The organism is Hyphomonas sp., assembly GCF_046313735.1.
Taxonomy (GTDB): Bacteria; Pseudomonadota; Alphaproteobacteria; order Caulobacterales; family Hyphomonadaceae; genus Hyphomonas.
This window is the reverse complement of record NZ_JBKBXW010000006.1, coordinates 1-110,299: the sequence shown is the minus strand read 5'-3', so window position 1 is coordinate 110,299 and position 110,299 is coordinate 1. Positions and strand designations below refer to the sequence as shown.

The 110,299-nt window shown below is 64.8% G+C and carries 110 protein-coding genes and 3 tRNA genes; 62 read left to right on the top strand and 51 right to left on the bottom strand.

The window, feature by feature from the left end:
• The first annotated feature begins 51 nt into the window (after positions 1-51).
• The 4 genes from ACK4SV_RS04935 to ACK4SV_RS04920 all read left to right on the top strand — a co-directional run bounded on the left by ACK4SV_RS04935 (position 52) and on the right by ACK4SV_RS04920 (position 2,795).
• Positions 52-867 (top strand): hypothetical protein, encoded by an 816-nt coding sequence (locus tag ACK4SV_RS04935; protein WP_409916689.1) that lies wholly within the window; start codon positions 52-54, stop codon positions 865-867.
• A gap of 55 nt (positions 868-922) precedes the next feature.
• Positions 923-1,588 carry a hypothetical protein gene (locus ACK4SV_RS04930; protein WP_409916688.1) on the top strand — a complete coding sequence of 222 codons (666 nt, stop codon included), beginning with the start codon at positions 923-925 and terminating at the stop codon, positions 1,586-1,588.
• 40 nt (positions 1,589-1,628) lie between these two features.
• Entirely contained in the window at positions 1,629-1,943 is a 315-nt protein-coding gene (locus ACK4SV_RS04925; protein WP_409916687.1) for a hypothetical protein, read from the top strand.
• A 96-nt stretch (positions 1,944-2,039) separates the two neighbouring features.
• Positions 2,040-2,795, top strand: coding sequence for a YebC/PmpR family DNA-binding transcriptional regulator (locus ACK4SV_RS04920; RefSeq protein ID WP_409916686.1), 756 nt, complete (start codon positions 2,040-2,042; stop codon positions 2,793-2,795).
• 80 nt (positions 2,796-2,875) lie between these two features.
• Here the strand turns inward: ACK4SV_RS04920 and ACK4SV_RS04915 are convergent, their stop codons facing one another.
• Entirely contained in the window at positions 2,876-4,057 is a 1,182-nt protein-coding gene (locus ACK4SV_RS04915; RefSeq protein WP_409916685.1) for a CaiB/BaiF CoA transferase family protein, read from the bottom strand.
• 56 nt (positions 4,058-4,113) lie between these two features.
• Positions 4,114-5,571, bottom strand: a complete 1,458-nt coding sequence (locus ACK4SV_RS04910; protein WP_409916684.1) for a protein adenylyltransferase SelO family protein — start codon at positions 5,569-5,571, stop codon at positions 4,114-4,116.
• 187 nt (positions 5,572-5,758) lie between these two features.
• Between ACK4SV_RS04910 and ACK4SV_RS04905 the strand changes: the two genes are divergently transcribed.
• A complete protein-coding gene (locus ACK4SV_RS04905) occupies positions 5,759-8,701 on the top strand; it encodes a TonB-dependent receptor plug domain-containing protein (RefSeq protein WP_409916683.1) in 2,943 nt (980 codons plus the stop codon).
• Positions 8,702-8,828: 127 nt separating this feature from the next.
• Here the strand turns inward: ACK4SV_RS04905 and ACK4SV_RS04900 are convergent, their stop codons facing one another.
• The 10 genes from ACK4SV_RS04900 to ACK4SV_RS04855 form a co-directional block, all read right to left on the bottom strand.
• Positions 8,829-11,153 carry a TonB-dependent receptor gene (locus ACK4SV_RS04900; protein WP_409916682.1) on the bottom strand — a complete coding sequence of 775 codons (2,325 nt, stop codon included), beginning with the start codon at positions 11,151-11,153 and terminating at the stop codon, positions 8,829-8,831.
• 190 nt (positions 11,154-11,343) lie between these two features.
• Positions 11,344-12,303 carry an alpha/beta hydrolase gene (locus ACK4SV_RS04895; RefSeq protein WP_409916681.1) on the bottom strand — a complete coding sequence of 320 codons (960 nt, stop codon included), beginning with the start codon at positions 12,301-12,303 and terminating at the stop codon, positions 11,344-11,346.
• 80 nt (positions 12,304-12,383) lie between these two features.
• Positions 12,384-14,237 (bottom strand): AMP-binding protein, encoded by a 1,854-nt coding sequence (locus ACK4SV_RS04890; RefSeq protein WP_409916680.1) that lies wholly within the window; start codon positions 14,235-14,237, stop codon positions 12,384-12,386.
• A gap of 93 nt (positions 14,238-14,330) precedes the next feature.
• Complete coding sequence (gene glmM / locus ACK4SV_RS04885; protein ID WP_409916679.1) at positions 14,331-15,680, bottom strand: phosphoglucosamine mutase; 1,350 nt, start codon at positions 15,678-15,680, stop codon at positions 14,331-14,333.
• A 22-nt stretch (positions 15,681-15,702) separates the two neighbouring features.
• The gene (gene cysQ, locus ACK4SV_RS04880; protein ID WP_409916678.1) at positions 15,703-16,491 is read right to left on the bottom strand and encodes a 3'(2'),5'-bisphosphate nucleotidase CysQ; all 789 of its coding nucleotides are present in this window, start codon (positions 16,489-16,491) and stop codon (positions 15,703-15,705) included.
• A 15-nt stretch (positions 16,492-16,506) separates the two neighbouring features.
• A complete protein-coding gene (locus ACK4SV_RS04875; protein ID WP_409916677.1) occupies positions 16,507-17,364 on the bottom strand; it encodes an FKBP-type peptidyl-prolyl cis-trans isomerase in 858 nt (285 codons plus the stop codon).
• A 31-nt stretch (positions 17,365-17,395) separates the two neighbouring features.
• Positions 17,396-18,622: a threonine ammonia-lyase gene (locus tag ACK4SV_RS04870; RefSeq protein ID WP_409916676.1), complete on the bottom strand. Its 1,227-nt coding sequence runs from the start codon at positions 18,620-18,622 to the stop codon at positions 17,396-17,398.
• A 96-nt stretch (positions 18,623-18,718) separates the two neighbouring features.
• Positions 18,719-20,569, bottom strand: a complete 1,851-nt coding sequence (locus ACK4SV_RS04865; protein ID WP_409916675.1) for an SLC13 family permease — start codon at positions 20,567-20,569, stop codon at positions 18,719-18,721.
• A 118-nt stretch (positions 20,570-20,687) separates the two neighbouring features.
• On the bottom strand, positions 20,688-22,556 hold the full coding sequence (locus ACK4SV_RS04860) for a dipeptide ABC transporter ATP-binding protein (RefSeq protein ID WP_409916674.1): 1,869 nt from the start codon (positions 22,554-22,556) through the stop codon (positions 20,688-20,690).
• A gap of 84 nt (positions 22,557-22,640) precedes the next feature.
• Positions 22,641-23,321, bottom strand: a complete 681-nt coding sequence (locus ACK4SV_RS04855) for an OmpW/AlkL family protein (RefSeq protein WP_409916673.1) — start codon at positions 23,319-23,321, stop codon at positions 22,641-22,643.
• A 290-nt stretch (positions 23,322-23,611) separates the two neighbouring features.
• Here ACK4SV_RS04855 and ACK4SV_RS04850 point away from each other — a divergent pair, with 290 nt between their 5' ends.
• A complete protein-coding gene (locus tag ACK4SV_RS04850; protein WP_409916672.1) occupies positions 23,612-24,745 on the top strand; it encodes an iron-containing alcohol dehydrogenase in 1,134 nt (377 codons plus the stop codon).
• A gap of 22 nt (positions 24,746-24,767) precedes the next feature.
• Here the strand turns inward: ACK4SV_RS04850 and ACK4SV_RS04845 are convergent, their stop codons facing one another.
• Both ACK4SV_RS04845 and ACK4SV_RS04840 read right to left on the bottom strand, forming a co-directional pair.
• Entirely contained in the window at positions 24,768-25,874 is a 1,107-nt protein-coding gene (locus tag ACK4SV_RS04845; RefSeq protein ID WP_409916671.1) for a phytase, read from the bottom strand.
• A gap of 111 nt (positions 25,875-25,985) precedes the next feature.
• Positions 25,986-26,858, bottom strand: a complete 873-nt coding sequence (locus ACK4SV_RS04840; protein ID WP_409916670.1) for a CHAD domain-containing protein — start codon at positions 26,856-26,858, stop codon at positions 25,986-25,988.
• 144 nt (positions 26,859-27,002) lie between these two features.
• Between ACK4SV_RS04840 and ACK4SV_RS04835 the strand changes: the two genes are divergently transcribed.
• The gene (locus tag ACK4SV_RS04835; protein ID WP_409916669.1) at positions 27,003-27,425 is read left to right on the top strand and encodes a hypothetical protein; all 423 of its coding nucleotides are present in this window, start codon (positions 27,003-27,005) and stop codon (positions 27,423-27,425) included.
• Between the two features lie 7 nt (positions 27,426-27,432).
• Here the strand turns inward: ACK4SV_RS04835 and ACK4SV_RS04830 are convergent, their stop codons facing one another.
• Positions 27,433-27,816, bottom strand: coding sequence for a hypothetical protein (locus ACK4SV_RS04830; RefSeq protein WP_409916668.1), 384 nt, complete (start codon positions 27,814-27,816; stop codon positions 27,433-27,435).
• A 217-nt stretch (positions 27,817-28,033) separates the two neighbouring features.
• Between ACK4SV_RS04830 and ACK4SV_RS04825 the strand changes: the two genes are divergently transcribed.
• Positions 28,034-29,335, top strand: coding sequence for a polyhydroxyalkanoate depolymerase (locus ACK4SV_RS04825; protein WP_409916667.1), 1,302 nt, complete (start codon positions 28,034-28,036; stop codon positions 29,333-29,335).
• Between the two features lie 69 nt (positions 29,336-29,404).
• Here ACK4SV_RS04825 and ACK4SV_RS04820 read toward each other — a convergent pair whose 3' ends face one another.
• Positions 29,405-30,478, bottom strand: coding sequence for a PLP-dependent cysteine synthase family protein (locus ACK4SV_RS04820; RefSeq protein WP_409916666.1), 1,074 nt, complete (start codon positions 30,476-30,478; stop codon positions 29,405-29,407).
• A gap of 97 nt (positions 30,479-30,575) precedes the next feature.
• On the opposite strand from ACK4SV_RS04820, the gene ACK4SV_RS04815 reads away from it, so the two are divergent.
• Positions 30,576-31,034: an Lrp/AsnC family transcriptional regulator gene (locus ACK4SV_RS04815; protein WP_409916665.1), complete on the top strand. Its 459-nt coding sequence runs from the start codon at positions 30,576-30,578 to the stop codon at positions 31,032-31,034.
• A 6-nt stretch (positions 31,035-31,040) separates the two neighbouring features.
• Here the strand turns inward: ACK4SV_RS04815 and ACK4SV_RS04810 are convergent, their stop codons facing one another.
• Positions 31,041-31,856 (bottom strand): ZIP family metal transporter, encoded by an 816-nt coding sequence (locus ACK4SV_RS04810; RefSeq protein ID WP_409916664.1) that lies wholly within the window; start codon positions 31,854-31,856, stop codon positions 31,041-31,043.
• Positions 31,857-32,054: 198 nt separating this feature from the next.
• Between ACK4SV_RS04810 and ACK4SV_RS04805 the strand changes: the two genes are divergently transcribed.
• From ACK4SV_RS04805 to ACK4SV_RS04790, 4 genes are read left to right on the top strand one after another with little or no spacing between them, the layout of a single operon-like run.
• Entirely contained in the window at positions 32,055-32,735 is a 681-nt protein-coding gene (locus tag ACK4SV_RS04805) for a DUF2796 domain-containing protein (RefSeq protein ID WP_409916663.1), read from the top strand.
• 6 nt (positions 32,736-32,741) lie between these two features.
• On the top strand, positions 32,742-33,437 hold the full coding sequence (locus tag ACK4SV_RS04800) for an ATP-binding cassette domain-containing protein (RefSeq protein ID WP_409916662.1): 696 nt from the start codon (positions 32,742-32,744) through the stop codon (positions 33,435-33,437).
• Positions 33,434-34,702 (top strand): ABC transporter permease, encoded by a 1,269-nt coding sequence (locus ACK4SV_RS04795; RefSeq protein WP_409916661.1) that lies wholly within the window; start codon positions 33,434-33,436, stop codon positions 34,700-34,702. Before ACK4SV_RS04800 ends, ACK4SV_RS04795 begins: the two co-directional genes overlap by 4 nt.
• A gap of 55 nt (positions 34,703-34,757) precedes the next feature.
• On the top strand, positions 34,758-35,471 hold the full coding sequence (locus tag ACK4SV_RS04790) for a DUF3299 domain-containing protein (RefSeq protein WP_409916660.1): 714 nt from the start codon (positions 34,758-34,760) through the stop codon (positions 35,469-35,471).
• 319 nt (positions 35,472-35,790) lie between these two features.
• Here ACK4SV_RS04790 and mscL read toward each other — a convergent pair whose 3' ends face one another.
• The 5 genes from mscL to ACK4SV_RS04765 all read right to left on the bottom strand — a co-directional run bounded on the left by mscL (position 35,791) and on the right by ACK4SV_RS04765 (position 40,551).
• Positions 35,791-36,201, bottom strand: coding sequence for a large conductance mechanosensitive channel protein MscL (mscL, locus tag ACK4SV_RS04785; RefSeq protein ID WP_409916659.1), 411 nt, complete (start codon positions 36,199-36,201; stop codon positions 35,791-35,793).
• A gap of 97 nt (positions 36,202-36,298) precedes the next feature.
• Positions 36,299-36,598, bottom strand: a complete 300-nt coding sequence (locus tag ACK4SV_RS04780) for an integration host factor subunit beta (protein WP_409916658.1) — start codon at positions 36,596-36,598, stop codon at positions 36,299-36,301.
• A gap of 104 nt (positions 36,599-36,702) precedes the next feature.
• Positions 36,703-38,655 (bottom strand): 30S ribosomal protein S1, encoded by a 1,953-nt coding sequence (gene rpsA / locus ACK4SV_RS04775; protein WP_409916657.1) that lies wholly within the window; start codon positions 38,653-38,655, stop codon positions 36,703-36,705.
• Positions 38,656-38,791: 136 nt separating this feature from the next.
• Entirely contained in the window at positions 38,792-39,430 is a 639-nt protein-coding gene (gene cmk, locus ACK4SV_RS04770) for a (d)CMP kinase (RefSeq protein WP_409916656.1), read from the bottom strand.
• A gap of 32 nt (positions 39,431-39,462) precedes the next feature.
• Positions 39,463-40,551 (bottom strand): NADH:flavin oxidoreductase, encoded by a 1,089-nt coding sequence (locus ACK4SV_RS04765; protein WP_409916704.1) that lies wholly within the window; start codon positions 40,549-40,551, stop codon positions 39,463-39,465.
• 73 nt (positions 40,552-40,624) lie between these two features.
• Between ACK4SV_RS04765 and ACK4SV_RS04760 the strand changes: the two genes are divergently transcribed.
• On the top strand, positions 40,625-41,134 hold the full coding sequence (locus ACK4SV_RS04760) for a 2'-5' RNA ligase family protein (protein ID WP_409916655.1): 510 nt from the start codon (positions 40,625-40,627) through the stop codon (positions 41,132-41,134).
• Here ACK4SV_RS04760 and aroA read toward each other — a convergent pair.
• The gene (gene aroA / locus ACK4SV_RS04755; RefSeq protein ID WP_409916654.1) at positions 41,131-42,456 is read right to left on the bottom strand and encodes a 3-phosphoshikimate 1-carboxyvinyltransferase; all 1,326 of its coding nucleotides are present in this window, start codon (positions 42,454-42,456) and stop codon (positions 41,131-41,133) included. The genes ACK4SV_RS04760 and aroA overlap by 4 nt on opposite strands.
• A 133-nt stretch (positions 42,457-42,589) precedes the next feature.
• Here aroA and ACK4SV_RS04750 point away from each other — a divergent pair, with 133 nt between their 5' ends.
• The 11 genes from ACK4SV_RS04750 to rpoN all read left to right on the top strand — a co-directional run bounded on the left by ACK4SV_RS04750 (position 42,590) and on the right by rpoN (position 50,872).
• Positions 42,590-43,111: a TIGR02300 family protein gene (locus ACK4SV_RS04750; protein ID WP_409916653.1), complete on the top strand. Its 522-nt coding sequence runs from the start codon at positions 42,590-42,592 to the stop codon at positions 43,109-43,111.
• Positions 43,112-43,168: 57 nt separating this feature from the next.
• Positions 43,169-43,244: transfer RNA gene (locus ACK4SV_RS04745), tRNA-Ala, on the top strand.
• Positions 43,245-43,465: 221 nt separating this feature from the next.
• Complete coding sequence (locus ACK4SV_RS04740) at positions 43,466-43,705, top strand: DUF1150 family protein (protein WP_409916652.1); 240 nt, start codon at positions 43,466-43,468, stop codon at positions 43,703-43,705.
• 93 nt (positions 43,706-43,798) lie between these two features.
• Positions 43,799-45,052: a parallel beta-helix domain-containing protein gene (locus ACK4SV_RS04735; protein WP_409916651.1), complete on the top strand. Its 1,254-nt coding sequence runs from the start codon at positions 43,799-43,801 to the stop codon at positions 45,050-45,052.
• 17 nt (positions 45,053-45,069) lie between these two features.
• Positions 45,070-46,128 carry an SO2930 family diheme c-type cytochrome gene (locus ACK4SV_RS04730; protein ID WP_409916650.1) on the top strand — a complete coding sequence of 353 codons (1,059 nt, stop codon included), beginning with the start codon at positions 45,070-45,072 and terminating at the stop codon, positions 46,126-46,128.
• A complete protein-coding gene (locus tag ACK4SV_RS04725) occupies positions 46,125-46,586 on the top strand; it encodes a YaiI/YqxD family protein (protein WP_409916649.1) in 462 nt (153 codons plus the stop codon). The genes ACK4SV_RS04730 and ACK4SV_RS04725 overlap by 4 nt, the downstream gene beginning before the upstream one ends.
• 36 nt (positions 46,587-46,622) lie before the next feature.
• Entirely contained in the window at positions 46,623-47,237 is a 615-nt protein-coding gene (locus ACK4SV_RS04720; RefSeq protein WP_409916648.1) for a ribonuclease D, read from the top strand.
• 102 nt (positions 47,238-47,339) lie between these two features.
• Complete coding sequence (lptC, locus tag ACK4SV_RS04715) at positions 47,340-48,014, top strand: LPS export ABC transporter periplasmic protein LptC (protein ID WP_409916703.1); 675 nt, start codon at positions 47,340-47,342, stop codon at positions 48,012-48,014.
• Positions 48,001-48,522: an LptA/OstA family protein gene (locus tag ACK4SV_RS04710; protein ID WP_409916647.1), complete on the top strand. Its 522-nt coding sequence runs from the start codon at positions 48,001-48,003 to the stop codon at positions 48,520-48,522. Before lptC ends, ACK4SV_RS04710 begins: the two co-directional genes overlap by 14 nt.
• Before the next feature lie 100 nt (positions 48,523-48,622).
• Positions 48,623-49,357: an LPS export ABC transporter ATP-binding protein gene (lptB, locus tag ACK4SV_RS04705; RefSeq protein ID WP_409916646.1), complete on the top strand. Its 735-nt coding sequence runs from the start codon at positions 48,623-48,625 to the stop codon at positions 49,355-49,357.
• A gap of 18 nt (positions 49,358-49,375) precedes the next feature.
• Positions 49,376-50,872 carry an RNA polymerase factor sigma-54 gene (gene rpoN / locus ACK4SV_RS04700; protein WP_409916645.1) on the top strand — a complete coding sequence of 499 codons (1,497 nt, stop codon included), beginning with the start codon at positions 49,376-49,378 and terminating at the stop codon, positions 50,870-50,872.
• A gap of 529 nt (positions 50,873-51,401) precedes the next feature.
• On the opposite strand, the gene ACK4SV_RS04695 is transcribed toward rpoN, so the two are convergent.
• The 6 genes from ACK4SV_RS04695 to ACK4SV_RS04670 all read right to left on the bottom strand — a co-directional run bounded on the left by ACK4SV_RS04695 (position 51,402) and on the right by ACK4SV_RS04670 (position 59,541).
• Complete coding sequence (locus ACK4SV_RS04695) at positions 51,402-52,244, bottom strand: ribokinase (RefSeq protein WP_409916644.1); 843 nt, start codon at positions 52,242-52,244, stop codon at positions 51,402-51,404.
• Positions 52,241-53,176 carry a nucleoside hydrolase gene (locus tag ACK4SV_RS04690; RefSeq protein WP_409916643.1) on the bottom strand — a complete coding sequence of 312 codons (936 nt, stop codon included), beginning with the start codon at positions 53,174-53,176 and terminating at the stop codon, positions 52,241-52,243. The genes ACK4SV_RS04695 and ACK4SV_RS04690 overlap by 4 nt, the downstream gene beginning before the upstream one ends.
• Positions 53,173-53,694 carry a thioesterase family protein gene (locus ACK4SV_RS04685; RefSeq protein ID WP_409916642.1) on the bottom strand — a complete coding sequence of 174 codons (522 nt, stop codon included), beginning with the start codon at positions 53,692-53,694 and terminating at the stop codon, positions 53,173-53,175. Before ACK4SV_RS04685 ends, ACK4SV_RS04690 begins: the two co-directional genes overlap by 4 nt.
• Before the next feature lie 83 nt (positions 53,695-53,777).
• Positions 53,778-56,924 carry an efflux RND transporter permease subunit gene (locus ACK4SV_RS04680; RefSeq protein ID WP_409916641.1) on the bottom strand — a complete coding sequence of 1,049 codons (3,147 nt, stop codon included), beginning with the start codon at positions 56,922-56,924 and terminating at the stop codon, positions 53,778-53,780.
• Positions 56,925-56,928: 4 nt separating this feature from the next.
• The gene (locus ACK4SV_RS04675; RefSeq protein WP_409916640.1) at positions 56,929-58,092 is read right to left on the bottom strand and encodes an efflux RND transporter periplasmic adaptor subunit; all 1,164 of its coding nucleotides are present in this window, start codon (positions 58,090-58,092) and stop codon (positions 56,929-56,931) included.
• Positions 58,093-58,101: 9 nt separating this feature from the next.
• Positions 58,102-59,541 (bottom strand): TolC family protein, encoded by a 1,440-nt coding sequence (locus ACK4SV_RS04670; RefSeq protein WP_409916639.1) that lies wholly within the window; start codon positions 59,539-59,541, stop codon positions 58,102-58,104.
• A gap of 275 nt (positions 59,542-59,816) precedes the next feature.
• Between ACK4SV_RS04670 and ACK4SV_RS04665 the strand changes: the two genes are divergently transcribed.
• Together ACK4SV_RS04665 and ACK4SV_RS04660 are read left to right on the top strand one after the other, a co-directional pair.
• Positions 59,817-61,664, top strand: a complete 1,848-nt coding sequence (locus ACK4SV_RS04665) for a potassium/proton antiporter (RefSeq protein WP_409916702.1) — start codon at positions 59,817-59,819, stop codon at positions 61,662-61,664.
• 148 nt (positions 61,665-61,812) lie between these two features.
• Complete coding sequence (locus ACK4SV_RS04660; protein ID WP_409916638.1) at positions 61,813-63,666, top strand: ubiquitin-activating E1 FCCH domain-containing protein; 1,854 nt, start codon at positions 61,813-61,815, stop codon at positions 63,664-63,666.
• Positions 63,667-63,682: 16 nt separating this feature from the next.
• Here the strand turns inward: ACK4SV_RS04660 and ACK4SV_RS04655 are convergent, their stop codons facing one another.
• Both ACK4SV_RS04655 and ACK4SV_RS04650 read right to left on the bottom strand, forming a co-directional pair.
• Positions 63,683-64,318 (bottom strand): hypothetical protein, encoded by a 636-nt coding sequence (locus ACK4SV_RS04655; RefSeq protein WP_409916637.1) that lies wholly within the window; start codon positions 64,316-64,318, stop codon positions 63,683-63,685.
• Complete coding sequence (locus ACK4SV_RS04650) at positions 64,315-65,559, bottom strand: patatin-like phospholipase family protein (RefSeq protein WP_409916636.1); 1,245 nt, start codon at positions 65,557-65,559, stop codon at positions 64,315-64,317. Before ACK4SV_RS04650 ends, ACK4SV_RS04655 begins: the two co-directional genes overlap by 4 nt.
• A gap of 178 nt (positions 65,560-65,737) precedes the next feature.
• Here ACK4SV_RS04650 and ACK4SV_RS04645 point away from each other — a divergent pair, with 178 nt between their 5' ends.
• Positions 65,738-66,436 carry a hypothetical protein gene (locus tag ACK4SV_RS04645; RefSeq protein WP_409916635.1) on the top strand — a complete coding sequence of 233 codons (699 nt, stop codon included), beginning with the start codon at positions 65,738-65,740 and terminating at the stop codon, positions 66,434-66,436.
• A 36-nt stretch (positions 66,437-66,472) separates the two neighbouring features.
• Here ACK4SV_RS04645 and ACK4SV_RS04640 read toward each other — a convergent pair.
• Positions 66,473-66,549: transfer RNA gene (locus tag ACK4SV_RS04640), tRNA-Arg, on the bottom strand.
• Positions 66,550-66,721: 172 nt separating this feature from the next.
• Here ACK4SV_RS04640 and ACK4SV_RS04635 point away from each other — a divergent pair.
• Positions 66,722-67,741, top strand: coding sequence for a TraB/GumN family protein (locus tag ACK4SV_RS04635; protein WP_409916634.1), 1,020 nt, complete (start codon positions 66,722-66,724; stop codon positions 67,739-67,741).
• 25 nt (positions 67,742-67,766) lie between these two features.
• On the opposite strand, the gene ACK4SV_RS04630 is transcribed toward ACK4SV_RS04635, so the two are convergent.
• From ACK4SV_RS04630 to ACK4SV_RS04615, 4 genes are all read right to left on the bottom strand, one after another.
• A complete protein-coding gene (locus ACK4SV_RS04630; RefSeq protein ID WP_409916633.1) occupies positions 67,767-68,174 on the bottom strand; it encodes a helix-turn-helix domain-containing protein in 408 nt (135 codons plus the stop codon).
• A gap of 107 nt (positions 68,175-68,281) precedes the next feature.
• A complete protein-coding gene (locus ACK4SV_RS04625) occupies positions 68,282-69,097 on the bottom strand; it encodes an inositol monophosphatase family protein (protein ID WP_409916632.1) in 816 nt (271 codons plus the stop codon).
• Positions 69,098-69,129: 32 nt separating this feature from the next.
• Positions 69,130-69,528: a helix-turn-helix domain-containing protein gene (locus ACK4SV_RS04620; protein WP_409916631.1), complete on the bottom strand. Its 399-nt coding sequence runs from the start codon at positions 69,526-69,528 to the stop codon at positions 69,130-69,132.
• Between the two features lie 285 nt (positions 69,529-69,813).
• Positions 69,814-70,722, bottom strand: a complete 909-nt coding sequence (locus ACK4SV_RS04615) for an N-formylglutamate amidohydrolase (protein ID WP_409916630.1) — start codon at positions 70,720-70,722, stop codon at positions 69,814-69,816.
• 167 nt (positions 70,723-70,889) lie between these two features.
• Between ACK4SV_RS04615 and cpdR the strand changes: the two genes are divergently transcribed.
• From cpdR to ACK4SV_RS04595, 4 genes are all read left to right on the top strand, one after another.
• The gene (gene cpdR, locus ACK4SV_RS04610; RefSeq protein ID WP_409916629.1) at positions 70,890-71,249 is read left to right on the top strand and encodes a cell cycle two-component system response regulator CpdR; all 360 of its coding nucleotides are present in this window, start codon (positions 70,890-70,892) and stop codon (positions 71,247-71,249) included.
• A 126-nt stretch (positions 71,250-71,375) separates the two neighbouring features.
• Positions 71,376-71,450, top strand: a tRNA-Val gene (locus tag ACK4SV_RS04605).
• 126 nt (positions 71,451-71,576) lie between these two features.
• Entirely contained in the window at positions 71,577-72,044 is a 468-nt protein-coding gene (locus ACK4SV_RS04600; RefSeq protein WP_409916628.1) for a rhodanese-like domain-containing protein, read from the top strand.
• Between the two features lie 105 nt (positions 72,045-72,149).
• Entirely contained in the window at positions 72,150-72,836 is a 687-nt protein-coding gene (locus tag ACK4SV_RS04595) for a hypothetical protein (protein WP_409916627.1), read from the top strand.
• A gap of 10 nt (positions 72,837-72,846) precedes the next feature.
• On the opposite strand, the gene ACK4SV_RS04590 is transcribed toward ACK4SV_RS04595, so the two are convergent.
• The 6 genes from ACK4SV_RS04590 to fliL all read right to left on the bottom strand — a co-directional run bounded on the left by ACK4SV_RS04590 (position 72,847) and on the right by fliL (position 77,643).
• Positions 72,847-74,055 carry an acyl-CoA dehydrogenase family protein gene (locus ACK4SV_RS04590; RefSeq protein WP_409916626.1) on the bottom strand — a complete coding sequence of 403 codons (1,209 nt, stop codon included), beginning with the start codon at positions 74,053-74,055 and terminating at the stop codon, positions 72,847-72,849.
• Entirely contained in the window at positions 74,052-74,975 is a 924-nt protein-coding gene (locus tag ACK4SV_RS04585; RefSeq protein WP_409916625.1) for an oxygenase MpaB family protein, read from the bottom strand. Before ACK4SV_RS04585 ends, ACK4SV_RS04590 begins: the two co-directional genes overlap by 4 nt.
• A 126-nt stretch (positions 74,976-75,101) precedes the next feature.
• Positions 75,102-75,899 carry a ThuA domain-containing protein gene (locus ACK4SV_RS04580; protein WP_409916624.1) on the bottom strand — a complete coding sequence of 266 codons (798 nt, stop codon included), beginning with the start codon at positions 75,897-75,899 and terminating at the stop codon, positions 75,102-75,104.
• A 71-nt stretch (positions 75,900-75,970) separates the two neighbouring features.
• Positions 75,971-76,636, bottom strand: coding sequence for a MotE family protein (locus ACK4SV_RS04575; protein WP_409916623.1), 666 nt, complete (start codon positions 76,634-76,636; stop codon positions 75,971-75,973).
• 4 nt (positions 76,637-76,640) lie between these two features.
• The gene (locus ACK4SV_RS04570; protein WP_409916622.1) at positions 76,641-77,135 is read right to left on the bottom strand and encodes a DUF6468 domain-containing protein; all 495 of its coding nucleotides are present in this window, start codon (positions 77,133-77,135) and stop codon (positions 76,641-76,643) included.
• A 4-nt stretch (positions 77,136-77,139) separates the two neighbouring features.
• Positions 77,140-77,643 carry a flagellar basal body-associated protein FliL gene (gene fliL / locus ACK4SV_RS04565; protein ID WP_409916621.1) on the bottom strand — a complete coding sequence of 168 codons (504 nt, stop codon included), beginning with the start codon at positions 77,641-77,643 and terminating at the stop codon, positions 77,140-77,142.
• Between the two features lie 127 nt (positions 77,644-77,770).
• Here fliL and fliF point away from each other — a divergent pair, with 127 nt between their 5' ends.
• From fliF to ACK4SV_RS04540, 5 genes are read left to right on the top strand one after another with little or no spacing between them, the layout of a single operon-like run.
• Complete coding sequence (gene fliF, locus ACK4SV_RS04560; protein WP_409916620.1) at positions 77,771-79,333, top strand: flagellar basal-body MS-ring/collar protein FliF; 1,563 nt, start codon at positions 77,771-77,773, stop codon at positions 79,331-79,333.
• On the top strand, positions 79,326-79,919 hold the full coding sequence (locus ACK4SV_RS04555) for a hypothetical protein (protein ID WP_409916619.1): 594 nt from the start codon (positions 79,326-79,328) through the stop codon (positions 79,917-79,919). Before fliF ends, ACK4SV_RS04555 begins: the two co-directional genes overlap by 8 nt.
• Positions 79,920-79,943: 24 nt before the next feature.
• Entirely contained in the window at positions 79,944-80,267 is a 324-nt protein-coding gene (locus tag ACK4SV_RS04550; RefSeq protein ID WP_409916618.1) for a FliM/FliN family flagellar motor C-terminal domain-containing protein, read from the top strand.
• Entirely contained in the window at positions 80,260-81,027 is a 768-nt protein-coding gene (gene fliP / locus ACK4SV_RS04545; protein ID WP_409916617.1) for a flagellar type III secretion system pore protein FliP, read from the top strand. The genes ACK4SV_RS04550 and fliP overlap by 8 nt, the downstream gene beginning before the upstream one ends.
• Positions 81,024-82,115, top strand: a complete 1,092-nt coding sequence (locus ACK4SV_RS04540) for a FliG C-terminal domain-containing protein (RefSeq protein ID WP_409916616.1) — start codon at positions 81,024-81,026, stop codon at positions 82,113-82,115. The genes fliP and ACK4SV_RS04540 overlap by 4 nt, the downstream gene beginning before the upstream one ends.
• A gap of 51 nt (positions 82,116-82,166) precedes the next feature.
• On the opposite strand, the gene ACK4SV_RS04535 is transcribed toward ACK4SV_RS04540, so the two are convergent.
• From ACK4SV_RS04535 to ACK4SV_RS04515, 5 genes are all read right to left on the bottom strand, one after another.
• A complete protein-coding gene (locus ACK4SV_RS04535; protein WP_409916615.1) occupies positions 82,167-83,279 on the bottom strand; it encodes a flagellar basal body P-ring protein FlgI in 1,113 nt (370 codons plus the stop codon).
• A 4-nt stretch (positions 83,280-83,283) separates the two neighbouring features.
• The gene (locus ACK4SV_RS04530) at positions 83,284-84,261 is read right to left on the bottom strand and encodes a flagellin (RefSeq protein WP_409916614.1); all 978 of its coding nucleotides are present in this window, start codon (positions 84,259-84,261) and stop codon (positions 83,284-83,286) included.
• Positions 84,262-84,265: 4 nt separating this feature from the next.
• A complete protein-coding gene (gene flgK / locus ACK4SV_RS04525; protein WP_409916613.1) occupies positions 84,266-85,711 on the bottom strand; it encodes a flagellar hook-associated protein FlgK in 1,446 nt (481 codons plus the stop codon).
• A 52-nt stretch (positions 85,712-85,763) separates the two neighbouring features.
• Entirely contained in the window at positions 85,764-87,068 is a 1,305-nt protein-coding gene (locus ACK4SV_RS04520) for a flagellar hook protein FlgE (protein WP_409916612.1), read from the bottom strand.
• 127 nt (positions 87,069-87,195) lie between these two features.
• Entirely contained in the window at positions 87,196-88,017 is an 822-nt protein-coding gene (locus tag ACK4SV_RS04515) for a flagellar motor protein MotB (RefSeq protein WP_409916611.1), read from the bottom strand.
• Between the two features lie 159 nt (positions 88,018-88,176).
• Between ACK4SV_RS04515 and ACK4SV_RS04510 the strand changes: the two genes are divergently transcribed.
• From ACK4SV_RS04510 to ACK4SV_RS04475, 8 genes are all read left to right on the top strand, one after another.
• Entirely contained in the window at positions 88,177-89,073 is an 897-nt protein-coding gene (locus tag ACK4SV_RS04510) for a FliM/FliN family flagellar motor switch protein (RefSeq protein ID WP_409916610.1), read from the top strand.
• A 66-nt stretch (positions 89,074-89,139) separates the two neighbouring features.
• The gene (gene motA / locus ACK4SV_RS04505) at positions 89,140-90,006 is read left to right on the top strand and encodes a flagellar motor stator protein MotA (RefSeq protein ID WP_409916609.1); all 867 of its coding nucleotides are present in this window, start codon (positions 89,140-89,142) and stop codon (positions 90,004-90,006) included.
• Positions 90,003-91,721: a hypothetical protein gene (locus ACK4SV_RS04500; protein WP_409916608.1), complete on the top strand. Its 1,719-nt coding sequence runs from the start codon at positions 90,003-90,005 to the stop codon at positions 91,719-91,721. Before motA ends, ACK4SV_RS04500 begins: the two co-directional genes overlap by 4 nt.
• Positions 91,721-92,437: a flagellar hook-basal body complex protein gene (locus tag ACK4SV_RS04495; protein ID WP_409916607.1), complete on the top strand. Its 717-nt coding sequence runs from the start codon at positions 91,721-91,723 to the stop codon at positions 92,435-92,437. Before ACK4SV_RS04500 ends, ACK4SV_RS04495 begins: the two co-directional genes overlap by 1 nt.
• 27 nt (positions 92,438-92,464) lie before the next feature.
• Positions 92,465-93,250, top strand: a complete 786-nt coding sequence (flgG, locus tag ACK4SV_RS04490) for a flagellar basal-body rod protein FlgG (protein ID WP_409916606.1) — start codon at positions 92,465-92,467, stop codon at positions 93,248-93,250.
• A gap of 4 nt (positions 93,251-93,254) precedes the next feature.
• Positions 93,255-93,659, top strand: a complete 405-nt coding sequence (flgA, locus tag ACK4SV_RS04485; protein WP_409916605.1) for a flagellar basal body P-ring formation chaperone FlgA — start codon at positions 93,255-93,257, stop codon at positions 93,657-93,659.
• Entirely contained in the window at positions 93,656-94,366 is a 711-nt protein-coding gene (locus ACK4SV_RS04480) for a flagellar basal body L-ring protein FlgH (protein ID WP_409916604.1), read from the top strand. The genes flgA and ACK4SV_RS04480 overlap by 4 nt, the downstream gene beginning before the upstream one ends.
• Before the next feature lie 11 nt (positions 94,367-94,377).
• Positions 94,378-94,911 (top strand): flagellar basal body-associated FliL family protein, encoded by a 534-nt coding sequence (locus ACK4SV_RS04475; RefSeq protein ID WP_409916603.1) that lies wholly within the window; start codon positions 94,378-94,380, stop codon positions 94,909-94,911.
• Positions 94,912-94,923: 12 nt separating this feature from the next.
• Here the strand turns inward: ACK4SV_RS04475 and ACK4SV_RS04470 are convergent, their stop codons facing one another.
• Entirely contained in the window at positions 94,924-95,574 is a 651-nt protein-coding gene (locus tag ACK4SV_RS04470; RefSeq protein ID WP_409916602.1) for a flagellar hook assembly protein FlgD, read from the bottom strand.
• A gap of 10 nt (positions 95,575-95,584) precedes the next feature.
• A complete protein-coding gene (locus tag ACK4SV_RS04465) occupies positions 95,585-96,136 on the bottom strand; it encodes a flagellar hook-length control protein FliK (RefSeq protein WP_409916601.1) in 552 nt (183 codons plus the stop codon).
• Between the two features lie 1,129 nt (positions 96,137-97,265).
• Here ACK4SV_RS04465 and ACK4SV_RS04460 point away from each other — a divergent pair.
• From ACK4SV_RS04460 to ACK4SV_RS04435, 6 genes are all read left to right on the top strand, one after another.
• On the top strand, positions 97,266-97,604 hold the full coding sequence (locus ACK4SV_RS04460; RefSeq protein ID WP_409916600.1) for a hypothetical protein: 339 nt from the start codon (positions 97,266-97,268) through the stop codon (positions 97,602-97,604).
• A complete protein-coding gene (locus tag ACK4SV_RS04455) occupies positions 97,604-97,984 on the top strand; it encodes a hypothetical protein (RefSeq protein ID WP_409916599.1) in 381 nt (126 codons plus the stop codon). The genes ACK4SV_RS04460 and ACK4SV_RS04455 overlap by 1 nt, the downstream gene beginning before the upstream one ends.
• Positions 97,985-98,125: 141 nt before the next feature.
• Entirely contained in the window at positions 98,126-99,373 is a 1,248-nt protein-coding gene (locus ACK4SV_RS04450; RefSeq protein WP_409916598.1) for a flagellin, read from the top strand.
• Between the two features lie 65 nt (positions 99,374-99,438).
• Positions 99,439-99,825 carry a flagellar biosynthesis regulator FlaF gene (gene flaF, locus ACK4SV_RS04445; RefSeq protein WP_409916597.1) on the top strand — a complete coding sequence of 129 codons (387 nt, stop codon included), beginning with the start codon at positions 99,439-99,441 and terminating at the stop codon, positions 99,823-99,825.
• The gene (locus ACK4SV_RS04440; RefSeq protein ID WP_409916596.1) at positions 99,825-100,259 is read left to right on the top strand and encodes a flagellar biosynthesis repressor FlbT; all 435 of its coding nucleotides are present in this window, start codon (positions 99,825-99,827) and stop codon (positions 100,257-100,259) included. The genes flaF and ACK4SV_RS04440 overlap by 1 nt, the downstream gene beginning before the upstream one ends.
• 1 nt (position 100,260) lies before the next feature.
• Entirely contained in the window at positions 100,261-101,103 is an 843-nt protein-coding gene (locus tag ACK4SV_RS04435) for a DUF1217 domain-containing protein (RefSeq protein ID WP_409916595.1), read from the top strand.
• Positions 101,104-101,108: 5 nt separating this feature from the next.
• Here the strand turns inward: ACK4SV_RS04435 and ACK4SV_RS04430 are convergent, their stop codons facing one another.
• Complete coding sequence (locus ACK4SV_RS04430; protein ID WP_409916594.1) at positions 101,109-102,428, bottom strand: FliI/YscN family ATPase; 1,320 nt, start codon at positions 102,426-102,428, stop codon at positions 101,109-101,111.
• A gap of 81 nt (positions 102,429-102,509) precedes the next feature.
• Between ACK4SV_RS04430 and ACK4SV_RS04425 the strand changes: the two genes are divergently transcribed.
• The 10 genes from ACK4SV_RS04425 (at position 102,510) to ACK4SV_RS04380 (ending at position 109,144) form a co-directional block, all read left to right on the top strand.
• Positions 102,510-102,866: a FlgB family protein gene (locus ACK4SV_RS04425; RefSeq protein WP_409916593.1), complete on the top strand. Its 357-nt coding sequence runs from the start codon at positions 102,510-102,512 to the stop codon at positions 102,864-102,866.
• 15 nt (positions 102,867-102,881) lie between these two features.
• Positions 102,882-103,271, top strand: coding sequence for a flagellar basal body rod C-terminal domain-containing protein (locus ACK4SV_RS04420; RefSeq protein WP_409916592.1), 390 nt, complete (start codon positions 102,882-102,884; stop codon positions 103,269-103,271).
• A gap of 12 nt (positions 103,272-103,283) precedes the next feature.
• On the top strand, positions 103,284-103,580 hold the full coding sequence (locus tag ACK4SV_RS04415; RefSeq protein WP_409916591.1) for a flagellar hook-basal body complex protein FliE: 297 nt from the start codon (positions 103,284-103,286) through the stop codon (positions 103,578-103,580).
• A 13-nt stretch (positions 103,581-103,593) separates the two neighbouring features.
• The gene (locus tag ACK4SV_RS04410; protein WP_409916590.1) at positions 103,594-103,857 is read left to right on the top strand and encodes a flagellar biosynthetic protein FliQ; all 264 of its coding nucleotides are present in this window, start codon (positions 103,594-103,596) and stop codon (positions 103,855-103,857) included.
• A gap of 8 nt (positions 103,858-103,865) precedes the next feature.
• Positions 103,866-105,944: a flagellar biosynthesis protein FlhA gene (locus ACK4SV_RS04405; RefSeq protein WP_409916589.1), complete on the top strand. Its 2,079-nt coding sequence runs from the start codon at positions 103,866-103,868 to the stop codon at positions 105,942-105,944.
• 11 nt (positions 105,945-105,955) lie between these two features.
• Entirely contained in the window at positions 105,956-106,699 is a 744-nt protein-coding gene (locus ACK4SV_RS04400) for a flagellar biosynthetic protein FliR (protein WP_409916588.1), read from the top strand.
• Between the two features lie 7 nt (positions 106,700-106,706).
• The gene (locus ACK4SV_RS04395) at positions 106,707-107,783 is read left to right on the top strand and encodes a flagellar biosynthesis protein FlhB (protein WP_409916587.1); all 1,077 of its coding nucleotides are present in this window, start codon (positions 106,707-106,709) and stop codon (positions 107,781-107,783) included.
• On the top strand, positions 107,780-108,127 hold the full coding sequence (locus ACK4SV_RS04390) for a hypothetical protein (protein WP_409916586.1): 348 nt from the start codon (positions 107,780-107,782) through the stop codon (positions 108,125-108,127). Before ACK4SV_RS04395 ends, ACK4SV_RS04390 begins: the two co-directional genes overlap by 4 nt.
• Positions 108,127-108,255 (top strand): integrase core domain-containing protein, encoded by a 129-nt coding sequence (locus tag ACK4SV_RS04385; RefSeq protein WP_409916701.1) that lies wholly within the window; start codon positions 108,127-108,129, stop codon positions 108,253-108,255. The genes ACK4SV_RS04390 and ACK4SV_RS04385 overlap by 1 nt, the downstream gene beginning before the upstream one ends.
• Before the next feature lie 298 nt (positions 108,256-108,553).
• On the top strand, positions 108,554-109,144 hold the full coding sequence (locus ACK4SV_RS04380; RefSeq protein ID WP_409916585.1) for a TonB-dependent receptor domain-containing protein: 591 nt from the start codon (positions 108,554-108,556) through the stop codon (positions 109,142-109,144).
• Between the two features lie 27 nt (positions 109,145-109,171).
• On the opposite strand, the gene ACK4SV_RS04375 is transcribed toward ACK4SV_RS04380, so the two are convergent.
• On the bottom strand, positions 109,172-110,299 hold a 1,128-nt coding region (locus tag ACK4SV_RS04375; protein WP_409916584.1), incomplete at its 5' end, for a TonB-dependent receptor domain-containing protein.

Sequence of the window (110,299 nt, the reverse complement as noted above, 5' to 3'; positions counted from 1 at the left end):
GTCTGAATCCCCTGTAATCTCGCCGCCAGATCAAGGGAGCAGGAGGACACAATGCGGATCACCCATCTACTCGCAGGCGCAGCGCTGGCACTGGTGGCCGCCTGCGGGACGACCGTTCAAACCACGGCCGGCGCCGATTACCTCGCGCGCTATGATGGCAGTTATGATGTCGTGGCCGGGGCCAGCGGCTCTGAAGTCGACGGCGAGGTGCGCCGGATTGCGGCGGTCGAGCCGGATATCCGTTTTCCCGCGCGCATCGGCCTTGCGCGGATCGAGAATGGGCGCCTTGCCGCCATTCCGGAACGCGAGGCTGAGGCCTGGGCCGCGCTGGCCGAACAGCTGGACGGCGCCTATGGCGAGTTCGTGCCCGTGAGCCCGCTGATCGCGGCGATGGTGAGCCCGGCGCCGGCAGACCGGCATGGCGCGCGCTATGCGGGCGATACGATTGCCGATATCCGGCGCGGCGCCGCGCGCCAGCATCTCGACTATGTGCTGGCCTATGAAGTCGCGACCGCGCATTCCAGCCGGGGCAGCGCGATCTCGGCGGCGGACCTGACGGTGATCGGCATGTTCGTCCTGCCGGGACGCAGCGTGCAGGCAGAAGCCGCCGCCAGCGGCATCCTGATTGATGTGCGCAATGGCTATCCCTATGCCACGCTGACGGCGTTTGCAGACCGGCGCGGCCTGTCGCGCACGATCAATGCATGGGAAGTGCGTCAGGACATGCTGCGGGATGCCTCCGCCAAGGCGGTGCTGGAATTGGCCGGCGAGCTGGGCACGGCGTTGGAGCTTTTGAAAGTGGCCTCGGAGGAGAAGGCGGCCGCCGCTGCGAATGCTGCGCAGGAGGCCGCAGCCGGTGCAGGTTGAGCCTGCGGCCCGGTTTTGCTTGCCATATGAGGCAGGGGCGGTAGGGTCCGGGGCCATGATGATGAGACTGGCAGCCGCCCCCGCCTTCGCCCTGATCCTTGCCGCTTGTTCGCCGGCGTCTGCGCCGGAAGCTCCGTCCCCTGTGCCGCCCGAAGCTGCGGTGACGGAAACTGAAACTGAAACTGAAACAGCAGGCGTCAGCTTTGCCGAGGGCCTGTCCGCTTTGTGCGGGCAATCCTTCGAGGGGCGCGTCGTCTCCGACGATCCGATGGATGATGAGTGGCGGGCGAACCGGCTGGTCGTGCATGTGCGCGATTGTGCACCGGGCGAATTCCGCCTGCCGCTGAGTGTCGGCGAGGACCGCTCGCGCACCTGGGTGCTGACGACCATGGGGGAGGGCGGCGCCTGGGAGCTGCGCCATATCCACCTGCATGAGGATGGCAGCCCGGATGCGCTGACGATGTATGGCGGCTATTCGATTTCGGACCCGGATGCGTGGCGGCAGGAATTCCCCGCCGACCAGTCCACCAAGGATTTGTTCGACCAGGAAGGCATCCCGGTTTCGAAGGACAATATCTGGGCGATGGAAGTGCGCGCGGAGGAGCAGATCTTCGCCTATGAGCTCAGCCGCCCGAACCGGCTCTTCCGGGTCGAGGTGGACCTGTCGCGGCCGGTCGAGACGCCGCCGGCACATTGGGGCGAGCCTGCGGCTGAGGATTGAGTATCGCGGCGCGCCGGTCTTCACGCCGGTCAGCCGCTTCGTGCACCGTCCGCTGGACGGGGCCTTCCATACCGCGACGCGGTTCGAGCCGCCGATGCCGGCGCCCGTGCCGGGGCAGGGATGGCCGGTCTGGGTGCTGGAGCATCGCGGGCACACGCTGTTCTTCGCAAGCCCGGAGGAGATGGCGCATGTCGCCGATGTGCTGGGCCAGCGCGTGCTGGCGAAGCCCCGGCGGCTGGGCGAGGCGCTGTCGGCGGTGAATTCGCACTGGCTCTCGCGCATGGACAAGGCCTGGCTCAGCTGGAAGGTGCGCCAGGAGGTGGTGGTGAAACTGAAGGGCGCGCTGGCGGGTTGAGGTCCCTTCGGTCAGCCCGGTGCTTCCCATTCCGCTGCCCGCGCGATAGACAGCCCGCCACACCGCCGGAAATCATCCAGTATCAAGAGGTTCGTCATGGCCGGGCATAGCAAATGGGCCAATATCCAGCACCGCAAGGGCAAGCAGGACAAGAAGCGCGCCGTGCTGTTCTCGCGCCTGTCGAAGGAGATCACGGTCGCCGCCAAGATGGGCGGGCCGGACCCGAACATGAACCCGCGCCTGCGCCTCGCGATCCAGAACGCCAAGGGCGCCTCCGTGCCCAAGGACAATATCCAGCGCGCGATCGATAAAGGCCAGGCCGGCGGCGGGGCAGACTATGCCGATATCCGCTATGAAGGCGTTGGCCCCGGCGGCGTCGGCATCATCGTGGAGGCCTCCACCGACAACAAGAACCGTACGGCAACTGATGTGCGCTCGGCCTTCTCCAAGAATGGCGGGGCGCTCGGCACGACGGGGTCTGTCTCGTTCAATTTCGACCAGCTCGGCGAAATCGAATACCCGCTGGAAGCCGGCACAGCCGATGAGGTGATGGAAGCGGCGATCATGGCGGGCGCGAAGGACGCCGAGACCGATGAGGAAAGCCACTGGATCTATACCGAACGGGAAGACTTCGCCGCCGTCAGCGCAGCGCTCTCTGAAGAGCTGGGCGCAAAGGCAGAGCCGAAATCGGCCAAGATCATGTGGAAGGCAAAAGTAAACGTCTCCGTCGAGGGCGACAATGCCGACCAGCTGATGAAGCTGCTCGATGCGCTGGACGAGCTGGATGACGTGCAGAACGTCTATGACAATTCGGAGCTCTCCGAAGAGGAAATGGCGCGGCTCGCGGGGTAGGGCGGGGGAGCTGCGGCTCTCCGGATTTCGTCTGTGCACTGAATTTTACTGGGTCCCGGCGAATGCCGGGACCCAGCGCATCAGATGCCAAGCCCCAAACTCTCCAGTATCGTCTCATTGTCCGCCCCCGGCCGGGGCGGGGGTGTTTCGAGGCGGGCGGGCGTGGCGGAGAAGTGGACGGGGTGGCGCATCGTGCGGTAGGGACCGGCCTCGGGATGCTCCGCCTGCTGAAAGAAACCGGTTGCGGCAAGGTGGGGGTCGGTCAGGACGTCGGCAAGGTCGTTATAGCGCATGGCCGGGATATCGGCCTTGTCCATCAGGTCCAGCCATTCCTCGGTGGTGCGCGTGGCGGTGACTTCCTCGATCAGGGCGTACAGCTCCCCGATATGCTCCGTGCGTGCCTGATAGGTGGAAAAGCGCGGATCGGCGAACACGCCCGGGCGGCCGCCGATCTCGAAGAATCTCGCCCACTGGTCATCCGAATACGGAACAAGTCCGATATAGCCGTTCTTTGTGGGATAAGGGCGCCGGTTGGGATTGACTGAGCGGGTGTAGGCGAGGCGCCCATTGCCGGGCAGGAAGGTCTCTCCGTAAAGGTTCTCCACCATGTTGAAGAAGGTGAAGCTCTCCAGCATGGGCACCTGCACGAACTGGCCTTCGCCGGTGCGGGCGCGGTGAAAGAGAGCAGCGAGCGTCGCATAGACGGCAAAGAGGCCGGAGGTCTTGTCCGCAATCAGCGACGGGGCGTATTCCGGCCGGCCGCCCGAGCGTAAGGCATTCAGCGCGGCAAAGCCGGAGGCGCCCTGGATGAGATCGTCATAGGCCTGCCGGCGCTCATATGGCCCGCCCTTGCCGAAACCGGCGCAGTGCACATAGACGATGTCTTCCTTCAGGGCGCGGACGGTGTCGTAGCCGAAGCCGAGCCGTTCCATGCCGGCCAGGCGGACATTATGGAAGAATACATCGGCTGACTTCAGCAGCGCGGCCAGCGTCTCCTTCCCCTCCGGCGTGCGCGCATCCAGCGTGACGGCCTTCTTGTTGCGATTGAGCGCCATGTAGATCGGGCCGAGATCGCCGGTGGGCGAGGCGCCGGCATAGCGCATGATATCGCCATTGCCGGGCGGCTCCACCTTGATCACCTCTGCGCCGAGGTCTGCGAGGATCAGCGTCGCGAACGGGCCGAGCACGACCGAGCTCATGTCGATGATGCGCACGCCCGCGAGTGGGCCTGTCCGGGGGCCGGAGCGGGAATCTGTGGTCATGCGCGGGCCTCCTTGAAGGTGGGATGCCCGTTACTGCCTTGCCGCGCGGGCAGGGATCAAGGTGTCCCCCTGCGGAACTCAGAAGCGGTCAGGTCCAGCGCGAGGCGGGCGGCGTCTATATCGGCAATCTTTGCATCGAACAGGCTCCAGTCGTCTCCATCCGCGATAGGTGCCCACAGCGCTTCGACTTCCTCGATGACGAGACTTGCGGGGGAGGGGCGCTTGAAATAGGCGTGGCCGAGGCGTTCGGGCCGCACGGGGGTGCGGGCCTCCAGAAGCGCGCGGACGGGCGCGAAGCCGGCGGCGCGGTAGAGCGCTGCCTGCGGCGAGGCCTCGGCGCGCGCGGCGCTGAGCCCGCCGCCGAACCAGTCGAAAAAGGTCTGGTTCCACGCGGCGCCGCTTTCCGTCATCCAGCCATAGAAGGCTTGCAGGAGCTCGATGTCCTTTTCGGTGTTGCCGAGGGGTGCGAGGCCGAGCAGGGCATGAGTTTGGGCGATGAAGCTCTCCCGGTAGGCGGTCTCGTAGGGGGCAAGGGCCTTGGCGAGTTCATCGGCGTCGCCGAGCAGGAGGAGCGCAGAGGCGAGCTGCTGCAGGGCCCAGCCGCCCTGCACGGGCTGGCGGCCGAACCGGTAGAGGCCCTGGCCATCAAAATAGGCGGCGGTGAAGTTCGGGTCGGACACGGGCAGGAACCGCCAGGGGCCGAAATCGAAGGTTTCGCCCGTGATGTTGAAATTATCGGTATTCATCACGCCGTGAACGAAGCCGGCGGCCATCCACTGGCCGATCATGCGGCCGGTCTCGCGGGTGATGCATTCCAGCAGGGCGGCGACCTTGCGGCCCATCTCCGGATCGTCCGCCTCGGGATAGAATTCGGCGATGCAGTAATCGATGAGCGCGGCCATCGCCTCGCGGTCTTCCAGCCAGGCGCAGCGCTGGAAGCTGCCGAAGCGGATATGGCTGTGCGAGAGGCGCACGAGGACGGAGGAGCGGGTGGGGGAGGGCTCGTCATTGCGGTGGAGCTGCTCGCCGGTTTCGATCAGGCTGAAGGCCTTGGAGGTGTAGACGCCGAGGGCTTCGAGCCAGTTTGCGGCGAGGATCTCACGGACGCCGCCCTTCAGGGTGAGCCGTCCATCGCCCTGGCGGGAATAGCGGGTCTGGCCGGAGCCCTTGGTGCCGAGGTCGAGCAGGCGGCCCTGCCGATCTCGCACCTGCGCAAAAAGGAAGCCGCGCCCGTCGCCGAGTTCGGGATTGTAAACGCCGAACTGGTGGCCGTGATAGCGCAGCGCGAGCGGCTCGGCGAGATTTCCCGGAACAGGCGCAAATGCACCGAAATGCGCGATCCAGGCTTCGTCCGCCAGCTGGTCCAGCCCGGTCTCTTCTGCCCAGCGCTGGTTGCGCCAGCGCAACACATGGCGCGGAAAATCGGCTGCCGCTGCGGCATCCCCGATCCATTGTGCAATGCGAAGGATCGGGGGCGCCCCCTTCGGCACGTCTGAATCAGATGTGTTTTCCATTATTTTCAATCCTTTGCGAGTGGGAAGCGCCATACTTCGGCAGCCCCAAAGTTCCAAAAAGACATGCAGCGGCGCAGCACAACTGACCCCTTCCCGCAACGTCATTCGCGCAGCAGAGTGGTAGATGTCTAGTTTGTTACAAGCGGCATAAGCTTGCGCAAAGACAAAGTATAATGGGAGGAAACGAATGAACCATTTCAAGGAATTGCTGTTCTGTGCGTCGGCCATTGCGCTTGGCGGGAGTATGACAGCGCAGGCGCAGGAAGATGAAAACCAGCGCCGGCTCACCACCGTTACCGTAACCGGCTCGTTCATCCAGGGTACGCCCGAGGATGCCGCGCTGCCCGTGGATGTCCTGACCGCAGAGGACCTGCGCCTCCAGGGCAATCCGTCAGCGCTTGACCTGATCAAGTCCCTGCCAGTCTCCAGCGGCGTGCTCGGCGATACGAACCAGTTCGATGGCCGCGCACAGGGCTCGGAGGGCTCCGGCACCATCAACCTGCGCGGCCTTGGTGCCTCGCGGACCCTGGTCCTCCTTGATGGCAAACGCCTCGCCCCCAACCCGTTCGCCTTTGCAGGTAACGGCTCGGTCGATACCAATATCCTGCCGCTTGCCGCTGTGGGCCGGATCGAGATCCTGAAGGATGGTGCGGCGGCCACTTATGGCTCTGACGCTGTCGCCGGCGTGGTCAACTTCATCACCCGCCGCAACTTTGAAGGGTTCGAGGTCGGCGGCGACTACAAGTTCGTTGATGGATCGGATGGCGACTATACGCTGAGCGCCGTCGGTGGATGGAACATCGGCACAGCCAACTTCCTTCTCGCTGCCGGTTATCAGAAGCGCTCGGAGCTGCCGACTACGGAGCGGGATTGGGCACTGCAGGACTTCCTCAGCAACCCGCAAGGCGGCTGGTCACTCGTTGGTAATCCGGGCGCCTTCCTGCCGGTCAGCGCGGCGTTTTCTCCCGTGCAGGGAGTGACCCGCGATCCGGCCTGCGGAAACTTTGCCGGCATTCCGCTGGTGACTGGCACAACGCCGGTCTGCGGCTTCCAGTTCACTCCGTTCGACAACATCACCGAGGAAGAGAAGCGGTATCAGATTCTCGGAAAGGCTGATTTCGAGCTTGCGCCCGCGCACAACCTCTCTGTGCAGGCATTCTATTCGGCGACGGAAGTACCGAAGATCGCCTTCTCGCCGTCCTTCCCGCCAGTCGGCGGGGCCAGCGCGCCGACGGCGGACGCCTCGCTCATTCCGGGGCAGTTCTTCGTGCCCGCGAACAATCCGGGCTTCCAAGCCCTGGTGGCGCAGAACCCGACCCTTGTGCCCGGATCGACTGCAGGGGTCTTCCTCATTGCAACCCGTCCGCTGGGCTTCGGCGGCAACGCACTGGCCGGCGGCCGGGGTTCCGAACGCAGCTACCGGGAGTATGAGCACTATCGCTTCTCGGCCGAGATGAAAGGCGAACTGACCGAAGGCATCAATTACACTGCCTCAGTCACAACCGGTTCACAGGTTGGTCGTCGCACGAACGAGGATACGATCGTCAACCGCTACGCGCTCGCGCTACGCGGCCTTGGCGGTACGGGCTGTAACGTAGCTGCGAATACGCCCGGCCAGAACGGGTGCCTCTGGTTCAACCCGTTCTCCACCGGGATCCAGACCAATGTGGTCACCGGGCAGACCAACCCGAACTATGTCGCCTCGACTGCAAACTCCAACGAAGTGCTCGACTTCTTCCTGACAGACTCCTTCACCGAGCAGGAAATGAAGCTGACCGTGTTCGAAGCGGTGCTTGACGGCATGCTGCCGATCACGCTCGGCGGCGGCCAGGTCGGCTGGGCTTTCGGCGGCCAGTTCCGCCAGGAAGAGTTTGACCGTCAGTATAACGACATAGCAAACCTGAATGTCACACCGTGTATCGCCACGGTGACAACGGGCACGACAACCTGTGCCCAGCCGGTTGGCGCGCTCGGCTTCCTCGCCGGCTCACGCCCACTGAATGCCTCGCGCGACGTGAAGGCGGTGTTCGCTGAGTTCAACCTGCCGCTCACGGAAGATATCAACGCTCAGGTTGCCGCGCGCTATGAAGACTATGGCAGCGGCATCGGCTCGACCTTCGATCCGAAACTGTCGGTGCGTTGGCAGGTGGCCGATCCGCTTGCCCTGCGGGCTTCGGTCGGCACGACCTTCCGCGGTCCGGCCCTGACGCAGACTGCGACCGGCGCTGTTACCTCGCTGCAGAGCGTGGGCGGCACCTTCCGGGCCGTCGACATCGCTGGTAACCCTAACCTGACCCCGGAAAGCGCGTTCACTTACAATGTCGGCGCAATTGTCCGGACTGGCGGCCTGCGCGCCACGGTGGATTACTGGAGCTTCGACTTTGACGATTCCGTCATTGCCGAGCCGGTTGCCAGCATGGTTGCTGCCATGTTCCCGACCGGCCAGCCGAACAATTGCGGCAACCCGGCCTTCGCAGCGCTGGAGGCGCGCTTCACCTTTACCGGTGCCTGCGCGGTCGGCAACGTGTCGCGCCTGTCGACGCAATATGCCAACGGCCCGAACATCAAGACCTCGGGTATCGACGTCAGCGTCGATTACACCTTCGAAGATGTGGGCCCGGCCAGTTCCGACCTGACCCTCGGCTTCGCGGGCAGCCGCGTGCTGAAATATGATGTCGGCGAGGTGACGGTCGAAGGCATCCGCGTGGGCGCGCCGTTCTCGGCCGTCGGCTTCCTGAACTTCCAGACGGTGGCCACCCCGCTGCCGGAGCTGAAGTTCGAAGCCTATGCCAATGTCTCGACCGACAACATAAATGCCCGCCTGACGGCCCGTTACATCGGTGAGTATGAAGACCAGCGCACGGGCCTCTTCACGGCGCCGAACCCGAACTGGCCGACACCGGGCATCGTCCTGCCGCAGGGCCAGACGATTAAGTCGTTCACCAGCTACGATGCAACGGTTGTCTGGCAGCTACCCTGGCAGACAACAGTGTCGGCGACGGTCGAGAATATTCTCGACACCGACCCGTCATTTGCCCGCCTTGAACTGAACTATGATCCGTTCACGGGCAGCCCGATTGGCCGGACCTTCAAGCTGGGCGTGACCAAGCGCTTCGGCCCCGGCAGCTGACAGGCTGTATGAATGAAACGAAGGCGGCTCCCGGAAACGGGGGCCGTTTTTTATTGGGCGGCTTTCAGCGCGCAAAAGAAAAGGGCGGCCGCGAGGCCGCCCTTCCTGTTTGTGCGCGAGGCTGGGATCAGCCGCGGATCGACAGTTCGATGCCGATGGTGCGGCCGGGCTGCAGCGGCTGGAAGGTGCCAGCGGCCGGGCGCGGATCGAACGGGGCGTTGACGCCGTTGGACAGGTTCTGCCCGCCCGGCACAGCGCCGGCGAGCGCGCCGCCGAACGGAACCTGCGTGTCACCACCTGCGACGACTTCGTCGAGCAGGTTCTTGCCGAACAGCGAGACCGAGAGGCCGCGAACCGGCGTGTTCCAGGTCAGGTTCGCGTCCAGCATGTCGGCCGGGTTGATCCAGCCCCAGTTATTGTCCGTGTACGCGAACTTGTCGCGGTGCTGGTAGTTCGCGCGGGTGACGAGCGAGCCCCAGTCCTTGAGGTCGAGGTCATGGATGAAGCCGAAGCCATAGGTTGCCTGCGGCACGCGGGGCAGGGCCAGGGCCAGGTCTTCCGGGCCAATCGAGCCATTGCCCGAAATGTCGAAGATGACCTTGGTGTATTCCGCATCAATCAGGCCGACATTGGCCGTCACGAGGAAATTGTCGGTCAGGGCGTAGCGGCCTTCAACCTCGAAGCCCAGAATGTCCGCATCCGCCGTATTCACGATCGTCTGCGCGACGCCCGAGGTCGGCGAGGAGAGGTTCAGCTCGCGCTGCATGTCTTCGATCTGGTTGAAGAAGACAGCGGCGTTGAGCAGGCCCCGGCGATCCTCGGTTTCATACTTGAAGCCGATTTCGTAGGCATTGACCTTCTCTTCGTCAAAGGCGCGGCTGCCGCCCGGCGGGAACAGAGCTTCGAAGGCGAGCGCGTTGGTGATGCGGAAGTTATAGCCGCCCGAGCGCACGCCCTGGGTGTAGTGGCCATAGAACTGCATCAGGTCGGTCGCGGTATACTGGAAGCCGATCTTCGGGTTGAGGTTCGACCAGCTCTGCTTGTCGGCAAAGCCGTTCGGCTCGCCCGGCACGAACGGGTTGGTGCCGGTGATCGGGCAGGTGCCCTGAACCACAGAGCAGAACGGGCGCGGGCGCACATAGGTGATCCGCACGTCCTTTTCCTCGTTGCCGTAGCGCAGGCCGAAGATGCCGGTCCATTTGTCCGTGAACGCATAATCGATCTGGCCGAAGATGCCCCACACGGTGTGGTCCTGGAAGCCGCCGCCATTGAACTGCGCGGCCGAGGCCGTCGGCAGGTTGCGCCGCTCGGTATAGGCGATTTCCTGATTGAAGTAGAAGACACCTGTGGTGATGTCGGCCTTGCCGAAGGTGCCGGCATAGCGCAGCTCGTTGGAGATCTGCTCCTGCGTCAGTTCCGTGTCCGAATGGAACAGGAAGAGCGGCAGGGCGTCGATGTCACCGTTCGAGGTGGAATCGAGATCGCGGTAGCCGAAGATGTTGGTGATCCGGCCATTGCCGAAGCTGACATCATAGTCCGTACGCAGCGTCGCGAAGATCGTTTCGTTGCGGTAGCGGCCGATATTGTCGACGGCGAGGTCGAAATTGTTGCGGTCATAGACGCCGGAATTCTTCGCCGCCGGGCCGTCCGTGATCGTGGAGAAGTATTCGATCTTGCCGAGCATGGTGAGATCGGCGGTCGGGGTCCACTCCAGCGCGCCGCGCGTGATATAGGTCAGCGCTTCGCCGATATTGCCGTTGTCGAACTTGTTGTTGAAGTAGCCGGAATCATAATTCCAGTAGGCGCCGATCTTGCCGTTCAGCTTGCCGTCCACGAGGGGGCCGGAGACGGTGGCCTGGGCGATGGTCGATGGGCCGCCGCGACCGGAATCGATCGGGCCTTCATGCGTCAGGCGGGCCTTGTACTGGAAATCGCTCGTCGGGTTACCGGTGTTGATCAGCACCGCGCCGCCGGTCGTGTTGCGGCCGAAGAGGAGGCCCTGGGGCCCGCGCAGGATTTCGACGCTGTCGAGATCGAACAGGTCAAGCACCACGCCATTGTTCACGCCGAGATACACGCCATCGACGAACACGCCGACGGTCGGGTCGATCGAGGGGATCGAGGAGTTGATGCCGAGGCCGCGGATCGAGAAGTTCGCGGTGCCGCGCGCGGTGCCGATGTCCTCAAGCTGCACGTTCGGCGAGGAGTAGGACAGGCTCTGGATGTCGCGCACCTGAAGGGCTTCCAGCGTGTCGGAATTGAACGCGGTGATCGCGACCGGCACGTTCTGGACGTTCTCGACATCGGCTTTCTTCGTCGCGGTGACGGTGACCGTGCCAAGGACGCGCTCGATGGCGGATTCGCGGGTCGTTTCTTCTTCCTGGGGGAAGGCCGGGCCTGCGAGCAGGAGGGCTGCCGAGGCGGTCGACAGCAGGAGTTTGTTGAAAGTCATTTCCGGGAGTTTCCTCTACTTGGTTTATTGATGCCGGCGGGATCTGCGGTGGACAGCCCGGACCAGTCACGGGTCGGAAGTAGAGTCAGGGAGTAAATATTGAACAACCGGCGCGCAGACGAGGCGCGTTAATCTGCAAGGTGTTGCGGGCAGGTCACGGATGCCGCCGGGGCAGGCGCTGCGGCAAGCTTCAAAGCGCGCCCAAAGCCCGGCCCGTGATCTCGCCGGCCTCGCGAAGCGCGCTGCGGGCGGTGGCCGACATATGGGTGAGGTTCAGGAAGCCGTGCACCATGGACGGGTATTCCTTGTCCGTGACATGCACGCCCATCGCGCGGAGGCGCGCGCCATAAGCGAGGCCTTCATCGCGCAGCGGGTCCCAGCCGCACACGATGATATGCGCCGGCGGCAGGCCGCTCAGCACATCCTCCCCGCCGAACAGCGGCGAGACGCGCGGGTCCATATAGGTGGCCGGGTCGGGCAGGTAGTGGCTGCGGAAGAATTCGAACAGGCCGACCGAGATGAAAAAGCCGCTTTCCTGTGGGGGCATCTTCTTGCTGCGGATGTCTGCGAACTGAAGCAGCGGGTAGAGCAGCAGCTGGAAGGCCGGCATCGGCCCGGCCTGGCGGCGCATTTCCTGACAGAGGAAGGCGGCGAGGTTTCCCCCCGCGCTGTCGCCTGACACGGCGAGCCGGGCGGGATCCATGCCGAGGCTGGCGGCATGTTGCGACAGCCAGAGCCAGACGGCGAGGGCATCATCGTGCGCACACGGAAAACACGTTTCTGGCGCGAGGCGGTAGTCAATGGCCAGCACCCGGCAGCGGGAGCCTTCGGCGAGGCGCCGGCAGATCATGTCATGCGTGTCGAGATCGCCCAGCACGAAGCCGCCGCCATGCAGGAAGAGGATGCCCGGTCCCGGCGGCAGGCCTGCGCCCAGCGGCACATAAAGGCGCGCCTTCAGCGGGGTCCCGGCGCCGCCGGGCACCGTCACAGGCACGACTTCAGCGAGCTCCGGGGCATCCGGCTCAGCCGAATAGTCCACCTTGAAGAATTGCTGGCGCAGGCCCTCAATCGGCACGCGCAGGTCCGGCGGGTGCAGGCCGGCGACGCTGAACCGTTCTTTCAGGCTGCGCAGAGCATCATCGAAGGACATGGACCATTCCCTTGCCGCACATTCCGGCCTTGTGAAGGCGGGCGTGCGGCAAGGCAAGGGTCAGCGGCATTTGCGGAACGCTAAAGTTGAACAACACCCGGCGCGAGGGGCTCGGCATAGAGGGCCTGCACAAGTCCTGCCCGACGCGACTGGACGAGGCGCTGGTTCACATAGCCCTTGTCGGTGATCTCGCCGGCATCAATGCTCGGCGGCTCGGTCATCACCATCAGCCGCTTGATGCGGCGGGAGGAGCCCGGCTCGCCGGAATTGAAGGCAGCCGCCTTGCGGGCAAGGTCGCCGACGAGCGCGGCAAAGCCCTTGGCCGGGTCGCCGGCGGCCTTGATGTATTGTTCGGCGGCCACGGGGGAGGGCCAGATCAGCGCAGTGGCAAAATCCTTGTCCTGCCCGCAGATCACGGCGTCGAAGATCAGCGGCGAGCAGGCGGCCACAAAATCCGGCCGCAGCGTGCCGACAGAGACCCAGGTGCCGGAGGAGAGCTTGAAATCCTCGCCGACGCGGCCGTCAAAGATCAGGCCCTGGTTGGGGTCAGCCTCATCGACGAACTTCACGGCATCGCCGAGGCAGTAATAGCCCTCCTCGTCGAACACTTCGGCGTTCTTTTTCGGGTCGTTCAGATATCCCGGCATCACGCTCGGGCCCTTCACGCGCACTTCCAGCTTCTCGCCATTCGGCACGAGTTTCAGCGTCATGCCGGGCAGGGGCAGGCCGATCAGGCCGACACGCTCGACTTCCCAGTGCACCACCGTGATGCCTTGCGTCTCGGTCGCGCCATACATGGTGATGATCGGAATGCGCCGGCCGGTCGCGTTGATCGCAAGGTTCTGGAGCCGGTCATAGAGGTCGTCCGACAGCGTCGCGCCGCCATAGCCGACCGAGCGCATATTCTTGAAGAACGCCTTCAGCAGGCCCTCATCCTGCTCCATCGCCTCGGCCAACATGGCGAGCGCGATCGGCGCCGTGCCGAAGGTGGATGGGCTGCATTCGTGGATGTTGCGGATCGTGTTGTGGAACAGGGCCGGGGTAGGCTTGCCATTGTCGATCCAGAACACCGCCCCGTTCCAGATCGCGCCGTTGAAGTTCACGTTCGAGCCGGAGATGTGGTTCCAGGGCAGCCAGTCCAGCACATTGTTGACCTGATCGGGATCGTATTCCGGATCGCGGGCATCATCGCGCAGGCCTTCCTGCCCGCCGATCATCGAGCACATCGCGCCCTGCGTCGTCGGCACCGGCTTCGGCATTCCGGTCGAGCCGGAGGTGAAGAGGTATTTTGCGATGCTGGCATCGGTCAGGCGGTCCATCGCGGCGGCGACAGCATCGGTCGGCGCGGTCGCGGCGAGGTCGTCATAATGGCGCACGGTGTTGTCGCCGCCGGGGTCTGCGCTGACGATGGTGCAGTTTGAGGCGCCAAGGGACGCGATGGCCTTCTGGAAGGGCGCAAGCTGTTCGGCAAAGATCACCGCCGGTTTCACGGCCTCGAAGCAATGCTTCAGCTTGTCGTAATCGGTCGACATGGTCGAGTAGGGCACCGAGATCGGGGCCGCCGGCGCGCCGATCTTCTGCGCGGCGAGGATCACCATGGCCGAGCGCACGGAGTTGCCCGACAGGATCATCACCGGCGCATCCGGCCCGGCGCCAAGGTCGAGGAAGCCCTGCGCGAGCGCATCGGTGATGCGTTTCGCCTCGCCATAGGTCACGCCCGCCCATTCATCGGTGACGGGATGGCGTTCCTGGATGAACATCCGGTCGGGGTGTTCGGCGGCGCGTTCGTCAAGGCAGTGCGGAACGGTGCGGGGCCGCTCGCCCGGCGCCTGGCGCGCGCGGATATAGATTGCCTCGCCCTTGCGGGTCATCTCGACATCGGGCGCCTTCATCGGCAGGAGCCGGAAAGGCGGCAGGGTCTGGCCCTCAGCCATGGTGAATTCCTCCGCAGACTTATAAATTGTTGCTGCGGAAGTCTAAGCGCGCAGCCCCCCGGCGCAACAGGTGACGCGGCGCAAAGGCCTGTTTCAGCGCGCGCCTGCCGCCTCGCGGATAACGCCGGCCACCTGTTCCAGCGCCTCCAGCATCAGGCCTTCCTCCAGCGCCTCGGCCATGACGCGGATCAGCGGCTCTGTGCCGGATTTGCGCACGACAAGCCGGCCGGACGCGCCAAGCCTCGCTTCGGCGTCGGCAAGGGCGGCCCTGACCTCATGCGTTTCGAGCGGGTTTGCGCCGCTATAGCGTATGTTGACCAGCTTCTGCGGGGCAGGGGTGAAGACGCGCAGGAGGTCTGACGCCTTGCCGCCGCGTGCGGCGAGAACGGAGAGGACATGCAGGCCCGCGAGCAGCCCGTCCCCGGTCGTGGAGACGTCCGAGAGGATAATGTGCCCGGACTGCTCGCCGCCAAGGTTCATGCCGCGCGCGCGCATTTCCTCGGCCACATACCGGTCGCCGACCTTTGTGCGTGTGAGCGCGAGCCCGAGGGATTTCAGATACTCGCCAAGGCCCATATTCGACATGACAGTTGCGGCAATGCCGCCGCCCTTCAGGCGGCCTGCCCGGTGCATGTCGCCCGCGATCAGCGCCATCACCTGGTCGCCGTCGACCTCTGCGCCCGTCTCGTCAATCACGATCAGCCGGTCGGCGTCGCCATCGAGCGCGATGCCGATATCTGCGCCGGTCTCAAGCACGGCGGCTTTCACCTCGCCTGTCGCAGTTGATCCGTACCCGGCATTTATGTTGAGGCCGTCCGGCGCATTGCCGATCACGGTCACATCTGCGCCAAGGCGGGCAAGCGCGGCGGGCGCCGTCTCAAAGCCCGCGCCATGGGCGCAATCGAGCACGATCTTCAGTCCCCGGAAATCCGTATCCGGAGAAAGTGTTTCAAGGCAGCGCGCCACATAGCGCTCCCCGGCGCCCGCAAGATCAGCGGGCTCGGCGATTTTTTCCGGGGGCGGGAAGGGGCCTTCGAGCGCGCGCGCCATGGCCGCCTCCAGCGCCTCTTCGGTGGCGTCATCAAACTTGATGCCCTCGGGGCTGAAGAGTTTCAGGCCATTGTCATCGGCCTTGTTATGGCTGGCAGAGATCATCAGGCCGAGGGCTGCGCCGGTCTCGCGCGCCATCAGCGCAACGGCAGGGGTGGGCACGATACCAAGGCGGACGGGGGTGAGACCCATTGAGGTCAGCCCTGCGATCAGCGCGGCCTCGATCATCTCGCCGGACCGGCGCGTGTCGCGGCCGATCACGACCTCGCGCCCGCCGTCGGGAGCAAAAGTTCTGGCGCAGGCGATGGCAAGGCGCAGCGCGGTCTCGGCGGTCATCGGCGGCTGGTTGACCCGCCCCCGGATGCCGTCTGTTCCGAAATACTGGCGCGCCATGCTTTCCTCCGGGCCTCGCCGGTCAGCGCGGCGTGACATCCCCATAGACCACGAAATGCGGATTGTCATAGCCGCGCTCGCGCTTGCCATAAAGCAGCGGCGCGCCGTCCAGCGTCAGCACACGGCCCCCGGCGGCTTCGACAATCGCCTGCCCGGCAGCAGTGTCCCATTCCATCGTGCGGCCATGGCGGGGATAGAGGTCAGCCTCCCCGGCAGCGACGAGGCAGAATTTGAGCGCCGAGCCGGCGCCCTTGATCTCGGCCACGGTATAGCGGGAGAGCCATTCATCCGTTTCCGGACTGCGATGGGATTTGGAGGCAACCGCTGTCAGCCCGCCGGCGGGGGCTGGGCGCACCCGCAGGGGCGTGCGCTCTGAAGGTACCGGCCCGCCGGGCGCGGCGTCGGCCTGCCAGGCTTCGGACGGGCTCTCGGCCACGAACAGCCGGTTCAGCGCCGGGGCATAGATCACGCCCATCACCGGGCGGCCATGTTCGATGATGGCGATGTTCACGGTGAACTCGCCATTCTTCGCGACGAATTCCTTGGTGCCATCGAGTGGGTCGACCAGCGCAAAGCGGCTGCCATGGTCGGGCACATGGCCGTCCGCAACAGATTCTTCGGCGATCACCTGCAGGCCCGGATCAAGCGCGGCGAGGTGCTTGAGGATAATGGCTTCTGCCGCCCCATCCGCTTCGGTCAGCACCGAGCGGTCGTCCTTATGGCTCACCCCGAAATCCGTGCGGTAGATTCGCATGATCTCCTCGCCAGCCGCCAGCGCAATGGCGGCAAGCGCCGTCCCCGTCACAATCATTCGGGCGTCTCCGGCTCAGCGATAGATTTCGAGGAGTTCGACTTCGAACTGCAGCGCCGCGCCGGGCGGGATCACCCCATCCGGCGTGCCGCCCGGGCCATAGGCCAGCTCAGCAGGGATATAGAGCATCCAGTGATCGCCGGGCCGCATCAGCTGCAGCGCCTCGACCCAGCCGGGGATCAGCCGGTTTGCCGGGAAGGCAGCCGGCTCGCCCCGCTCATAGGAGGAGTCGAACATGCTGCCATTCGCGGCGAGGCGGCCTTCATAATGCACCGAGACATACTGTTCCCCGCGCGGCGTCGGCCCGGCGGGATCACCGCTCTTCAGAACCACATATTCAAGGCCCGATCCGGTCTTCACCACGTCCGGATTGCTGGAATCCCAGGGGCTCAGGCGCTCCCAGGCCGCGGTGTCGGAAACCTTGGGCGCGACTGTGCCCAGCAGCGAGACGTAGAAGACAAGGTCATCGCCCGCCTTGATGAAAGGTCCGCGCGCCTGGTTGCCATAGGCAAGCCGGTTGGGGATGTAGAACAGGAAGGAATCGCCGGGCGCCATCTGCTGCAGGCCAAGGGTCCAGCCGGGGATGACCTGGTTCAGACGAAACTCCGCCGGTGTGCCCCGGTCAAAGGAGGAGTCGAATTTCTCCCCGCTCGGCAGGCGGCCTTCATAATGCACGCGCACGCGGTCTTCCGGGGACGGATTGTCGCTGAAGGCTTTCGCGACGCCGGGGTCTGCAGCCATGTTCATATCTTCTTCCTGACCGGGCGATGCGGCCTGTTGCTGGCTCCCATTGGCAGGGGCGGTGACGGGATTGGGGGCGCAGGCAGCCAGCACAAGGGCGAGGGCAGACGCAGCGGTGAACAGTCGGACCATGGGTCAGGGCCTTTCCGGGAATAGCTGATTTCTAGAGCGGGCGCGGCGGATAGCCGGCCATCGCAAGCGCGTCGATGACTTCCTGTGTATGCTGGCTGTCGCGCGTTTCCATCAGGATGTCGAACTCGGCGCCCTTGGCCGGCACATCCAGCGCAATGCGGTTATGGGCGACTTCCATGATATTGGCGCCATTGTCGCCGATGATCTTCGAGACGACCGCCAGCAGGCCCGGCCGGTCATCACCGACGATGCGGATGCGGGCGAGCCGGTTCTCGCGCACCAGCGCGCGGGTCAGCACCGAAGCGAGCAGGCGCGTGTCGATATTCGCCCCGCAGAGGACCAGCCCGATCTTGCGGCCATAGAAGCGCGAAGGATGCGCCAGCAGCGCGGCGAGGCCGGCGGCGCCCGCGCCCTCGGCAATCGTCTTCTCGACCTCGACGAACAGGGTGATCGCGCGTTCGAGATGTTCTTCCTCGACGAGGACCACATCATCGACCACCCGCTCGCAGATGCCGCGCGTGATCTCGCCAACCTCTTTCACCGCGATGCCTTCGGCAATCGTCGCGCCGCCGGTCTTCGCCGTGCGGCCGCGCATGGCGCCGTGCATCGCGGGGTACATGGCCGTCTGCACACCGATGACGCGGATTTCCGGCTTCAGCGCCTTGGCCGCAATCGCCATGCCGGAGATCAGCCCGCCGCCGCCGATGGGCACGACGAGCGTATCGAGGTCCGGATTGTCGGCCAGCATTTCCAGCGCGACCGTGCCCTGGCCGGCGATGATGTCGGCATCGTCAAACGGGTGGACGAAGGTCAGCCCCTCGCGCTCGCACACATCATAGGCATGGGCCTTGGCCTCATCGAAGGTCAGGCCTTCCAGCAGGACGCGCGCGCCATGGTCGCGGGTATGCTCCACTTTGTTGAAGGGGGTGGTCTGCGGCATCACGATGGTCGCCGGAATGCCGAGGCGCCGGGCATGATAGGCCACGCCCTGCGCATGGTTGCCGGCCGAGGCCGCAATGACGCCCCGGCGTTTCTCGGCGGCGGTCAGCTTGGAGAGCTTGTTGAGCGCCCCGCGCTCCTTGAAGGCGGCGGTGTATTGCCGGTTCTCGAACTTGATCCAGACCTCGGCGCCGGTGATGGCCGACAGCGTCTTGGAATGGGCAAGCTCGGTGCGTTCGATATTGCCTTCGAGGACCCGCGCAGCAGTCTGGACATCCGCAAGGGTCACGGGCAGGTCGGGGGTGTGTGTATCGGGCATATTTAAGGGTCCGGCAAAGGCGCGCGCACCCTATGCGGGGCAGGGGGGGAAGACAAGTCAGCGGGTGCGGGTGCAGGCCCCCGGCTCAAGAGGGCCTCACAGCGGCCAGACGACCAGCAGCAGCGGCACACTCACCGCGATCACCAGAACCTCCAGCGGCAGGCCGAGTTTCCAGTAATCGCCGAAGCTGAAACCCCCGGGGCCGAGGATCAGCGTATTGTTCTGGTGGCCGATGGGCGTGAGGAAGGCGCAGGAGGCGCCAATCGCCACCGCCATAAGGAAAGTGTCGGGGTTGACCCCCAGCGCCGCCGCGATGCCGATGGCAATCGGGCAGAGCACCGCCGCCGTCGCCGCATTGTTCATGACATCCGACAGGCACATCGTGACGACCAGAACGACCACCAGCGCTGCAACCGCATTGCCCTGCGCGACCGTGTCGACCAGGAAGCGGGCCAGCAGGTCTGCCGCGCCGGTCGCCTGCATTGCCCCGGCCACGGGGATCAGCGCGCCCAGCAGCACGATGACCGGCCAGTCGATGGCGGTATAGACCTGCCGGGGCGGCACGGTGCGCAGCAGCATCGAGGCAATCACCCCCAGCGTGAAGGCCGCCGCCGCCGGCAGGAGGCCGAGCGTCGCTATGCCGACAGAGCCCAGCATGATGGCCCCGGCAATCAGCGCCATCCGCTTGTCGGGGATGCGCAGCTCCCGTTCGCCAAGGGGCACGCAGCCGGTATCGTTGATGAAATCCGCCATCACTTCGGCCGGCCCCTGCATCAGCAACAGGTCGCCGGATCTGAGTTCCAGAGTGCGCAGGCGCGCGCGGGGCGGATGGCCTTCGCGGGAGACGGCGAGCAGATTGAGGCCATAGCGCGTGCGCAGGCGCAGGTCGCTCGCCGAGCGCCCCACAATGGTCGAGCCCGGCAGCACGGCCAGTTCGCGCAGCACGATGTCCTCGTCGCGGCTGGACGTGTCGTCGTCCTCGTCCTTCTGATCCTCTTCGTCCCTGCCGGATGGTGCCGGTGCTTCGGCGGGCGCGTCCTTGGCCGCTTCGGAGGCGGGGACCTGTTCCTCCAGCTTGATGCCGAAGGCTGACAGCGCCGCTGTCAGCGCCTCAAGGTCTGCGTCCAGCGTCAGGATATCGCCCGCGCGGATGCGGCGGCCGCCATGCGGGGCGATCATGCGCACTTCATTGCGTACCAGGCCGATGATCTGCGCGCCGCTGTCCTCGAACCCGCGCTCGAAGGCGCGCAGGGTCATGCCCACCGCCTTGCTCTCCTCCGGCACGCGCACTTCGGTGAAATAGGTGCCGGTCTTGAATGCGCCGTCTGAAGCGGCCTTGCGCGCGGGTACGAGCCGCCAGCCGATGAGCACGACAAACAGCACGCCCGCGACCGCCACGGCGGCGCCCACGGGCGTAAAGTCGAACATTGCAAAACCGCCGAGGCCGGCCTCGGCCCGGAAACCGGAGACGATCAGGTTCGGCGGTGTGCCGATGAGCGTCGTCATGCCGCCGAGGATGGTGCCGAAGGCCAGCGGCATCAGCACCTGTCCGGGCGCAAGGTCCAGCCGCGCCGAAAGCTGCACGGCAATCGGCATCAGAAGCGCCATCGCGCCGATATTGTTCATGAAGCCGGAGAGCAGCGCGCCCAGCCCCATCAGCGCCGCCATGCTGGTCAGCCGCCCAGCCGTTCGCGGCAGGGCGGTGCGGGCCAGCCAGTCGACCGCGCCGGTATTCTGCAATCCCTGGCTTAGCACCAGCACGCAGGCGACCGTGATCACCGCCGGATGCCCGAAGCCGGCAAACGCATCGCCCGCCGGCACCACGCCGGCAACGACGCACGCCATCAGCGCCATCAGCGCAACAATATCATGCCGCAGCCGCCCCCACAGGAACACTGCCATCGTCGCCGCCAGAATGGCAAAAACCAGCATCTGCGCAGGCGTCATGAAGGGGCTCTCACAGGCAGGGGTCCGGAAGGCGGCATCAGACCACCCCTCCCGGAAGGACGCCACACCAATTCGTTGATTACCTGAACCAAACGTGCGGGGCGGGCCCCGGTTCCGCCTAAGCCCTCAGCCCCTCCGTGCCCAGCATGGGGTCGTGTTCGGCGACCCAGTGCTGGGGGGCGATTTCGACGAGCTGGGCCTGGTATTGGTCCGCATCCGGATCATCGATGATCTTGGATTTGAGGAAGCGCAGCGCCGCGCGGCTGTCGAGGGGGCTCGGCAGGTCGCCGGTCAGGCGCACGCGTTCCCGGGCGCGCTCGCCCTTCGGGTCGGCGTTCGGCACGGCAGCGATGAGCCCGCGCGTATAAGGGTGGCGGGCATTCTCATAGATCTCCGTCCGCCCGGCGAGTTCCACGATCCGCCCGAGATAGAGCACCATGACCCGGTGGCTGATCTGGCGCACGACGGCGAGGTCGTGGCTGATGAAGATCATCGCCAGGCCAAATTCCTTCTGCAGCTCTATGAGCAGGTCCACGACCTGCGCCTGCACCGACACATCCAGCGCCGAGACCGCCTCATCGCAGATCACGAGCTTCGGTTTCAGGATCATCGCGCGGGCGATGCCGACGCGCTGGTTCTGGCCGCCGGACAGCTCATGAGGATAGCGGTTAATGAGGTTCGGATCGAGGCCGACACGGGGCAGGATCTCGCGGACTTTCTCCTCCCGCTGCGCCTTGCTGAGGGAGGGGGCGTGCACCAGCAGCGGCTCGGCAATCGAGGCGCCGATGGTCATGCGCGGGTCGAGGCTGGCGAGCGGGTCCTGGAAGACGATCTGCAGGTCGCTGCGCAGGCCGTCCATCTCCCGGCGGCTGACCTTCGAGATGTCGCGGCCCAGCCACGCCACCGTCCCGGCTGAAGGCGGGATCAGCCGCAGCACGCCGCGCGCCAGGGTGGACTTGCCGCAGCCGGATTCGCCGACCACGCCGAGCGTCTCGCCGGGCCGCAGGTCAAAGGTGACGCCATTCACCGCCTTCAGCGGCTTGCGCTTGCCAAAGAAGCCGCCCTTCACCTGGATCGGGAAGTGGACCTTCATGTCCTCGACCTTCAGGACCGGCGCGGTCTCTGCCGGCGGGGCAGGCGACAGCGGCGGGCGGCCCGGCGGGTCGGGCAGGTCGAGGCGCGGTACGGCTGACAGCAGCATCTTCGTATAGTCGTGCTGGGGCGCATAGAAGATGTCATCGACCGAGCCCTGCTCGACGATCTCGCCATAACGCATCACGATCACCCGGTCGCACATCCGCGCGACGACGCCCATATTGTGGGTGATCAGCACGATGCCGGTGCCGGTCTCGCGTTTCAGCTCATCCATCAGCTCCAGCACCTGCGCCTGCACGGTCACGTCCAGCGCGGTCGTCGGCTCGTCGGCGATCAGCAGTTTCGGGCCACACAGCATCGCAATGGCGATCATCACGCGCTGGCGCATCCCGCCGGACAGCTCATGCGGGAACTGGTCCATCCGCCGCTCGGCTTCCGGAATACGCACATGTTCCAGCCATTCGATGCAGCGCCTGTTCGCTTCCTCGCCGGTCAGCTTCTGGTGCAGGGCGAGGATTTCGCGCATCTGCGCGCCCACCGTCATATGCGGGGTCAGGCTGGTCAGCGGGTCCTGGAAGATCATCGACATCTCGGCCCCGCGAATTTTTCGCAAGGTGGGGGCCGAAGCGCCGATCATTTCTGTCCCGGCAAAGCGGATACTGCCGGTGGCGGTGCCATTGCCGGCGAGCAGGCCCATCGAGGCAAGCGCCGACTGGCTTTTGCCCGAGCCGCTTTCCCCGACGATGCCGAGGCATTCGCCGGGCGCGACATCAAAGGAAATGCCTTTGACGGCATTCACGACGCCGTCCGGCGTGTCGAAATTGATCCTGAGATCCTGAACAGTCAGAAGTGTCATGGCCCCAATGAGTAGGGCCCTGACACCGGCACGCAAGCTTTTCGCGCAGATTTCAAGCCAGTAGGCAGCGCCGCGTGCGGTGGAATGGCACGCGGCGCCAGCTTCCGGGCAGGGGGGGCGTCAGAATTTATAGCCCAGGCCTACACCGACGATCAGCGGGTTGATGTCGACATCGGCCTTCACTTTGGCCCCCAGCGCTGTTGTGAAGTCCACTGTCACATCCGTGCTGATCCAGACCTTCTTGATGTCGAGGTTCAGTGCCCAACCGCCAGGCACACCGTCGAGATCATAGTCAACGCCGACCTGCAGGGCCGGGCCGAAGCTCGACTTGTAGTCGATGCCATCGGCAACGGGCCCGGCATCCTCATTGAAGAAGAATGTCGCGTTGACCCCGGCGCCGACATAGGGCGTCCAGCGGCTGTCATTGTGGAAATGGTACTGCAGGGTCAGAGTCGGCGGCAGGAGCCAGACATCGCCGAGATCGATATTGGCATTCGTCAGCGCGCCGGGGACGGTGACGCGGGTCGCTCTCACATCATGCGGCGTCACGCCAAGGATCAGCTCGGCCGCGATGTTGCGCGTGAAGAAATATGTGATGTCGAGTTCCGGGACATACTGATCGCTGATGTCCACGCCGCCTTGCAGATTTGTGTTGCCAACGGACAGCTTGCCGCTTTCATCCGGCATGACACCGATCACGCGGGCGCGCACCATCCAGGGGTTGTCTTCGGCCTCAGCGAGGCCGGCGAAGCCGGTCATCGCAACGCCTGCCATCAAGGCTGATGCAAGAAACTTTTTCATGAGGAAAACCTGCTCTTTGTGTGGAGGATGGGCCTTCGGTAGTCCTCTGTATTTGCTTGGAAAATGACCCAGTTTGACGCGCGGCGGCGAGCCGCGCGGCAGATGCGCCCGACTAGGCATTCGTCCGTATTGAGACTAAGTTTGCAGTGCGCAAGGATGATCGAATCTCCCGGCCGGGTGCGGAAGGTGGAGCTGGCCGGTATCCGTTCGTGCCGTAAGGGCAGGCTTGCGCCGGGCCGCGTCAGTTGGGAAATGGGGCAAGCCTTGTTTTTCCAACCGGAGTCCGGCCGATGCCCGTGTTCAACTTCCTTACCCAGTGCGTGTTCGATTCAGGGGCGCTGATCCAGCTCGGCAAGCTCGCGAAATCGCGCGGAATAACGCGCCCCTTCATCGTCACGGATGCGGGCATCAAGGCGTCCGGCATCCTAGCAAAGGTCGAGGACGCGCTCGGCGTCGCCCCGGCGGGCGTCTTTGCCGAGACGGTTCCGAACCCGACCGAGACGCAGGCGAAGGTCGCCGCCCAGCTATACAAGGAGTCCGGCGCGGACGGAATTATCGCGGTCGGCGGTGGCTCCTCGATGGACCATGCCAAGGCCATCGGCCTGCTGGCGACACATGATGAGCCGCTGGAGGTCTATGCGGCGGACATCGGTGGCTCGAAGAAGATCGGCGTGATCCCGCCGCTGATCGCCATCCCGACAACGTCCGGCACCGGTTCGGAAGTCTCCATCGGCATGGTCATAACGATGGAGAATGGCCGCAAGGAAACCTTCGCCGCGCGCAACCTCATCCCTGTCATCGCGCTCTGCGATCCGGACCTGACGCTCGGCCTGCCCGCCCACCTGACAGCGGCGACCGGCATGGACGCGATGACCCATTGTATTGAGGCGGTTCTGACCCCCACGATCAATCCGCCGGCCGAAGGCATCGGCTATGACGGCGCCCACCGGGCCTATGGCATGGGCATGCTGCAGCGCGCCGTGCGCGACGGCTCGGACGCCGAGGCGCGCTGGCACATGATGATGGCAAGCTATGAAGGCGCGCTCGCCTTCGTCAAAGGGCTCGGCGGCGTCCATGCGCTCAGCCATGCGGCGGGCCGGCTGCACCACAAGAAGCTGCACCATGGCACGCTGAACGCGGTGTTCCTGCCGCATATCCTGCGTTTCCATCACGGGGCGGCCGACGACAAATATGCCCGGCTGCGCAGCGTCATGGGCCTGAAGCCCGGCGCCGACCTCGCCGATGCGATCCAGGACCTGAACGACGCCATCGGCATCCCGAAAACCCTGCGCGCGATGGGCCTTGCCGAGGAAGACGGTCCCGGCGTGGTCGAGTTCGCGCTGAAGGACCTTGCCCATGCTGGCAATCCCCGCCCGATGAGCGCAGAGGATTACGAGATGGTCTACACCACAGCGCTGGGGTGAGGGGGCCGCGCAACGCGCTCCCTCAGGTCTCCGGTTCCAGTTCCGGCAGGCCGAGGGCGGCTTCGATGTCGGCCCAGCTGACCAGCTTGAAGTTCTGGTTCTCGCCCTTGTTGGGGTTGGCATCGTCCTGCACCATCAGCAGGCCGCGCGGGAAGCCCGGCAGGGCGCCGGAGAACACGTCGAGGCCGTCCGTATGCGACACGCCGTCGATGCCGAGCGCCTCATTCGCCATCACCGAAAAGCTGCCGCGATGGGCATGCGGCGCCTTGCGCTCATAGACGACATAGCGGTCTTCGGCCTGCGCCGAGACCACGATCCAGCCTTCGCCGGCCGCGCCGCGCCAGAGGGAGATGCCTTCGACATCGGCGGCAAGGCCGGTGCCGCTGCCGACCTGGTCGATCAGCCGGGGCAGGGGCACGTCATCCCGCCAGGCGACAACCCACAGGCCGAGCGCTTCCTCGCCGATGAACAGATTGCCGTTCACCTCGTCGAACACGCAGCCTTCCAGCTGGGTCTCGAGCTTGATCGTCTTGAGAAGGTCCCCGCTCACGCCACCTTCGGTGATGTCGATATCGAAGATCTGGACCGTGCCGTCCTTGTACGTCACCGCAGCCAGGTCGCGGCCATTGTCGCGCGCCTGGCAGAGGCCGTAGGGCTCCTCCATCCCGGTCGGCACATCGCCCTTATGGGAGATCTCGCCGCTCGCCCGGTCGATCAGGAAGACAGAGACCGCATTGGTGCTGCGGTTGCTGGCGGTCGCCACATCAAAGGCGCGGTCCGCGGACTGGCGCACATCGACATTGTTCAACTGGCCGATCGGCAGGCTCTGCAGGTTCCGGCCGCTGAGGTCATAGGCATAAAGCCCGACACGCTTGTCGGTGCCGAGCACCATCGAGCGGGCCGCATCAGCAGGATGGCGCCAGAAGGCCGGGTCATCGGCGGCGTCGCCCAGCGTGCTGACCGGGTCGGTCTCGGCAACCGCCATCACGAACACTTGTCCGGCCACCACGGGCGAGGCCCATCCGGCGGGCGAAGGCACCAGCTGCGCGGCGTCCGGCGCGGGCGGCGTGGCGCAGGCGGCAGCGGCGCTGAGGGCGAGCGCAGAGATGGCGGCAGAGCGGATCAGCATGGTCGGTTTTCCCAGTTCGGAGCGTGTTCGGAGCGGGCGGCATTCGCCGCATTTGCGCGGGGGATAATCCGATCCTGTGACAGGAAAAAGACACATCGGCCGTGGCCGGTGTCAGCCGGCATCCCAATACGCGCCCCAGCGGCGCACCAGCGCGCGGGGCGTCTCCGCCGTCAGCCGCTGCGTCGGGCGATAGGCGGTTTTCAGCATCTTCCCCTGCGCCGCCAGCGCGGCATCGCGCACCTCATGGGCCAGCCCCTTGCGCAGGGACCTCGCCGGAAGGGCAGCAATCGCGGCGATCAGCAGGCCATAATCGCGCCAGCTGCCGAGTGCATCGGACACCTCTTCCGCGGTGCGGGCATGGGCCGACATCGCCGCCGGATGGATGCGGCGCAAGAGCAGGGTGTGATGCCAATGATCCTTCGCCTTTTTGCGCCATTCATGCAGCGGTTCTTCATCCTCGGCGGTCTGCGAGGCGGCGAAGGCCTTCTGCAGCCGGCGATAGCCCCGCCGCAGCCCCGGCGCCAGCGCCTCAAAGCCGCCCGGCTCAACGGTCCAGTCGCGCGCGCGCCGGGCCATTGCCCGCATCTCCTTGCCGAAGGCGCGCAGCAACTCGCTCGCCTCCTCGTCGGGCATGGCCTGCGCCCTGGCGCGCAGCAGGGCCGCTTCTGCCAGCTGCAGGGTCTCGGCCGGCAGCTTCAGCGTGCCCAGCGCCTCGATGACTGCGCCGGAATCGCGCGCCGCCGACAAGGCCAGCGCGGCATCGCGCAGGACCGCCGCCTCCGCCTTCGCCTCCGGCATTGACGGGCCGGCCAGCCTCAGCAGCGATCGCAGCCGTTTGGTGCTCTTGCGCACCTCATGCACCTGACGGGCAGGCGGCAGGCCGGCATCACTCAGCACGCGCCGCATCAGCGCAAACTCTTCGGCTGCGATCCGCCGGACATCGGCGGTCACATCTTTCCGGCCCGGCTTGAAACGGTACGCCATACGCCTCGCTCGAATACGCCCAGAGGAAGAATTGCACAGGCCCGGCCGGCTCGCCAACCGGATCGCGCGCCGCGCGAGTGCGGGGTTACATGTTTATGGACAAAACCTACATGCCATCGCCGCGAATCCGGCGATAAGGAAACCATGCTCGACCAGCTCCAATCCCTCTCCAACAGCGCCGGGCTCATTGCCTGCGCTGCTGCCATCGGCGCCTCCTGGGTGGCCTCCATCGCCTCGCCCAATTGCAGCTTCGACAAGCTGACAGGCGCGCGGGCCGATACCCATGTCCGGGAACTTCTCTATCGCACATCAACGCCGATTGCCGGATTGATGCTGGCTTCCGGCGCGCTGTTCGTGCTGGCCACCAGCTGGGTTGCGGGCGCGGTCGCCTTGTTGTCTGCTTTCGGCTTTTTCGCCACGCGCATGATGCTGGCGCCGAAGACCGGCAAGAACCCCAAGGGCGTGCGCACCCAGCGCAAGGACCAGCGCGGCTATTCGGTCATGCTGTCGCTGATCTTCACGCTCGCTGCCGTGATTGCGGCGGTCCTGGGCGTATTTCGGGTCTGATCCGGCTTCAGGCCATCACCAGCCAGAGGCAGCCCATTTCGTGCAGCTTGCGAAAGCTCTCCGTCGAGCGCTGGGCGGCGGCCCGGGCGATGCGGCCGGCGGTCTTGCGGTTGGCCGCCAGCATCATGGCGCAGATCACCACGCCGAAGGCCGCCATCCACCAGCCCACCACCAGCGCGGCAATCACCCCGGCGAGGCAGGTGAGATAGGCCAGCGCGTCCAGCACCCGCAGCCGCACATCCAGCCCCCGGCCGATAGCCTGCAACAGCTCCGGGCGCCGGTGCAGGGCTTCGGCATCGATGGCAAAGCGGGTGCCCGGCGTGTTCTCATAGATCAGCGCGCGGGTCATGCGTCCGGCATCATGCGGATTGGGCTGGCAGCTCAGGAACATCTGTCTCGCTCCCTGTTCGCGATTCTCCGTTCAGGCGAAGATTTACCCGCACCGCCTTAACCCCGTGCCGCCGCGCGGCCCGCAATTTAGGGCTTCGGCAAGACATTTGCTTAACCCTCAGCGTCCGGGCGCCGCCTTTCACGTGACTGGCGAAATGATTTGCGCGCGAAACGAGTGCGGCTTACGTTGCACTGCAACATGAAGGGTTTGTAAGGCGATGCTCTATTCCCTGGTCGAACTGAACCGCGCGGCGATGGCGCCGATCCGGCTGGCCGCCCGCGCAGGCCGCGCCGCACTGAATTCGCCGCTGAACCCTATGGGCCAGACCAGTTACGGCAAATCCCTCTCCGCCATGGCGGACGTCTTCGAAAGCGCGACCCGCTATTACGGCAAGCCCGAATGGCGCATCAATTCGGTCCGTATCAACAGCATCGACGTGCCGGTCACGCCGGAAGCGGCCTGGCGCTCGCCCTGGTGCGGGCTGATCCATTTCCGAAAGGATGCAGAGCGCCTCGCCGCCGCCCGCCGCAAGAATGCCGCCCCGCTGCCGCGAATGCTGATCGTCGCCCCCTTGTCCGGCCACTATGCCACGCTGCTGCGCGGTACGGTCGAGGGCTTCCTCGAGACGCATGATGTCTACATCACGGACTGGACCGATGCCCGCATGGCGCCAGTCTGGCTCGGGCGCTTTGATCTTGATGATTATATCGACCATGTGCGCCGGATGCTGACGCATATCGGCGGGGGCGCGCATGTCCTCGCCGTCTGCCAGCCCGGCCCGCCGGTGCTCGCCGCCATCTCGATGATGGCCGAGGAAGAAGACGCTGCGCTTCCCGCCTCGATGACCTTCATGGGCTCGCCCATCGATGCGCGCCGCTCGCCCACCGTGCCCAACAAGCTGGCCGAGGAGCGCCCGTTCAGCTGGTTCGAGCAGAACATGATCTACACCGTGCCGGGGCCCTATCCGGGCGTGCTCCGCCGCGTCTATCCGGGCTTCGTGCAGCTGGCGTCCTTCATGAACATGAACTGGAACCGCCACGTTGATGCGCACTGGAAGTTCTTCAACCACCTCGTCGATGGCGATGGCGACAATGCCGGCAAGCACCGCGAATTCTATGATGAATACCTCTCGGTCCTCGACCTGACGGAGGAGTTCTACCTGCAGACCATCCGCCGGGTGTTCCAGGAACACCACCTGCCGCGCGGCATCTACAAATATCGCCGCGACCGCCTCGTGAAGCCCGAAGCGATCCGCAATGTGGCGCTGATGACGGTCGAGGGCGAGAAGGACGACATCTCCGGTATCGGCCAGACGCAGGCCGCCCATGACATCTGCGTCAACATCCCGAAGGATATGCAGACCGACTATATCCAGCCGGGCGTCGGCCATTACGGCGTGTTCAACGGCTCGCGCTTCGAGACCGAGATCGCCCCGCGCGTCACCCAGTTCACCCGCCGCTTCACGCAGCCGGAGCTGGAAGAAGCCGCCGCTGCGAGTTCGGCAAAGAAGAAGCGCTGAGGCGTCGTAAAGCGGCGTTCCGAAAAGTGGGAACCGGTTTTCGGAAAAACGCCGCGACAAATCAAAGTTCTAGCCGCAGACGGACGCCTCGAAATCAAGGAGCTCGATCTCCGGGCTGAGGTGACACGCCTTGTGCGGCTCCTCGCCCGCCAGCGCGGTGGACAGGTACTTCTTGTTGTCATCGCAGAAGACGGTCGCCACGCACGCCTCCGGCCCCAGCCGCTCGACCGCCATCAGCGCGCCGATCAGGTTCGCGCCCGAGGAAATGCCGACGCCCAGCCCCAGCTCCCGCGCAAGGCGCTGCGCCATGCGGATCGCGTCGCCATCGGAGACGGCAATCACCTCATCGAGGGCATCGAGCTTCACCAGCGCCGGAATGAAATCATCCGAAATCCCCTGGATCCGGTGATGGCCCACCTTGTGGCCGGTCGAGAGCGTCGGGGATTCATGCGGCTCCAGCGGATGCACCCGGATGCCGGGGCAGGCGGCCTTCAGCGTACGGGCTGCGCCCATCACCGTGCCGCCCGTGCCGACGCCGGCAACGAAGGCGTCCGGTTTCAGGCCTAAGCCGTCCAGCTGGGCGAGCAGTTCCTTCGCCGTGCCTTCAGCATGGGCGGCGGCATTGTCGCCATTGGCAAACTGGCAGGGCAGGAACACGTCCGCCCGCGCCGCGGCCAGCGCCTCGGTCGCCGCAATCGCGCCGAGGAAGCCACCTTCCTCGCGGCTGACAAGGTTGAGGCGTGCGCCATGGCTGCGCAGCAGGCATTTGCGCTCTTCGCTCATCCAGTCCGGCATGAAGATCTCGACCGGATGGCCGAGCGCCCGGCCCAGCGCGGCTAGCGCAATCCCGGCATTGCCACTGGTGGCTTCGGCAATCGTGTCGCCGGGCTTCAGCGCGCCGGAAGCATAGGCGCGCGAGAGGATCGACAGCGCCATCCGGTCCTTGATCGAGCCGGTCAGGTTGTAGTGCTCGGCCTTGGCATGGATCACCCGTTCGCGGCCCCGGAAGCGCAGCCGGATCGACAGCATCGGCGTGCGCCCGATGAGCGCGCCCAGCGCCTTCAGGCGCGCTTCATGGCAGGACGGGCGCCGCACAGGGGCGGCAACCGGGGCGGAGGCAGATGTGGGAACGGTGTGCAGCATGACCGCAAGAATGCCGTGACCGGCATCAAATTTCTTCGCAAAACTTGATTGTGCAGATATAATCAGCAATCAGAATATTCGGATTTCGGCGCTTCAAATGGAAAAAGTTGACGATACAGACCGGCTGCTGCTGCGCGCCTTGCAGGCCGATGCCGGCATCTCGCTCGAATCGCTGGCCGAGGCGGCAAGCCTCTCGGTCAACACGTGCTGGCGCCGCGTGAAGCGGCTGGAGGCGGCGGGGGTGCTGACCCGCCGGGTCGCGCTTGTCGATCCGGACAAGGTGGGCCTCGGCCAGACCGTATTCGTCGCGATCCGCACCCGCGATCACTCCGCCGCCTGGCTGGGGCGGTTTGCCGAGGCGGTGCGCGCCATTCCGGAGGTTGTCGAATTCTACCGGATGGCCGGCGATGTCGACTACCTGCTGAAGGTGCAGGTGGGCAGCGTGGCCGATTATGACCGGGTCTACAAATCCCTGATCGCGCGGGTCGATCTTGCCGATGTCAGCGCGACCTTTGCTATGGAATGCCTGAAGAACACGACCGAGCTGCCGCTCTGACACGCCTCAGTGAGGGCGGTGGATGCCGGCCGGATCACGGGGATCGTGGAGATGGTCGTGGCCGTGATGATGGCCGCCTTCCTCTCCGTGCCGGTGCAGCGGCATCGCCATCAGCAGGGCGGCGACGGCAATCCCGGCGCCGAACGCGCCCATCGCGCGCACAGGCGGCTCATCCCGGATCGGCTGCATCAGCGGGCCGGTAGCCACATAGATGAGAAGTCCCGCAGAGATCGCATAGAGCAAGCCGACCGTTTCGGCGCCGAGGCCGTTCACGAACAGGCCGCTGACCACCACGCCCAGAGGTGTCGTTGCGGCCGCCGCCAGGAAGGCCCAGATCAGCGCCTCGCGCACCTTGAAGCCATGCCGGGCGAGGATCGCGAACGCGATCACGCCTTCGGCGAATTCATGCAGGATCAGCGAGGTCGAGGCATAGACGCCGGATTCGAAACTCGCCGCGAAGGTCACAGAATAGATCACCCCGTCGAGGAAGGAATGCAGCGCCACTGCCAGCACCGGCGTGATCGCCCCGGCGCGGCCAGCGTCCACCTTCTCGGGAAACAGGCTGCGCATCGCAAAGGTCAGCAACAGGCCCGCAAGGAAGCCGCCCAGCAGGAAGACCGGCGCGCGCGCGCTCATCAGGATGGCTTCCGGCAGGATGTGCAGCAGGCTGAGCGAGATCAGCATTCCGCCCGCCGCCAGCGAGAACAGGCCCGACTGGCGCGCCGTCCAGTCGCTGCGCAGCGCAACCGCGATCAGCCCGAGCGACGCGATGAGCGCGGCCAGCAGGCCAAACAGCAAAGGCGCCTGTATCGAAAGGGGCATGGCGGGTGAAGGTTCCGGTCAGTCAGGGCGGCCGGGAGGCTCCGGCGAATAAACAGGGCGTTCCGAATGCCGGGGCACCTTGCGGAGTGTGTTATATTGTTTCATTCTTCCGGTTGCCAGATGTTTTTTACGCCCCGGCCGCTTTTGGTGTCACACACCGGAGGTATCCGGCAACGCTCAGCCCTTGGGAGCCGATCCATGACTGTCCTGTCCCGCCTTGCCCTGCCGCTCTTTGCCGGCTCAGCCCTTGCCGTCCTCGCCGCCTGCGCGCCGGCGCCAGAGGCGGCTGCGCCGTCCAGCGAAGTCGCCAGTATCGAGGAAGCCGCAGAACTCGAAGCCGAAATTGCGAGTGCAGACACCGGAGAGGCGCATGAGCATGGCGAAGACCATGACCACGATCATGACGACCATGACCATGACCATGATCACGCGCACGATCACAGCCACGACCATGGCCATGGCCATGATCACGCCGGCGGCAGCGCGCATGTGCATGGCGTGGCCGATCTCGCCTTCGCCCTTGAGGGCACGCAGCTGACGGCGGAGATGATCTCCCCGCTCGCCAATTTCGGCCTGTCCGAGGCCGAAGGCATCATCACCGAAGCCGTCACCGCCAGCCTGCCGGGGCTGATCGTGATTTCCGGTGGCGACTGCACGGCGTCTGCCCCCCGCGCCGCCATCGACCGCACCAGCGGGCACACGGATGCGAAGGTCGAGTATCGCTGGACCTGCACCAGCCCGACCGATCTTGCCTCCGCGCGCTTTGCCGGCTTCGGCACCTATCCGGGCTTCGAGACGGTGAATGCCGTCTTCATCGGGCCGGGCGCACAGAAAGCCGCAGCCCTGACGCCTTCCTCCCCGCAGCTTTCGCTGCGATAAGGACGCATGGCCGATCCTGTTGTCGATATCGAAGGGCTGCGCTTTGCCTGGGGCAAGGGGCCGCCGGTGCTGGGCATCGAGCAGTTCACGCTCGGGGCAGGGGAGCGCGTGTTCCTGCGCGGGCCGTCGGGGTCGGGCAAGTCGACCCTGCTCGGCCTGATCGCCGGCGTGCTGGCGCCGCAGGCAGGCCGCATCAATGTGCTCGGCGAGGATATGACGCGCCTTCCGGCCGCCCGCCGCGACCGGCTGCGCGCAGACCGGATGGGCGTCATCTTCCAGATGTTCAACCTGGTGCCGTATCTGTCGGTCACCGGGAATGTCCTCCTGCCGCTGCGCTTCTCGGCGGCGCGCCGCAAGGCCGCCGGCAGTGATCCGCAGGCAGAGGCGCGCCGTCTCCTCGCCCGGCTCGGACTGGACGATGAAGCCCTGCTCACCCGCAGGGTCTCTGACCTCTCGGTCGGCCAGCAGCAGCGCGTCGCCGCCGCCCGCGCGCTGATCGGGGCCCCCAGCCTCGTCATCGCGGACGAGCCGACCTCGGCGCTCGATGCCGATGCGCGCGACCGGTTCATCAGCCTCCTCTCGGAGGAAGCCGAACGATCCGGCGCCAGCCTGCTCTTCGTCAGCCATGATGCGAGCCTCGCCCATCTTTTCTCCCGGGCGGTGGACCTTGCCGCCATCAACACGCCGCAGGTGGCGGCATGAGCGGGCTCTTCTCCCTCGCCTGGGCGAGCCTCCTGAACCGCAAGGGTTCGGTGCTGCTGACGATCCTGGCAGTCGCGCTGTCGGTCGCGCTGTTCCTCGGTGTGGAGAAGGCCCGCAATGGCGCGCGCGAAGGGTTCGAGAACACGATCTCCGGCACGCACCTGATCGTCGGCGCGCCGACCGGCAGTGTGAACCTGCTGCTCTATTCGGTGTTCCGGATGGGCAATGCGACGGCGGAAGTCTCCTGGGCCGCCTACCGGCGCATTGCCGAGCGCCCGGATGTCGCCTGGGCCGTGCCGCTGTCACTGGGCGACAGCCATCGCGGCTACCGGGTGGTGGGGACGAGCACGGAGTATTTCGAGCGCTACAAATATGCCGGCGGCCAGAGCCTCGAGATCGCGGAAGGCGAGATCTTCGATGACCTGTTCGACGCAGTCATCGGGGCCGAAGTCGCCCGGCAGCTCAACTATACCATCGGCACGCCGCTGATCCTTGCGCACGGGCTTGGCACCGCCGATTTCGGCGCCGGCCATGACAACCGGCCCTTCCGCGTCTCCGGCATCCTGAAACCCACCGGCACGCCGGTTGACCGGTCTGTTCACGTCTCGCTGGAAGCGATTACGGCGATCCATGTCGGCTGGGAATCGGGCGCGCGCAATCCGCTGGCGGACTCGATCCCGGAAGAGATGATCCGCTCCTTCGACCTGACGCCCCGCACCGTGACCGCGATCCTCGTCGGCCTCGAACGCCCCGGCACGATCCTGACGACGCGGCGCGAGATCAACACCAACCGGCAGGAACCGCTGATGGCGATCATCCCGGGCGAATCGCTGCGCGAGCTCTGGGGTGTCACGGCGATTGCCGAGCGCGCCCTGCTGGCTGTCTCGGCATTTGTTATCGCCGTGGGGCTTGTCTCGATCCTCACCTCGATCCTGACCAGCCTGAATGAGCGGCGGCGGGAAATGTCGATCCTGCGGGCCACCGGCGCTCGCCCGCGCCATATCTTCTCGCTGCTTGTGCTGGAGGCCGGGCTTGTCGGCTTCATTGGCGCAGCCCTTGGCATCCTGACGATCTTTGCAGTCTTCGCGGCGGTCGCCCCGGTGCTGCAGGCGCGGTTTGGCGTGGCGCTTGGCTCGGCGGGTCCCGGGATGCTGGAATTGCAGGTTCTGGGCGCGGTGACGGCGGCGGCGCTGGTGATCGGCGCGGTGCCGGCCTTCGCTGCGATGCGCCGCTCGCTGGCGGACGGGCTCAGTATCCGGCTATGAAGCGGCCTTGAAGGTCTGGCATGGCGCCGGATGCTGCCCTACATATAAGGCCATGATGATGCGACTTGTCTCTGGTTCTGCCCTCGCAGCCGTGGTCGTTGCCGTTGCAGCGGCCTGCGGCGGCGCCTCCAGCGGCGCCAATGCCGAAGCCCCGCCCGCGCGCGCCGAAGCGACCGCCACAAGCGGCCAGCCAGCCAGTCAGCGGGTCAGCCAGACAGCGGCCGAGCGCGCCGCTGCGCGGGAAGAAGCCGCCCGCCGCCGCGCGGAGGAAACCCGCCAGCGCGATGCAGAGCTTGCCGCCCGGGGCATCCGCCGCCTCGGCTGGGAAGACCTGATGCCCGAGGGGGAATCCGAACGCCTCGCCCAGATGTACCAGGCGCAGATGATGATGCTCTATTCGGCAGCTGGCGGCGGCATTGCCGAAGGCTCGGCGGCCGACCAGGCCATCCAGATCGGAACGTTCAACACGGTCCGCGAACTTGACGGCCAGAAGATCCGGATTCCGGGCTATACCGTGCCGTTCGATTTCAGCGCCAATGCCGACATCCGCGAATTCCTGCTGGTGCCGTATTTCGGCGCCTGTCTCCACGCGCCGCCGCCGCCGCCGAACCAGACCGTGTTCGTGATGACGGACACGCCGATCAAGATGCGCGACCTCGCCCAGGCCGTCTGGATCGAAGGCACGATCCACACCCAGCGCCAGGACACCGAACTCGCCGGCGCCGCCTACACGATCCGCATGACGGGCATCGAGGCCTATACCTACTGAGCCGCACGCGAAGCCGTGGACGCGGGCCAGGGCAAAACAGCCCTGAGCCTGATCCATGTGAGGCAGCGGAGCTGCCGATACGGGATCAAGCAAAGCACTCCTGAGCCTGATCCATGTGAGGCAGCGGAGCTGCCGATACGGGATCAAAAAAAAACAGCCCTGAGCCCGGTTCATGTGAGGCAGCAAAGCTGCCGATACGGAACCTAATAAAAAAGGGCGGCCCTACGGACCGCCCTTCCTACTCTACTCGGATACTCTACTGCCCGCTTGTGTAGGCCCGCAGACCTTAACACTTCGCGAACCTCGTGTTGCTCCCTGTTCAGCGATCCTTCGCGAGCAGGTTGCGGATTTCTTCCAGCAGCACTTCCTGGCGCGGCGGCGGGGGCGGGGGTGCGGCTTCTTCCTTGGCCTTCATCGAGTTCATGCCCTTGATGATCAGGAACATCGCAAAGGCGACGATGAGGAAGGAGATCGTCGCGGAGATAAATCCGCCGAACTCGACAATCGCCGCCTCGCGGACGACTTCTCCGGCTGCATTCACTTCGGCGCCGACGACGGTGAATTTCAGCGATGACAGGTCGATGCCGCCCATGATCGGGGCCAGCACCGGCAGGAACACGCCCTGGATGAAGGCGGTGACCACAGTTGCAAACGCGCCGCCCATCACGAAGGCGACCGCCATGTCGATGAGGTTGCCCTTCATCGCAAACTCTTTGAATTCCTTGAACATCAACGCCCCTCCTGTTTTGCAGACATTCAATGGGAGCGTTCACCCGTTTCGCCAATTGCGTCAAGTTACGCGGTGTAAAGAGGGATTTTCCGCGTGCCTATCGCGCTTCGGGATCCTGACCGTCATTGACGCGCGCGCGCAATTCCTTGCCGGCCTTGAAGAAGGGCACGGCCTTGGCCGGCACTTTTACCGGCTCGCCTGTGCGCGGATTGCGGCCCTTGCGGGCCTCGCGCCGCCGGACGGAGAAGGCGCCGAATCCCCGCAGCTCCACCCGGTCGCCGCGCGCCAGCGCATCGCCGATCTCGTCCAGAATGACGTTCACGACTTTCTCGACGTCTTCCTGACGCAGGTGCGGATATTCTTCCGCGAGCTTTGCGATCAATTGGGACTTCAGCATCGCATTGATATTAAACGCATTTGCGGCGGAAGCGCTAGGCCCCCGCCGCAAACATTTCGAGAATTTCAGCCTATTTCCGGTTTCGGCCTGTGCCGATACCGGACTCAGGCGAGGTCAGCGGCCTGGTCTTTCCAGCCATCGCGGGCGAAACGCCCGGCGATGCCTAGTTGTTCCTCAAGCTCTGCGATCTGCTCATCGCTCATCTGGACGATCTGCCAGAAGTGATAGACGCCGGCCTCGTTCAGCTTCTTTTCGAAAGCCGGGCCAAGGCCTTTGAGCTTCTTCAGGTCGTCGGCTTCGCCCTGCGGGCCGTCGAGACGGCCGCGGTCATCCACGTCGGCGTCGCTGCCGGCAGCCGGCTTTGCGCGCGATTTGGACGAGGCAAGCGCCGCGCCGAGGATGTCGCCCAGCGAGGCACCGGCATCGGCCGAGCCATACTGTGCAACCGCTTCGGCTTCCTCGGCGATTTCGAGCGCCTTGATCGACAGCGAGACCCGGCGGGTCGCGCGGTCAACGCTGATCACTTTCGCATCGACCTTGTCGCCGACGGCGAAACGCTCAGGGCGTTGGTCGGCGCGGTCGCGCGAGAGGTCCGAACGGCGGATGAACGACTTGACCGGCGGGGTACCGAACTCGACCTCGATGCCGCCCGAGGTGACCTCGGTGACGGTGCAGGTGACGGTCGAGCCGCGTTTCGCGCCGGCGTCGGACGCCGCCTCAATCGGGTCGCCGGAGACCTGCTTGATGCCGAGCGAAATACGCTCCTTGTCGATGTCCACATCGAGGACTTTCGCGCGGACCTTGTCGCCCTTGGTGAAGGCCTCGATGGCCTGGTCGCCGGGCTTGTCCCACGAAATGTCGTTGATGTGCACCATGCCGTCGAGATCGGGGCCGAGGCCCACGAACAGGCCGAACTCGGTGATGCCGCGCACTTCGCCTTCAATGACGGTGCCGACAGGGTTCTCGGCGAGGAAGGCATTCCACGGATTGTCCATGGTCTGCTTCAGGCCGAGCGAGATGCGGCGCTTGTCGCTGTCGACGTCGAGCACTTCCACATCGACTTCCTGGGAGGTCGACAGGATCTTGCCGGGATGCACGTTCTTCTTGGTCCAGCTCATTTCGGAGACGTGGATCAGGCCTTCGACACCATCTTCCAGCTCCACGAAGGCGCCATAGTCGGTGATGTTGGTGACGGTGCCCTTGAGGCGCGCGCCGGTCGGGTAGCGGGACGAGATGTTGTCCCACGGGTCCGAGCCGAGCTGCTTCATGCCGAGCGAGATGCGCTGGGTCTCGGGGTTGATCTTGATGATCTGCACCCGGACTTCCTGGCCGACTTCGACCACCTGCGAGGGGTGGTTGATGCGCTTGTAGGACATGTCGGTGACGTGCAGCAGGCCGTCGATGCCGCCGAGGTCCACGAACGCACCGTAATCAGTGATGTTCTTGACGATGCCCTTGCGGATATCGCCTTCGGCCATGTCGGACACGATCTCGGCGCGCTGTTCGGCGCGGCTTTCCTCGAGGATGGCGCGGCGCGAGACGACGATGTTGCCGCGCACGCGGTCCAGTTTCAGGATCGCGAAGGGCTGGATCTCGCCCATCAGCGGGCCGACATCGCGCACCGGGCGGATATCGACCTGGCTGCCCGGAAGGAAGGCGTTGACGCCGCCTAGGTCGACCGTGAAGCCGCCCTTGACGCGGCCGGAGATGGCGCCCTTGACGGGCTCGCCCTTGGTGAAGCTCTTCTCGAGCTTGATCCAGCGCTCTTCGCGGCGGGCCTTGTCACGGCTGAGGACGGCCTCGCCGAGGGCGTTCTCGATCCGGTCAAGATAGACGTCGATCAGGTCGCCGGGGGCCGGCTGTTTTTCCTCGAGGGCGAATTCCTTCACCGGGATGCGGCCTTCGGTCTTCAGGCCGATATCGACGACGATGGCGTCATTGTCGATGCGCAGGACGGTGGCCGGGATAACCTGGCCTTCCTGCATGGCTGCGGCGGCAGCCGAGCCTTCAAACAGGGCGGCAAAGTCGGCCGAAGTGGGGTTCATTGTGGTGCTCATGGGGTCTCCGGAGGCGGCCGAATGGTTCAAGGCGGGCCGACACCATTGCCGCCCGCTACATAAGGCCACTCATGTGGTCTCGAATTGATCTGGTGCGGGCTCCGCCTGTTTGGATTTGAGGCTGGTTTGCAGCCCCTCAGGCAGTCTTTCCCTTGGCGAGAGCGGCCTCGACAGCCGCCATCGCCCTTTCCACAGCGGCGTCTATAGTGAGATCAGTGGTATCGATCAAGATGGCATCGGCGGCCATCGCGGCGGGGGCATCGGCCCGGCCCTGATCGCGCGCGTCCCTCGCTTTCAGCTGTTCGACCACGGTTTCGAGCCGGATATCCTCGCCCTGGCCGATCAGCTCCTTCCAGCGGCGCACGGCCCGCTGGGTCACGTCGGCGTCCACCCACAGCTTCACGTCGGCGTCCGGGGCAATCACGGTTCCGATGTCGCGTCCGTCCAGCAGGGCGCCGCCCTCGCGGGTCGCAAAGGCGCGCTGCAGCTCGAACAGGGCCTGGCGCACGGAGGGGATCGCCGCCACGATGCTCGCCGCCTTGCCAGCCTCGGCCGAGCGCAGTTCGGCTTCGGTAAAGCTGCCAAGGTCCAGCGCCCGGGCGATATCGGCCAGCGGCCCGGCTGCATCGAGCGGCACACCTTCCTTCATCGCCGCCACCGCCACCGCCCGGTAGAGCCGCCCGGTATCCATGTGCGGCAAGCCATAGCGCGCCGCCAGCCGCTTCGCGATGGTGCCCTTGCCGGAGGCTGTCGTGCCGTCGATTGCGATGATCATGGCCCGCGCAGTCGCGCAGGGCCGATCCGGAGTCAAGCCGTGGCCGCCTCCGCCACAAAGCCCTTCCAGCTCTTCATATAGGTGATGAACACAGGCCCCAGCCCCTCGGCCACGAGGTGTTCTTCAGGCACGGGCAGCGCGATGGGGGTGAAGTCCGCATTCGCCTTTACCTGCTCGGGGAAGTCATGATGCAGGATCGCGCCGCGCCCGATCACGACATAATCAAGCCCTGCCTCCACCGCGCGCTGGCAGGCCGCGCCGGTCGTCAGCTTGCCGGCGGCGCCGAGCTTGCAGCTGCCGCGATCCAGCGCCGCGAACCGGTCAAGCAGCGTCTCGCCTTTATAACGCGCATCCTCCGGCTCCTTGAAGCAATCCCATAGTGACATGTCGAGATAGTCAATATCGCCGCTGGTCATCAGGTCCTCGGCGAGGGCGAGGATTTCGGCGATGTCCATGCCGAACCGTTCCGGCGAGAGGCGCACACCGAGGGAGAAATCCTTCCCGCATGCGGCGCGCACGCCCGCAATACACTCATCCAGGAACCGCCGGCGGTTCTCGAAACTGCCACCATACTCATCCGTGCGCTGATTGACCTCGCCGGACAGGAACTGGCAGATCAGGTAGCCATGCGCCCCGTGCAGCTCCACGCCGTGGAAGCCGGCCTTTTCTGCGCGCACCGCCGCCGCAATGAACGCATCGCGCGAGGCTTTGACTTCATCGAGGCTCATCGCCCGCGCGCTGAATTCGGCATTCTCGGACGGGCAGTGCGGCGCCTCGCCGATCAGCTCGGCAGGCGAGCGCATCCCGGCATGATGCAGCTGCACGACAGAATGCGTGCCGTTCTTGTTGAGCGCAGCAGCGAGGCGGGTCAGGCCCGGTAGGTGCGCGTCATCGAAAATTCCCAGCTGCCCCGGAAACCCTTGCCCCTTGGCCTGCACATGCGCCGCGCAGGTCATCGTCAGGCCAAAGCTGCCCTCGGCGCGCTTCACCAGCCAGCGGAACTCGTCATCACTTAGTGTGCCATCGGCATGGCTCTGCATATTGGTCAGCGGGGCGAGCATGAACCGGTTCTTCAGGACCGGGCCATGGGCGAGGGGCATTGGATCAAACAGGTTTGTCATGGCGGCCAATGTGGTGTCTCAATCCCCCTCGTCAATTTTGCCCCAGCGGCAAGGCAGAGGCGGAGGGAGCGGAATGATGCGCAAGAAAGCCGTATCCTACTGGTGCCTGCCGGACGAAACAGAGGCGGCGCCGATCGAGGCCGTCATCGCCGCGCTCGCCGCTGCGCAGGGCGCGCCGGTGTTCGCGCCGCACCTGACGCTCGCGACGCTGACGCAGCCGGCAACCGACTTGGGGGACGTCCTGCGCGCCCTGCGCGGCCTCACGCTGGCGCCCATTGGCCTCGACGGAACGGCGGTGTTCACGACTTCGCTGTTCATCCGCTTCGCAGCGTCAGAGGCGCTGCTTCAGGCGCGCGCCATGATGACAGCGCTGCCGGGCTTCCGCGAAAGCCGCCCCTTCGATCCGCATCTCAGCCTCTGCTACGGCCCGCCGCCGGACCTCGCCCCGCACCACAGCGCCATCGACGCGCTCCTCACCCACCCCCTTCGCTTCAACCGCCTCGCCGCCATGGAAGTCTCCCTGCCGGTCGAGACCCATGAGGATGTCGCAGGCTGGCGAATTGCGGAGGTTTGGGCGCTCTAGGCGCCCGCCCGGATATCCGCCCCCAGCGTCTTCATATGCGCCATGAAGTCCGGATAGCTCGTGTCGATCATCGAGACGTCATCGACGCTCACCCGCTTCTGCGCGGCGGTGCCCATGATGAGGGCGCTCATCGCGATGCGGTGGTCGTGGCGGGTTTCGACCAGGCCGCCGCCGGGGGGCGGGCCGCCGCAGCCCTGCACGGTGAACCCGTCCGGCGTTTCCTCAACTTCGACACCGTTCACGCGCAGCATCGCCACCACCGCGCCGATCCGGTCGCTTTCCTTGACGCGCAGCTCCTCCGCGCCGGTCACGCGCGTCTCGCCGTTGGCAAAGGCGGCGAGCACGGCGAGGATCGGGAATTCGTCAATCATCGAGGCGACGAGGCGTTCGGGCACGGCGATGCCATTCAGGCCCGCATAGCCTGCATGAAGGTCGATCAGCCGCTCGCCGGCCGCTTCGCCGCGCTCGTCCGCGCCAAGCTCGGCGCCCATCAGGTTCACCGCATCATAGAAGCCGGACCGGGTCGGGTTGGACATCACCCCTTCCACGGTCACATCGCCCTTGGGCGACAGGATGCCCGCCGCGATCAGGAAGGCCGCGGAGGAGGGATCGCCCGGAATGGCCGCGTCGAGCGCGCGCAGTGGCTGGCCGCCCGGAAGGCAGATCTCCTGCGCGCCGCCGGGCGCGCTGCGGAAGGTGAGTTTCGCGCCGAAACCCTGCAGCATCCGCTCGGTATGGTCGCGCGTCGGCTTCGCTTCCACCACCACGGTCTCGCCTTCGGCATTGAGGCCGGCAAGAAGGACGGCGGATTTCACCTGCGCGCTCGCCTGCGGCGGGGCATAGCGGATTGCCTGCAGGGCCTTCGAGCCGGTGATGGAAAAGGGCAGGCGCCCATCGGGCCCGGCGGTATCCTTGAGGCCCATCTGTCGTAGCGGATTGAGCACCCGGTTCATCGGACGTGAGCAGAGCGAGGCATCGCCCGTCAGCGCGGCGGTGAGATCATACCCCGCCATCACGCCCATCATCAGGCGGGAGCCTGTGCCGGAATTGCCGAAATCGAGCACATGCTGCGGCGAGGTGAGCCCGCGCGGGCCCACACCCGTCACCACCCATTCGCCCGGCCCCGTGCGCTCGACGGCGGCGCCGAGCGCCTGCATCGCTGCGCCGGTGCGCAGGACATCATCGCCTTCCAGCAGGCCGGTGAACCGGCTCGTGCCGTCTGCGAGGCCGCCGAAGATCAGCGCCCTGTGGCTGCAGGATTTGTCGCCGGGCGCGCGGAGGCTGCCGGCAAGGCGGGAAACCGGGTGGCTGGTCCAGATCATGGGGAGGAGGCTCTTCAGGAACGGGCGTATTGGCGCAAGTCAGATCGGCCTTTGACAGGGCCGGGCGTTCATGGCAAGCGCCCCGCTTGATTTACATCTGCCATCTTAACGCCCCGAGGAGCGCGCGCCCCCAATGTCCAAGGACAAGCTCGGCACAAAGCAGGTCTGCCCGTCCTGTGAGTCGCGATTCTACGACCTGAACAAGCGTCCAGCCGTCTGCCCGAAATGCGGCGCCGAGTTCGATCCCGAGGACGAGGTCATCCGCACGACCATCACCAAGGTGAAGGCGAAAGCCGCCCGCGCCGCCGTCAAGGCCGTCGATGAAGACGAGGAAGACCTCGAGGAGGAGGAGGACGCCGTCATCCGCGATGATGAGGATGATGACGCCGGCGCCGCCGATGAGGACGATGCCGATGAAGAGGATGCTGACGAGCTCGTCGGCGAGGACAGCGATGTCCTGCTCGAAGGCGGTGAGGATGACGAGGAAGAAGCCGCGCCCGGCAAGGTGCCCGGCGGCTTCACCGAGGACGGCGTCGATGCCGATGACGAGGATGAAATCCTCATTGCCGATGATGAGGACGAAGAGTTCGACATCGATGATGAGGACGGCGATGACGACGACATCGAGATCGACGAGGACGACGAGGAACGCTGAAGATTAGGGCTTGAAAGCCCACGGGGCGGAGTCTAAACGTCCGCCTTCCTCAGGTCCGGGGCCATAGCTCAGCTGGGAGAGCGCTTGCATGGCATGCAAGAGGTCAGCGGTTCGATCCCGCTTGGCTCCACCAGGACCCTGATTCGCCGGGCGCCGCCGCCCGGTCCGCAGGCAAGGCCTGACTGCAAACCGGGCAACCGGCCCGCTGAACCGGGTCTGAACGGCCTTGCCGCGATGATGCCGCATCCCGGCGCTTGAACCTGCCATAAAGCGGGACCACCTTAGGCTCATGCAGCGTGCCGTCCTGGCGGTCTGCAGTGTAGCGCGCCTCTGCGGGCGCAAAGGAGTGGACCCATGACGACCGGCTTCAAGACGAACCCGTTTGAGCGGGAATCTTTCGTCTACATTCGCCATCTGGACCTCGGAGAGCTTCGCGCGATGCTTCCGCCGGATGCGCTGGCCGATATTGACGATCCGGACGACCTGTTCGTCGTGGCCGGCGCCGATGGCGAACGGCTCGCGATCGTTGAAGGCCGCGACGCCGCCTTTGCGGCTGCCCGCGCCAATGATCTGAGCCCCCTCAGCGTTCACTGAGGCCCAGTCAGATTCCGGCCTGCCGGAGGGCAGGGCTTGCTTTTCCCCGGACGCAAGTTGACACTCGCGTCATAAACGTCCGGGGAGGGACTTATGCGCAATCGGTTACACCTGTTCGCGGGAGCTGCGCTCCTCGCCATCACATCCGCCTGTTCACCCGGCACAAGCGCCCCGGCAGACCCGCCGGGCCTGCCAACCCTGCCGCCGCCGCTGTCAGCGGAAGGCGACTTTGGCACGACGCTGCAGACAGCGCTGATCGCCGCGAGGCCGGGCGAGATCATCCTGCTGCCGGAAGGCACCTTCCAGCTGACCGAAGGCCTCTCCCTCGATGTCGAGGGGGTGACGCTGCGCGGCGCCGGGCAGGGCAAGACGATCCTTGACTTCTCAGGCCAGGAAGGCGCCGGCGAGGGCCTTCTGGTGACCTCCGATGATGTCACGCTGATGGACTTTGCGGTCATCAACACGCGCGGCGACGGCATCAAGTCCAAGGGCGCCGACCGGATCACCTATCGCTACCTCACCGTCGAATGGACCAACGGGCCGGACGAGAACAATGGCGCATATGGCGTCTATCCGGTGGAATCGCGCGATGTGCTGGTCGAGAACGTCACCGTGCGCGGCGCCTCTGATGCCGGCATCTATGTCGGCCAGTCGGAGAACATCATCGTCCGTAATTCGGTGGTCGAATACAATGTGGCCGGCATCGAGATCGAGAATTCGATGAATGCCGATGTCTATGGAAACATCGCCCGCTACAATACCGGCGGCATTCTCGTCTTCGACCTGCCGGACCTGCCGGTCTCGGGCGGGCATTCGACGCGGATCTTCGACAACCAGATCACCGAGAACAACACGCGCAATTTTGCGCCGGCCGGCAATATCGTCGCCAGCGTGCCGTCGGGCACCGGTGTCATCATCATGGCCAACCGCAATGTGCATGTGTTCGACAATACGTTCGACCAGAACCGTTCGGCGCATGTGCTTGTGATGTCCTATTCGCTGCCGTTCACCGATGAGGCCTACAATCCGCTGCCGCGCGATGTGGTCCTGCGCGCCAATCGCTACGGCCCGGGCGGCAACGACCCGCAGGGCGATCTGGCGCCGCTGGCCGCAGCCCTTGGCGGGCAGCTTCCCGCCATCGTCTGGGACGGTGTCGATGGCTGGGGCGAAGGCCCGGCGCAGGCGGTGAACCTCTCGATCAACGAAGCAGAAGATGCCGGTTTCCTCAGCCTCGGCCTGGGCCGCTATCCGATTGACCCGGCCCGCATGGCGCCCTCGCCGGTGCGCCCGGAAGGCACACCGCCGGAAGAGCCTGCGGCCGTCACGCTGCCGCACGCCCCGGCCTGAAGCAGCCGGGACAGGTCATGCGGTTCTGGGCGATCATCCTGGCGGGCGTTGCGGGACTTTTCCTGGCGGCCTGTTCAGCCGGCGCGCGCGCACCCTCCGGGCCGGATATGGCGGTCATCCTTGCCGACCAGCCTGCGGCGACGCTGTCGGCCTATGGGCTGTTTACGGACCTGGCTTCGGGAAGCCCGGCGGACGGCGTTATGCCCTATGAGCTGATCAATCCGCTGTTCACCGATCATGCGGACAAGCACCGCTTTGTCTATCTGCCGCCTGGAAAGGCTGCGGCATTCCACGAGACGGATGTGTTCGATTTCCCGGTGGGCACGGTGCTGGTGAAATCCTTCGCCTTCGCCCCGGATATGCGCAGGCCGGAGGAGGGGGCTTACCTCGTCGAGACGCGGCTGCTGATCCGGCGGGAGGCGGGCTGGGTCGCCTATCCCTATGTCTGGAACGCGGCGCAGACCGAGGCGGTCTATACCCCTGCGGGCCTGCGCCAGGACATCGAGACGATCACCCCGGCGGGGGAGCCGGTCACCTTGCGCTACGCCGTGCCGAACCAGAACCAGTGCAAGACGTGCCATCTTTCCGGGCGGGACATCGCCCCCATCGGCCCGAAGGCGCGTCATCTGGCGCTCGATGGGCCCCCACATGGCAACCAGCTGGAAGCCTGGGCGCGCGCCGGGATCCTCACCGGGCTGCCGGGGGAGGTGGCGGCGGATGCCCGCGCCTACGACCCGTGGCAGAAGCTGGATGCGCGGGCCCGCGCCTGGCTGGAGATCAACTGCGCCCACTGCCACAAGGCCGATGGCTCGGCGTCCAATTCCGGGCTGTGGCTGACGGCGGATGAGCAGAGCGCCGCCCGGCTCGGCATCAACAAGCATCCGGTGGCGGCGGGCCGGGGTTCGGGCGGCCTGTTGCAGGTCATCGTGCCGGGCGCGCCGGAGGAGTCGATCCTGCTGCACCGCATTGCGTCGACCGAGCCCGGCGTGGCGATGCCGGAACTCGGCCAGAGCGTACCGGACCCGCAGGGCATCGCGCTCGTGCGCGACTGGATCGCGGCGATGGAGGCGCGATGAGCCCGCGTATCCTCGTCGATGCCGATGCCTGCCCGGTGAAGGATGAGATCTACCAGGTGGCGCTGCGCCACCGGGTGGAGACGGTGATAGTCGCCAATTCCTATATCCGCATCCCCGAACACCCCCTGTTCAGCCGGAAGATCGTGTCTGACGGGTTTGACGCCGCCGATGACTGGATCGCGGCGGAGGCGGGGCCGGCCTCGGTCGTCATCACGGCGGATATTCCGCTGGCCGACCGTTGCCTGAAAGCGGGGGCGCGGGTGATCGGGCCGAATGGCAAGCCGTTCACGCCCGATTCCATCGGCGGCGCGCTGGCGACCCGGGCGATCATGGCCGACCGGCGCGTCGGTGTTGCCGGCATCGGCGCTGGCGGTCCGGCGCCTTTCTCCAAGGCGGACCGCTCCCGCTTTCTCTCGGCCCTCGATGCGGCGCTGGTGGCAGTCAAGCGGACGCTTTGACTTGCCCTTAACGCGGGCCGTGCTAAGGCGCGAGGCATGAACCAGATTACGCTGCACAGGGGCGACCTGCCGGCCGGCCTCGATTTCGGCCCCGTCGTCGCGGTGGATACAGAGGCGATGGGCCTCAATCCCGTGCGCGACCACCTGACCCTCGTCCAGCTCTCTTCCGGCGATGGCACGGCGCATCTGGTGCAGCTGACCCGGGATTTTAACTGCCCGAACCTCAAGGCGCTGCTGACCGACCCGAAGACGCTGAAGCTGTTCCACTTCGCCCGGTTCGACATCACGATGATGCAGCGCTGGATGGGCATTACCTGCGCCCCGATCTGGTGCACCAAGATCGCCTCACGCCTCTCCCGCACCTATACCGACCGGCACGGCCTGAAGGATGTCGCGCGCGAAGTGGCGGGGATTGACCTCTCCAAGGCGCAGCAGAGTTCCGACTGGGGCGCGGCAGAGCTTACCGATGCGCAGCTCCAGTATGCGGCCAGCGATGTGCTCTACCTGCACCAGATCAAGGCGGGCCTTGAGGCCATGCTGGTGCGCGAGGGCCGGATGGAGCTTGCCGAAGCCTGTTTCGGCTTCCTGCCGGTGCGGGCCCGGCTCGACCTCGCCGGCTGGGCGGACGAGGATATTTTCGCCCATAGCTGAGGCGAAGCCCGTAAACCCTGCCTTGCGCTGCTTCCGCGCCGCGTCCAACCGGTCTATGACTGCCGGAATATGGCCGCTTTTGCAGGATAAGCCCGCGCCTTGATGGATGCCACCCGCCATAACGATCCGGCCTCGCTCTGGGCGCCGCGCCGGCAGATGACGCTGGACCAGGCGCGCAAACGCTCCGGCCGTGTGCGCATCCAGCGCTATGTGTTTGTTGCCGCCGCAGCCATCGCGATCGGGTTGTTCCTGGGCTTCATCGTGCGCAGCTCGATCGCGCAGGATACAAGGCCCCCGCCGGTCGATGACAGCGAAGCCGTCACGATGAAGAACCCGCGCTTCACCGGGCGCGATTCCAGCGGCGAGATTTTCACGCTTACCGCCGACGCTGCCCAGCGCCGGCGCTCGCGGGACGGGGCGGTCGACCTGACCGGCCCGATCATGCGCGATGCCAAAGGCACCGAAGTGCGCGCGCCGTCCGGCTTCTATGACCGCGAGACCGGCATCCTTGAGCTGTATGAAGACGTGCGCATCTCCGATGCCGCCGGCTGGATGTTCAATACATCGGCCGCCCGGCTGATCATTGCCGAGGACCGGGTGGAGGGCATGTCGCCGCTGGAAGGGCGCGGGCCGCTTGGCGATATCCGGGCCGACGCTTATGAAATCCTGGAGGGCGGCAACCGGATCGTCTTTACAGGCAATGTCTATACGGTCATCCATCCGCAAACGGCCCGGGGGGGCGACACAAGTGAAGGTGAGAACAATGGCACTCCTTAAGGCCGCCGGGATGGTCCTGGCACTCGCGATTGGCCTTGCAGGGCCGGCGCTCGCCCAGATCTCGTCCGAGGGCGGGCCGATCTATATCAATTCCGAGCGCACCGAGAGCCTCGAGCGGGAACGCCGGGTGCTGCTGACGGGCAATGTCGATATCCGCCAGGGCGATGCCCGCCTGCGCGCCGACCGGGTGACCATCCACTTTGCCGCGCGCGAGGGCGCTGCCGGGGCGGCGGGCGCCAGCATCGCCGGCGGCTTTGGCCAGATCGAGCGGATCGTGGCGGAGGGCAGCGTCTATTATGTGACGCCGGAGCTGAAAGCCAAAGGCGACCGCGGGGTGTATGAACTTGCCAATGACACCATCGTCATGACCGGCAATGTCGCCTTGATGCGCGACCGGGACGTGGCCGAGGGCGAGCGCCTGCGCATGGAAATCGCCAACCGGCGCACCACGCTCGAGGGCGGCTCCGGCCGCGCCCGCATGGTGATCGACCCGTCATCGAGCCCGTAAATCCCGTAAATTCAAACAAGTGTCTGAAACCGATCTTAAGCATGTTGGCATAGGTTGAATAAGGGCGGCGAATGCGCCCGCGGAAGGGACTGAAGAGACCATGAGCGAACCGGCCGAAGGCCTCGTCGTACGCAACCTTGCCAAGTCATTTGGCAAGCGCCAGGTCGTGCGCGATGTGTCGCTCTCTCTCGCCCGCGGCGAAGTCGTCGGCCTGCTTGGACCCAACGGGGCCGGGAAGACCACCTGTTTCTACATGATCATGGGGCTGATCGGGGCGGATTCCGGCTCGATCTCCATCGATGGCGAGGATGTCACCCGCCTTCCGATGTATCAGCGGGCGCGCCTGGGCGTCGGCTACCTGCCCCAGGAAGCCTCGATCTTCCGGGGCATGACCGTGGAACAGAATGTGCTCGCCGTGGCAGAACTGGTCGAAAAGGACCGGGCTGCGCGGATGGCGCAGGTCGATGGCCTGCTCAGCGAACTGCATGTCGAACACCTGCGCAACCAGCCAGCCACCTCCCTGTCGGGCGGTGAACGGCGGCGCGTGGAGATCGCCCGTGCGCTCGCATCCCGTCCGAGCTTCATGCTACTGGACGAACCGTTCACCGGCATCGACCCGCTCGCCATTTCCGACATTTCCGAACTTGTCCGCTATCTGAAGCAGCGCGGCCTCGGGGTCCTGATCACGGATCACCAGGTGCGTGAAACGCTCCAGATCGCCGACCGGGCCTATGTGATGTATGATGGCGCTGTCCTGTTCGAAGGCACACCGGAAGGCGTGCTGAAGGATGAGGACGTTCGCAGGGTCTATCTGGGTGAGCAGTTCGCCGCTTGATCTCAGGGGGCGCGGCCGATGGCCATGAAACAATCACTCGACATGCGCCAGGGCCAGTCCCTGGTGATGACGCCGCAGCTCCAGCAGGCCATCAAGCTGCTCCAGCTGTCCAATCAGGAACTCGCCGAATTCGTCGAAGCCGAGCTTGAGCGCAATCCGCTGCTCGTCCGGGTCGAGGAAGAGGGAAGCGGCGGCAATGACCCCTCGGGCGAACCGCAACGGCGCGAACAGCTGAAGCTGGACGACAGCTCCGGGCTCGGCGAGGCCCGCGACCAGCTCGATGCTCCGGGTGAGGATGTCTTCGAGCCGGGCACCGGATCTGACGCCGGGATGCCGGCCGATGCCGGCGGGCCGAGCGCGCGCACCGACTGGTCCAGCGCCTCAGGCGGCGGGTCATCGGAGGAATTTGATCCGACGGCGAACGTTTCGGGCAATGTGACTTTGCAGGAGCATCTGCACGGCCAGCTCAATCTTGCGGGCCTGTCTGCGGCCGACCGGCTGATTGCGGCGCGCCTGATCGACGAGACCGACGAGTCCGGTTACCTGCGCACCCCGCTCGGCGATATCGCCTCTGCGCTCGGCGCGGATGTGGCCAATGTCGAGGCGGTGCTGAATGTCTGCCAGGGGTTCGACCCGACGGGCGTGATGGCCCGCTCGATCCCCGAATGCCTCGCGCTGCAGCTGAAGGAACGCCGCCGCTATGACCCGGCGATGCAGGCGATGCTCGACAATCTCCACCTCGTCGCCAAGCATGATCTGAAGGCGCTGATGGATATCTGCGGCGTGGACCGCGCGGATATCCAGGACATGCTGATCGAGCTGCGCAGCCTGTCGCCGCGCCCCGGCGGCGGCTTTTCAAGCGATACGACGGTGGCGGTGGCCCCGGATGTTTATGTCCGTGAACTGCCGAATGGCATGTTCGCCGTCGAGCTCAATTCCGACACGCTGCCGCGCGTGCTGATGGACAAGGCCTATTATGCCGAGGTCTCCGCCCTGCCGATGCGGGAGAAGGAGAAGGAATTCATCTCCGAATGCGCGTCGTCCGCAACCTGGCTCGTCAAGTCGCTGGACCAGCGCGCGCGGACGATCCTGAAAGTGGCGAGCGAGATCGTGCGCCAGCAGGATGGCTTCTTCGCGCACGGCGTGGCGCACCTGCGCCCGCTGAACCTGAAACAGGTGGCCGATGCAATCGAGATGCACGAATCCACCGTCAGCCGGGTGACGACCAACAAATACATGGCGACTCCGCGGGGACTGTTCGAGCTGAAATATTTCTTCTCGGCTGCCATTCCGGCGACCGGGGGCGGAGAGGCGCACTCGGCCGAAGCCGTCCGTCACCGGATCAAACAGCTGATCGAGGATGAGAACCCGGAGAATGTGCTCTCCGATGACCAGATCGTGGACATCCTGACCGGCTTCGGTATCGACATCGCGCGCCGGACTGTCGCGAAATATCGCGAGAGCCTCAACATCCCGTCGAGCGTGCAGCGCCGCCGCGTCGGCAAGGCGGGATAGTTTTTCCTTCCCTTCGCGTTTTTCTACAGCCCTCTCCCTGTCACCCCGGCGGACGCCGGGATGACAAGGTTTGATGGTGTACGGGGCATATTGCGGATGTGCTTTTAGCCGGACAGGGCTTCCCCTTCCGGTTTTGCCTGGCCTTGAGGTCCTGCGGATGGGGCTGGCGCCCTTGGTGTCCGGGGACGGTAGGATATTCAAGGTTTGACAGTTCTGTCCCCGTGGCCACGGAGCCGTCCCCATCCGCAGTTTGGCCGCCGGGAGACTCCCATAACCCGGACGGCCGACCCGAAGCCGGAAACTCCGGCTTCGAGGCAGAGTATCGCATGGGGGCGAACCCGGTCGGATTGGGAGCGGTGAATTTCGTGGTGTTCGGGGCCGCCGGGATTCAGGAGGCGCGAGGTTTGGGGCTGCGAAATCCCTTAAAATACTGGGCCCCGGCGTTCGCCGGGGTGACATGAAAAAAGTTGGGTCGCCGGGCGAATCTGCCCACAGAAAACGTGGATAGAGGCGGGCTTGCGCCGCAGAGTCAGGTGGAGAGAAGCGCTTCGACGTCGGCGCGGTGCGCCAGGCTCGGCTGGGCGCCGGGCTTTGTGCAGGCGAGCGCGCCGGCGGCGACCGCGAAGGACAGTGCGGCATCTGCGGGCATCCCTTCGATAAGCGCAGTGGTCAGCGCGGCGCAGAATGTGTCGCCGGCGCCGGTCGTGTCGATAACATCCACGCGGGGCGGGGTTGCGCTCGCTATGACCCGGCCGTCTTTCCAGAGCTGGGCGCCTTCCGCGCCAAGGGACACGGCCACCATGGCGCCGCTGTCATGCAGCGCTGTGCCATACCATTCGGCCTCCGTCTCGTTGACGATCAGAAGGTCCGCCCGCTGAAGGAGCTCGCCGGTCACCGGCAGGGCAGGCGCAAGGTTCAGTGCCACGAAGCCGGTGGCGCATCTGGCGGCTGCGAGCAGGGCGGCGGGCGACACTTCCAGCACGCCCATCATGTGCTCGATGGACTCGCCCTCCAGATCGGCGGGCGCGAGGACGGCATTGGCGCCGGGGCAGACGATGATCTGGTTCTCGCCGCTGGCGGCCACCGCGATCAGCGCAACGCCGGTTGTTTCTCCGTTCACGAACTGTGTGGCGGCGAGGTCCACTCCGCCCGCGCGCAGCAGCTTCAAGGCTTCCTCGGCCATGTCGTCATCGCCGACGGCGGCGATCAGGCGGACATCTGCGCCAAGGCGGCGGGCGGCGAGTGCCTGGTTGGCGCCCTTGCCGCCCGGATGGCGGGCGAGGCGCGCGCCGGTGACGGTCTCGCCGGGCCGGGGCAGGTCCTTTCCGGTGGCGACAATATCGAGATTGACCGAGCCGACGACGGTGATCATGGCGTGTCCTGCATCAGGCCCTCAATGAGCGCAAAGAAGGCGTCAGCATCCGCATGGGTGACCCAGCGGTGAGGGCCGGATTTGGCCTCGCGCACAGCCGTGCGCCCGAAGGACTTTCCGGGCCTTGTGATCGTCCGTACACGGGCGGCCTTCGACTGGAAGATTTCCGGGGCGAGCAGCCAGGCGATGGTCGAGGGGTCGTGCATCGGGGCGTTCATGCCGGGGCGCCAGCGGCCTTCGAGCTGGTTGGCAGCGCCCAGCAGGCCGGCCATGCGCAGGGCGTTCTGAGTGCCGAGTGAGCGCAGGCGCGCGATGCGCGCGGGTTCGGCGCGCACCTGATGGGTGACGTCGAGGCTGAGCACAGTGACCGGCAGGCCGCTGTCGAAGACGATGGCGGCGGCATGGGGATCGGCAAAGATGTTGAACTCCGCCTGCGGCGTGATGTTGCCGCCGGCAACGTCCGCGCCGCCCATGATGACGACTTCGCGCACGCCCGCCGCGATGCCGGGATCCATCACGAGGGCGCAGGCGAGGTTGGTCATCGGCCCGGTGATGATGAGGGTGAGGCTTCCGGGTGCAGCAGCGCGCAGGCGCGCGATGAGATCGGCCACGCCGTGCGCGGGCGCGAGAGGACGGTCAGGCTCGAACACGTCGAGGCCGGAGATGCCTGTCTCCCCGTGAAAGTCTTCTGCCGTGACGGGCTCGCGCAGCATGGGCCGGGGGCAGCCTGCGTACACGGGCACATCGCTGCGGCCCATCAGTTCACAGATCATGCGGGCATTGCGGCTGGTGAGCCTGAGCGGCACGTTCCCTGCGACCGCCGTGACCGATCGCACGTCGAGCCCCGGCGCAGCGAGCGCCATCATCAGCATTACGGCGTCATCAATGCCAGGATCACAGTCGATCAGGACGGGAAGGGGCGGCGCGGTCATGCGGGTGCTTTCAGTTCACGGAGGATGTCGAGCACCTGCGGGTCGAGCGGCGGGCTTTCGAGTGTCAGGCCCATCGCTTCCATCGCCATGGCCGCCGTGACGCGGGTCTTCTTGCGCCCGGTGAGGCGGGCGATCATCAAGCTGGTGGCGTGTATGCGCTCGCCGGAGATGAATTCGTGCCGGAACACCAGGTGTGTATCTCCCCATCCGGCCAGCCGGGTCTGCACCTCGAAGGGCTGGGGATAGCGCAGCATGCGGTGATAGAAAAAGGATTCGTACTGGATCACGGGCAGCCAGCCCCGCTTGCGGAAGGCGCGCAGCGCGCCAGTGCGGCCCATATAATTCATGATCGCAAGATCGGTGAAGGAGGAGTAGCGCGAATTGGTCATATGGCCCATCGGGTCCTGGTCGCCGAGCCAGACCTTCGAGCGGATGGTGTGCAGGTCCATCAGGCTTGTCCGCCGCCATGTGAACATCGCGGCGAGCATGATGCGCAGGAAACGGAAGAACAGGTTCATGGCCGGACCCTAGGCCGCCGCTCGTTCACAAGGCCCTAACCGGCGGGCGGAAATGGTATTGGTCGCTCTACCATAAAGCGAGTTCACTCGGCTGGTTGGGCGACAGGGCGCGGCTCGGCCGCCTCCGCCTCCAGCCGCCGGGCGACATCGCCGGGAGAGCCGGTGCGCCGGGCGAGCAGGGCATAGGCTGCCGGCACGACGACCAGCGCCACCATGACCGCTGCGATGGAGCCGAACAGGATCACGATTCCGATTGCAAAACGGGTTTCCGCGCCTGCCCCGCTGGAAATGATCAGCGGCACGGCCCCGGCGGCGGTGGTCAGCCCGGTCATCAGGATGGGGCGCAGGCGGGCTAGGGCGGCTTCCCGCAGGGCTTCATCGAAGGGCCGGCCCTGATCGCGCAGCTGGTTGGCGAATTCGACGATCAGGATGCCGTTCTTCGCCGCAAGGCCGACCAGCATGATGAGGCCGATCTGGGTGAAGATGTTGAGCGTCTGCCCCGTAAGCCAGAGGCCGAGCAGGCCGCCGGCCAGCGTTGCGGGCACCGACAGCATGATCACCATCGGGTGTGTCCAGCTCTCGAACTGCGCCGCGAGGACGAGGAACACGATCAGCAGGCCGACCAGGAAGACGAACAGGATCGAGGAGCCCGAGGTGCGGAACTCAAGCGACTGGCCCCGGAAGTCGATCGTCGCGTCAATGGGCAGCACATCGCGCGCAAGGCGCTCCATGTCGTTCAGGACGTCGCCAAGGTTCACGCCGGGCTGGAGGCTGGCGCTGATCGTGATGGCGCGCACGCGGTTGTAGCGGTTCAGCGTGGGGCTGTCGGCATAGGGCTGGATCGTGATGACGCTGGCGAGCGGGATCAACTCGCCGCTGCGCGAGGAGCGGACATAGATGTTCTGGACATCCGTCGGCGTGTTCTGCTCCGACCGCAGGCCCTCGACGATGACGTCATATTCTTCGCCCTCGTCGATATAGGTGGTTACGCGGCGCGAGCCGAGCATGGTTTCGAGCGTCGTGCCGATCTCGGCAACGGTAACGCCGAGGTCCGAGGCGCGCTGGTAGTCGATCTGTATACGGTATTGCGGCTGGGTTTCCTTATAGTCCCAGTCAATATCGGTGATGCCCGGATTGTTGGCTTCCAGCGCGGCGACAAAGATGTCGCGCCATTCCACCAGCTGCTCATAGGACGGGCCGCCGATCACGAACTGGACGGGAGACCCGCCACCGCCGCCGCCTCCGCCGCCGCCAAGGCCGGGACGCATCCGGGCGAATGCCTGGATGCCCGGCAGGTCGGACAGTTTGCGGTTGATCTCGGTCATCACTTCCTGGCCGGGCCGGCGCGAGCTCCAGTCCGCCATCACGGCAACGACGTTGCCGGAATTGTAGGCGTTCGGGCTGCCCCAGCCGGGCGCGCGGATCAGGAGGCGGGTGATCTCGCCGCTTTCGGTATAGGGCAGGAGGCGCCGCTCGATCTCGTCGAGATAGCGTTCCATGTATTCAAACGACGCGCCTTCGGGCCCGCGCACGCCGACAAAGAAGGTCCCGCGATCCTCTTCCGGGGCATATTCCTGGCCGAGCTGCTGGAACACGAAGAAGCTGCCCGCCATGATGGCCATGACCGCTCCGGCCACAATCACGGGGCGCCGCACGATGGTATCGAAGAAGTGCCCATAGCCTTTGCGCGCGGACCGGAACACCGCGTCGACCCGGCGGGTCAGCGCCGTGCCGCCATCATCGCCGCGGGTTTTCGCCTTCAGCATCTTGGAGGCGAGCATCGGCGACAGGGTCAGCGCGATGAGGCTGGAGAAGGCGACCGCCGCCGCAATGGTGATCGCGAATTCGGAGAACAGCCGGCCTGTATTGCCCTGCATGAAGGTGATCGGGATGAACACCGCGATCAGCACCAGCGTCGTTGCGATGACGGCAAAGCCGACCTGGCGCGCGCCGTTGAAGGCGGCGACGAGCGGGGTCTCGCCTTCTTCTTCCATCCGCCGGTGGATGTTTTCCAGAACCACGATGGCGTCATCGACGAGCAGGCCGATGGCGAGGACGAGCGCGAGCAGGGTAAGGAGGTTCAGCGTCAGGCCGAACAGGTAGAGGACGATGAAGGTCGCGATAATCGAGACCGGAACCGTCACCGCCGGGATGAGGGTCGTGCGCCAGCTGCCAAGGAACAGGAAGATCACCAGCGTCACGAGGACGACGGCGATGCCAAGCGTGGTCCAGACTTCGCGGATCGAGGCTTCGATGAAGACGGAGCTGTCGAAGGCCTGATAAATCTGCATCCCGTCCGGCAGGGTCCGGTTCAGGTCAGCGGCAAGGTCCTTGGCGGCCTTGGCGACATCCACGGTGTTGGCGGTCGATTGCTTGACGATGCCGAGGCCGACCATCGGCACGCCATTGCCCCGGAACATCGTGCGGTCATCGACTGTTCCGCGCTCGACACGGGCGACATCGGCGAGGCGGACCAGATAGCCTTCGCCCTGGGCGAGGACGAGGCCGGCAAAATCCTCCGCCGTCCGGAACGGGCGGTCGATGCGCAGGGTGTAGGACACCGCGCCGGATTCGAGGCTTCCGGCCGGGGCTTCGATATTCTCGGCGCGCAGCGCCCGTTCGATATCGCTGACCACGAGGCCGCGCGCCGCAAGGGCGCGCCGGTCGACCCAGACGCGCATCGCATAGTCGCGCGAGCCGCCGACCTGGATCCGGGCCACCCCGTCCAGCGCGGAGAAGCGGTCGATCAGGTTGCGGTTGGCAAAGTCGGTCAGCTGGGCCGTGGTCAGGTTCTCGCTGGCGAGATTGAGCCACATGATGACGTCTTCGTCGGCATCGGCCTTTTCCACGCGCGGGGCATCTGCCTCCTGCGGCAGCTGGTTCATCACGGCGGAGACGCGGTCGCGCACGTCATTGGCGGCCGATTCAATGTCGCGCCCGGTGCGGAATTCGAGGGAGATGTCCGAACGCCCGTCGCGGGAGCGGGAGTTGATGAAGCGGATGCCCTCGATGCCGGCGATGCGGTCCTCGATCACCTGGGTGATGCGGGTTTCCACGACCGCCGCCGAGGCGCCGGGATATGTCGTCTGGATCGACACGATCGGCGGGTCGATGTCGGGATACTCGCGCAGCGGCAGGCGCGAGAAGGAAACGAGCCCGAAGACAATCAGCAGGAGCGCCAGCACGCTCGCAAAGACCGGGCGCTTGACCGATGTGTCCGAGAGCAGCATCGCCTCAGCCCCCTTGCGCGGCGGGGCTGCCGGCTGCGCCGGTCGAGGCTGGTCCCGCTGCGGGCGGGGGCTGGAGGATGGCGGGATCCCGCAGGATCACGGGCGCGCCTTCACGGATGCGCAGAAGGCCTTCGGTCACAATCATCTGGCCGGGCGTCAGGCCGGAGACGATCTCGACACGGCCGTTCTGGCGCAGGCCCGGCTCGACCCGCACGCGGCGGGCGACAGGGCCATTGCCGCCGCTCTCATCGACGATCCACACAAAGGAGAGCGGCCCGACGGGTTGCATCGCGACTTCCGGAACGGACAGCGCGCGGCGCGGCTCTGCCAGCAGGGCGACGGACATGAACATGCCCGATTTCAGAACGCCGTCCGGGTTCGGCAGGCTGGCGCGGACACGGATCGAGCGGGTTACCGGGTCGATGGCATTGTCGATGGTGGTTACCGTTCCGGTGAAGGTTTCGCCCGGCAGGTCGGCGGTCACCGCCTCGATCTCGAGACCGGCGCTCAGCACCCGCAGGAAAGTGGAAGGGACGGAGAATTCGAGCCGCATAACGCTGTCATCGATCAGGGTTGCGACGACATCGCCCGGGCGCACGAGGGAGCCGAGGCTGACCCGCCGGAAACCCAGAACGCCGTCAAACGGGGCCACCAGCACCCGGTCGCTCTGGCGGGACTGGACGGCGCGGACCTGGGCGGCAGCGGTGTTCACATTGCGCTGGGCCATGTCGAGTTCGGCCTGCGAGGCGGCGCCCTGACGGGCCAGCGGCTCGATCCGGGCCAGCTCGCGGCGCGCCTGGGCGAGGTCTGCCTCGGCGCTTTCGACCTGGGCGACCTGTTCGCGCTGGGCAAGCGAGAGGAGGGTCTGGCCCCGGCGCACCCGGTCGCCATCATCGAAGAAGAGCGCGGTCACGCGGTCGGAGGCGGTGAGCGTCAGATCGACACGCTCATTCGGTGCCAGCGTGCCGATGGCCTCGACGCGGTTGGCGAAGAGCTGCTCGCGCACGGGCTCGGCGAAGACATTGACGCCGCGCTGCTGGGCGCCGGCGCCCGGCGGGCCGCCGCCCTGCTGCTGCGCCTGAAGGCTCAGGGCCGGGACCGCAGCGAGCGCAAGCACGGACAGGGCCGCGCCGGCCAGCCTGAGGCGAGGTGATTTCATGAGGCTCATGATCTTTTCCTATCCCGCCCGGAAGGCGCCGAGTTCTTCGTCCGTCCAGATGCCGCCAAGGCTCCGGTAAGCCCGGATTGCCCTTCGGGCAGTCTCAATCCTGTTTAGCGCCAGGCGGTCTTCTGCGTCGAGCAAAGTCCGCTGTGCATCGAGCACGCCGAGATAGCTGTCGAGGCCTTCCCGGTAGCGAAGCGTCGCGAGGTCTGCCGCGCGGCGTGCGGCCGCAACCGCTGCCTCCAGTTCCGGTGTACGGCGCTGCTCGGTCAACAGATCAGTCAGGGCTGTCTCGGTTTCGGCAAGCGCATTCAGCACGGCGTTTTCATAATCGGCAGCGAGGCGGCCTGTGCGGGCATCGCTGGCGTCGATCCGGGCATAGACCTGGCGCAGGTCCGGGCCGGACCAGCTGATCGCGGGGCCGATATCGAAGCCTATGGTTGTCCCGCTGATGGCCTGGCCGCGGTTGCGGAGCAGTCCGGAGACACCGGCATTCAGGGTGAGGGTGGGAAAGAGGTTCGCGCGGGCAACGTCGCCGAGCGCCAGCGCAGACCCGATGCGCGCTTCGGCGGCGCGGATGTCCGGCCGGCGGCGCAAGAGGTCTTCCGGCGTTCCGGCGGCAATGGGCGCGCTCAGGACGGGCACTTCGCCGGGGGAGGCCAGCAGCTCTTCCGGCAGGCTGCCCGGCGCCGAAGCGGGCAGGCCGGTCAGCGCAGCAAGGCGGCTGAGGGCCGCTTCCCGGTCAGCCTCGAACACCGGCAGCGAGGCGAGCGTCGTGCGGTACTGGGTTTCGGCGCGTTCAAGGTCGAGCTGGGTGACGCGGCCATTATCAAACAGGCTGCGGACGAGTTCCAGCGACTCTTCCTGCGCGCCCACATTGCGGCGGGCAACGTCCAGCCTTGCTTCGGCGCCGCGCAGATTGACATAGGCAAGCGCGGTTTCGGAGGCGATCGAGACGGCGATATCGCGGCGCAGCTCCCGCACCGCCACGGTATCGAGGCGGGCTGCCTCAATGCTGGCGGCAAGGCGGCCGAACAGGTCGAATTCCCAGCCGGCGGTCAGCGCCGCATTGGCGCTCGCATCAATCCGGCTACTGGCGGCGCCTGCCTGGCGCCCGGCGCTCGCCCCTGCGCGGCTGGACAGGGTTGGGCCGGATTCAAGGATGGCGAGGCGCAGCAGCGCTTCGGCTTCGGCAACCGAAAAATCCGCGCCGCGCAGCGCAGGCGAAGCCCGCAGCGCGCGCTCGACCAGTCCGGCGAGTGCCGGGTCACTGAAGCTCTGCCACCATTCGGCAGACACAGGTTCGCCGGACGCGGGGGCACGGAATTCGGTGGACGCGGGTTCGCTGATGTCGAGATCCGGCGCTGGCGGCACGCTGATGCAACCCGCGCAAAGCAGGAGGAGGGCTGTCCCGCCTGCGAGGCGGACAGGAAGTGGGCGTACAGTGCGGGTCATATGGTCCCGAGCTAGACTTTGCTGCGGCCGGTTCAAGCCGGACTTTGCCCGGATAAACCCTGCCATGCGCCTTTGTAACGGTGGAAACTGAAGATTCCGTCGCAGGAGCGTTCAAATATCCGTGTTTTTTTGCACACGCTGCGCCCAAAAATCGCCTCCTGCGGGTGAAAAGCTCTCATCGCTCTGGCGGGCGGGCCCGGTGCACCCTAACTTTCCTAGAGCCCTGAAATCGAAACTGTTCTCCCGGCAGATACCGTGCGGAGGTCTGAACCCTGATCGAGTCGGTCAACATTGCCATCCTGATCGGCTCGGCGCTGGTGGCGCTGGCGGCTCTGACGAGCCTTGTCTCGCAGCGCTTCGGGGCGCCCCTGTTGCTCGTCTTCCTCGGGATCGGCCTGCTGGCGGGCGAGGATGGATTGCTCGGCATCAGCTTCAACAGTGGCTCGACGGCATACTTCATCGGGTCGCTGGCCCTCGCCATCATTCTGTTTGACAGCGGCTTCGAAACGCCCCTGCGCAAATACCGGCTGGCGGCGGCCCCGGCGCTGACGCTGGCCACGATCGGGGTCGTGCTGACGGCGGGCCTGACCGGCACCGCTGCGCATTTCCTGTTCGGTATCGGCTGGCTGGAAGCCCTGCTGCTGGGCTCGATCATCGCCTCGACCGATGCGGCGGCGGTGTTCTTCCTGCTGAAATCAGCGGGCATCCGCCTGCGCGAGCGGGTCTCGGCGACGCTGGAGATCGAATCCGGGGCGAACGACCCGATGGCGATCTTCCTGACGCTCCTGATGATCCAGCTGATCCTCGCCCATGCCGAGGCCGGCCCGGCCATGGGGCTGGGCGTCATCGTTACGTTTTTCCAGCAGATGGGGCTGGGCCTCCTCTTTGGCCTCGCCGGGGGGCTGGTGATCGCCTGGCTGTTGAACAAGCTCGTGAACCTTGATCCGGGCCTCTATCCGATCTCGGGCCTCGCGGCCGCTCTTGTCGTCTATTCCTTGTGTGCGCTCTCGGGCGGCAGCGGGTTCCTTGCCGCCTATGTGGCCGGGGTCGTTGCGGGCAATCGCAAGGTGCGGTTTGCCCACCGGCTGCGGCGGTTCCAGGTGGGCATGATCTGGCTTGCCCAGATCGGGATGTTCCTTGCCCTCGGCCTGCTGGCGACGCCGTCCGAATTTCCGGCGATTGCAATTCCGGCGCTGATCCTGGCGGCGATCCTGATCTTCTTCGCAAGGCCGCTGGCGGTCTACCTGTGCCTGTTGCCCTTCGGGTTCCGCTCGCGCGAGACGCTGTTTACCGGATGGGTGGGCCTGCGCGGGGCGGTGTCGATCCTGCTGGCGATCCTTCCGGGGCTGAGCGGGCTCGACAACGGGACACTTTATTTCAATGTCGTCTTCGTGATGGTGCTGGTCTCGCTGCTGGTTCAGGGATGGACCATCCAGCCAGCCGCGCGGTTGTTGAAGGTTAACCTGCCGGCCGAGCCGGGCCTGGTCGACCGGGTGGAACTGGAGCTGCGCGGCGGGGCGGAGATGGAGCTGGTCGGCTACCGGATCCATCCTGACAGCGCGATAGCAAAGGGCGAACGCGTCCCCCGCTGGGCCAGGCCGGCCATGGTGATCCGGGACGGATTGTCCTACTCCCTGCATTCCATCGGCCCGTTGCAGGCGAATGACCAGGTCTACCTGTTTGCCTCGCCCCGCCGGGTGCGCCTGCTTGACGAGATTTATGCCAGCCCGTGGGACGAAGCGACGGTCGATCCGGATGTGCAGTTCCGGGTCAAGGGAAGCGTGCGGATGACGGAGCTTTCGAGGCTCTACGGGATAGAGGTTCCCGACGGTTCGGAAGGGCTGACCGCTGCCCAGTTCATGGAACAGGCGCTGGACGGCAATCCTGTCAGCGGAGACCGGCTGACCCTCGGCGAGCTCGATCTGGTAGTCTGCGGGCTGGATGAGGCGGGCGGTGTTGCCTCGGTCGGGCTGGTCATCAGCGAGGAAGACCCCAGCACCGGGGCGCTGATGGCCGATCTTGCGCGGCGGGTGCTTGCCGGCGCCCGGCGCAGGCTCGGCGGGCGCTCCGCAGCGCTCCCGGAAGCCAGGTCCGGCAAGGACGAAACTCCGCAGGCGGACTGACGGCGCGCGTCATGGTTTCTGGAATCCTAACGGGCACGTGAAAACTGCCGTACCCGAATAAATCCTTCATTCTTTAAGCCTTGGTATGAGAGATGCAGGCAAACTGCGCGCGCTGGGCTTTGTGACCTGGCCGCGGGAGGGTGGAATCGTGAACGTCTCGCGTGGAATCGCTGATTGGATAAACGGGGCCGCAGAGCGGTTCCAGATGCGCCGGTTTGCGGCGTCGGCATCAGGCAATGTGGCGATGCTGTTCGCGCTGGCCTGCTTTGTCATTTTCCCGATGGTGGCTTTCGCGGTGGAAGTCACGCGCGCCGTCAGCCACAAGACCAGCCTTCAATATTCGACCGATGCGGCCGTTCTTGCGGCGGCCCAGGCCGTCCTGATGACGCCGGAGCAGCGCATCGGCGTGATCGATTCCTTCATCAAGGCTGAGGAAGCAAAGATCGGCACACCGATCACCTATCAGGTGACCGAGAGCGAGGATGGTGAACTGTCGGTTACCTCCGAGATCAAGATGCCGCTGATCATTGGGCGCGTGGTGTCGCGGGACGATATCCGTATCCAGGTGCGCTCTGATGCGATGATGGGCGGCGCGGACCTTGAAGTTTCGCTCATCCTCGACACGACCGGCTCCATGGCCGGAAGCCGGATCATCGCGCTGCGCCAGGCGGCGCTCGATTTCGTGGATATTGTCGTCAATGATATCCAGGAGCCTTACTACTCAAAGGTTGCGATTGTTCCGTACTCTGTCTCGGTCAATGCGGGTCCGTTTGCAGAGGGGCTGCGCGGGTCAATAACGCCCGGCCGGAGCATCAGTGGCGCGGCCTGGATTGACGGACCGATCCGCAACATCACGGGCGCGACACGTGCAAACCCTGTCACCATCACCTCGAACGGCCACGGCTTCTCGAATGGCGACCGGATCCGGATCACCGGCGTCAGCGGCATGACCCAGCTCAACAACAAAATCTACACGGTTGCTAACGTCACAACCAACACGTTCCGCCTGCAGGGTGTGAATGGCTCGTCGTACAGCAACTATTCCTCAGGCGGGCAAATCCGGCGCTGCCTGAACTGGAACTGCGAAGTTACCGTCACGGCCAACAATCACGGCCTGAACACCAATGATTTTGTCGTGATCAACAATGTCAGCGGCATGACGCAGATCAATAACGGGAACCACGCAACTTGGCAGGTGACGCGGCAGGATGCGAACAATTTCATGCTGCAGGGCTCGCAGGGCTGGAACTATGGCACCTATTCGTCAGGCGGTATCGCCTATTGCACGACCTATGGCTGCGAACGCTACCGCTTCATCAATGCGCTGGGCAACCAGCGCGTGAATCATGCGAGCACCTGTATCACCGAGCGCACGGGCCCGGCAGCGTTCCGGGATACCTCGCCGGCAACAGCGCCGTTGACCATTCACTATGACAACCCGGCCGCCAACCCGTGCTCGAACGTCCGGGAGATTGTCCCGCTGACGAGCAACAAGAGCGTTCTCAATGCCCGGATCAATTCGCTGTTCGATGGTGGTTCGACCTCTGGTCATCTGGGGACTGCATTCGGTTGGTATGTCCTGTCGCCGAATTTTGCGCACCTGTTCCCGCCCGCCAGCCGCCCGGCGCCCTATGGCCGGCCGAAAATGTATAAAGTGGCGGTGCTGATGACAGACGGTGAGTTCAACTCATCTTTCTGCAACGGCGTTATCAGCCGGATATCGCTTGCGGGATCGGGCTCGGCCGCAGACCATATCAACTGCGACTCGCCCAATGGCGGTGCGTTTGCTCAGGGGCTTCAGCTGTGCACGGCGATGAAATCAGCCGGGATCACGGTCTATACGGTCGGTTTCGAGATCGCGGACCTGCCGGCCGCAATTGAGCTGATGAACCAGTGCGCCTCCAGCCCGCAGCACGTTTTCACGGCATCGGGTTCGGCCCAGCTTCGCGCCGCGTTCGTGCAGATCGCCCGTTCGATCGAGGAAGTGCGCCTGACGCGCTGATCGCTCTCTGCCAGCCTCAGGGCAGGGCCAGCGGCCTCGGTACGGCCGGGCAGGCATTGCGAAGGAGGTCGGCCAGAACCCTTCGCTGTGTTCCGGGCGCTGGCATTGGGTCTGGCAGCAGCAGGCCGGTTTTCAATCCGTCCGCGGGATTGATCCAGACGACGGAGCCGCCGGCCGCCAGCATGTCCGAGATCACATGTGCGGTGCCGCCAGGGCCTGCCGGCGGCGCGCCTTTCCAGACCGCGATCAGCGCATCGGCGCGGCGCACGGTCTCCCTGCCGACAGCCGTGTAGCCGTCGCCCGTGCCCTCCGGGTCCGGAGCAATGACGACGTCTTCTGCGGCGGCGCACAGCGCATCGAATTCCGCGCGCGATGCATCAGTCTCGAAATCCTCGATATAGCGGCTGCGCGGAAAGGGGAGCGGGGCGATGAGGCGCCAGCTGCGCGCGAGGGCAGCCCGCGCGGCGATCCGGTCTGTGCCCTCGGCGAGGGCGCTGACGAGGGTCCAGCTGGCGCTGCCGGGCACGCCGCGCTCGCAGGCGCCGAGGATGCTGGCGATGGCGGCGGACAGGGCCGGCAGGTCTCCGGCGGCCAACTGGTTCAGCCTGTGGCCGGAAACGCCGAGGACGAAATGCGGTCCGGTGCCTGTCATGCGGCGGTCCATTCGGGAAGGTCGAAGGCGGGGTCGGGGTAGGCGGCGCTGATGAAGCGCTCGCCGGTCTTCAGGCCGATTTCGCGCAGCAGTTCCAGATGGCCCCGCTCGCCAAAGTCGAGCGCGTCAATCCGGTCGAACTGGACCCGGGTCAGCGGCTTGCCGATGAGCTTTTCGAGGTTGGTCGGCAGCGGGTCTGTCTTGCGCTTCTGCCGGCGGTCTTTCGCATCCCAGGTGTCGAGGATCACGTCGATGCGCTGGAAGTCCAGCATCGGATCGCCTGTGATGCAGACGCCGTCCAGGGTTTCGATCTCGCTGTCGATGGTCCACGGGATCTGCGAATGGCTGAGGGCCTGCATCAGCGCGATATTCTGCTTCACCGTGTCGTGGATCATCGAGCGCAGCGCATCTGCCCCGCGCAGGGCGGGGACCTTGGTGGCGAATTTCCTGCCGTCGATCCGGGGGCGGCGGTAGCCGGTGCCGCAGGAGGTCATCATCAGGTTGCGGGCGCCGCGCTGCCAGTTGAAGCCATAGGATGGCACCAGCGCCAGCATCAGCATCTGCACGCTGGGATTGTTATGCCCGCCGACCGCGCCGTCGACGAAATAGCCCTCGCTGCCGGCGCGGGCGCGGTTCGTGTCGTCATACTCCATCCGGATGGTGACTTCGTCAAAGAAGGTTGGCGCGGCGGCGCTGGCCTGGACAATGTCGATCAGGCGGTAGCGCTTGTTGGGGAAGACATTGCTGTCGGGCAGCGTATCGAAATACTTCGCCTTCGGATGATTGGTCAGCACCCAGGCGGAGCCTGTGTCGATGCGTTTGGTGAAGATGGCGAGGCCGGTCTTTAGCTGGTCTGTGCCGAGCGTCTTGGTGCCGAGCACAGGGCGCAGCGCATCGCGCAGGCCCTTGCTGTCGAATTTCGAGGCGAACAAGGTCCCGTCGCCGGCCTTGCGACCGAAGATGCGCGGTCCGAGGTCGAGATAGAAATCCATCAGCTCACTGACACTGAGGCCAAGGGCAAGGCCGGTGGCGATGATGGAGCCGGTGGAGGTCCCGCCGATCAGGTCATAATAGTGGCTGAGGCGGAAATCCGGATTGCCCCCGGCGCGGCGGCGCAGCTCATTTTCGAGATGTACCAGCATCCCCAGCGTGATCGTGCCCTTCACGCCGCCGCCATCGAGGGCAAGCATACGTTTCGGGCCGGTGGCCGGCGACAGATGTTCGGCGAGTGTCTGCGGCATTGAAATGTCCCCCGTGAGTGTCCGAGGCCCGCCGGCTGATCCCCCTGCGGCGGCCAGTTCCAGACTGGCAAAACCGGGGGAATTCCACAACGGGCAATCGCCTCGGCGAGGCTTTTTCCGGCTGGTTCGCGGGCGCCTGATCCATGTTACGGTAGAAGCAGAGCCGGAAGGACATGCCATGCCAGAACGCCTTTACCGCCTGTTGCCGGGCCTGCTGCTGTTCGTGACCGCCTGCCAGCCGCTGCCGGGGTCGCAGCCCGTGACCGCCATTCTCGAGCCGGCGCCCGTAGGAGGCGCGCCTGATCCCGCGCCCCCTTACATTTTCACCGCTGCCTGGGATGGCCGCCCGGAGGGGGCAGAGTGGACGCGCCTGACGCTTGCGGCGCTGGACCGGCATGGTGAAGCCCTGCTGAGCCGGGTTCCGGACGACATTGCGGATTTCTGCCCGCCCTATCCGGGCCTTGACCGGGAGGCGCGCAAGCAGGTCTGGCTGATGCTGATGTCCGCGCTCGCGCGGTATGAAAGCAATCACCGGACGGATGTGCAGTTTCAGGAGAGCTTCAATGACTCCCAGGGCAATCCGGTAATCAGCCGCGGGCTCCTGCAGATCTCGATTGAAAGCGGGCGCGGCTATCGCTGCGTGATTCCGGAGGCGGAGGCGCTGCATGATGCGGACGTGAACCTGAGCTGCGGGGTGCGCATCCTCAACCGCTGGACCGGGGAGCGCGATGGCCTGGTGGCCAGCCGCGTCACGCCAACCGGCGCGGGTGACAATGGATGGCGCGGCGCGGCCCGCTACTGGAGCCCCTTCCGCGACGCCGCCAAGCGCAGCAGCATGGAATCCAGCGTCCGCGCCCTGCCGATGTGTGGTGAGTGAGGCGGGCTGCCGGGCCTTGCATGAATGCGAGGCAAATGGCGCACCCAAGAGGATTTGAACCTCTGACCTTTGCCTTCGGAGGGCAACGCTCTATCCAGCTGAGCTATGGGTGCTGCGCAAGGCGGGTGTTTAGGCGAAGCCGGGGCGGGGCGCAACAAGGTTTGCCCGCGATGCTCCACGCCGATCAGGCATGGACGCGGGGGCTGCAGCGCCGGTAGGATGCTGGCCGGGAACCGACGCACAGAGCTGCTGTCAAAGAGCTATTACCACAAAGGAAGTCCGCGCTTGATCAAACCTGCTTTCGCCTTTGCGGCTTTTGCCCTCGCCCTGATGCCGCTCGCGGCCTGCACCCCTGCGGGAGGGGAGGCGGGATCATCGGCGCTTTCTGGCGCCGCGCCGCCGCCGTGCCGGCCTGAAGCCCGGATGGCGTCAGCGGACGCGCGCAGCGCCCTGGAAGCGCAGGCCTTCGCCGAAGCGCAGGCCAGCCACGGCAGCGGATCCCCCGCCCTGTGGACCCTGTCTGATGAGGACACGACCATTCATATCCTCGGCACCGTGCACCTGCTGCGGCCCGAACTGGATTGGATGTCGCCGGAAATCCGTGCCGCCATCGAGGGCGCGGACAAGATCGTGTTCGAGGCGGACACGACCAGCCCGCAGGCCCAGCGCGAGCTGATGGCCTTCTTTGCCGGGCACGGCATCTTCAGCGATGGCCAGCGGCTTTCGAACCTGATGACGGAGGAAGAGGTCGCCTTTGTCAGCGAGGCACTGACCGCGGTGAACCTGCCCTTCGATGTGCTGCAGACGATGCGGCCCTGGTTTGCGGCGATCAATATTTCCGTGATGCAGCTGACCGCGAGCGGGTATGATCCTGAGGCCGGTGTTGAGAGCGTCATCCAGCAGATGGTCGCAGAGCGGGGCCCCCGGTTCGCCTATCTCGAGACGGCCGACCAGCAGCTCGGCGGGCTGGCGGCGCTGGATGATTGCGAACAGGTGAGTTTCCTGCTGGCGACCGTGGAATCGCTCGATGAGGGTGTGGAGATGCTCGACATCCTGATCGGCGAATGGGCTGACGGGGATGTCCACGGGATCGGCCTCCTGATGGCAAACCCCGAGATGATTGGCTCGCAGGCGATCTATGATGTCATGCTCACCGACCGGAACCGGCGCTGGGTGCCGCAGATCGCGGCGATGCTGGACGAGCCGGGCACGGTGCTCGTGGCGGTCGGCGCCGGGCACCTGGCCGGCGAGGACAGCGTGATCACGATGCTGCGGGACGAAGGATTTGCGGTCGAGGGGCCGTAGGGGCTTCAGCGCGGCCGGCGCGAGGTTACGCCTTTCGCATCAGCTTGCCGGTCTTGGATACGGTGCTGCCGCATTGGCTGCAGGTCCAGCCGCCCCGCAAGGCCTGGCCTACGGATTTCGGTGTCCGGATGGCGGGCAGGGGATGGTCGCAGACCGGGCAGGACCGGGCGCTGAGGTCGATGGCCCAGGCATCGGGCACCGACAGGCTGACCCCGATCGCCGCGCCGCCCGTGAAGCGCACGCCATGCCGGGTCAGGCCGCTGTAAATCTCCTCCCGGCTGGGGCCGCTGATCTCCTTGCCGCTCTCGAAATTGCGCAGGGTTGCGACGCCGATATCCAGCACCTGTGCGAGTTCGTCGGCGGTTACGCCGAGCAGCGCGCGGGCTGCCTTGACGTGGTTGGGGGTGAGCTGTTCTGCCTTGAATCGCGCCATTTCCTGAGACTCCAGATTATATTTTCCATATAAATATGGATGCCTGCTTCGCAAGTCTTTTTGATATAAAAAATATAATCCGAAGGTGCGGGCCGCTGTCTGCGCAGTCAGTCTGCCGCGCGCCGGAGGGCGAGGAGGGCCTGTTCAAGCACGCCCTCGCTGGCGGCGCAGACGATCTGGCCGCCGAGGCGGGGCGTGTTGCCGCGCCAGTCGGTTGCCAGTCCGCCGGCGCCGCGCACGACCGGGATCAGGGCCGCCACATCCCAGGCTTTCAGGCCTGACTCCGCGACGAGATCGACCGTGCCGCCGGCAAGGCGCGCATAGGCATAGGCATCGAGGCCATACCGGCTGATGCGGGCTGCGGCGCGCAAGTGGTTCCAGGCGCCCTGTTCGGGCGGGGTGAAGATGAAGGGATCGGTGGTCGCGATGGTTGCCTCGCGCAGGTCCGTGCAGGGGGAAACGGCAATCGGCGCGCGCCCGGATGCGGATTCCAGCGCCGCGCCGCCCGGCCAGCCGAGATAGCGCTCGCCGACGACCGGCTGGTCGATCAGGCCGATGACGGGGGTGCCCTCCGGATCGGCGAGCGCGATCAGCGTGGTCCAGACCGGCAGGCCGGCGACGAAGGCGCGGGTGCCATCGATGGGATCAAGATACCAGCGCCAGCCGGTATCGGAGGCCGTTTCGGGATACTCCTCGCCGGTTACCCCGTCGCCGGGGCGTTCGATGGCGAGGATGTCTCGGATCGCCCGCTCGGCGGCGCGGTCGGCCTCGGTGACAGGGTCGAAGCCCTTCAGGCCGGTGCCCGCGCCCTTGCCGTCAATGCCGGCAAGGTTGCGGAAATGCGGGGCAATGGCGCTGCGGGCAGCATCCGCCAGACGGCCGATCAGGGCGAGGTCAGGGGAGAGGTCGGCAAGGCGGGTCATGCGCGAGGCGATGCCCCGCGCAGTCCATAAGGTCAAGCAGCGCCGGAGTTGGAATTGTCCTGCTCGAAGGCCTTGGCGAGTTCGAGAAGGCGGCGGCGGGGGCGCTCGCCCAGCCGGTAATAGGCGCGCACGAGTTCCAGCGTTTCCTTCTGGGAGAGGATATCGCCTTCCATCTGTTCGGCATCATTGGCGGCGTTGGGAACGGTCTCTGCGGCGGGCATCCCGTCGAAGAAGTATTGCACAGAGACATTCATGGCGCGGGCAAGGTCGAACAGGCGCGAGGCGGTGATCCGGTTGGCGCCGCATTCGTATTTCTGGATCTGCTGGAAACGCACGCCGACCTGGGCGGCCAGTTCCTGTTGCGTCATGCCCAGCAGGCGGCGGCGGCGGCGCAGCCGTTTGCCCACGTGAAGGTCGATATCGTCAGCCATAGGTCCCTCTCCCCTTGATGAGTTGGTCGGGACCGGCAGAGTCCCAAATCAGGAAAATCGCGTAGTTTCTACGCAATTGCCGTGCCGGGCGGGGGAAAGTGCCTGAAATCCGGGCAAGTGAGGGTAGCGCTCACGGGTGCGGCCAAACACCTCTTGGATGTTTGTGCGTCGCAACATAGTTTGGGTCATGCACTTCGGTGCAGACGCCTCTGGCGTTTCCTCCCTTTGACTTCGGCCGCGCCCCTTGGCGCGGCCCTTTTTTGCGCCGGTAAAAACTTATATTTTTCAGGGATTTGGCTTCAGCGGGGGGGCGCTGAAGTCGGCGATATCCGCGATTACGGCATCAATCACCCGCCGGAGGGCCGGAAAGTCCGCGCTGCGGGCAATCTGGTGCTCGTCCATGTAAAGCCCGCGGTTGATCTCGATCTGAAGGGCGCTGAGGCCGCGCTTCGGCCGGCCATAGCGCCGCGTGGTGTAGCCGCCGGCATAAGGCGCGTTGCGGGCGACGCTGAGGCCGTGATTGCGGAAGATGCGCTCGACCCTTGTGATCAGGCGGGGCTCGCAGCTGGCCCCGAACCGGTCGCCCAGCACGATGTCCGCCAGGTTGCGGCGCCCCGGCTGAACCGAGGGCATCGAATGGCAGTCAACCAGGATGGCCCGGCCAAACTCGGTGCGCAGGCGCTCGAGTTCTTCGCTGAGGAAGCCGTGATAGGCGTCATGGATGCCGGACAGGCGCTGCTCGCCCTCCTCGCGCGACAGAAGCCGGCCATAGATTCCCTCGCCGCGCGCGCCGACCCGGGGCAGGCAGCCGAGGCCGGCCTCGACCCGGGGTGTCGGCTGGGCGCAGGCGCGGGGTGGGCCATCTGCGAACATTGACGGGTCGAGTTCATGCGGGTCGCGGTTCAGGTCGACGACCGAGCGGCCATAGGCGGCGGCAAGCAGCAGGGCGCCGTGCCGGGGCGCAGCGGCAAACAGCTCGTCGACATAGGCATCCTCTGTGCGGCGCACATCCATCAGCGGCACGCAAAGCGCCTCGACCATCGCCTCCGGATAATGCGAGCCGGAATGGGGGCTCGCAAACACGACCGGCACAGGTGCCCCCTCCGGTTGCGCCAGGGTAAACGGCGCGTCCGGCACAGCCGGGGCAGGGCTGTCTGCCGGGGCGAGCTGGAAGGCAGTGGAGGAATCGGGCATCTTTCCTATGGTTTGCGCTTCAGTCCCAAGGTCAAGCGCTTTCAGCGGCAGCGCGACCGGGGCACAAAGATGAACACGCAAGGCCCGCGCGTTCACGCCTGATTTACCATCGCCGGGCTTTATGTGGTATTGGCTGAGTCGCACCATCAACAGGGGGCATCCTGCGCGTGACAAAGATCCTGCTCGCAGAAGACGATGATTCGATGCGCTCCTTCCTGGCTGCGGCGCTGCGCCGGGCCGGGCATGACGTGCAGGACTATGCCGATGGCGAAGCCGCGCTGCAGGCGCTGGAGCGCGAGGTGTTCGACCTGCTGCTGACCGACATCGTGATGCCGGGCCTTGACGGCATCGAGCTTGCCCGCCGGGGCGCCGAACTCGACCCGGCCATGAAGATCGTCTTCATCACGGGCTTTGCAGCGGTCGCCCTGTCGTCGGGCACGCCGACGCCGGCCGGGGCGAAGGTGCTGTCCAAGCCCTTCCACCTGCGGGAAATCGTCGAAGAGGTCGACAAGGTGATGGCGGCCTGAGGCTGCGCCTGGCACTGGCTCGCCAAAGCGGGCCGGCGCCTGCTGAAAGCGCGCTTGACGGGCGCGCGCCGATTGTCCATTACGCGCACTTCTTCCGGAATTGAGGGCCCCTCGCCCCATCCCGGCGGGCGGTTAGCTCAGCGGTAGAGCACTACGTTGACATCGTAGGGGTCACAAGTTCGAACCTTGTACCGCCCACCATTGCTTGTCTCACTGACTGACCGGAGATGCAGCGATTTGTCCCGTGGGCTGGCGTCTGGCCAGATCGCCCCGGGCGCGGAAGCCTGTTAGGCTGGTAGCGTGCGACAATCAAAAGGGGAGAGACGGATGAACATGAAAAGCCTTGTTCTGGCAGTGTCGGCGCTGATGGTGGCGGGCTTGAGCCATGCCGGCGAACCCATGACGGTCGAGGAGGTTGCCCGCGCTGCGCGTGACGGCGTCACCTTTGTGGACAATGACTACATCTCCGCCCGGCAGGCGGCGAACCCGGAGCTTCTGCTGCTGGATGTCCGCTCGGAAGGCGAGTTCAGCATGGGGCATATCCCGGGCGCCCGCTCGATGGCGCGGGGCGTGGCCGAGTTCCGGATGGCGGAGACCGTGCGCGATGCGGATGCGGAGATCATCCTGTATTGCGCGACCGGGGCGCGTGCGGCCCTCGTGCAGAAAGCGCTGGCGGAGCAGGGGTATCGCAATGTGTCGGCGCATGAGGGGTTCGATACATGGGCGGCAGCAGGGCTGCCGGTCGAGAACACTTACGGCACTTTCCGGCTGATCGAGCGCAAGCGGGCGGATTGATCCCGCGCGCTGCCGGCGGCGGCGCAGAGAGGCGTCTGGAATGTCCTTGAACCGCGGATCTGCCAGGATAGGCTGGTCGCTGCGATCCGACAGAGGGAGGCGCGTGTGGCTTATCAGGCTTTGAAGTTTGCCGGCCTGCTGGCTGTCGTTCTCTGCCTGACCGGCTGTGTCACGCGGCGGGAGCATGTCCTGGCGCCTTCGGCGAGCGGGATTGTCATCGAGGCCTATACCCACCAGCCGGTCGAGGGCGCGGAGGTGCGGTATGCCGGGCTGGAGGGGGCTGCGCCGGTCGTGACCGGTCCGGACGGGCGGTTCACCCTGGAAGGGCTCACCGAAATGCGCACCATCGTCGCAATGCCTGTGGGCGGCGTTTTCAGGGATACGGCGCTGGTGCGCGCGGCTGTGCCTGGCGGCGGGCAGAGCTTTTCCAGCGCCGAGTTCATCAATGGCGGCCGGCCGGCACAGGCGCTCTATAAGGTGACGATCCTCGTTTTCCCGGAAGGTGCCGAGGCGCCGCCGCTGCGCGCGCTGATGCAGGATTGCCTCGACAAGCCGCAGCAGGACCATGCGGTGCGCATTGTCGATTATGTGTCCCGCCTGGATGCGGAGGAATGGCCGGACTGGCTCGATCAGGATACCGCGTCGGGATTGTACGAGTATGTGCGCCTCGCGCTGCCATCCTCGCTGTTCCTTGCCTGCGAGAATACGAGCGAGGCCTATGACATGTTCCGGGCGCAGTCGGAAACGCTGTGGGAGACCGCCCATTCTTCTGCGAGGGCGAGCGCGCCGTAGCGCTTGCTCCTCAAAGCCCCAGCTGGCCCTTGGCGAGGATGCCGCGCTGGATTTCGTTGGAGCCGGCATAGATCGAGCCGGCGCGGTCGTTGAGGTATTTCGCGGTTGAGGTGACGGCGCTGTCCGGTCCGGCCTGCGCAGTGTTCAGCCCCTCGAAGCCGGGCACTGGGCCGCCGGGCGAGGTGTGGTGCGGCTGGAAGGGCGCGGCGTAGACGCCGGCAAGTTCGAGCGCCAGTTCGGTCAGGTGCTGGCTGAGCTCGGTGCCGCGAATTTTCATCATCGAGGCCTTCAGGCCCGGCGTGCCGCCGCGGGCAAGCTCCGACATCTGCTGTAGCTCGGCCGCTTCGAGGGCGAGGATTTCGGCCTCGGCACGGGAGAGTTTGGCGGCGAAGGCGGCATCCAGCGCGCCTTCCTCGGCGGCGGTGATGCGGATGGCGCGCAGGCGCGCGAGCAGGCGCGGGCCGTAGGAGGAACCGCCGCGCTCGAATTCCAGGAGGTATTTGGCGACCGTCCAGCCATCATTGATCCGGCCAATGACGTTTTCCTTCGGTACACGGACATCGGTGAAGAAGACTGCGTTCTGGATGTGCTCGCCTGACAGCATCAGGATCGGGTCGACGCGCACGCCGGGCTGGTTCATTTCGATCAGCAGGAAGGTGATGCCTTGCTGCGGCTTGCCGGAAGCATCCGTGCGCACGAGGCAGAACATCTTATTCGCTTCATGCGCATGCGTGGTCCAGATTTTCGAGCCATTGCAGAGGAAATGATCGCCCTGGTCGATGGCAGACATGGTGAGGGCGGCAAGGTCCGAGCCGGCATGGGGCTCGGAATAGCCCTGGCACCAGAAATCCTCGCCGGAGAGGATGCGGGGGAGGTAGTGATCCTTCTGCGCTTTCGAGCCATGGCCGATCAGGGCGGGCCCGCACATGCCGATGCCCATGGGCGAGAGCGGCGGGGCGCCGGCGCGGGCCATCTCGACATCGAAGATATAGCGCTGGGCGGGGGTCCAGCTTGTGCCGCCATATTCGACCGGCCAGGAGGGCGCGGCCCAGCCCTGTTTGACGAGGATCTGCTGCCATTTCAGGGCGATGGGCTTTGTGGCGTAAACGCTGGTCATGCGCCGGGCATAGGCGCTGAGGTCTTCGGTCAGGTTGCGTGCGAGGAAATCGCGGACCTCTTCGCGGAAGGCTTCTTCCTCGCGGGTGAAGGAAAGATTCATGCGGCGGCTTCCTGCGGCGCGGGTGCGGATTGGGCCGCGCTCAGCAGGCGGCGGCGTTCGGCAGCGGATTTCCAGACATAGCTGCGCGGCAGGCCGAGGCGTTCGGCGGCCTCTGCGGCGGGGCCGGTCAGGTCAGGTGTGTGTTCGGCGGCGGTGGCCATCGCCTTGACGGTCAGGCGGCCCAAGGGGGAGAGATTGTAGTCCTTGCCGAGGCCGAGGCGGGCGCGCACTTGCCGGGGCAGGATGTCGACAGCGGCATGGACAAGCGCGCTCTGCAGGCCTTTGGGCACGCCGGGGGCTGCGCGGCCGGAGGTCATGATGGCGAGGAATTCGGTATTGATGGGGTGCGGCTCAAAGCGCGGCAGCAGGTGGGCGAGCATACAGTTGAAATGCTCCAGCGATCGCAGCGGGTGCTGGACACCGTAGAGGCGCGCGACGGGTTCACCTTCGGTAAAGAAGCGGGTGATCTCGTCCTCGGTCAGCTCCCGCACGAAACGGTGATAGGCCATCAGGAAGCCATAGCCGGCGGTGGCGCTGACCCAGTCGAGCAGTTCGGGGTCTAGGGCCTTGTAGGCTTCGCCGCCGGGTGTCTCGCCCTGCACTTTCGAATGCATGTTGGTGACGCCCTGGATCACGCGGCGGGCGGCGCTCTGCGGGCCATAGACGCCGACCATGGCGGCGATGCCGGTGCGTTTCGAGCGGCCGATAGGATCGGTCTTGAAGACCGAATGATCCCAGACGCCGGAGCGGATGCGGGCATCGGCGAATTCCAGGAGGACGGCGCAGACCCCGCCAATCGCCAGCGCGACGGGGTTCTTGAACACCTGCCAGGAGACCGAATCCGGCGCGGCAAAGGCCGGCTCGCCCGGCGGCTGGGTGTAATCGACCTTCCAGCCGAGATAGGTCTTCTGTTCGCTCATGCGCTCCTCCCCAGGGCGGCTCAGGCAGAGTAGGCAGGCTGCGCCCACCAGCAAGGGGCAACGCTGCGTCAGCTGCCCGCCTGATTCTATGGGCTGAATGGTACAGCCGTTCTTCTTAACAGGGACTCACTCCTCCCCGGTCAGGACCCAGCCGAGGCCGGCGGAGAGGTGGGTGAGGAAGAGGGGATCGGTGAAACTCTCGGCGGTGTGGCCCATGCCGGTGTAGAAAATGCGGGCGCCTTCAAACTCGTGGCGCCAGGAGATGGGCTGGAGCGAGGTGTCAGGCTCGCCGATGGAGGCGGGGTCGAAGGCGGCCACGATCTGCAGGTTCGCGGCGTCGAGATCGGAGAAATAGTACCATTCATCGACCCGGGCGAAGCTCGGCGGCAGGGCGCGGACGGTCACATCGCCGGGCTTGAGCAGGATGATGCGGGCTTCCGGCGTGCCGGGCGGGTGGCGGGCGAAAGCGGCGCCGATCATCCGCCGGTACCAGGGCCAGTGATAATGGGAATCGGCGGCGGCGTGGATGCCGGCGATGCCGCGCCCGCTATGGACAAAACCCTTGAGGGCTGCGCGGCCGGTCTCGTCCAGCCATTCGCTGGAGGGGTCTTGAGGCTGAGTTGTGGCGCTCAGCAGGATGAGCGCATCGAACGGGGCGAGGCCTTCGGCTGTGAACACGGCCGGGTCTTCACTGGCAGTGAAGGCATAGCCCGCCTCTGCTGCGAGGCCCCGGAGGGCCGCGATGCCGGGCTCGATAGAGGCGTGCCGGTAGCCTGTGGTGTGGGAGAAGACGAGAATGTGCGGCGGCGCGGCGGCGGGCTCAGTGGTGGCTGACGGGGCGGGCGGCGCGGTGCAGGCCGCAGCGATCAGAAGGAGGGCGGCGGCCAGCCAGATGCGGAGAGGGGAGATGGGTGCGGCGGGCATGAGGCCTCCCCTTGAGCAGCGGTAGCGCTCACTTTTAGCAAGGCCGGGGCCTTGGGGAAACCTCTACCGGTTCAGTTCGAGGCGAGCCGGGCCGGCGGCGCGTTGCGGACATCATTATTCATGCTCGCAAGGCGCACGCTGACAACATAGGCCTTCTGGCTGTCCATATTGGCGAGGATCAGCCCGGCCTGGTCGCTCTGGATCAGGCGCAGGAAGCCGGCGGCAAAGCCGGGGTCCATCTGGTTGAAGATCTGCGCGGCCTGGTCGGGCTTCATGACCGAATACATCTGGGCAAGGTGCTGGACATCGGCGTCAGAGACCGACTGGATGGCCTGCCAGCGCTCTTCCAGCGCAGCCTGAAGCGCGCGAAGTTCGGCGGTGCGGCCCGTGAGCTCGGTTTCCCAGGTCTGGAGCTGCAGCTGTTTCTCGCGCAGCTCCTCGCGGCCGTTTTCAAACAGCCACTGGTCTTCCTGCAAGGCGGCGGCGGTCTCGGCGGAGAAGCAGATCTCGCCGGGAGGGGCTGTATTGCGACGGTCCGGAAGGCTTTGCGAAGGGGCTTGCACCTGCGTGCTCGCGCCGGCTGCCGGATTGGCAGCGGCGGTCGCCGGGGCAGGGGCATTCGGCTGCTGCTCAGCAAACGCGATGCCTTCCGGGAGGAAACGGGTGATCCCGCCGATCGTGAACAGGACCCCGAGGGTCAGGAGGACATGGCTGCGATTGGGCGTCAGGCTGCTCATGGGGTCACGCGGTCCGGCTGCGGGGAGGGGTGTAGTCGTCGGCGCCGGCGAGGCGGGCGGGGCCTGCCTGGCTGTCGGTCAGGTAGCGCATCTGCCGCATCAGTGCGGACATTTCTGTGATCCGCTCGCGCGACTGGCCGAGCACATCGCGCATCATTGTGTTGAGTTCGGCCTGGGCGGCGTGGACCTGGTCGGCGGCGCGGGTCTGGGAGGTTTCCATCTGCATGATGGTGGCCTCCAGCCGGTCGCACATCTTTTCACCCTCGCCGATCAGATAGGTCAGGCGGTTGGCCATCGTCTCGACCCGGGTGCGGGTGTCGTGGGTCGCCGAGGACATCGCGGCGACCGAGTTCGACAGGGCCGTGATCGTCGCGCCGAGGCCGTCGCGCGTGTTCTGCAGCGCCTTCAGGCGCCGGCTGAGCACGATACAGTAGGCGCAGGCCGCAAAGGAGACGAGGAAGATAGCGATGTCTGTCGGCTGGATGCTGGGGATGTCCATGGGCCTACCTCAACAGGAATTCCGTAATCAGGACGCCGTTTGACACAGCCGCGCCCAGCACGAGTTCGGAGCGCCGGGCGAGCTGTTCGCGCAGGTGCGGGTAGAAGCCCGGATCTTCGAGATCGGCGAGCTCGATCGAGCGCAGATAGGTGTTGAAGGCATCGACCAGCATCGGCTGGGCCTGGCGCACGCGAGGGGCGCCGTCCTTGCCGGTGATGACCGTGATGTTGAGCTTGAGGTAGCGGGTGGCCGGGGAGCTGCCGATGGTGATCAGCACTTCGCCGACCTCGACATAGGTCTGGTCCCGCGCCAGCGGGGGCGGGGGAGCGCCCGTGACCGGCGCGCAGGCGAGCGCCGCCGGCGGCTCGCTCGGGGAAAGCAGGTAAAACAGCCCGAAGGAGCTGACCAGCGAGGCCGCAGCCACGATCAGCAGCCCGGCCAGTGCTCCGCCGGACTTCTTTCCACCTTCTGTTTCACCCGCGTCTTTTGCGTCGGGTTTCTTCGCCATCTTGTTACCAAGTCTACCATGTGAGGCAGGCTCAGTTAGACGAAGTCCCGGTAAAGATAACCTTAACGTTTTGGCCCGATTTTTTAATCATTGCAGCAGATTCGAACCCAGCCGGTGCCTCCCGTTCATGAAATTCCTTGAAACCCTGAAAGCCCTTTCGCCGGCCAAGCAGTTGATGCTGGCCGGGGCCATGCTGGCGGTCATCCTCGCCGTCTCGCTGATCGCCCGGGGGGTGACGCGCGAGCCGATGGCGCTCCTGTATGCCGGGCTTGAGCCCCAGGTCGTCGGCGATGTCATCAAGGAGCTGGAGCGCAGCGGCGTGCCCTACGAGATCCGGGGTGAGGCCGTTTTCATTCCGCAGGGCAAGCGCGATCTTGTCCGGATCGAGCTGGCCTCGGCCGGCCTGCCGCGCCAGTCGGTGCAGGGCTATGAACTGCTCGACCAGGTGAACGGCTTTTCGGTCACATCGGAGATGTATAACGCCGCCTATTGGCGGGCCAAGGAAGGCGAGCTGACCCGGACGATCCTGGCGATCCCCGGGGTGACCTCTGCCCGGGTGCATATCGGGGCGAACCTGCGCTCCGGCTTTGCCCGATCCCAGCCGCAGCAGACGGCCTCCGTGACGTTGACTTCGGCGCGCGACCTGACCCAGAGCCAGGCCGAGGCGATCCAGTACCTTGTGGCGCTCGCTGTCTCCGGCCTCAAGGCGGAGGATGTTGCCGTTATCGACCCCAGCAAGGGCATCCTCGCCGGTCCGAAAGCCAGCCGCATGGCTGAACCGATGGTGGCCGCAGAGGATCATGCCTCTGCCATCGAGGAAAAGATCATGCGGCTGCTCGATCCCCGGGTGGGGGCGGGCAATGCGCGGGTTTCGGTATCGGTGGATGTCAGCCGGGAACGACAGCGGACGTCTGCCGTGATGTTCGACCCGCAGTCCCGGGTCATCCGAAACCGGACGACCAATGACGTCAACGAGACCAATACGGGCGGTGCGGGCGGTGTTACTGTGGCCAGCAACCTGCCGCAGGGCGCCGGAGGCGGCGCTGGCGGCGGCAGCTCCACACGCAATTCGACCGAGTCGATTGTGTTCGAGATCAACGAGACGCGCACCGAGGTCGAAACACTTCCCGGCCAGATCCAGCGGATTTCGGTGGCTGTTCTGTTGAACCTTCAATCGCTTGGCATTGACCCGGCTGCGGCAGATGCCGGCGCCGCGCAGGCACAGGCTGCGGCAGAGTTCGAGCGGCTGATCGCCTCGGCGGCGGGCCTGAACCTTGAGCGCGGGGATACGATCTCGGTCGAGCTGATGCCGTTCCAGCCGATTGCCGCCGAGGAGCTCATGACGCCGCCGAGCCTGATCGACCAGCTGATCGAGCGGTATTTCTGGTCGGCGCTGCAGGCGCTCCTGCTGGGCGTGGTGATCATCGTGCTTGTGTTCGGCGTAATCCGTCCGATGCTGATGCCGCGCCCGGGCGCAGCGGCGGCGGATGGGCCCGCGCCGGGCGCTGCAGGCGTTGCAGCAGGCGGTGGGCTCAGCGCTGCCCCGGTTGAGGCCGACCCGTTCACCTACCTCCAGGACTATGCCAGCGAGCGGCAGGATGAGGCCGCAGCATTGCTCCAGCAATGGCTGAATGAAGACCAGCAGCCCGCCGCCTCGCCGCTGGCGCGAAAGGTCGCGGTGAATGAATAGCGCCGTATTTTCCCATCTGCCGCGCTTTCATCCGCAGACGGATCGTCAGCCAGCGGACTGGCTGCGCATCCTGGCGTCGGGTGACAGCGCGCCGCCTGAAACCGAAGTACCCCTGCCGGTGGCGGACATCAGCGCCCCGGTTGTGGCCGCTGTTCCTGCGCCTGAGGCTGCGCCGCCAGCTGCCGATGGCGCCGCACTCGAGGCGGCCGTCAGGCACCTTGCGGGCCTTGCAGCGCGGCTGGAAGCCGAGGCGCGCAGCAAGGCGGCTGAAACGCTGAAGGCTATGGCCGCCGAAGTATTGCCGGAACTCTCGCGGGCCTTCCTGGCCGATGAGATCATGCGGCACTTGCCGGCGCTGGTGCCCGTCTCGGTGCCGCACTTCGAGATCAGGGCTGAGCCCGGCGTCGCCAGCAGGCTGGGCGAGCTTGCGGCGACGCACCCCGCGCTGGCCGGGCGTTTCGATGTTGTGCCGGAAGAGGGGGCAGGCGCGGGACGCGCCGAAATTTCCTGGCGCACGGGCGGCGTCACCTTCGAGACAGAGAAGCTGATACAGGCCTGTCTCGCCCGGCTTCGCGCAGCGCCCTGAAAAATAAAAAACAGGAGTAGATAGATGGCACTTCCAGAAAAAAGCCCGGAAACCTCCGCCGGAGAGGATCGCCGGGATAGTTCCTCGCGCAACCAGTATCGCCGGTCGATTTACAGCGTGCCGGTGACGGTGACTGTATCGGTTGGCCAGAAGCGGCTGAGCGTGGCCGAGATTCTCGAACTCCAGCCCGAGACGATCATTACACTGATGTCCAAGATCGACGACCCCGTCGACCTGATGATCGACAACAAGCTGATCGCCAAGGGCGAGCTGGTCGAGACCGATGACGGGCAGATTGCCGTCAAGATCGTTGAAATCATTGAGCGGGCCCCGGGCGGGAATGACTGATTCGCGGGCTGCCGGCCGCGTTCTTCTCCTGCTGGTCCTCGCGGCCGGCCTGTGTTTTCCTGCCTTCGCGCAGGCCGCGCCGCCGGCAGCTGGCGGCCTTGACGCCCTTCTGAGCGACGATGGCAGCGGGCGGCTCAGCGGCTCGGTCATCCAGCTGATCCTGATCGTCACGGTGCTGAGCCTTGTGCCCGGCATCGCGATGATGGTCACCTGCCTGCCGTTCATGGTGATCGTCTTCTCGTTCATGCGACAGGCGATCGGCGTGCAGCAGGCGCCGCCAAACATGATGATCATGGCGCTTGCGATGTTCCTGACATTCTTCGTCATGGAGCCGGTCTTCTCGGCCGCCTGGGCGCAGGGGATCGAGCCTTATATGAACGGCACGCTGGAGGAAGAGGCCGCCTGGCAGCTGACAACCGCGCCGTTCCGGACCTTCATGGCCCTGCGCACGGACCCCGAAGCGCTGATGACGCTTGCCGATGCCGTCAACCGGCCGGTAGGGGAGGGGCAGGAGCCGCCTTTCTCGCTGCTGGTGACGGCCTTCATGCTGAGCGAGATCAAACATGCCTTCCAGATTGGTTTCGTGATCTTCCTGCCATTCCTGGTGATCGACCTGGTGGTCGCCTCGGTGCTGATGGCGGTCGGCATGATGATGGTGCCGCCGACGGTGGTGTCGCTGCCGTTCAAGATCGGATTTTTTGTGCTGGCTGACGGCTGGCTTAAGATCACGGAAGCTATTCTGCGCGGATATGCAGCATGAGCACTGTTACGCCGCTTCCAAGCCGTGATGCCCGCGCCGCGGCAGGTGCGGGCGGGGCGCCTGCCTCGCTGCGGGTGGCATCGCTGACCCCGCCGCAACGGGCCGCAGTCGTCATTGCGCTGATGGGGGAGGGCGCGGCGAAGCCCATTGTCGAAAAGCTGGATGATGCGGCCGTGGCCCGGATGGCAGCGGCGCTGGAGACAATCACGTATCTGTCGCGCGATGACCTTGTGGAGATCGTGATTGATTTCCTGACGCAGCTGCGCAGCACCGCCGGGGCCATGCGCGGCGGGCGCGGCAAGGCGCGCGAAGTGATGAGCGGGATCGTCGAGCCCGGACGGCTGAATGCGGTGTTCGGCGGGCCCAGTACCCCGGCGCCGGTCAGCGATGAGGGCGACGCCTGGGAACGGCTGAGCCGCCGGGATCCGAAACAGGTGGCCGACTATCTCGGCCGCCTGACGCCGAATATCATCGCGCTGATCCTGCGCCGCCTCGATCCGTCCGTGTCCTCGAACATCATCTGCCATCTGAAGGATGACAGGCTGCAGCCGGTGATGGCGCAGATGGTCGAAGCGCCGCGTGCCGATGCGGGCATCGACACGGTTATCGCCCGGATGGTGGAGATGGAGTTCCTGAACCTGCCGCAGGATGAGGCGGCGGGCGATGACGGGCATCTGGAAACAATCGGCGAGGTGCTGAGCCTCATTCCGACAGACAAGCGGGAGAACCTCGTCGGCTTCCTGCAGAGCCGGTATGAAAGCAAGCTGCCGGTGATCCAGAAGGGGCTGTTCACGGTGGAGGGACTTCCGGATCTTCTGCCGCGTGCGGGCGTGCCGGCCGTGTTACGCGAGATCGAGCAGGCAAAGCTGCTGACGCTGCTGGCGAGCCTTTCCGGGCGTTACCAGGCGGCGCAGGATTATCTCCTGTCGAATATCTCCTCACGGATGGCAGATCAGTACCGGGAAGACATCAAGTCTGTCCGCGCACCGGCTGGCGAAGAGGCCGAGACCATTCAGCGAGAGTTTCTCACCCAGCTGATGGACATGCGCCGGCGCGGCATCATCACGATCAACAAACCAGACCGCTAATCCAAGGCGTGCCGGGCGGACCTTTCCAAAGGTCCGTGTGCAATTTGTGTGTCAGCGGATGACCAGGTCTGCGTGAAGGGCGCCCGCCGTTTTCATGGCGCGGATGATGTCTGCCATTTCCTGAGGTGAGACGCCGAGGGCGTTCAGACCGGTCACGAGCTGGGACAGCGTGACGTTCGGGTTCAGCATGGCGATATTGTTGCTGCCGGTCTGGGTGATCTGGATGTCCGAGCGCGGCAGCACCATGGTTTCACCGGGCGAGAACGGGTTCGGCTGAGAAGCGACCGGCGTTTCGCGGACCTTGATCGAGATGTTTCCCTGAGCAATGGCGACCCGGGAAATGGTCACATCCTCGCCCAGCACGATTGTGCCGGATTTCTCGTCAATCACGATCCGGGCCGGGGTTGCAACGGCCACGGGCAGGTTCTCGATGATGGCAAGGACGCGGGCAGGGGATTCCGACATGCCGCGCAGGTCCAGATCGACCGTGCCCGGATCACGCATGGAGGCGACCCGGAAGCCCATGGCGGCATTGATCGTGTCTTCAATGCGGGCTGCCGTGGTAAAATCCGGCGAGCGGAGGGAGAGGGACAAGGTGCGGTTGCGGTTGAAATCGTAATTCACTTCACGCTCGATCGAGGCGCCGTTGGGGATCGACCCGGTTGTTGGCGTGCCGCGCGTTTCGCGGGCAGCCTGGGCGCGGACATCTATACCGCCGACGATGATGCTGCCCTGCGCGACAGCATAGACTTCATTGTCGGCGCCTTTGAGGGGCGTGAGGATCAGCATACCGCCCTGCAGGCTGGAAGCATCGCCGATGGAAGAGACCGATACGTCGATCATGCTTCCATTGCGGGCAAACGGGGGCAGGGAGGCGGTGACAAGGACGGCGGCGACATTGCGTGGCTTGATGTCTTCGCCCTGCACATTGACGCCAAGGCGTTCGAGCATGTGGGTGAGCGAATCCTCTGTGAACGGTGAGTTTCGCACGGTGTCGCCCGTGCCGTTGAGGCCGACCACGATGCCGTAGCCGACGAGATCGTTCTGGCGGACGCCTTCGACGGCCACCACATCCCGGATCCGTGTCTGGGCCTCTGCAGTCTGGGGCAATGAGAGCATCAGCACGGAGAGGGCGGCGAGCGCGAGGCAGGCGGTGCGGAACATGGCGTTACCTCAGGAAGTTCAGGAGGGTCAGGTTGGAGAGACGGGTGGTGAGCAGATAGGAGGCTTCCAGGCCCGCCTCGATCTGCTTGAGTTCGGAGGCGGCTTCGTACTGGTCGCGGCCTGTCAGCGTTTCGAGCAGGCCCTTCAGGACAGTTTCCTCTGTGTCCAGAGCAACCTGGCTGCGCGCGATGCGTTCCTCGTGAATGCCGATCTCGGCGCGCAGCGCCGTCAGCGCCGTGCGGCCGGACGTGATCCGTCCGGCGGCGGCCTCGACAATCGCCGGCGAGTTCCGGAGGACAGGAATGTTCTCATCCGTGCCGGAGAGGGCGAGGATAGCGAGGCCGGAAATCAGCTCGGTCAGGGCAGGGTCTGTCGCCGTGACGCTTTCGGCGTCTGCTGGATTGGGCGTTCCGCGATAGATTGCGGTTTGCCAGGGGCCGGCCGGATCGTTGAAATACGTGTCCACTGCGGCTTCGAAGGCGGCAGCGCTTGGCGCACCGGCGGCGAGCTGGCGGATATCGGACAGCAGCGCTTCCGGGGAGCCGAAGGGCGCTGTCGCGGTCGCCTCGCCGGAAAACAGGAAACGGTCGCCATGGCGTACATTCAAAGCTGTGAAGGCGTCTTCCAGCGCTGCGGCAGCATCGCGGGCCGCGACATTGCGGCCGGCTGTGTCGCCGAGGCCGAGCGCCGACAACATGCGCACATCGATCCCGTCCACCCGGCCGTGGATCTGGCCAAGGCTGCGCTGGGCGATCGTCAGCCGGGCGGCGCGCAGGTCGAGTTGCTCGCGCTGGGCCGTGATGTCGTCGACGGCTTTCTGCGCGAGCATGGCATTGCCGATGCGTCCGCCGAGATGCTTTGTCAGGTCTGCATGTTTGCCGGTCACCGCTTCCTGCGCGACGGTCTCGCTGCGCGCGCGCAGGTCGGCAATGTTCTTGCTGAACAGTGCGGAGACGAGGCTCTTGGATGGGGTTACCTGCATGGGATCACAGCTCCATCAACACACGGATCATTTCACTGGCGACCTGGATGACGCGCGCATTGGCGGCAAAGGCCTGCTCGATCAGCAGGAGCTGTTGCATCTGGTCATCGATGTCGACGCCGGTGAGGCGTAGTTCGGCTTCCATGAGCGTCGCGTGCTGGGCGGTGGCAGCGGCCGCGACGCCTTCATGGAAAAGACGGGTCTGGCCGGTCAGGGAGGCAAACTGGGCGGCAAGCTCGGTTGCCGAGAACAGGCCCTGAAAGCCGTTGGAGTTGACAGGCTGGCCCGTGCGGAAAGCGGCCTGCAGGACAGAGAGGATGCCGTTGTTTCCGGGCGGGCCTTCGGTGACCGCATTCATCCCGTCGCGCAGGCGCCACAGTTCACCGCCTTGCTGGGGATCCGCTGCGGCATTGATTGCCAGCCGGGCGGCAAGGCCGGGGCCGCCAGCCGGATCGGCGTCTATGAAAAGGCCGGGATCGCCGGGCGCCAGCGTCGGATCGGCGCTGCCGGAGAAGCGGGAGATGAGATCGGCAGCGATGAAATCGAGTTGCGCGCTGAAGGCCGGCAGGTCCTGATCGCGCAGCGTGAACAGCGCGCCGAAAAGGCCGCTCGAAACCGCCCCGAACGAGGTGGAGCCGGGTGTCAGGGGTGTGCCGTCTACGGATATTCCGGACAGGGTGCCGCCGGCGAGTGTGCTGTCCGGCGTGAAGGCTGTGCCCGGCTGGAATTCGATCTGGCGGGCATTGCTGACGAGCAGGAAGACACCTTCCGGCGTGATGACATCGATAGCGCCTGCGTCGCGCTCGATCGCCTTGACCGGCATGTATTCCGAGATCGTGTCGAGCGCGCGCTGGCGCTCATCGAATAGGGCAGCGGCTTGCGCGGAGGTTCGATCAATGCCGGCAAGGCGGCGGTTGAGGGATTCTATTTGCTGGAGTGCTGTGTTGACCGTGTCGACGCCGGCTGCGATTTCGCGGTCTGCCTCGGCCCGCAGGCTGGCTGTGTATTCCGAAAGGCTGGCGAGTTCCCGGGTGATGCCTTTGGCGGCATTCATCAGCAGGGTGAGGTTCGTTGCTGTCTCCGGCGCTGTCACCGCGCGGGCGAGGGCGGTGTCGAGGTCCGAGAATGCCTTGAAAAGCCCGCTGCCATCCGCGGTGCTGCCGAGGCGGGTGGAGAGGGCCTTCCAGGTCTGGGCGAGCACGGTTGCCTGCGCGGTGTCGCTGGTCAGCGCCCGGCGTTGGGACTTGATGACTGCATCTGGCGCCCGCTCGATACCGACGACCTGGACACCGGAGGAACGGCCCCCGCTGATCGTTTCGCTGACAGCGACCGAGCGCCGGACATAGCCCGGCGTCGACGCATTGGCGACGTTGGCCGCCACGGTCTCGGCCCGGAGGCCGGACACGTGGAGGCCGGTACGCGCGATATTGAGGGCGCTGGAGATGCTCACTCAGTGGTTCCCTTGCTTGGGCCCTTGCTCGGGCCCTTCCTGGGATGGAGCCTCAGCGCTTCAGGTTCGTGGTTTCCTGAAGCATCTCATCGACGGTCTGCACGATCTTCGCATTCGACGAATAGGCGCGCTGGGTTTCGATGAGGTCGGTGAGTTCGGCCGCGATGTCCGTGGTCGACTCCATCAGCGAGTAGCCGGCGAGGGCGCCCACCGGGCCGGTGCCGGCATCCCAGAGATAGAGGTTGCCGCTGGCTGCCGAGATGCCGAAGGCCTGCGAGTCGAGGGCGCGCAGCCCGTTCATGTTGGGCACGTCGCCGACCGGGATCTGGTAGAGCGTCCGGCGGAAACCGGAATCGTAGATCGCCTGGACGAAGCCCTTCTCGTCGATCTCGACGGACTGGAGGTCGCCGATCGGGGCGCCGTCTTTCTTGACGGCTGTCGGCGCAAACGGCGCAGCGAGCTGGGTGATGCCGGAGCTGTCATTCGGACGGCCGATGAAGACCTCGACCGGGCCGTGGGCGAGGCTGAGCGAGATCCGGCCGGTGACCGGGTCGTACGTTGTGCCGCCTGCGGTCGCGACGGTGCCGATGCGGCCACCCGCGCCTGCGGCATCGGTGAACTCGATGTCGATGTCGCCAACCGACGTGGAAGGGTCGCCGGCGCTGTCGAGGACGCGGATTTGCCACTGATTAGAGGCGCCAGAGGTGGGAACGACCGGCGAGAATTCGAAGGTCACGACGTTGGCGCGGCCCAGATTGTCGAAGTATTCGATGGGCAGCGAGTAGGACTGGCCTGTGCCGCCTGCGCGCGTTGCATCGGCAGGAATGTTGATCCCGAGCTCGAAATTTGTGGTCGGGTTGGCGACATATTGCGACGCCGCGATGTTCACCGGCTGGAGATTCGCGCCGCTGTTGCGGCTGACATTGCCGATTTCACCGTTCGAATTGGCCGGCCATCCGAGCAGGAACAGGCCGCTCTGTGTGCGGAGGTTTCCGTTCTGGTCAGCAAAGAATGAGCCTGTCGGCACGAGCATCAGGCTGCGCTCCGCGGCCATCGACGAGACCCCTGCGGCATCCGTCACCGGGACCAGCCCGCGTCCGCCGACGGCGATGTCGGTGGCATTGCCTGTCCGGATCAGCGAGCCGGTCGCGGAAATGTCCTTGAAGGTATCGACCCGGACACCACCGGCTGCATAAGCTGTGGATCTTTGCTGCAGCACCATGCTGGCAAAGTCAACCATCGAGCGCTTGTAGCCGAAGGTACCGGAGTTGGCGATGTTGTCAGAGATGGTGGCGAGGCGGGTTCCGTTCACGCTCAGCCCCATGACCCCTGCATTGAGGGACGATGAAATGCTCATATCTGGTTGCTCCTGCGTCAGATAATCCGACAAATTGGAGCGAACTCGTAAACAAGCCGATAACCGCTGTTCATGCTTTGCCTTAACCCTCCGGTAACGGAGCGGTCAGGGCAGAGAGGGCAGTTGATCAGTCCATCAGTATCGTGATCGAAATCCGGCGGTTCTGAGCCGCCGACGGGTCTTCCGGCACCAGGGGGTCTGTATCGGCGCGCCCCGAGACTTCGCGGATCCGGCTTGATGGAATGCCTTTGCGCATCAGCAGGCGGCGGGCCGTGTTCGCCCGGTCTGCTGACAGGTTCCAGTTGTCATAGATGGCGTCGTTCCGGTAGCGGCGATTGTCCGTATGTCCGACAATCTTGATGTCATTGCCGAAGCTGCCGAAGACGCCGGAAACGATCTCCACGAGTGTGACGAGGGTTTCAGACGGCTCTGCGCGGCCGATCGGGAAGAGGGGAGTGGTGTCCGAATCTGCGATCTCGAGGACGATCCCTTCCGGTGACATCTTGATCAGCAGGTGTTCGGACAGCTGCTGGCTTTGCTGGCTCAGCGCTTCCTTCAGGCTTACGAGATTGCCGGCGATAGCTTGTTCATTTGTCTGATCGCTTTTTTGTTTGCCTTCGCCTGGAAAGTCGACGGTCTCCCGCCGTGACGCGCCTGTGCCCATCTTGGCATAGGTTTCCTCGGTGAAGATCGACGAACCATTGAGCGCATCGGAGCCGCCGCCGGAGATCCGGCTGATCGGGATGGTCGGGTTGAAATAGTCGGCGATGCCCTTGCGCTGCTCTTCGGTGGTCGCATTCAGCAGCCACATGAGCAGGAAGAACGCCATCATGGCCGTCACGAAGTCGGCATAGGCGACTTTCCAGGCGCCGCCGTGATGGTCGTCGCCCTTGACGACCTTTCTTCGCTTGATAATCACCGGCTGCTTCTCAGCCGTCTGCGCAACCATTTTGGTTTCCCCGGATTAAGCTTACCCATCCGGTTACCATGTCGGGCTCAAATAAGTGCGCACCCGGACGTGCCGGTTCGCAAGGTCTTGATAACTATTCCTCAACCTAATCGTCACATTGGAGTGGTGTGCGGTTCGCCGCCTTCGCGAAGGTTGGTCATGTCCTCGGTATTGCAAAAGAAGATCGAGTCCGGAGCCGGACTTCCTCCGACGATCCTGCGCTACCAGGCGTTCTGGGACAGTTTGCAGGCCGTTGTGGCGCCGTGGGCGGAGGTCAACCTGAATGGGGGCGTGCTGCCCCATCCGGAAATCCGGCGCGTGCTGCCGGGCCCGGAAGCCCGCGAACTGCTTGAGCGGCGGACTGTCAATTATTTCAATTCGAGGATGTCGCCCGGTGTCTGCGCGGTGGCCACTGACGGTCCCGGCGCGGCCCGGATTGCCGCAACCCGGCTCAGCCAGGATGTCGAGACGGCTTCCGAAGCGCCGGCCCTGTTCCTGAAGCTCATGTTCGAGGCGCCATCTGTGTCCCTCTGGCGGGCGCTGGCTGAAGAATTCGAAGGACATGACGCGGAAACCCCGGCCTCTCCGCTGGCGGAACCGAGCCTTGCGAGCGGCGGCTTCGAAGCATCGCGGCGCTATCTTCTTGCTGCCTATACGGCGATGCCGGAATCACTGCGGGCGCAAATCTGGGTTGTGTTTGACCTCGACTATCTCCTTGCCGGCGCAGCAGAGGCCGAGCGGCTCGCCCTTCTCGGAAAGCGCCCGTCTGGCACTCACATGCGCTCGCTGCATGACAGTGTGATGACCTCGGCGATCCGGCTCGACGCTGTGCTTGAGCGCGTGCCGATGACGGTGGGTGAATGTTCCCGGCTGAAAGTCGGCGACGTGCTGCCCCTGCCGGAGACAGATCCCCGGTTCGTTACCCTGCACGCAGAGACTGTCAGCGGAAGCCTCGAAATCGGCCAATGCGAAATGGGCGTGTGGAAGCGCCACCGGGCCCTGAAGTTGAAAGAGCCCGTCCTGAAATCCTTCACTGAGGAAATCGCGCGGATGTAGCAACGACATCGCTCCGCAGCATGCCGGATACAAGGCAGCGCGGCTATACGCACATGGAGATCGGCATTGAACGCAATACTTGGCCTTACGGTCACGATGGTGATGGTCTTCGGCGGCTATATGCTCGCCGGGGGAAAGCTGGAGATCATTCTCCACTCGCTGCCATTCGAGATGATGATGATCGGCGGCGCTGCCACCGGCGCGTTCCTCGCATCCAATGACATGACCACGATCAAGCACACGGGCGGCGACGTGATGGCGGCGTTTCGCGGTGCGAAGTGGAAGAAGACTGATTATCAGGACCTGCTCTGCCTGATGCACGAGCTTCTGAATGTGCTGAAGCAGAACCCGGTCGATATCGAGCCGCATATCGAGGCGCCGCAGGATTCGGAGATCTTCAAGAAGTACCCGAAGATCCTGAAGGATCACGACGCGATCGAGATGATCTGCGACACGATCCGCTCGATGATCATGAACTTCGACAATGTTCACCAGGTCGAAGAGCTTTTGCAGAAACATCTGGAAAGCCTGCTGGAAGAAAACCTGCACGGCGCCCATGCGCTGTCGCGGATTGCAGATGCCCTGCCGGCCCTCGGGATCGTTGCGGCCGTTCTTGGCGTGATCAAGACGATGGCCTCTATCGACAAGCCGCCGGAAGTTCTGGGCGGCATGATCGGCGGCGCGCTCGTCGGCACGTTCCTTGGCGTGTTTCTCGCTTATGGCGTGGTCGGACCATTTGCCGCGCGGGTCAAAAGCATCAGGACAGAGGAGCACTTCTTCTACTCCATGATCGGTGAAGTGCTCGTCTCCAACCTTCACAAGAACCCGGTCAATATCTGTGTCGAGGTCGCCCGGCGCCACGCGCCGGCGCGGGTCCGCCCGTCCTTCGATGAGATGGAACAAGCGATAAAGGGGCTCAAGCAGGCAGCATGAAGCGGTTCGTCTGGCTTCTCCTTTGCGGCGTCCTTATCGCCCCGCCCGGTCTTGCCCTGAAGCAGGACGAGGCGGGGCGCAGCGCACAGGCGCTTTCAGACGAGCTGACCCAAATTGTCGAGCGTGCCCTGAACGAAGGGCTGCTCGCGCCGGCAGAGGGCCAGCGGCCGGCGCCGGCATCGCCGCCAATCTCTGCGCCCGCGGTCACGGCAGATGCTGGACATGATGGCCATGTTCCGCAGGTGGATTGTTCGGCGGGCTATCCGCTCGATTTCAGCGCGTTCCGCCAGATGTCGAACTATCAGGATATCCTCGATTACCGCCAGTCTGTCCGGGAGATGCCGGCAGCAGACCGGATGCTGGCGCGCGCCTATCTGGCGCTGGACCTGAGCGCCGAGGCCCTGATCAACCTGCGCAGCGTGGCGGACCATGAGGCGGATGCGCTGCGGGAACTGGCCCGGTTGATGGAGAACCGGCAGCTTCCGGATACAGACTATTTCAGGCGCCTGTCGGCCTGCCATGAGGGCGGGCGCCTCTGGCTTGGCCTTGCGCTGCTCATTCAGGGCGAGCGGGAAGGGGCCGCGCTGATTGACCAGTCCGTGACGGCGTTCCGGCAGCTGCCGCCGCAATTACGGGATCGCTACGCGATGCTGGCCATTCCGGCGCTGGATGCGGTTGGGGAGCGGGTGCTGGCACAGAAGTTGTTCTCCGGCTTCAATCCTGAAGAAGTGGCGAACTCATCGCAGCTGCAACTGGCCAAGGCTGTGCTCGATCTCGGCGCAGGTAATCCGGAAGGAGAAGCCGCGCTGCGCAGTTTCCTCGGCCAGGGCCGGTTCCAGGAGACGGCGCTGTTCACGCTGCTGCGTCATGGCAGGACGATTTCCCAGCTCGAACGGGACGTGCTCCTCAACGGCCTGTTGACCAGTGTAGAGCAGGCGCGCCTTGAAGCGGATATCCGCAGCAGCCTGACATTCGTGCTGGAGGAGCTCAGCCTCGCATCGCGCTATGAGACAATGATCGAGATGGCCGCCCGGCCCAACCTGCAGAGCTCTGCTGCGCAGGCTGAGATCCGCCGCCGGTTTGCCGAGGGGCTGCAGCGCGACCTTGCTGGCGAGGATCCGCTGCGCGCGCTGGCTGCGATCGAGGCGCTGGTGCGCGAGGAGGGGCTGATTGAAGGCGGCGAGGCGCGCGCGGCACTGTATGAGGCCGGCGTGCTGAGGGCTGTCCGGCTCGGCTTCGGTTCGCTTGCGGATGCATTGGCGCGCAAGGCAAATCCGGGCCAGCCAGTTGCCGAGAAGCGCGCGATCTTAGCTTACCACCGCGGCGAGGCTGATACGCTGAAAGCCAAGGCCGACGAATACCCGGACAATCCATCGATTGCGCGGATGGCAGCCCTGGCTGCGTTGCGGGCCGGCGAGCGGGACAAGGTGTCTGAGCTCTCGGCGCGCCTGACGGCAGATCCGGCATCGGTCCTTGCCCTGATCGAGGAAGATGCTGCAACCGGCCGCTGGATCGTACCGGAGCCGGTCTATGCGGCGGCCTCCGCGCTGCCGGGCGAGGAAGAACGCCGCCGCGTGCGCCGGGTGATGACACTCAAGCGGGCGGCTGAAGGCCTCGCCCCGTCCACCGAGCCCGACCTGACGATGGCGGGGATGCCGGAGACCCTGCTGCGCAGCCGCCTCGCGCTCGAAAGCCTGCCGGGGAAGGAGCCGTAATGTCGAACGCGATCTATACGACCCTGACGCGCCAGCAAGGCCTGACCCATGAGCTGAATGTAGTCGCGAACAATCTCGCGAACGCCAGCACCACGGGTTACAAATCGGACCGCGCGATCTTTGCCGAACTGCTCATTCCGCGCAGCGGGGATGCGAACCTGTCAATCTCGATGGGGATGCTGGGCGGCCACAATTTCCGGATGGAGGAAGGCGGGCTGAACTTCACGGGCGGCAAGCTCGATCTCGCGATACAGGGGGAGGGGTTCTTCCTGGTGGAAACACCGGCCGGTCAACGCCTCACCCGCGCAGGACATTTCCAGCTTTCCGGCGCGGGCGAGCTGATTGATCCTCAGGGCAACCGCGTGCTGAGCCAGGGCGGAACGCCGATCAATATTCCGGAAGAAGCCATCGACCTGATTGTGTCCGAGGACGGATCGATTTCGGCGAATGGCGTCCTGATTGATACGATTGGAATCGTGCGGCCCGAGGGCCAGTTGCAGCGCGATTCCAATACGTTCTTCGCGGCGCCGGGCGGCTTTGCCCAGGAAACAAACATGAAAGTTGTGCAGGGGGCGGTGGAGCAGTCGAACGTGTCACCGGTGCTGGAAGTGGCCCGGATGATTGAAGTGCAGCGAGCTTATGAGGCCGGACAGGCCCTGCTCGACAAGGAGGACCAGCGGATCAGCCAACTGATCAGCGCCGTACGTGAACGTTGAATCGTTTCAAAGGTGTAGGAGACGCCAATGAAGTCATTACAGATTGCAGCCTCCGGGATGGCGGCCCAGCAATTGCGGGTCGAGGTCATCTCGAACAATATCGCGAACATGAGCACGACGGCCTATCGGCCGCGTACGGCGCAGTTCGCCGACCTGATGTACCAGCAACATCTTTCGCCGGGCACCATCTCGTCCCAGACGGGAACGATCGTGCCGGCGGGGATCCAGCTTGGCACAGGTGTCAAGGCGGCCGGCGTGTCGATGGAACTGACGCAAGGGTCCCTGCGCCAGACCGGCGCTGAGCTTGACCTGGCCATCGACGGAACTGGGTATCTTGAAGTCACCCTGCCTTCGGGCGAGCCGGCCTATACGCGAGATGGCAAGCTCAATCGCAGCCCGGAAGGCGAGCTTGTCACGATGGATGGCTTTCCGCTAGCGGATGGTATCGTCATACCGGCGGATGCGCGCAGCATCTCGATCAGCCGGGACGGCGAGGTTGTCGCCTATTTCGACAACCAGACGGATGGCCAGCCTGTGGGCACGATCTCCCTCGTCAGGTTCGTCAATGAAAAGGGCCTGATGGCGATTGGCGACAACATGTACCGCGAGACCGAGGCTTCCGGCCCGCCCAACCGGCTTGTTCCGGGGGCGGAGGGCATGGGGTTTCTGCGCCAGGGCTTCATCGAGGATTCCGGGGTCGATGTGGTCAAGGAAATCTCGCACCTGATCGAGGCCCAGCGCGGCTATGAGCTCAATTCCAAGGTCATCACAGCATCCGACGAGATGCTGGCGGCCACGACACGGCTGAGGTAGCACCATGAGCGTTTGGATATCAGCGGCCTTTGTCGCCGTCGTCGGCCTGACAGACTCTTCGGGGCTTGTTGCAACAGAAGTTATCCGGGCCGGCGCGGTCATCTCACCGGCCAATGTGAGCAGCGCAGAAGGGGAGGGCGGCGAGGCCGGCCACCTTATCGGGCGGGAAGCCCGCCGGACGATCTATTCCGGCCAGCGCATCACCGCAGACAATACGCGCCCGGCAAGGCTTGTCGCCCGCAACCAGATTGTCACGATCAGATATGTCCTGGGTGATCTCGAAATCTCGACGACCGGACGCGCAATGGGCGAAGCAGCCCTGCATGAGCCGGTCACAGTCATGAACCTCCAGTCACGCCAGCTCGTCCAGGGCATCGTGCAGGAAAGCGGATGGGTCCTCGCCCAATGAAACAGCTCCTTCCAATCCCGGTTCTTGCGATGGCGGCGGCGTGTGCAACGGCCCAGTCTCCGGTGGTTGCACAGCCCGCACCGCTCGTTGCGCAGGGCCCTTTCCAGGGCTTCGGCGCGCCCGCATTTGACACGGCCCCCCGGGCAGAGAGCGCCTCGCTGTGGGAGACTGCGCCGACAGCGCTCCTCAGTATGCGGCGCGCCAAGGAGGTCGGCGACCTGCTGACGGTTGTCGTCGAAATGAATGACCGGGCGAGTATGCAGAACTCCCTGTCCCGCAGCCGCAGCGCCAATGAGGACATGAGCCTCGATGCGTTTTTCGGTCTTACCGACTGGGCGAATGGTGTCCTGCCTGGACGCTCCGGCCTCTCGCCGGCGATTGATTATGGCCGGTCTTCAAGCCTCAACGGATCCGGCGCGGTCAACCGGGCCGAGAAGATCGCGTTCACGCTGGCGGCGCGTGTCGTGGCAGTCGAGCCGAATGGGAATCTGGTGATCCAGGGATACCAGCAGACGCGGGTCAGCAATGAGGTCCGTTACCTGACGGTATCGGGTGTCGTCCGCGCGCAGGATATCACCCGGACCAATACGGTTTCATATGAGAAGATTGCAGAGGCCGATCTTTCCTATGTGAGCACCGGCGACGCGTCTTCGGCGGCGCAGCGAAAGCCGCTGGCCCGGCGTGTGGACCGTATCCTGCCATTCTAGGGTTTTGAGTCATGAAGCATCTCATCACGGCCTTTGTTGCGATTGCCTGCATCGTCGCTGGCGGTGTTGCTGGGCATTTCCTCAAATCCTCCAGCGGGGGAGGGAGTGCTCCGGCTACGGAGCTTGCCGGTGAAGACGGTGCTTCGGGGCATGAACCGGAGAAGGCCAAGAGCGAGGCCGGCGGGCATGGAAGTGCGCCGGCTTCCAAGGGGGGCTCCTCCGGCTCGTCCTATTACCGCTTCAGCCGGGAGTTCGTTGTTCCGCTGATCGAGAATGGCCGGGTGGCCAGTCTTGTGATCCTCAACATCAGTCTGGAAGTGGACTCAGCGATCTCCGGCTCGCTCTTTTCCAAGGAGCCGGCCCTGCGCGACAACATCATGACGACGCTGATTGCGCTCAGCAATGATGGGCGCACGTTCGAGTCGATTACCAATGTCGAGAATTATGAATCGCTGCGCGCAATGGTGCTGATGAACCTGAAAAAGGTCCAGCCCACGGGCATCAACAATGTCCTGATCCTTGATATGGCGCGCCAGGACGTCTGACGCGCTTCAGCGTCAGACTTTCCGGACTTTCGCGAGATCCACCGTCATCCCGGCGGCCGTTCCGACCCGGATCCGGCCATCTTCGCTGATGATGTCGGTCACCGTGCTCAAGACGCGCGGTGAGCCGGTCGCGAGAAGCTCATCGCCGCTATAGCTTTCGATAACGAACTCATACATCGCGCCGCGCGGGGTCGATGTGCCGTCATTGCTTCGTCCGTTCCAGGCATACTTCGCCTTGGAGGGGTCGAGCGTTTCTGTCCAGACAACTTCCCCATTTGCATCCAGCACAGTCAGCTTGATGCTGTTCGTGCCATCTGGCGCGGCATAGGTGAACTCCACCGGGTCATCGGCGAGCGGTGCCCATCCGGACACGAACGAGATATCCTGCCCGAGCCATTCGCCGGCTGTCAGGGCGTTCAGCTGGCTGAGCATTCCGGCAATGCTGGTCAGGCTGGCATTGGCCTTCACCTGCTGCTCGAGCGTCGAGAAGGTCGCCAGCTGCTCGACGAACTGGGTGGAGTCCATCGGAGAGAGGGGGTCCTGGTTGCGGACCTGTGCCGTCAGCAATTTGATGAAGCTGTTGAACTCCTGACCCATGCCTGAACTGGCCGCGGCCGTGCTGTAATTGGTTGTGGTCGGGACCATCGGGGAAACGGTTGTCATGGGCCTACTCCTAAAGCCTGATATCGAGGCGGCCAGCCGCCAACGCGCGTGGGCCTGCAGCGTCTGGCGCTGTCAGGCCGGGCACGGCGATCATTTCGGGTTGCCTGCGGGCAGTGGCCCCGGCCGGCGCATCCTGCTGCGGACGATCCTGCGGCGTTTGCTGCTGGAAGGTCATGTCCTTGCCGCCAAGGCCGTTCTGCTCAAGCGCACTGATTAGCTCACCGTGCATCTGGCGGAGCTGGCGGAGCGCTTCAGGCGTCTCGGCGGTGACCGTCACATGCTGAAGGGCGCTGCCTTCGAAGCGGAAGTCGATCGAGATGCGGCCAAGCTCTGGCGGGTCGAGCTGTATGGTGATCCGGTCCCCGGCCGGGTCCTGCACGGCGCGGGCGAAGATGGCGGGTATTTCCGCCGGAACAGCCACGAACGTGGCCATCGCCGGTGCGGCACCGGAGGGCATCCCTGCGGTGACAGGCGCCATCAAAGGTGCGGCGCCGGGCGCGGTCGTGAAGACAGGTGCAGCGCCTTGCAGGTCCAGAGCGGCGGCAGGATCGCCTGCAGACATGACCAGGGCGAGTTCAGTTTCAGAAGCGGCCGGCGCGTGTTGCGGCACTGCGCTGGCCGGGGGAAGGGCGGACTGGCTCGCGAGTGGCGCAGCGGCCAGCGAAGCGGCCTGAGCGGAAGTGCCGGGCAAAGGCGCGGCCTTTGCTTCGCCGGTGACGGGAGCCGGGATTCCGGCCAACTCCGTCTCAGCGGGAATGGGTGCATTTTCCAGGATCGGCAAGACGGTCTTGCTGGCCGCCTGCAGATCAATGTCATCAGAATTGGCAGGCTGCGGAGGGTTCCTGTGCGTTTGTGCTCTGACGGGTTCTGCGGGCGCAGCCATCACGGTGGCGGGATTGAGGGCCTGAATGCCCGGGTCCTCCGGGACAATTCTGCTCATGCCGGACGGGGCAGTGCCGGAGTTTGGAGGTTCAACTGTGCCAAGCGCAATGGCCGCCGCCGGGGTTTCCTGACCCGCCTGCGAAGAAAGCTCAGGCAAGGTGCCGGGAGAATGGGTTTCCGGGCTGTCGGCGGTGACAGGGGTCGTGCGCGCGGCTGCGTTCCCAAGCGGCTCGCGTCCGGTGCTTCCCGCCAATGCAGAGGGTGCGGGCGGCGAAGTTGGCAGCAGAATTTTTTCCGGGAGCTGAGTGCCTGGGGCTGGCGACTGAATTTCCCCAGAAGCCCTGGGTGGATTCTCAAGATTGGCGGCGGAAATCACGGAGAGATGCTGGCTGGCGTACCGGTCTGTCGCAGGTGGTGTGATTTCAGCCTCGGCATCCTGCACCCTGGCGGGCATCGACCACACAAATTCCGGCTCTCCGGCTGCTCCCGCAGGCAGGGGAGCGGACGGGGTCGTTGAGGTCAGGCCGCCGGCCATGCCGGAGGGCAGCGAAACCTCCATGAAGCTCAGGAACTCGGCCGCGAAGGCGGCCCCTGCCGGTGTCGTGCCCTGGCTAGCCCCATGCGCCGCCGGGCCGGACTGCAGCGCTGCGAAAGGCGCTGCCGGCAGGATGTCCGTCTCAGGAGCGATGATCATCCGATTACCCGAACCGCGCGTTTCATTAACCTTACTACAACCCGGCCCTGTAAAATATGAGTTAACCCATCGGCGCAGAGACGCTGATTTCCGTGTACGGCCTAAGGAGTAGGGCATGATCGAGTCAGTTCCGATAAAATGGCCGGAGCCCCCGGACACCCAGCCGGCACGTGCGCTCCGGACGCAGGCAGCGCCCGTGGCGCAAGCACCGCCGGAGCGGTCGGAAGCCGCCCTGCGTTTTGAACAACTGCTTTGGGCGGAGATGCTCAGCCATGCCGGGCTCGAAAAATCCTTCACCCAGTCCGGCGGGGAAGGGGCGTCTGCGTTTGCGCGGTACATCGTCGAGGAAATTGCAAGGGATCTCGCCCAGAGCCACCCATTGGGTCTTGGCGCGAAGATTGATGAGGTCGCAGCCCGCCAGCGCGCAGCAGCGCCTGCGCCAGGAAACAGCTGATGGGACCGGTCAATCAAGACATTGCGCTGGATCAGATGGAGGCGCTTCTCGATCAGGAGCGGCAGTTGCTGCAGGAGGGCAGGGCCCGGGAAGCAGCAGCGCTATCCGGGCAGAAGCTGGAGGCTTTGGGCGGAGTCCAGGCCCTCATGGAAAGCGGTATCCTGAGCGGCGGGGATGCGGCGCTCCGAGCGCAGGTGGCCAGAATATCCAAAAGGGCGCAGGAGAACACAATCCTCCTTGAAGCAGTCCGTAACGGGATCAATTCACTCCTGATACGGATGAGCCAATCTGCGGCCGGGGTCCATGTCGGCTCTTACGGTCATAAGGGTGCTCAGCTGACATTCACCCAAGCCACCGGTGGATACTTGAAACGTGTTTAGCCGTTTTAACCTTACGTTTATGCCCAACCGCTATTGAAGTACCTAAGGACCATGATGGGTTCAGGGGCATGCCCCAATTGTCAGGATGACAATAAACAACAAAACGGGAAATTCCCGAAAGTCACATAAGTGGAATGATAGATGTCTAGCATCCTGACCAACAACAGCGCCATGGTCGCGCTGGAAACCCTCCGCGGCATCAACCGCAATCTTGCTACCGTCCAGAACGAAATCTCGACCGGCAAGAAAGTCGCCAACGCCAAGGACAACGCTGCTGTCTGGGCGATCTCGACTGTCATGTCGACCGATGTCTCGAGCTTCAAGCAGATCACGGACTCGCTCAACCTCGGCGTATCGACGATCGCAGTTGCCCGTTCGGCTGCAGAAAGCGTCACCGAGAAACTTGGCGAGATCAAGAACCTGATTGTTGCGGCTCAAGGCGAGAACGTCGATCGGGCAAAGCTCCAGGCCGACATCGAGCAAAAAGTGGGATCGATCCAGTCCATCGTGAGCGCCGCCCAGTTTAATGGGCTGAACCTCATCAATGGTTCTTCCGCGACCGATATGCGGGTTCTCGCTTCGCTGGACCGTGCCCCGAACGGTAACGTGTCTGCCGCCTATATTGATGTGGCCCGTCAGGACCTGTCATTCAGCACATCCGGTGCGGCCGCTACCTTCGGCGCCACGGCCGTGAACGACACCACCATCATCAACAATGGCGGGACAAACGCCGGCACGTCGGCAACAGTAGCAGATGGCGCCAGCCGGACGATCAGCATCGAGTCTGTCGGCGAAGGATACTCCTACCGCGTTCGCCTAAACGATTCAGGCGCGGCAGAGCAACTCTTCCTCCGCAATTTCGAATACGTTGCAAGCGCGGGTGACAGCTCGACCGACGTTGCCGCGAACCTGGTCAATCAGATCCAGTCCTTCTTCACGGCGACGGGTGCGACAGGCTACACGGTTGCCCAGAATGGTGCAGACATCGTCCTGACCAACGATTCCGGCGGCAACCTTGCTGTGACGGCATTCTCGTCGACGGGCGGCACGGCTGGAGTTGCGGCCGGCGGCCTCGGCGGTCTCGCGCTGATCGATGTGAGCACCGGCGCCGGCGCAGCGGCAGCGCTGGCCAGCATTGAAGGTCTCATCCAGACCGGCATCAACGCTTCGGCTGCCTTCGGCTCGGCACAGAACCGGGTCGCGGCGCAGGGCGAGTTCGTCCAGAAGCTGGTTGATTCCATGACCTCGGGTATCGGTACGCTCGTGGACGCAGACATGGAGGCTGCCTCAGCGAAGCTCCAGGCCCTTCAGGTCCAGCAGCAGCTCGGTATCCAGGCCCTGTCGATTGCAAACCAGTCGCCGCAATCGCTGCTGTCGCTCTTCCGCTAATGACACCACAGTCCCGGGCGCTGGAGCGCCCGGGACTATAATATTGCAAACCCAGGAGGGGTACGTTGCAGGCTCTCGCTTCCAAGGCTTATGGTCAGGTTACTCAGCGTACCGCGAACGGCAGATCTTTGGAGTATGCTCTCTTCGAGCAGATTACTCACGGTCTCGAAGAAGTGGCGGCCAGCGCCGTCCCAGCCCATGGGACAATCGCGGACGCTGTGTATCGTAATGCCCAGCTCTGGTCGACTTTAGCAGCTGATCTTCTGCATCCGGACAATGCTCTTCCGGACGAGACACGTGCAGGCCTGCTCGGGCTCTCCGAGTTTGTGCGCCGCACCAGCCAGCAGATTCTGGCCGGTGCCGGCGGGATCGATGACCTGATCGAAATAAACCGCACCATCATGCCGGGCCTTGTCAGGCCAATGGCTGGCGCTGAAGGAGGAGAGATCTGATGTCGGGTCTGGTTCTCAAGATTGCGCCTGGCGAACGCTTCATTGTCAACGGCGCGTTGCTGGAAAACGGAGACAAGCCTGCGCGCATCAGGGTCGCAGAAGGTGATGCGCGTGTGCTCCGGCTCCGGGATGCTCTTCATCCGGATGACGTCAATACGCCCGTTAAGCGCGTCTATTATGCGATCCAGCTGCTCATCACGGGCGATCTTGACGAAGTCGAAGGTGTGCCCTCGATTGATGCTCAGTGCCGGCAGCTTCTGGAAGTGTTCTCCCCAATCAACCCGGACCTGATCCCGACGCTGCGGGCCATGCTCGCGCGCGGAAACTATTACTCCGCGCTTTGCCATCTGCGTCAGGTGCTCACCATCGAGTCCGAGCTGATCAAGCGTTACCCGCTGCCGCGTCACCGGGATGGGGAAGCGAAGGTCGCCTGAGATGTCTTTCCAGCCGGTCATTCCGATGAGCGGGCTTGGCGGCTGGAAATTCCTTCAGGCAACGTTTGATCGCCAGCTGGAAAAGTATTCCGCCTCGCCGCAGGTGCGGCGTGAGCGCGACGAGATGACGGCTAAGCTGTCAGAGCCGATTTCGCTGGAAAACTTCGTCAAGGACAAGCGGCTGCTGAAATCTGCGCTCACCGCCTTCGGGCTGGCAGGAGAGGAGTGGAAGGGCGGCTTCATCACCAAGGTGCTTAAGGAAGCCGCCGACCCCGAGAGCAACTTCCTTCAGCGGCTCAATAATCCGCGCTATACGGCGTTTGCCGAGGCCTTCAGGCCGGTGGGCGGTGTGATCGAGGTTGACACGGATGCGCTGGCAAAGATTGCCGTGCGGTTCGAACAGAACGCTTTCAACATTGCCGTCGGCGAGATCGACGACACGATGCGCCTCGCGCTGAACTATCAGTCCGAGATCAACGACCTGGTGGGGGAGGGGCGCAGCGACAATGCGATCCTCTACCGGATGCTCGGAGACCTGCCGGTCGCCAATGTCCTGCGCACAACCCTCAACCTGCCTCAGAGCATCACCAAGCTGCCAATTGAGCGTCAGGCTGAGGTGCTTAAGGCCGGCCTGCAGAAGCTGCTGGGCGTGACCAGCATGTCGGACATCGCCAGCCCGGCGAATGTCGATAAGCTGCTGGACCGGTTCCACATCATGTCGTCGATAAATAGTGGGCCATCGGCGAACACTCCCGGGGTGCTCGCGCTGAGCCTACTCAGCGGGGGCAGCTACGGGTTCGGCGCGAATGCCAGCCAGAACCTGTTCCTCAGCCTGATGCGCTGAGCCGGTCAGCTTCCCGCGTTTCCGGAACCGGCCAAAGTCTCGATCAGGGCCCCGAAAGCAGCGCCAACATCCTCCGGATTTCGCCCTGCCACAAAGCTGTCCAAAGCGGGCCAGAGCGCAATCGCGCGGTCTGCATCAGCGTCGCGTCCGAATTCATACAAGCTGGCGCGGAGCATCGGGGCGACTTCGTCGTACAGGGCGACCAGCCGGCGATACTCCCGCAACAGGTCGTTCTCGTCCTCGCTGGCTGCGCCCGGCAGCGCGCGCGAGACGCTGCGCAGAACGTCAATCGCAGGATAGCGGCCCCGCTCGGCAATCGGGCGGGAGAGAATGATATGGCCGTCCAGGATGCCGCGGATCATGTCGGCGACGGGTTCTTCAAGGTCTGACCCGGCGACGAGTACGGAGAAAATGGCCGTGATGTCGCCGGTACCGTCCGTGCCCGGACCAGCCCGCTCGGCGAGTTCGGCGATGACGCGCACGGTGGAAGGCGGGAAGGCATTGAGGGCAGGTGTCTCCCCCGCGATCAGGGCCACTTCCCGGTGGGCCTCGGCAAAGCGTGTGATCGAGTCGAACAGCAGCAGCACGCTGTGGCCTTCATCCCGGAAGTGTTCGGCGGCGGCCATGGCGCACCAGGCGGCGCGCTTCTTCGCTCCGGGAGATTCGCTCGCAGTCGCCGTGACGATCACTGCCCTGGCAAGGATTTCCGGTGTCAGCGTGTTGCGGACAAAGTCGTTCACCTCCCGGCTGCGCTCGCCGATCAGGGCGATCACGACGCGGTCGGCGGCGATGCCGCCAGCGAGGGAGCCGAGAAAGGTCGACTTGCCGATCCCGGAGCCGGCGAACAGGCCGAGGCGCTGGCCGCGGCAGATGGGCAGCAATGTGTCGGTCACCATCCAGCCGGTTCTCAGCCGAGGTCCGAGACGCCGCCGCGCATGGGCTGGCAGGGCGGGTGCGCGCAATGGGCGGCTTGTATTGCCTGAGGAGGGAGGCTGGCCTTCTGCGCCTGCGATTTCCCCGCGATAGTTAATGATCCGGCCCAGCCAGTGGTCGCCCGGCTCGATCCGCGCTTCCTGCTCGATCTGGACTGTGTCGCCGATGCGGATGGCATCCGTCGCCGAGTAGAGGAGCGCGGAAACGCTGTCGCCGGAGACGGTCAGGATCTCGCCATGGATCGTCTCGCCTTGTTTCTCGATGGAAATTTCGTTTCCGACGCCGGCGAGTTCGCTGACGCCTGCAATCTTCAGGAGGCCCGGCGCCACATCCGTGACCGTGCCCCAGAGGCGGTACAGCCGCTGTGCGGAAGGTGCGCTTGGAGCAGGCAAGTAAACAAAACTCCCATTCCTGTTAACCTGTTCTTTAGTAAATCCGAACATTTTTCAAACCGTTAACCTTGGTGAAGTCCGATGATTTCAGACCTTCAGCTTTTCCAGATTTACGGGGCGATGGCCCGCCACGCGGCCGAGAACCAGAAGGTCAGCGCCGCCAACATCGCGCGTGCCGATGAGCCGGGCTACAAGGCGAGCCGGGTCGAGAGTTTCGATGCTTACCTCGCGCGCATCGCCGTCTCGGGCGGCGATGGGGCAAACTCCGCCACGTTCCGCACCATGATGTCGGATGCGCCGTCAAACCCGAACGGGAATAATGTCAGCCTGGAACAGGAGATCTTCACCTCCGCCGAGGCGATGGGCCAGCACAATATGGCGCTGACCGTCTATTCGAAATCGCTCGACATGCTGCGCACCGCGCTCGGGCGGCGTTGAGGAGGGGAATAGGGCATGACGATCAATCCGTTCAAGGCAGCCCAGATGCAGGCCGTTGCCGGCATGGAGATGCAGTCGCGCCGCATGGGGCTGACTTCGGAGAACATCTCGAACGCGGATACGCCGGGTTATCAGCGCAAGATCCTCATGGCAGAGCCGCAGACGGCGCGCGGGGCCGGATTCCGGGCAACGCGCATCCAGCTTGATGAAACAGAAGGTGTGCGCCAGTTCGATCCGAGCCATCCGATGGCGGATGGTGAGGGGTATATCACGATGTCGAATGTCTCGCTGGTGACCGAGCTTGCCGACATGCGCGAGGCGAACCGGTCCTATGAAGCCAATCTCAATTCCTTCCAGCAGGCCCGGTCGATGTACCGGTCGCTGCTGGATATCCTGCGCCGCTGAGGGAGCACGCTGATGTCGAGCCTAGGATTCAATCCGTATACGGCCCTGATGACGCCGCGCGCGGTGGACGCGGCAAAGCCCGCCGCGACCCCCGAGGCAGCCGGCAGCAAGATTGCCGAAGGGGTTGCGGACTTCCGCACCGCCCTGCAGCAGGCCGAGCAGACCGCCATCAACACGGCCGTCTCCGGCGCCGATCCCCATGCGATGGTCGAGGCGCTGACCAATGCCGAGATGATGCTGGAAACCGTCGTGACCATCCGCGACAAGGTCGTCGAAGCGTATCAGGAACTCCTGCGGATGCCCGTCTGAGGCGGGATGGATCATGTCGGAAGGTGAGGTTTTCGAAGTCCTGCGGGCGCATCTCTGGGGCGCCGTGCTGATGGGCCTGCCGATCCTTGCCGCGGCGCTGATCGTCGGCTTCATCATCGGCCTCCTGCAGGCGCTGACATCAATTCAGGAGATGACCCTGACCTTCATTCCCAAGGTCCTCGCGGTCGTCGTCGTCTTCTTCCTGTCGCTCGGTTACATGACGCGGATCTGCCTCGATCTGTTCAATAACTGGGTGCTGCCGATCATTGCCGGATAGCCCGCCCCATGCCGACCTCCCGACTGCTTGACCTGACCCGGCCGACCGCGCTGCTCGCCATCGGCCTGATGGTGATCATCCTCGTCATGGTCCTGCCGATGCCGGCCTGGGTGCTGGATATCGGGCTCACGCTCTCCTTCGCGCTGGCAATCCTGATCTTCACCACCGTGATCTTTGTCGAGAAGCCGCTGGATTTCTCGTCCTTCCCGTCGATCCTGCTGGCTTCGCTCGTCCTGCGCCTTGCGCTCAACGTGTCCTCGACCAAGCTGATCATCGGGGAGGGGCATACCGGCACCAATGCTGCCGGCGGCGTGATCGAAGGCTTTGCCATGTTCATCATGGGCGGCAATCTGTTCGTCGGGCTCGTCGTGTTTGGCGTGCTGGTCATCGTGAACTTCATGGTCATCACCAAGGGCGCAGGCCGGATGGCAGAAGTCGGCGCGCGCTTTGCCCTCGACGCGATGCCCGGCAAGCAGCTCGCCATCGATTCAGACCTCGCGGTCGGCGCGATCACGCATGAAGAAGCCAAGGCCCGCCGGCAGAGGGAGCAGGAGGAAGCCTCCTTCCTCGGCTCGCTCGATGGTGCATCGAAATTCGTCAAGGGCGATGCGATTGCCGGTCTTCTGATCACCGCGCTCAACCTGATCGCGGGCATCGGCTTCGGCGTGATGGCGCATAACCTGTCAGTGGTCGAAGCGCTCAGCAATTACTCCATCCTGACGGTTGGCGATGGCCTTGTCTCGCAGATCCCCGCTGTGATCGTGTCGGTGGCTGCCGCGCTGCTGCTGTCCAAAGGCCGCGATGAAGGCGCGATCGACCGGGCGCTTGGTGCGCAACTCGCCGGCAATGCCACCGTCCTGATGATTGTGGCCGGTATCCTCGGCGTATTCGCGCTGTTGCCGGGCCTGCCTTTCCTGCCTTTCATGGCGGCGGCCGCAGTTTTTGGCGGTATTGCCTACATGCTCCGCCGGCAGGCCGCAGCAAAGGCTGCTGCGGCAACTGAAACGCCGGCTGCGAGCGATGCGCCGCCCGCGCGGATCGGCGACTCCATCCACTCCGATGAAATCCATCTCGAGGTCGCCCCGGATCTCGTCCAGATGGTCCTCACCGGCGACACGGGCTTCGAGAGCCGCATTGACAAGATCCGCCGCTACATTGCCGAGGAGTATGGTTTCGTCCTGCCGCCAATCCGGATGACGGATAATCCGACGCTCGGGAAGAATGAATACCGAATGCGGATACAGGGCGTTCGGGTGGATACCGGGTTCCTCCGCCCGGGCTCAGTGCTTGCGCTGATGGAGGACACCCAGCTTCCGCACCTTCAGGGCGAGAAAGTCCGCGAGCCGGTCTACAAGGCCGCCGCCCGCTGGGTCTCCAGCAGCCGCAAGCAGGAACTCGCCGCCTCCGGCATCCCGGCGGTCGAGCCGGTGGAAGTGCTGGCAACGCACCTCCTCGAAGTCATACAGACGAATTTCTCGCTGATCTTTACCCGGATGGTGATGATCGACACGCTCGACGCGCTGACGAGCATCAGCGATACAGACCGCGCCGCCGCAAACCGTCGCTATCTCGACGAATACATCCCCGGCAAGGTGACGCAGGAATCCCTGCTGGCCGTGCTCCGCCAGCTGCTTTCTGAGCGTGTACCGATCCGCAACCTCTTCCTGATCATCGAAACGATTGCCGAAGCAAAGCCGTTGTCCCTGCCTCTGCCACGCATTGTCGAGCTCGTACGCCAGCGGCTCGCCTTCCAGATTGTGGACCGGCTGCAGGATGACCAGGGGCGCCTGCCCCTTATTCAGCTGTCGGCCAACTGGGAAAAGAAATTCGCCGAGTACGAAGTCAACAATGAAAGCGGCGGATCGGATGTCGCCTTGCCGCCGGAAGTGTTCGGTGAGCTGATCAATTCGGTTCAGGCCAAGCTGAACGAGGTTGCCCAGAAAGGCGTTGTGGCCGCAATCGCCACCACCTCTCGCCGCCGCCGCTTCCTGCAGACCGTGCTTGCTTCCAAGGGCATCCGCAATGCCGTGGTCGCCTATGAGGAAATCAACGCGAAGAGCAGGCCCTATATCATCGGCGTTGCCTGATGGATGGGCTGATGCCCCTCGGCGCTGATCTCGGCGGCTGGGTGGCGCTGATGATGATCATCATCGCGCGCTACTCCTTTGTGATCTTCTTCATGCCGGGCATCGGGGAGCAGACGATACCCGTCCGTGTCCGGGCGATTGTGCTGACTGCGGTTGCCGTGGCAACTGCCGGGGCAGGGGTCGTGCCGATGCCGGATACGTCTTCTCTCAGCGCCTTCTTTACCCTGCTGATGAGCGAGGTGATCATCGGCCTCGCGCTGGGCGCGCTTGTCCGGTTGTCGATCTGGATGCTGGCAATTGCCGGAACGGTCATCGCCCAGTCCATCGGCCTTGCACAATTCCTTGGTTTTGCGCTGGAACAGGAGGCGCAGACGCTGACGGCCAACATGCTCTCCCTTGCCGGCGCTGCGATCCTGCTCGCCGCCAACTTCCATGTGGCAATCATTGCCGGACTGATTGGTCTTTATTCGGACATTCCACTTGGGGCGGTCACGAATGTCAGCTGGCCGATGATCTATCAGAGCTTCTATGCCGCGCTCAGCTTCGCGCTGATGCTCGCCTGGCCCTTTGTGGTGGCGAACCTCCTCTATAACATCTGCCTCGGCTTCATAAACAAGGCGCTGCCATCCCTGATGGTGGCGTTCGTTGGCGCACCCTTCCTTGTCAGTGCAGGCGCCGCGCTCCTTGCGATTGCGAGCGCCGCACTGCTGATCGCCTGGAAGGACCGGGCAATGCAGGTTATCGGGTGGTTGTGAGGCGGGCATGGCAGAGCAGGACCAGACACCCAATTCGGAAAAGGAGTTCGAGGCGACCGAGCAGCGCCTGCGCCAGGCGCGGGAAGAAGGCGATGTCGCCCAATCCAAGGAAGCCAACGCCCTTGCGCTTATTCTCGGAATGCTTGCTGCGGCCGCATTGCTTTTCTGGGTCAGCGGCAAGCCCCTCTTCGAGGGGCTCTCTGCGCTCCTCTATAATGGCGATGCGTATGCTGCAGACATCTTCACTGGCGGCGGCGAGGCGACGCGCGCCTGGGTCGCGAGCGCCCTCTTTGCGATCGCGCCGATCTTCCTTGTCCTGATTGTGTTTGTAGGCACCGCACTGGTCGTGCAGCGGGCCATCGCGGTTTCGGCCAAGAAGATCAAGCCGGATATGAAAAAACTTTCGCCGGTTGAGAACATCAAGAAGCGCTACGGCACAAAGGGTCTGACCGATTTCGCCAAGGACACCGCCAAGATGCTGTTCGCGGGCGGCATCGGCGCGCTGTTCCTGTTCCAGTTCGTGCAGGAATATTACGGCTCCAGCGCCGTCGGCTCGCATCAGTTCCACGCCTTCACTTTCTGGCAGATCATCAAGCTGGTCCTTTACTTCCTGGCGTTCCAGTTCCTGCTGGCCGCCATCGATATGCCGCTCCAGGCGCGAATCCACGCCAACAAGCTGCGGATGTCGCGCGAGGAAATGAAGCGCGAAATGAAACAGAGCGAGGGTGATCCCCTGCTGAAGCAGCAACGCCGGGAGCGCGGCGCCAAGATTTCGCGTGGCCAGATGCTGGCGAATGTTCCGGCTGCGACAGTCGTCATGGTCAACCCGACACACTATTCGGTGGCCTTGAAATGGGATCCCGACAGCGGCAAGGCGCCGGTCTGCGTGGCCAAGGGCGTTGATAATCTGGCGCTCAAGATCCGGGAAATCGCGCTCGCAAGCGGCGTCGCGATCTATTCAGACCCGCCCACCGCCCGCTCGCTCTACGCGCTGGTCGAGGTTGATGAGGAAATCCAGCCCGAACATTTCGCCGCCGTGGCTGCCGCCATCCAGTTTGCCGAACGCCTGAAAGGGAAAGCATGACGAGCCCGAAGACTGCCGCCGCGCTGGAAAAGCTGACTGCCATCAAACGTCAGAAGGCGGAGCAGGAGATGCTGACCCTGCAAGCGGAGCTGCGACGGATGGAAGACAGTCTCGCCGCGCTCGGCGCCGATCTCTCCGGCCTCGATACGCCAGGCGCCGGTGCAGACATGACGGCGCTGGCTTACCAGCAGGGGCGCCTTACCCGCCTGATCGCCGAAATCCGCCAGAAACAGGCCGCGCTGCCCGGCCAGCAGGCCGCAGCGGACGCAGCCCGCGAAGCGCTCAAACGCGCGCTCTACTCTGAGGACCAGATCGCCCGCCTCCTCGGCGCTTCGAGGCCCTGATCGAAGCGTGGCGGCAGCACTACAACACCGCCCGGCCGCACTCATCCCTGGGCTATAAACCACCCGCCTCAAAAGCCATCTTGCCCGCAGCGTTCATACCGCCTTACTATGGGGAGGTGGCAGCATGAACGCCGCTACCCTGAAACCGCAGGGCTAACAGATCTGGTGGACCACTGCTGAGGGGCAGGCCAGGCGGGCCAAAACAGATGGCGACACGACGTCCTTCAATGTGGGTGGCCATCTCGCTCTGCCCGGCGGTATCCCTGTGTTCACAGGCTGGGGCGAGGCGGCACGCGGTTTTGGAAACTTGCTCATTCACTTCGCCCGGAACGCCCAGCCCTGTCTGACATTCATTGGAAATGCCAACTCAGACCTTCGCCCGGAAACATCGCAGCAGACAGAAATCGGCGTACGCTGGGAGAGAGCGTGGAAGCCGGTCCTGTTCTCGGTCTGCGCGCGGACATTGCCGGCTTCAGGACTGAGATCAGCGATGCACTCCTCTACTTCCAGCCAGGTTCAGGCGGTCTCAGAGGTCGTCCGATCACGAACATTTACAACTTTGACGGAACTTCGAAGTTCGAAGGTATTGAAGCGGGCTTCGGGCTTGACGTTGCGCGCGGGGCCTCGACCCTGCGTTACGCCAAGGTGGATCTCGAAAACCTGCCGCCTGATCCCCAGTTCATTGCCCGTGCCGGCGCGCCCCGCGGCGACCAGCTGACCTGGGATACAAGGCTGGACGTCTCCGAAACGCTCAGTTTCGGCTATGTCCTGCGCTATGTTTCAGACCTTAAATCCGTTCCGCCCGGCCAGATCGTTTACATCCCCAGGCCCGGCTATACCCAGCACGATATCCAGCTGACCTGGCAGCCGCCTTTCCTCAGGGGTCTTGCTGTGGATACCTCGGTCACCAATCTGAGTGACGAACGCTATGTCGCCCACCCGACGCTGACACAGGACGGATTTGCGACCGAGGAGGCCGGCAGAGATATCCGGGTCGCGCTGAGTTATAGGTTTTGACCCGATGGCGAGGCCGGGGGCGCCCGATCAGAAAGTATCGGAAATCGTAAGGGTCACGAAGCTGCCCCGGGTTCGGTCGACTCGTTCAATGCCCGTCAGCAGGCCGGAACGGTCGGGCGAGAATAGGCGCCGTTCCTGCGGGAAATCACGCGTACCGAGGTTGGACAGCTTCAGCCGTGTTGTGAAACCGAAGATGTGGGTGGTTTCAACAAAGGCGTTCCATATTTCGCCGCGCCGGTCAGCAAGGATTTCTGCCACGAAGAAGCGCTCTGTCAGCGTGGGTGACGCGTAATCGACCCCCCAGGAGAGCTTCATGGTCGGCAGGTCTTGCCGGAAGGAGATGTCGATGTCCGGTCGTTCAAGCGCATTTACCTGACGAGTCTGCCCCGTGACAGGGTCTCGGAAACGAGAGTCGGCGATGTTTACGGTACCTTCCAGGCGCGCGCCGGGGATCAGTGCTGGGAGCGGCAGTGTGAAGCTGCTCTCAATGCCGGAGACCTCCGCCTTGCCGGCATTGCCCAGGCCAGCGGCTCCAGACGGAAGGATGATCTGTTCAAGGATGTCCTCCCGCCATTCGTGGAATATAGTGATATTGAGCGCATGTCCGGACGACTTGCGCCAGTCGAGAGACGTTGCTGCCCGCCAAGTCTTGTCCGGTTGCAGGTCCGGATTGCCCCCGAACTGCCTTTCATCTGCCAATTCAGCCGATGCGGCGAAATCTCCGAAATCCAGTTGGCCCGCGCGACGCTCCAATGAGAGGCGCCCGGAGAGGCCCTCCCGGAAGGCGTACCGGGCCGTTGCGGAAGGTTTCAGAATGAGGATGGTCTGCTGATTGTCTGCGTCTCCCGCGACCTTGATGCGTGAGGCTTCGAGCGCAAGCCCTGACTCCAGGGTGAGTTTGGGGGAGGCGCGGAAGGAGAGATTTGTGAACACTTCCGAACGAATTTCATCAACGGTGACGTTGGAGGCGGGGAGGGCGATGGGAACACCGCCTTGTGCAAGTTCGAAGTTGCTCCGAAGGGCGTTGTAAGCAAGTGCTCTGCCCCCAACAAACTGGATCGTTTCGGCTTGGAGTTTCCGGTATCCTGGAACCTGGCTGGGAGGAGACAGAAGGATGCGAGCATCGAAGTTCACGGACGCGCAGAAGGCGTTCAT

What these genes read in the sequence shown, in the direction of transcription:
- ACK4SV_RS04935 (WP_409916689.1), top strand. Translation starts at nt 52, where the DNA reads ATGCGGATCACCCATCTACTCGCAGGCGCAGCGCTGGCACTGGTGGCC.
- ACK4SV_RS04930 (WP_409916688.1), top strand. Translation starts at nt 923, where the DNA reads ATGATGATGAGACTGGCAGCCGCCCCCGCCTTCGCCCTGATCCTTGCC.
- ACK4SV_RS04920 (WP_409916686.1), top strand. Translation starts at nt 2,040, where the DNA reads ATGGCCGGGCATAGCAAATGGGCCAATATCCAGCACCGCAAGGGCAAG.
- ACK4SV_RS04915 (WP_409916685.1), bottom strand. Translation starts at nt 4,057, where the DNA reads ATGACCACAGATTCCCGCTCCGGCCCCCGGACAGGCCCACTCGCGGGC.
- ACK4SV_RS04910 (WP_409916684.1), bottom strand. Translation starts at nt 5,571, where the DNA reads ATGGAAAACACATCTGATTCAGACGTGCCGAAGGGGGCGCCCCCGATC.
- ACK4SV_RS04905 (WP_409916683.1), top strand. Translation starts at nt 5,759, where the DNA reads ATGAACCATTTCAAGGAATTGCTGTTCTGTGCGTCGGCCATTGCGCTT.
- ACK4SV_RS04900 (WP_409916682.1), bottom strand. Translation starts at nt 11,153, where the DNA reads ATGACTTTCAACAAACTCCTGCTGTCGACCGCCTCGGCAGCCCTCCTG.
- ACK4SV_RS04895 (WP_409916681.1), bottom strand. Translation starts at nt 12,303, where the DNA reads ATGTCCTTCGATGATGCTCTGCGCAGCCTGAAAGAACGGTTCAGCGTC.
- ACK4SV_RS04890 (WP_409916680.1), bottom strand. Translation starts at nt 14,237, where the DNA reads ATGGCTGAGGGCCAGACCCTGCCGCCTTTCCGGCTCCTGCCGATGAAG.
- glmM (WP_409916679.1), bottom strand. Translation starts at nt 15,680, where the DNA reads ATGGCGCGCCAGTATTTCGGAACAGACGGCATCCGGGGGCGGGTCAAC.
- cysQ (WP_409916678.1), bottom strand. Translation starts at nt 16,491, where the DNA reads ATGATTGTGACGGGGACGGCGCTTGCCGCCATTGCGCTGGCGGCTGGC.
- ACK4SV_RS04875 (WP_409916677.1), bottom strand. Translation starts at nt 17,364, where the DNA reads ATGGTCCGACTGTTCACCGCTGCGTCTGCCCTCGCCCTTGTGCTGGCT.
- ACK4SV_RS04870 (WP_409916676.1), bottom strand. Translation starts at nt 18,622, where the DNA reads ATGCCCGATACACACACCCCCGACCTGCCCGTGACCCTTGCGGATGTC.
- ACK4SV_RS04865 (WP_409916675.1), bottom strand. Translation starts at nt 20,569, where the DNA reads ATGACGCCTGCGCAGATGCTGGTTTTTGCCATTCTGGCGGCGACGATG.
- ACK4SV_RS04855 (WP_409916673.1), bottom strand. Translation starts at nt 23,321, where the DNA reads ATGAAAAAGTTTCTTGCATCAGCCTTGATGGCAGGCGTTGCGATGACC.
- ACK4SV_RS04850 (WP_409916672.1), top strand. Translation starts at nt 23,612, where the DNA reads ATGCCCGTGTTCAACTTCCTTACCCAGTGCGTGTTCGATTCAGGGGCG.
- ACK4SV_RS04845 (WP_409916671.1), bottom strand. Translation starts at nt 25,874, where the DNA reads ATGCTGATCCGCTCTGCCGCCATCTCTGCGCTCGCCCTCAGCGCCGCT.
- ACK4SV_RS04840 (WP_409916670.1), bottom strand. Translation starts at nt 26,858, where the DNA reads ATGGCGTACCGTTTCAAGCCGGGCCGGAAAGATGTGACCGCCGATGTC.
- ACK4SV_RS04835 (WP_409916669.1), top strand. Translation starts at nt 27,003, where the DNA reads ATGCTCGACCAGCTCCAATCCCTCTCCAACAGCGCCGGGCTCATTGCC.
- ACK4SV_RS04830 (WP_409916668.1), bottom strand. Translation starts at nt 27,816, where the DNA reads ATGTTCCTGAGCTGCCAGCCCAATCCGCATGATGCCGGACGCATGACC.
- ACK4SV_RS04825 (WP_409916667.1), top strand. Translation starts at nt 28,034, where the DNA reads ATGCTCTATTCCCTGGTCGAACTGAACCGCGCGGCGATGGCGCCGATC.
- ACK4SV_RS04820 (WP_409916666.1), bottom strand. Translation starts at nt 30,478, where the DNA reads ATGCTGCACACCGTTCCCACATCTGCCTCCGCCCCGGTTGCCGCCCCT.
- ACK4SV_RS04815 (WP_409916665.1), top strand. Translation starts at nt 30,576, where the DNA reads ATGGAAAAAGTTGACGATACAGACCGGCTGCTGCTGCGCGCCTTGCAG.
- ACK4SV_RS04810 (WP_409916664.1), bottom strand. Translation starts at nt 31,856, where the DNA reads ATGCCCCTTTCGATACAGGCGCCTTTGCTGTTTGGCCTGCTGGCCGCG.
- ACK4SV_RS04805 (WP_409916663.1), top strand. Translation starts at nt 32,055, where the DNA reads ATGACTGTCCTGTCCCGCCTTGCCCTGCCGCTCTTTGCCGGCTCAGCC.
- ACK4SV_RS04800 (WP_409916662.1), top strand. Translation starts at nt 32,742, where the DNA reads ATGGCCGATCCTGTTGTCGATATCGAAGGGCTGCGCTTTGCCTGGGGC.
- ACK4SV_RS04795 (WP_409916661.1), top strand. Translation starts at nt 33,434, where the DNA reads ATGAGCGGGCTCTTCTCCCTCGCCTGGGCGAGCCTCCTGAACCGCAAG.
- ACK4SV_RS04790 (WP_409916660.1), top strand. Translation starts at nt 34,758, where the DNA reads ATGATGCGACTTGTCTCTGGTTCTGCCCTCGCAGCCGTGGTCGTTGCC.
- mscL (WP_409916659.1), bottom strand. Translation starts at nt 36,201, where the DNA reads ATGTTCAAGGAATTCAAAGAGTTTGCGATGAAGGGCAACCTCATCGAC.
- ACK4SV_RS04780 (WP_409916658.1), bottom strand. Translation starts at nt 36,598, where the DNA reads ATGCTGAAGTCCCAATTGATCGCAAAGCTCGCGGAAGAATATCCGCAC.
- rpsA (WP_409916657.1), bottom strand. Translation starts at nt 38,655, where the DNA reads ATGAGCACCACAATGAACCCCACTTCGGCCGACTTTGCCGCCCTGTTT.
- cmk (WP_409916656.1), bottom strand. Translation starts at nt 39,430, where the DNA reads ATGATCATCGCAATCGACGGCACGACAGCCTCCGGCAAGGGCACCATC.
- ACK4SV_RS04765 (WP_409916704.1), bottom strand. Translation starts at nt 40,551, where the DNA reads ATGACAAACCTGTTTGATCCAATGCCCCTCGCCCATGGCCCGGTCCTG.
- ACK4SV_RS04760 (WP_409916655.1), top strand. Translation starts at nt 40,625, where the DNA reads ATGATGCGCAAGAAAGCCGTATCCTACTGGTGCCTGCCGGACGAAACA.
- aroA (WP_409916654.1), bottom strand. Translation starts at nt 42,456, where the DNA reads ATGATCTGGACCAGCCACCCGGTTTCCCGCCTTGCCGGCAGCCTCCGC.
- ACK4SV_RS04750 (WP_409916653.1), top strand. Translation starts at nt 42,590, where the DNA reads ATGTCCAAGGACAAGCTCGGCACAAAGCAGGTCTGCCCGTCCTGTGAG.
- ACK4SV_RS04740 (WP_409916652.1), top strand. Translation starts at nt 43,466, where the DNA reads ATGACGACCGGCTTCAAGACGAACCCGTTTGAGCGGGAATCTTTCGTC.
- ACK4SV_RS04735 (WP_409916651.1), top strand. Translation starts at nt 43,799, where the DNA reads ATGCGCAATCGGTTACACCTGTTCGCGGGAGCTGCGCTCCTCGCCATC.
- ACK4SV_RS04730 (WP_409916650.1), top strand. Translation starts at nt 45,070, where the DNA reads ATGCGGTTCTGGGCGATCATCCTGGCGGGCGTTGCGGGACTTTTCCTG.
- ACK4SV_RS04725 (WP_409916649.1), top strand. Translation starts at nt 46,125, where the DNA reads ATGAGCCCGCGTATCCTCGTCGATGCCGATGCCTGCCCGGTGAAGGAT.
- ACK4SV_RS04720 (WP_409916648.1), top strand. Translation starts at nt 46,623, where the DNA reads ATGAACCAGATTACGCTGCACAGGGGCGACCTGCCGGCCGGCCTCGAT.
- lptC (WP_409916703.1), top strand. Translation starts at nt 47,340, where the DNA reads ATGGATGCCACCCGCCATAACGATCCGGCCTCGCTCTGGGCGCCGCGC.
- ACK4SV_RS04710 (WP_409916647.1), top strand. Translation starts at nt 48,001, where the DNA reads ATGGCACTCCTTAAGGCCGCCGGGATGGTCCTGGCACTCGCGATTGGC.
- lptB (WP_409916646.1), top strand. Translation starts at nt 48,623, where the DNA reads ATGAGCGAACCGGCCGAAGGCCTCGTCGTACGCAACCTTGCCAAGTCA.
- rpoN (WP_409916645.1), top strand. Translation starts at nt 49,376, where the DNA reads ATGGCCATGAAACAATCACTCGACATGCGCCAGGGCCAGTCCCTGGTG.
- ACK4SV_RS04695 (WP_409916644.1), bottom strand. Translation starts at nt 52,244, where the DNA reads ATGATCACCGTCGTCGGCTCGGTCAATCTCGATATTGTCGCCACCGGA.
- ACK4SV_RS04690 (WP_409916643.1), bottom strand. Translation starts at nt 53,176, where the DNA reads ATGACCGCGCCGCCCCTTCCCGTCCTGATCGACTGTGATCCTGGCATT.
- ACK4SV_RS04685 (WP_409916642.1), bottom strand. Translation starts at nt 53,694, where the DNA reads ATGAACCTGTTCTTCCGTTTCCTGCGCATCATGCTCGCCGCGATGTTC.
- ACK4SV_RS04680 (WP_409916641.1), bottom strand. Translation starts at nt 56,924, where the DNA reads ATGCTGCTCTCGGACACATCGGTCAAGCGCCCGGTCTTTGCGAGCGTG.
- ACK4SV_RS04675 (WP_409916640.1), bottom strand. Translation starts at nt 58,092, where the DNA reads ATGAGCCTCATGAAATCACCTCGCCTCAGGCTGGCCGGCGCGGCCCTG.
- ACK4SV_RS04670 (WP_409916639.1), bottom strand. Translation starts at nt 59,541, where the DNA reads ATGACCCGCACTGTACGCCCACTTCCTGTCCGCCTCGCAGGCGGGACA.
- ACK4SV_RS04655 (WP_409916637.1), bottom strand. Translation starts at nt 64,318, where the DNA reads ATGACAGGCACCGGACCGCATTTCGTCCTCGGCGTTTCCGGCCACAGG.
- ACK4SV_RS04650 (WP_409916636.1), bottom strand. Translation starts at nt 65,559, where the DNA reads ATGCCGCAGACACTCGCCGAACATCTGTCGCCGGCCACCGGCCCGAAA.
- ACK4SV_RS04645 (WP_409916635.1), top strand. Translation starts at nt 65,738, where the DNA reads ATGCCAGAACGCCTTTACCGCCTGTTGCCGGGCCTGCTGCTGTTCGTG.
- ACK4SV_RS04630 (WP_409916633.1), bottom strand. Translation starts at nt 68,174, where the DNA reads ATGGCGCGATTCAAGGCAGAACAGCTCACCCCCAACCACGTCAAGGCA.
- ACK4SV_RS04625 (WP_409916632.1), bottom strand. Translation starts at nt 69,097, where the DNA reads ATGACCCGCCTTGCCGACCTCTCCCCTGACCTCGCCCTGATCGGCCGT.
- ACK4SV_RS04620 (WP_409916631.1), bottom strand. Translation starts at nt 69,528, where the DNA reads ATGGCTGACGATATCGACCTTCACGTGGGCAAACGGCTGCGCCGCCGC.
- ACK4SV_RS04615 (WP_409916630.1), bottom strand. Translation starts at nt 70,722, where the DNA reads ATGCCCGATTCCTCCACTGCCTTCCAGCTCGCCCCGGCAGACAGCCCT.
- ACK4SV_RS04600 (WP_409916628.1), top strand. Translation starts at nt 71,577, where the DNA reads ATGAACATGAAAAGCCTTGTTCTGGCAGTGTCGGCGCTGATGGTGGCG.
- ACK4SV_RS04590 (WP_409916626.1), bottom strand. Translation starts at nt 74,055, where the DNA reads ATGAATCTTTCCTTCACCCGCGAGGAAGAAGCCTTCCGCGAAGAGGTC.
- ACK4SV_RS04585 (WP_409916625.1), bottom strand. Translation starts at nt 74,975, where the DNA reads ATGAGCGAACAGAAGACCTATCTCGGCTGGAAGGTCGATTACACCCAG.
- ACK4SV_RS04580 (WP_409916624.1), bottom strand. Translation starts at nt 75,899, where the DNA reads ATGCCCGCCGCACCCATCTCCCCTCTCCGCATCTGGCTGGCCGCCGCC.
- ACK4SV_RS04575 (WP_409916623.1), bottom strand. Translation starts at nt 76,636, where the DNA reads ATGAGCAGCCTGACGCCCAATCGCAGCCATGTCCTCCTGACCCTCGGG.
- ACK4SV_RS04570 (WP_409916622.1), bottom strand. Translation starts at nt 77,135, where the DNA reads ATGGACATCCCCAGCATCCAGCCGACAGACATCGCTATCTTCCTCGTC.
- fliL (WP_409916621.1), bottom strand. Translation starts at nt 77,643, where the DNA reads ATGGCGAAGAAACCCGACGCAAAAGACGCGGGTGAAACAGAAGGTGGA.
- fliF (WP_409916620.1), top strand. Translation starts at nt 77,771, where the DNA reads ATGAAATTCCTTGAAACCCTGAAAGCCCTTTCGCCGGCCAAGCAGTTG.
- ACK4SV_RS04555 (WP_409916619.1), top strand. Translation starts at nt 79,326, where the DNA reads ATGAATAGCGCCGTATTTTCCCATCTGCCGCGCTTTCATCCGCAGACG.
- ACK4SV_RS04550 (WP_409916618.1), top strand. Translation starts at nt 79,944, where the DNA reads ATGGCACTTCCAGAAAAAAGCCCGGAAACCTCCGCCGGAGAGGATCGC.
- fliP (WP_409916617.1), top strand. Translation starts at nt 80,260, where the DNA reads ATGACTGATTCGCGGGCTGCCGGCCGCGTTCTTCTCCTGCTGGTCCTC.
- ACK4SV_RS04540 (WP_409916616.1), top strand. Translation starts at nt 81,024, where the DNA reads ATGAGCACTGTTACGCCGCTTCCAAGCCGTGATGCCCGCGCCGCGGCA.
- ACK4SV_RS04535 (WP_409916615.1), bottom strand. Translation starts at nt 83,279, where the DNA reads ATGTTCCGCACCGCCTGCCTCGCGCTCGCCGCCCTCTCCGTGCTGATG.
- ACK4SV_RS04530 (WP_409916614.1), bottom strand. Translation starts at nt 84,261, where the DNA reads ATGCAGGTAACCCCATCCAAGAGCCTCGTCTCCGCACTGTTCAGCAAG.
- ACK4SV_RS04520 (WP_409916612.1), bottom strand. Translation starts at nt 87,068, where the DNA reads ATGAGCATTTCATCGTCCCTCAATGCAGGGGTCATGGGGCTGAGCGTG.
- ACK4SV_RS04515 (WP_409916611.1), bottom strand. Translation starts at nt 88,017, where the DNA reads ATGGTTGCGCAGACGGCTGAGAAGCAGCCGGTGATTATCAAGCGAAGA.
- ACK4SV_RS04510 (WP_409916610.1), top strand. Translation starts at nt 88,177, where the DNA reads ATGTCCTCGGTATTGCAAAAGAAGATCGAGTCCGGAGCCGGACTTCCT.
- ACK4SV_RS04500 (WP_409916608.1), top strand. Translation starts at nt 90,003, where the DNA reads ATGAAGCGGTTCGTCTGGCTTCTCCTTTGCGGCGTCCTTATCGCCCCG.
- ACK4SV_RS04495 (WP_409916607.1), top strand. Translation starts at nt 91,721, where the DNA reads ATGTCGAACGCGATCTATACGACCCTGACGCGCCAGCAAGGCCTGACC.
- flgG (WP_409916606.1), top strand. Translation starts at nt 92,465, where the DNA reads ATGAAGTCATTACAGATTGCAGCCTCCGGGATGGCGGCCCAGCAATTG.
- flgA (WP_409916605.1), top strand. Translation starts at nt 93,255, where the DNA reads ATGAGCGTTTGGATATCAGCGGCCTTTGTCGCCGTCGTCGGCCTGACA.
- ACK4SV_RS04480 (WP_409916604.1), top strand. Translation starts at nt 93,656, where the DNA reads ATGAAACAGCTCCTTCCAATCCCGGTTCTTGCGATGGCGGCGGCGTGT.
- ACK4SV_RS04475 (WP_409916603.1), top strand. Translation starts at nt 94,378, where the DNA reads ATGAAGCATCTCATCACGGCCTTTGTTGCGATTGCCTGCATCGTCGCT.
- ACK4SV_RS04470 (WP_409916602.1), bottom strand. Translation starts at nt 95,574, where the DNA reads ATGACAACCGTTTCCCCGATGGTCCCGACCACAACCAATTACAGCACG.
- ACK4SV_RS04465 (WP_409916601.1), bottom strand. Translation starts at nt 96,136, where the DNA reads ATGTCTGCAGGCGATCCTGCCGCCGCTCTGGACCTGCAAGGCGCTGCA.
- ACK4SV_RS04460 (WP_409916600.1), top strand. Translation starts at nt 97,266, where the DNA reads ATGATCGAGTCAGTTCCGATAAAATGGCCGGAGCCCCCGGACACCCAG.
- ACK4SV_RS04455 (WP_409916599.1), top strand. Translation starts at nt 97,604, where the DNA reads ATGGGACCGGTCAATCAAGACATTGCGCTGGATCAGATGGAGGCGCTT.
- ACK4SV_RS04450 (WP_409916598.1), top strand. Translation starts at nt 98,126, where the DNA reads ATGTCTAGCATCCTGACCAACAACAGCGCCATGGTCGCGCTGGAAACC.
- ACK4SV_RS04440 (WP_409916596.1), top strand. Translation starts at nt 99,825, where the DNA reads ATGTCGGGTCTGGTTCTCAAGATTGCGCCTGGCGAACGCTTCATTGTC.
- ACK4SV_RS04435 (WP_409916595.1), top strand. Translation starts at nt 100,261, where the DNA reads ATGTCTTTCCAGCCGGTCATTCCGATGAGCGGGCTTGGCGGCTGGAAA.
- ACK4SV_RS04425 (WP_409916593.1), top strand. Translation starts at nt 102,510, where the DNA reads ATGATTTCAGACCTTCAGCTTTTCCAGATTTACGGGGCGATGGCCCGC.
- ACK4SV_RS04420 (WP_409916592.1), top strand. Translation starts at nt 102,882, where the DNA reads ATGACGATCAATCCGTTCAAGGCAGCCCAGATGCAGGCCGTTGCCGGC.
- ACK4SV_RS04415 (WP_409916591.1), top strand. Translation starts at nt 103,284, where the DNA reads ATGTCGAGCCTAGGATTCAATCCGTATACGGCCCTGATGACGCCGCGC.
- ACK4SV_RS04410 (WP_409916590.1), top strand. Translation starts at nt 103,594, where the DNA reads ATGTCGGAAGGTGAGGTTTTCGAAGTCCTGCGGGCGCATCTCTGGGGC.
- ACK4SV_RS04405 (WP_409916589.1), top strand. Translation starts at nt 103,866, where the DNA reads ATGCCGACCTCCCGACTGCTTGACCTGACCCGGCCGACCGCGCTGCTC.
- ACK4SV_RS04400 (WP_409916588.1), top strand. Translation starts at nt 105,956, where the DNA reads ATGCCCCTCGGCGCTGATCTCGGCGGCTGGGTGGCGCTGATGATGATC.
- ACK4SV_RS04395 (WP_409916587.1), top strand. Translation starts at nt 106,707, where the DNA reads ATGGCAGAGCAGGACCAGACACCCAATTCGGAAAAGGAGTTCGAGGCG.
- ACK4SV_RS04390 (WP_409916586.1), top strand. Translation starts at nt 107,780, where the DNA reads ATGACGAGCCCGAAGACTGCCGCCGCGCTGGAAAAGCTGACTGCCATC.